The organism is Pseudomonas sp. 21LCFQ010 (assembly GCF_024129905.1).
Lineage (GTDB): Bacteria > Pseudomonadota > Gammaproteobacteria > Pseudomonadales > Pseudomonadaceae > Aquipseudomonas.
Genome location: NZ_JAMYDZ010000002.1, coordinates 1 through 115343, shown reverse-complemented (window position 1 = coordinate 115343; position 115343 = coordinate 1). Strand labels below are relative to the sequence as shown.

Sequence of the window (115343 nt, the reverse complement as noted above, 5' to 3'; positions counted from 1 at the left end):
GGTCGCCCGAGGCAAGCTGCAAGCGTTGAGTGCCGGCGCAGAGCTTGTTCGAAAAGAACTGTCCGGCCTGTACTGAACTGCATCCGGACACGATGTCGGGTTGCAGCCTTTATGAAAGACGAAGCAGCGATCACGGCTTAACTCACTGCTCCCATTGTAGTTCTGCTCATGATCGATTTGAGACACCTGCGTACCCTTGATGCGCTGCGCGAAACCAACAGCATGCACAAAGCCGCCGAGCGCCTGCATCTGACCCAGTCAGCCCTGTCGCATCAGTTCAGGGAGATGCAAGAGCGCATTGGCGTGCCGCTGTTCGTGCGCAAGTCCAGGCCGGTGCGCTTCACCAGCGCCGGCCTTAAGCTGCTGCAACTGGCGGACCAGGTTCTGCCGTTGATCCGCACCACCGAGCGCGACCTGGCACGGCTGGCCGGAGGCACGGCCGGGCGGCTGCACATCGCGATCGAGTGCCACAGTTGTTACCAATGGCTGATGCCCTGCGTGGATGAGTTCCGCAGTGTCTGGCCGGAGGTTGAACTGGACCTGGCCTCGGGGTTTTCGTTTGCGCCGTTGCCGGCGCTGGAACGCGGCGATCTCGACCTGGTGGTGACCTCCGACCCGATAACCCTGCCCGGAATTACTTACGTGCCGCTGTTCGGGTACGAAGCCCTGCTGGCCATCGACAAGCACCATACCCTGCGCGAAAAGACCCATCTGGAAGCTGGCGACATCGCCAGCCAGACCCTGATTACCTACCCGGTCGAACGCCACCGTCTGGATATCTTTACCCGCTTCCTTGATCCGGCCGACGTCGAGCCCGCCCAAGTACGAACCTCAGAGCTGACCGTGATGATGATGCAGCTGGTTGCCAGCGGACGCGGTGTTTGCTGCCTGCCGAACTGGGCGGTACACGAGTACACCTCACGCGGTTATGTGATCGCCAAACGGCTGGGCAAGAAGGGCTTGCAGGCCAGTCTGTTTGCGGCCGTGCGCAGCGACATGCTCGAAGTGCCTTACGTGCGCGATTTTTTGCTCACCGCCAAAGATATTTCGTTTGCGACGCTGGAGGGGGTCAATGCGCTACCGGAAGCTCGCAGTACCCCCTGATCGAAACCCGTCTGACCATTGTGTGGCAATGACCCAAGCACTGTATGACGAAAACCAGAGTGATCTGTATCTATCAGCAAAGCGACCTGATCGTTACTGTGCAGCTCCCCCTGCATGAATGAGGTTGTCATGGAACTGAGTGCTATCGATTTTGGCACCACCGACTGGTCACGCATCGAAGCTACCGCACACCCGGGAGAAACCGGCACGGCGTACTGGCGCACCTGCCAGTTCGGCAGCGTCCGGGTCCGGATGGTCGAATACACAGCCAATTACCTGGCCGACCACTGGTGCAGCAAAGGGCATATCCTGCTGTGCCTTGAAGGTCAGTTGGAAACCGAACTGGAGGATGGCCGCACCTTCACCCTGTTGCCGGGCATGAGCTATCAGGTCGGCGACAATGCAGAAGCACACCGCTCTTCCACCACTGCCGGTGCCCGACTCTTCATCGTCGACTGAGCCAACGGGGGTTGAGACGGGTATTTCTAGCGATCCCTGAACCCGCCTCGCTGGTTGCAGAAGCTCTGGGCATACATGATCAACATTGACGCCATGCACGACAGCGCCGCATTGGGCTTTGGCATCAAGATGCAGACGCCAGGCCTTTAACGGGCGGCATAACCATTCAACACAAAAAACTCACACCGACGTCAAACGCGCCAGTTGCTCGGCTGTCGGAAAGCCCAACGTGCGGTAGCGCTCGGGATAGCCCTGTTCCAGCGCCAGCCATCCACTCAACTGCGCTTCGACATCATGCCAGGCGACGACTTTGGCGTTGGGTTCACCGTCCGCGACCGGCTCGACCAGTGCAACCCGATCAGTCTTGGGCAACAGGCTGGGTACGCCTTGGGTCCAACTGCACAGGGAGATGGTCTGGCCATCATCGGGCAGTTCGAAGATCTGGCAAGAGGCGACGAACACATCGTTGTGGGTCTATTGGCAGCGCTCTGCAAGGGTTGCCGGTCCGTTGCAGGGCTGGCCGGTTCAGCGGGCATGTCGATTTCCTGGATCATCGTCTATCTATAAAAAGACGAGTGAAACGCGCGCTCGCCGCCTACCGCCTGTCGACTTTCAGTGTTTCAGTACCTCCAGCCCCATCTGCCAGAAGTCCGCTTCCAGCCGCGAGGCGGTGGCAAAGATGCCGGTCAATTGAGCAAAACGCTGCTCGGTCATGCTCCGCGCCGCCAATTGATCGAGGTGACGGCGGGCATCCGCTGCCACCTGTTGATAGCCCTGGCTGGCGTATTCACCGATCCAGTCGACATACGGATGCTCGCCCAACGCTTCGACACCCTGAGGCGCCAGGGCGCGGCCGATTTCTGCGTAGCCAATCACGCACGGCGCCAGGGCGACGTGCAGTTCCAGCAAGTCACCGGCAGCGCCGCAGTCGAGAACGTAACGGGTATAGGCCACGGTCGCCTGATGCTCGGGGGCGGCGTCCATAACCTGGCGGCTGATGCCCCAGCGATTGCACAGGCGCACGTGCAGTTCGGTCTCATTGAGAATCGCCGCCAGCCCGGCCTGGGCCGCGCGAATATCGTCGATACTGCGGCTTTTATAAGCGGCCAGCGCCCAGGCGCGGGCGAACTGGATCAGGAACAGGTAATCCTGAATCAGGTACTGGCGAAAGGCAGCCTGGGGCAAGGTGCCGGCGCCCAGTTGCTGGACGAAGGCGTGCTCCACGTAGCTGCGCCATTCGGTGGAAGCCGCGGTTTTCAGGCGTGCGAAGATATCCATGGTTCAAGCCTCGATGGCGTAAGCAGCGTCGAAGAATTCACGCTCCAGGCGCACCGCGCGCAGGAAGAAATCCCGGGTGACGGTTTGCTCGGCGGGACCGACGCGGTCCAGCTCGCTGCGCAGGAATGCGACGAAATCGCGGAAAAACGGGTTGTCGTGCAGGGTGATCCACTCAGCATGCACAAAGCGCGGCGGCAACGGTTGTGGTGCCCTGCTCGCCCAGTCCAGATAAGACCACTCGGCGACGTTGAGCACCGCCAGCGCCGCCGCATAAGAACGGGTCGCCGCCGCTTCGCGCATGATTGCCTTGAAGCCCGCTGTAGCCGGTACATCTGGTTCGTCCTGGCGCTGCTGTTCGGTGATGCCGAGGGCTTCGAAGCAGCGCAGGAAGTAGGTGTTTTCCTCACCCGAAATCATCCCGGCAAAACGCCCCAGGCGCAGGCGCGACTCGAAGCTGTCAGCCGTGGCAATGGCCGCACCGAGCAGGGTCAGGAAGCTGTCGAGAAAGCGATGGTCCTGGATCAGGTAACGACCCATGACCTGATCGTCGAGGGTGCCGCTGCACAGTTGCTGGACAAAGCGATGCTGCACAGTGGCAGACCAGTCAGGTTCGCTCTGCTGGCGCAGGGTTTCGGTAAAACGTTCGGTCATGGTGCTGGGCTCTCTGTGAAGATGGAAACACTGAGGCCGGCGTAAAGGCAGGAGTTGATGGGCGGCTGGCAGACTCGTGAAAAGCCCGCGCTCCGGCGCATCGGACCATCCCTTCGCCGGCATGATCCGGATCAGGTTCGAAGGGTCATCGCACTGCATCAACGATTTCTCAGCCCGTGCCCGGGCTCCCCTTGGTGGTGAGCATCTATACAGGAGATGAGACTGGTTGTCATCCAGCTGGGCAAATGGCGTGGTTCATCTGCACTTGCGCGTACCGCGACGTAGCAGTTGGTAACGTCGCACCGCTCTATGGAACCGATCTGCCTGCCAGCACTTGGTGAACCGGGGCTCTCTCGAAACATGGCATGGTTATCGCTTTTCGAATAAAGACATTATTGTTGAACAATCAAGCCGTCCGCCGAGGTCCAGCATGTACAAGGATTACCCCGCCGCCTATCAGGTCAGCAAAGGCTCCGCGTTGCAGGTCGACAAACCGTTTTATGAGCGCATTCGTGACCGCACAGGCAGCCGCACGCTGATCGAGCAGTTCGAGGTGCCGATCCGCACCGGTCGCGCCTGGAAGGTGCCGGCCGGCCATGTGTTTCGCGTCACCACCCCGGTCGGCCCGCAGGTCGGTGACTTCAACGTATGGAATGCCAACGACCCGCGCGAGCGGATGTGGGCGGCGCGTACCCGTCAGTTGCAGGGCGCCCATGTGAGCACCCATGACCGGCTGTGGTCGAACCTGCCGTTTTTGCGGCCGCTGGTGACCATCACCGACGACAGCCTGGCCGGTTACGGTATCGACGAACACGGCGGGCGTCTGCACGACCTGCTCGGCACCCGCTGTGACCCTTATGTAAACCGCATGCTGACCGGCGAAGACTTTCATCACCACTGCCACTCCAATCTGACCCGCGCTGTATTGCCCCACGGGCTGACCGAGTTCGATGTGCATGACGTACTGAATATCTTCCAGTGCACCGGGCTGAACCATGACGACATGTACTTCATGAAAGCCTGCCCGGCGCAAAAAGGCGATTATCTGGAGTTGTTTGCCGAGATCGACCTGTTGTGCGCCTTGTCGACCTGTCCGGGTGGTGACCTGTCGCTACCGATGTGGGGCCCGGATGCCCAGGACCCGCTGAGCGTGTGCCGACCGCTGGGGGTGGAGATCTATCGCCTGGACGCGGATTTGCTGGCAGGCTGGGAATCGCCGAAGCGCGCTGCTTATAACGGCAACCACGGCTTGCTGATTCCCAAGGCCGAGTGGGAGAAATAGGCTGTGCTCTATCGTTACCCCGTAGGATTAATGCCGATCAGTTAAGCGATTATCCGGCTCAACTCGGTCCCGGTGGGAGGGGGCTAGCCCCCGAAAGGGCCAGTAAAACCGGCACATTTTCTGTGAATGTACCGCAGCATTCGTCGGCTGAGCCGACTCCCACCGGGCCGTGTTGCCCTTGACTGATCGGCATTACCCCGTAGGAGCGGCTTTAGCCGCGAAAAGCTTCTGAGCTGCTCGGGATAATGCCTATCAGTTAAGGCGGTTTACACAAGGTTCCTGCTTTGCGCTGATCCTGTGGGAGCCGACCTTGGTCTGGGCGGCACTCCAGCGAAAGGGCCGGTAAAGCCGGCACATCTGCTGTGGATCTAACGCCGCCTTCACGAGCAAGCTCGTTCCCACAGAGACCGCGCAACCCTTAACTGATCGGCATTACCTTGTAGCTGCTCAAGCTGCGAACAGCACTACAATGTCCGCTTTCCCGACTGAAGCGGATCATCTCCCTGCCGGTCTACAGCAATGCCAGCACCCCATGCCTTCACCCAGGAACCCGCACCATGAACACTCCACTTTTAAACTGCGACATCGGCGAAAGCTTCGGCGCCTGGACCATGGGCCGTGACGCCGAGGTCATGCCGTGGATCGATTGCGCGAATATCGCTTGCGGTTTTCATGCCTCTGATCCTTCGACCATGCGCAAGACCGTGGCCCTGGCGCTGAGCCATGGGGTGACCATCGGCGCGCACCCGGCCTACCCTGACCTGGTCGGTTTCGGCCGCCGCTCGATGAGCTGCTCACCGCAGGAAATCGAAGACCTGCTGCTGTACCAGATCGGTGCGCTGGAAGGCATTTGCCGCGCTCAGGGTGGCCGGGTGCAGTACGTCAAACCCCACGGCGCGCTGTACAACGACATGATGCGTTCCGAGCCGCAATTGCGCGCGGTGTTCAAGGCGTTGGCCGGTTACGGTGGGGATCTGCGGCTGATGCTGATGGCCTCGCGCAACAACGACACGGCGTTGAACCTGAGCGCTGAGTACGGCGTGCCGCTGTGGTTTGAGGCGTTTGCCGACCGTGCCTATGATGCCGACGGGCACTTGGTGTCACGCAATCTGCCCGGTGCCGTCCATCACGAAGCGGAGCAAGTCATCGCTCAGGCCCTGACCCTGGCCCGTGGCGAGGCGCTGACCGCCAGTGACGGTAGCGCCTTGCAATTGCGGGTCGATACTCTGTGTGTGCATGGCGACAACGACAGCTCGATCAATGCCGTGCGGCGGATTCGCGAGGCCTTGCAGGCGCTGTCCTGACGCAACGGCTTACCAGAGCGCGATGTCGTAGGTCAGGTAGAGCCGATTGCTGTCGCGGCCGCGAGAAAAGTCGGCGCGGTACACATAGTTGCGCAGCTTTATGCCCAGGCCTTTGAAGCTGCCGTCGGGCACGGTGTAGGCCAGCTCGATATCGCGCTCCCACTCGGCCTGCCCCGCGCTGCCGGACTTGCCGTTATCGCCGCTCAGGTAGCGGGTCATGAAGTTCAAGCCTTTGATGCCGGCAGCGCTGAAGTCGTAGGCATAGCTGAGCATCCAGGTCTTTTCATCTTCCTGAATGAACTTGCCGATGCCGACGTTACTGAACGAGTAGACGGTCGCACCATTGACGAACGGCAGGCCGGCATCGCCGCTCAGCTTCTGATAGCCGGCCCCCACGGTGTGCCCGGAATGGCTGTAAGCCAGCTGCCCGCTGTACATGCGGTTATCAATCCGGCCCTTCCAGGCATGCCCGCTGTCACGGCTGTCGAACACCCGCAGATCAGTGTTCAGTGAGCCACCGGCCAGCGGCAACTGGTGCTGTACGCCGAAGAAGTGCTGCTGGTAGAAGTTTTCCAGCTCACCATGGAAGTAGCTCAGCCGCCAGGCCTTGTCAGGGCTGTACTCGGCGCCCATGTAGCGAAACGCATCGGACTCAGCGCCGCTGTAGCCATCGGGTGTCAGCCCGTCACTGTTGGAGGAGTCGCGCAGTTTCTGGCGGTCGAGGTAACCGGCGGTCAGCGTCAGGTTATCGATATCGCTGCTGACCACCTGTGCGCCTTGGTAGGTCTGTGGCAACAGCCGCGCATCGTTGTAGACCAGCACCGGGTTCTTGGGCAGCAAGGTGCCGTACTTGAGGGTGGTTTTCGCCAGCCGCGCCTTGGCCGTGGCGCCGAAGCTGGAAAACTCGTCGGCCGCCCGGCCATCGTCATGCACCGGCAGCAGGCCGGTGCCGCTGCGCCCGCGTCCGGAATCGAGCTTCATGCCCAGCAGGCCGATGGCATCCAGGCCGAAACCGACAGGGCCCTGGGTGAAACCGGATTGGTAATCGAGCAAAAAACCCTGCGCCCATTCGGTTCGTTCGCTTTTGGCGGTGGCCGCAGCGCGGGCACTGAGGCCCTGTTCATCCCGAAAGTTTTCGTTGAAGTAGACGTTGCGCAGTTGCAACTTGAGTTTGCTGTCATCGACAAAGCCGGCGGCACCGGCCTGTGGCAAACCGGCAAACAGCAGGCCGCAAGCGGCCGCACGACTGATGAATCGGGTCATGATCAAAGTTCTCTTTTGTTGTTTTGGATGATCGAAAGCAAGCAGCCGGGCGCAGCGCAGTGCGCCCGGTTGGCCGGCTGGCTAGCCGGCGCTCAGACGAATAACGAGATCGCGCCGGTGAGCAACGCCAGCACGGTAATCACCAGCGAGGTGAGCACTGCCCACTTGACCGTGGCTTTCTGAAAGTCGCCGATATCGCGGTCGACCATGCCCACCAGCAGCAGGGTCGAAGCCACCAGCGGGCTCATCAGATGCACCGGCTGGCCCAGCACCGAAGCGCGGGCGATTTCCAGCGGCGAGATGCCATAGGCGGCTGCAGCGTTGGCCAGGATCGGCACCACGCCGAAGTAGTAGGCATCGTTGGACAGCACGAAGGTCAGCGGCATGCTGGTCAGCGCCACCACCAGCGGGAACCAGTGGCCCCAGGACGGCGGGATCCAGCTCACCAGGGTCTGGGCCATGGCATCGACCATCTTGGTGCCGGAGAAGATGCCGGCGAAGATACCGGCGGCGAACACCAGCAGCACCACGGTCATGGCATTGCCGGAGTGGGCCAGGATGCGCTCTTTTTGCTGGTCCAGTTTCGGGTAGTTGATCATCAATGCCGCGACAAAACCGACCATGAACAGGATCGCGGCATGCACCACGCCCATCACCAGGGCTACCATGACTGCAATCACCAGCACCAGATTGACGTAGGCCAGGCGCGGACGCTTGTGCGGGGTGTGTTCCAGGATGGCTTCGATGTAGCAGTTACCACCGCCGGACTCCAGGCGGATATTACCGATGCGCTTGCGTTCGGCGCGGCCCAGCAGGAATGCGGTGAACACCACCCACATGGCACCGCCGATCATGGTCGGCAACATCGGGATGAAGTACTCGGTGGCATCCAGACCCAGCGCCGCAATGGCACGGGTCGCCGGCCCGCCCCAAGGGCTCATGCCGCTCATGATGCTCAGCGACAGCATCGAGATGGTGGCAAGAATCATCGGGTTCATGCCGATGCGCTTGTACAACGGCAGCATGGCTGCGCAGGTAATCATGTAGGTGGTGGTGCCATCGCCGTCCAGCGCGACCAGCAGCGACAGCAAGGCGGTGCCGATGGCGATTTTCTGCGGGTCACCATTGACGCGCTTGAGAATCTTGCGGATCAGCGGGTCGAACAATCCGGCATCAATCATCAGGCCGAAGAACAGAATGGCGAACAACAGCAAGGCGGCCGAAGGGGCAACCATTTTCAGGCCGTCGAGCATCATCTTGCCGGTGGTCGGGGCAAAGCCACCGATGACGGCAAAGACAATGGGTACCAGGGTCAGGGCGACGATGGGCGAAAGCCGTTTACTCATGATCAGGTAGGTAAAAACCACGACCATGGCCAAGCCAAGTAATGCGAGCATGTTGTGTTCTCTTGTTGTTATATCGGCGCGGCCAATACGCAGACGCACGGCCTCCCTGCCCGCCTGGCGCTATCATGCGCCAGGCGGGGTGCTACGTTAAAGTCACTGGAAAACTGACGATCAGTTACGGTGTGGCGGGGTGTCTTTGGCCCATTGCACGGCAGGCTCTGGAGCCGGCGCCGGTGTGCCATTCAAGGCTCGCTGCAGGGTCTGCCGGTCACAGGCACCTTCAGACAGGGAAATCACCACCGTGGCCACCGCGTTACTGGCCAGGCTGGTCAAGGCCCGCGCCTCGGACATGAAACGGTCGATGCCGATCAGCAGTGCCAGGCCCGCCAGCGGAATGTCATGGATGACGGTCAGGGTAGAGGCCAGCGCGACAAAGCCGCTACCCGTCACACCGGCCGCGCCTTTGGACGACAGCAGCATGATCGCCAGCATGGTCAGGGTCTGGCCGACGGTCAGGTCGATGTTGCAGGCCTGGGCAATGAACACCGCCGCCAGTGACAGGTAGATGGCCGTGCCGTCGAGGTTGAACGAGTAACCGGTGGGCAGCACCAGCCCTACCACGCCCTTCTTGCAGCCCAGCGCCTGGAGTTTTTCCAGCATGCGCGGCAGCACCGGCTCCGTGGACGAGGTGCCCAATACCACCAGAAACTCTTCGCGGAAGTAGCGCAGCAGTTTCCACAGGCTGAAACCATGCAGGCGGCACAGGCTGCCGAGCACCACCAGCACAAAGAAGGCGCAGGCGATGTACAGGGTCATGATCAGTTTGGCCAGTGACCCCAGCGAGGTGATGCCGTACTGGCCAACCGTAAAGGCCAGCGCGCCGAAGGCACCGACCGGGGCGAAGCGCATCAGGTAACCGAAGATCTTGAACACCATCTGCGACGCTGACTCCAGCACATCCAGCACCGGACGGCCTTTATCACCCAGTGCCGACAGGGCAAAGCCACTGAGCACGGCGATGAACAGCACCGGCAGTACCTCTCCCTTGCTGAACGCGCCAATGAACGTGTCCGGGATGATGTGCATGAAAAAGTCGACAACGCTGAGCTTGGCCGCCGAAGCCGTGTACTGGCTGAGGCCTTCAGTGCTCAAGGTCGAAGGGTCGATGTTCATGCCGACACCCGGCTTGAACAGGTAAACCGCTACCAGACCGATGACCAGGCTGATCACGGTCAGGACCAGAAACAGTAGCAGGGTCTTGCTCATCAGCCGGCCGAGCGAGCGCTTGTCGGTCATCCCGGCGATGCCGGTGACGATGGTGCAGAACACCACCGGCGCGATCATCATCTTGATCAGCTTGATGAAGGCATCACCCAGCGGCTTGAGGGCCACGGCCTGTTGCGCCCAGAGGTGACCGACCAGTACGCCGAGGATGACGGCGCAGATGATCTGGAAGTACAGCGATTTGATGAGTCTCATGAGGCATCACCCATTGTTGAAATTGTGCGGATGCGCTTGGGCTAAACAGGCTGGCAGGATCAACCGGCCAGTCGTTGGGCGTTTGCAACGTAAACGAAACCGGAAAACAGTCGGCGTGCGGTGCGCACCACCGAAGCCTGCAAGGTACCGTCAGGACCACTGCGGCTCAGTGCCACGTCGATAGCCCCGCTTGGGTGTTCCAGACGAACCTCGGTCAGTTGCAGCACCGATTCACCCAGCAACCTGGCCGCTACGCTGTCAGGGCTGACGCAGGCAGTCGCCAGGCCGATGGAACCGGTGATGGCCAGCGCACGATGGCAGTTGTGCGGCATGAAGTAGCGCACCTGCAGGGTGCCGCCGTGTTGCGGGCGGGAGATCAGCACCGGTTTGGGAATCACCTTGTCGCTGACATCGCCCAGCCCCATCGCCAGCCCGGCCTGGCGACGCAGGCTTTCCAGGCGTTGCAGCAGCTCACTGTCGGCGTCCAGTTGTGCAGGGGTCTCGGCACCGGTCTTGCCCAGGCTGGCCGCCTCGACCAGCATCATTGGCATGGCCATGTCGATGCAGGTCACCTCAATGCCGTCAAACACATCGCGCACCTGGCCGGTGGGGAACAACTGGCCGGTCTTGCTGCCTACGGCATCGAGAAAGGTCACGTGGATGGGCGCGGCACTGCCGGGCACGCCGTCGATGGTCGCATCGCCCTCGTAGTTGACGACGCCGTCGGGCGTATCCACCAGCGAAGTGACCAGGGTGTCGGTGTTGAGGTTGCGAATACGCACCAGGGTTTTGCCCTGCTGCGCCTTGACCAGCCCCTGCTCGATGGCGAACGGGCCGACGGCGCAGAGCATGTTGCCGCAGTTGGGCGCGGTGTCGACCCGGCGCTGGGCGACCATCACCTGGACAAACAGGTAGTCGACGTCGGCGTCAGGGTGCAGCGACGGGCTGACGATCGCCACCTTGCTGGTCTGCGGGCTGCCGCCGCCGATGCCGTCGATTTCCAGCTCATGGCCGGAGCCCATCAGGTTGATCAACATTTCGTCGCGCTCTTCGACCTTCGCGGGCAGGTCCCAGGCATGAAAAACCGGTCCTTTGGAAGTACCGCCGCGCATGAGCACACAGGGAATTCGTTGCATGACTACTGACTCTTGTGGATCAATCGGTGTTATTGATGTTCTGGAAACAAGAGTGACAGGCCGGGAAAAATCAATCCAATGCAAAGATCGTAGCTATTACTGCGTCAGCGTTATCAATAAAAATAACTCGCCCAGCGGAGCATCGCCGTGGAATATGAGCTTCAAGACATTAGATCTTTCGTGAAAATCGCCGAACTTGGCAGTTTCCATGAGGCTGCCGACGCCTTGCACGTTTCGCAGCCGGCCTTGACCCGGCGCATCAAGAAACTTGAGGAAGGCCTGGGCACGCCGTTGCTGGAGCGCACCACCCGACGTGTGAGCCTGACCACGGTGGGGCGTGATTTCCTGCCCAAGGCGCGGCGCTTGCTTGATGATCTGGAGGACTCGATCCTGAGCATCCGCGAGCTGGCTGAACGGCAGACCGGCCAGGTGACGCTGGCCTGCATTCCGACAGCGGCGTTTTACTTTTTGCCTTCGGTCATCCGCCTGTACAACGAGCAATACCCGAAGATTCGCATCCGCCTGCTCGACCTGAGCGCCAACGACGGCCTGGAAGCGGTGCTGCGTGGCGAGGCGGATTTCGGCATCAACATGATGAGCGGCCAGCACCCGGATATCGACTTCACCGCGCTGGTCAACGAGCCATTCGTGTTGGCCTGCCGCCGCGACCACGAACTGGCCCAGCGCCGCTCAGTGAGGTGGTCGGAGCTGAGCGATTACCGGCTGATTGGTGTTGGACGACTCAGCGGCAACCGGATGATTCTCGACCATGCCCTGGCCGGGTTGAGCTGGCGGCCCAAGTGGTTCTACGAAGTGCAGCATTTATCGACGTCGCTGGGGCTTGTAGAAGCAGGCCTGGGCGTCTCGGTGATGCCCAGCCTGGCGATGCCGGCGGCCGATCACCCGACCCTGGTCAGCGTGCCGCTCGAAGAGCCGGTGGTGAACCGCTCGCTGGGGCTGGTCTACCGGCGTGGTGCGTCACTGTCGCCAGCGGCCGAGAAGTTCGTCGCCATGCTGCTGGAGAAATGGCCGCAGTAAGGTATCAATCCGGCGGCGCAAAACAATCGGTGATGGCTTGCCGGACCCGCTGCACCGCCAGGTCTGGCTGGGTCACGCTGCGCCAACCCAGTTCGATCGGGTAACGCGGCAGCGCCAGCGGGCATGGCAACGCCAGCAGCCCGGTCATGTCGGCAATGCTTTGCGCGGCATGGGCGGGAATGGTCGCCACTGCCTGCGTGCCGCGCAGCAGCCACGCCAGCGCCGCAAAATGAGTGGTCGAAACCCGCACCCGGCGCTGCAGGTTGTCAGCCGCCAGCGCTTCGTCGACGATGCCGATAAAGCCGCCCGACGACACCAGAATGTGCTCGCGCCGGACGAACTCATCCAGGCTCAGCCCATGGTTTTTCAGGCTGGTCCCGTCCACCAGGCAGCTATAGCCGCCCTCGCCGAGAATCTGCCGGCCCAGCAACCGGGCATTGAAACCGCCCGCGGTGATCGCCAGATCGATGCGCCGCTCAAGCAGGTCACTGGCGACGATCTGGCTATGGGTCTGACGAAAAATCAGCCGCAGTCCCGCTGCACGCTGCGCCACGGCGGCGATCAGGCGCTGGCCGTAAGCGATCTCGAAATCATCCGACAAACCCAGGGTCACGCTGCGGCCCTGCAAGTCACTGGCCTTCGGATCAAGCAGGGTCAGGCTTTGCCGACACTTGGCAAGTGCTTCGCCAATCAGCGCACGCAACTGATTGGCGCGCAAGGTCGGCGCCAGACCGCGCCCGGTGCGCACGAACAGCGGATCGCCGTACACGTCACGCAGACGCCGCAAGGCCGCGCTCACCGCCGATTGAGTCACGCCCAGGCGTAGCGCGGCGCGACTGGCGCTGCTTTCCTCGAACAGCGCTTCGAAGACTTTCAGCAGGTTCAGGTCAATCTGCTCGATATTCATCTGGTTCATATCACATAGAAATGAACCGCTATTTATTCATAGTTCGGCTTGCAATGAAAATGGCCGCATGCCCTGGCAGGACCGGCTTGAGCCGGCAAAACCAACCACCAACGGAACCCACAGCCATGTCCAGATCCATCATCGCGGCGCTGCAAATCGGCTCGTTGCCTGACGGCAAAGCCGCCACCCTGGAACAGATCCTGTCCTATGAAACCGCCATCAGCGAATCCGGCGCCAACCTGGTGGTGATGCCCGAAGCGCTGCTGGGTGGTTATCCCAAAGGCGAACGGTTCGGCACCCAGCTCGGCTACCGTCTGCCGGAGGGCCGTGAAGCTTTTGCCCGTTACCATGCCAACGCCATCGACGTGCCCGGCACCGAAACCGATGCCCTGGCGGCCCTGTCAGCACGCACCGGTGCCGATCTGGTGATTGGTGTGATCGAGCGCAGCGGCCACAGCCTGTACTGCACTGCCCTGTTCTTCACCCCGCAGGCCGGGCTGGCCGGCAAGCACCGCAAGCTGATGCCCACCGGCAGCGAGCGGCTGATCTGGGCACAAGGCGACGGCTCGACGCTGCCGGTCATCGAGGGCCGTGCCGGGCGGCTGGGCACTGCAATTTGCTGGGAGAACTACATGCCGTTGCTGCGCACCGCGATGTACGCCAAGGGCGTGGACATCTGGTGTGCGCCAACCGTGGACGAGCGAGATATGTGGCAAGCAACCATGCGCCATGTGGCCTGTGAAGGCCGCTGCTTTGTGGTCAGCGCCTGCCAGGTCCAAGACTCACCGGCACAACTGGGCACCCAGGTGGAAAACTGGCCGCAAGACCGGCCGTTGATCAATGGCGGCAGCGTGATCGTCAGCCCGCTGGGCGAAGTGCTGGCCGGACCGTTACTGGGCGAGCGCGGCCTGCTGAGCGCCGAAATCGACACCGCCGAACTGGCCCGGGCGCGTTATGACTTTGACGTGACCGGGCATTACTCGCGCCCGGACGTGTTTGAACTGACGGTCGATGAACGTGAAAAGGCCGGGGTGCGGTTTGTCTGAAGTCCGGTGACGCCAGGCTTGGCTGAGGGCGGGCCACTGGTCAGGAAGTGTGAACAGACGCACGTTTCGGGTTTCAAGTCCTTCACAGGCACCGGCAATGTGAAGGAGATATGCCATGGCCACTCCCGGCCCAACCCGTAGCGCCAACACGATCCGGTTCTTCGAGTTGCTGCTCGGTCAGTTTCGTGGGGTCGAGGGCGAGTTGCCTTCAGCCATTCTCTACTTGCTCAACGCCACCGGCGAACCCGAACCAGACCGCAAGGCAATCCTCAGACGGATTGCCAACGACAAGGTCGAGAACGCCGGGGTGCTGGCGGCGATGCTGGTGCATATCGCCAAAGGGCGTAAGGGACGCTTTTCAAGAAACCCGCCATTTGATGAATTGAATGCGCTGCTGACCCGCCAGCCCATCAAGACCAACAGCGGCAGCCTGGCCAGCGCCTACACCGACAAGGTGCGCGCGATAGAAGCCGACCAGCACTATCAGGAGCCCTACTGCGAAGCTCCCGTCGCGTATCTGCGCCAATATGTCGGGCTCGAAGACCGCCAGATTGCCATGTACACGCAGTTGCTCGCACTGACCTCGACCCGATCATTCACTGATGCGCTGGTGTTAGCCCAGCGCAGGCAACTGGAACACCGCGACACCCTGGCTGGCCTGTTGCAAAAGGCTCTGGATGCGCAGGGGGTCCCGTAGGCGCGGTCGGCCGGCGCTCCGATTGCTGTGGTCTGGCATCCCGGCGAAGGCTGCGGCACATTCGCAGCAGATGCTGTGACTTTACCGGCCTCTTCACGAGCAAGCTCGTTGCCACAGAGATTTGCGGCGCCCATATGAGCAGTATTGGCTTTAGCCGGGAAGGCGAATCTTCGCCGCTAAAGCGGCTCCTACGAGGTGCCGTGTTTGTCAGGACAGCGCGGCGCCCAGCCATGCTCACAGAGCTGCTATCGTTGTGCCAACCCTGCCCTTGCTGAGCACCGCCATGCCCCATGTCGTTCATACCCACCCGCGTCTGGCCGTGAGCGCTGCGCTGGGTTTGCTGGCCGGTATCGGCTCGGTGTTTATCGCCCCGCAACTAAGCATCATCCAGCACGGGCTGGTGGGCTGGAATCTTGCCGTATGGGTGTTCCTGGCACTGATCCTTAGCCACACGCTGCGCAGCAGCGCTGATGATGTGAAGAAGGTCGCGATGATGGAGGACGAAAATGCTGGGGTGGTATTACTGGTGGTGTGCATCGGCGCGCTGGCCAGCCTCGCGGCGCTCATTGTCGAACTGGCCAACGGCAAAGCGGCGCCGGGCAACGGCGAGGTGCTGCGGCACAGTTTTACCGCCCTGACGATTGTCGGCTCCTGGTTGTTGACCGGGGTGATCTTCAGCCTGCACTACGCCAGGCTGTTCTACACCACTGGCGGCAAGCAACCGGCATTGAATTTTCCTGACGGTGAAAGGCATCCCGACTATTGGGACTTCCTGTACTTCTCCTTCACCCTGAACGTGGCGGTGCAAACTTCAGACGTGGGCGTGATGACCCGTGCAATGCGCAAGGTCGTGCTTGCTCACTGCTTGCTGGGGTTCGTGTTTAATACGGCGATTCTGGGCTTGACTATCAATCTGGCGGCGGGGCTGTTTGGCTGACAAATCTTTGTCGGCTCGTCAGTACCGGTTTAAAATCTGCGTCTCTCGGCCTACGTCACGGACGCACATGAAATACCTGATCTTGCTGCTGCTCGCCGCCGGCGGCTACTACGCCTATTCGAGCTACACAAAAAGTGCCCGGCAGGACATTCCGGTAGCCAGCTATCAGGCGCTATTGAGGAAGGCCGAGAAGACACCGGTGACCCAGCAAGAGGTTCGCTGGGGCGCCAAGTGGATGGCTGCCTATGTGTGCAAAGACCCGGACTTCCAGGCTTCCGGCGGGTCGAGTATCAGTAACTGCCACAGAAAACTGGAGATCTACCGGGACATCTGTGAGTCACGCATCTTCGACGATGCGCCCGCCATCTTCGAACACATATCGCAAGTAAAGACCATCACCAAACGTTACCTGGCCTGCACCGGCAGCATGTAGGCCGCTCGCAGGCTGTCCGACCGGACCATTACGGCGTAAGGTGCGGACACATCCACAGACATGGAGACCCCCGACGATGGCGCTGCTCAACATTGCCGTACTGGACGACTGGCAGAACGTGGCCAGCGATGTAGTGGACTGGTCGGTGCTCGGCAGCATTGCCAGGGTCAGCTTCCTGCACGACTACCCCGCCGACACCGCGACCCTGGCCGAGCGCTTGCAGGGCTTCGAGGTGATCTGCGTGATGCGCGAGCGCACCCTGTTCGATCAGGCGCTGCTAAGCCGCTTGCCAAACCTCAAGCTGTTGGTCACCGGCGGTATGCGCAACGCCGCATTGGACGTCAAAGCCGCCCGTGAGCTGGGCATCGAGGTGTGTGGCACCGACAGCTACAAGCATGCCGCCCCGGAACTGACCTGGGCGCTGGTCATGGGCCTTACCCGCAATCTGGTGCAAGAGGCAAATTCGTTGCGTGGCGGGGGCTGGCAGGTGGGGATTGGCGGCGACCTGTACGGCAAGACCCTGGGCCTGTTGGGTCTGGGTAGCATCGGCCAGAAAGTGGCCCGCTATGGGCAGGCGTTCGGCATGCGGGTGATTGCCTGGAGCCAGAACCTGACACCCGAGGCCGCGGCCGAGGTCGGCGTCAGCTGGGTCAGCAAGCAGGCGCTGTTCGAGCAGGCTGACGTGCTGTCGGTGCATCTGGTGCTCAGTGAGCGCAGTCGGGGGCTGGTGGATGCCCAGGCACTGGGCTGGATGAAACGCCAGGCGTATCTGATCAACACTGCGCGCGGGCCGATCATCGATGAGCCAGCGCTGATCGAGGCACTGCGCCAGCGGCGCATTGCCGGGGCGGCGCTGGATGTCTTCGATCAGGAACCACTGGCCCAGGAGCACCCGTTTCGCAATCTGGACAACGTCCTGGCCACGCCGCACATTGGCTACGTGACCGGCAACAACTACCAGACTTTCTACGGCCAAATGATCGAAGACATTCAGGCCTGGCATGCCGGCCAGCCGATCAGGGTATTTGCCTGATAGAGAGGCGATATCCCGGTCGGCTTAAGTCATGCACATGTGGGAGCTCGCTCGCGAAGAAGCTGGCAAGCCCCCCCTGGCGAAAGGTTACAACTTGTACGAGAAGCCCACCTGCACGGTGCGCGGTGCGCCCGGATAGGCGTAGATGTTGCCGAACGCGCCCTCTTCATATTCCTTGTCGAACAGGTTCTTCACGTCCAGGTTCAGGCGCAGGTTGTCGTTGACCTTGTAGTAGCTCAGCAGGTCGTAGACGGTGTAGCTGGCCATGCTGAAGTTCGGCACGTTGGCGGTCTGGCCGGCACGCTCGTCAACATAACGGGCGCCGCCACCCAGGCCCAGACCGCGCAATGCGCCGTCCTGGAACTCATACATGCTCAGCAGGCTGGCGCTCTGCTTGGGGATGTTGAGCAGGCGAGTGCCGTTACGCAGGGTGTTGTCCTTGGTCACTTCGGCGTCGGTGTAGGCGTAGCTGCCCATCACTTTCCAGGCCGGGGTGATGTTGCCCACCACGTTGAGGTCGAAACCACGGCTGCGCACTTCGCCGGCCGCGATGCTGAAGGTCGAGTCGACCGGGTCAGTGGTCAGCACGTTCTTCTTGTCGATCTGGTAGATCGCCGCTTCCACACTCAGCTGCTTGTCCAGCGCCTGCCATTTGGCGCCCAGCTCGTAAGCCTTGCCTTCTTCAGGATCGAACCCGCCGCCCAGCCGCGCAGCACCGGAGTTGGGCTTGAATGAACGCGAGGCGCTGGCGTACAGGGCCAGGTCTTCGGTCAGGTCGAAAGTCAGCCCCAGCCGCGGCGTCACCGCATTGTCGCTGTTGGTCCAGCTCCGGGTGCCGGCCAGGTAGGTGTCGTAGTCATGCTCGAAGCGTTCGAAGCGCGCGCCCACCAGCAACTTCAGGCGCTCGGTGAGGGTTACCTGATCCTGCAGGAACGCCGCCCAGGTCTTGAGGTTTTCCTTGTCATGGGTGGTGGTGCGGGTCAGCGCCGGACGGGCCTGGCCATACACCGGGTTGTAGATGTCGATGGCGTAGCTGCCGGCAGCACCGCTGGAGCGCATGATGATCGACTTGTAGTCGTAATCTTCATACTCGACGCCGGCCAGCAGCAGGTGCTCAAGGCTGCCGGTGTTGAAGCGGCCGGTGACGTTCAGTTGCACGTCGATATCGGTCCAGTCCAGTTTGCGCCAGTTGAAGTTACGGCTCAGGGTGCGAGCATCGGCACCCAGGCTGTTGGCTTCGACACCGTTGCCCTTCATGGTGCCGTCCAGCGACTGCACGCCGCCGCCCAGGGTCCAGTTGTCGTTCAAATCATGCTCGAACCGCAACTGGGCCATGTTGGTGTCAGTGTGCAGCTTGCCGATGTCCTTCTCGCCCCAGAAGGTGTCTGGCGAGGCGGTGCGGGTTTGCGCCGGGTAACGGGTCAGGCCGCGATCCAGCGGTGCATTGTTGCGCATGAACTCACCTTCGAAGGTGATGCGCGTGGCATCGTTGAGCTGCCAGCTGAGCACCGGCGCCACCGAATAGCGCTCGGTCTCGACGTGGTCGCGGAAGGTTTCGCCGCCCTCGCCCAGAACATTCAGGCGATAGGCCAGACGGCCCTCTTCGTCGAGTGGGCCGGTGGCATCGAGGGTGCCACGGTACATGCCCTGGTCGTTGATCTGGCTGCCCAGTGTCACCGAGCGGTCGCTGGACGGCTGTTTGGTCACCACGTTGAAGGTGCCGCCCGGGTCGCCGCGGCCGTACAGGGTGGTCGACGGGCCGCGCAGCACTTCAAGACGCTCGATGGTGTTGGCATCGGGCATGCTCGGGTAGCCGCGGTTGATCGGGAAACCGTTGCGGTAGAACTCACCGGTGGTGAAGCCGCGCACGGTAAAGGTGGTCAGGCCCTGGCCGCCGAAGTTGTTGGCCCGGCCAACGCCGCCCGCGTAGTCGAGTGCCTCTTGCAAGCGGGTAGCGCCCAGATCTTCTACCGCTTCGCGGGACACCACACTGACCGACTGCGGGGTTTCGTGGATCGAGGTATCGGTGCGGGTGGCGCTGGCAGACCGGGTGGCTTTATAGCCTTGTACGGGACCGGTGGCCTGCTCGCTGTCAGCAGCGGCGTTGATGTCGGTCACTTGCAGCTCGATGGAGGGCTTGCCGGCCGGGGCCTGCTCAGCCCAGGCCAGTGGGCTCAGCGCGGCTTGCACAGCGCAAAACGAAATCAGAGTGCGACGCATGTGTGAATCCTGTTCTCTTTGATGATCCACGAGCTCATGACGGCCCGTTTTGAGATGTGAATTGTATAGATTTGTAACTACAAGTGAAACTTATTCCCAAATGTAACTTTGGGATCATGTCGGCGTGGATGGGTCATTGCTGGCAGCAATCCGCCTCGACGGTGAATATTCGCGGCTCACGCCGCGCCTACCGGGCCAGGCAGGCATACTGTGGCGGTGTTTCCCTGATCAGATCGGAGAGCTGATGAACCTGACCCATTCCCCCGGCGATCGCCGCAGTGCCCTGCTGGTGATCGACATGCAATACGACTTCATGCCCGGCGGTGCGCTGGCGGTGGCCGACGGCGATGCGCTGGTGCCGTTGATCAATCGCCTCGGCAGCCAGTTCGCCAGGGTCATCGTGACTCAGGACTGGCACCCGGCCGGGCATATCTCGTTCGCTGACAGTCATCCGGGCCATGTGCCCTTCCAGACCATCACCCTGCCCTACGGCCCGCAGACCCTGTGGCCGGTGCATTGCGTGCAAGGCAGCGATGGCGCGCAGTTGCATGAGGCGCTGGAGCTGCCCCACGCGCAGTTGATTCTGCGCAAGGGCTGCAATCCGGCGATCGACAGTTATTCCGCGTTTCTGGAAGCCGACCGCACCACCCGCACCGGCCTGAGCGGTTATTTGCGCGAGCACGGCATCGAGACGCTGTACGTGGTCGGCCTGGCGCTGGACTTCTGCGTGGCCTGGTCGGCCCAGGACGCGGCACGCGAAGGGTTCAACACCTACGTGATCGAGGATGCCTGCCGGGCGATTGACCTGAACGGCTCGTTGCAGGCCGCCTGGCACGCGATGGGCGAGTTGGGTGTACAGCGCATCCAGAGCCAACAGCTACAGCACGCATAACGCCTTCATCACGGCAGAACGACGCCGGGCCGCGCAGGTCTGAATCTTCAGACAGACGGGCCTCCGTCGTTCCCCATGAAGGTAACTGGTATGCAAGAACAAGCAGACGGCAAGACTCCCGGCCTGTCAGCCGAAGAACAGCGCGAGATCGACGAGAAGCTGCCACCGCGGGCAGCGGTGTTGCATGAAACCATCCGCATCCAGGGCGACCATGAGCTGGAGCGCAGTGTCGCAGCGTTGTGGTGGTCGGCGCTGGCCGCCGGGCTGACCATGGGCCTGTCGCTGATGGCCATGGGGCTGTTTCGCTCGCGGCTGGGGCCCGGCGATGAAAGCCACGTAATCGCCAGCCTGGGCTATTCGGCAGGCTTTCTGGCGGTGATCCTGGCCCGCCAGCAGTTGTTCACCGAGAACACCCTGACGGCCGTGCTGCCAGTGATGAGCAAGCTGACCCTGGGCAATTTCGGCCGATTGCTGCGCCTGTGGGGTGTGGTGCTCGCCGGTAACCTGGCCGGCACCCTGCTGGTGGCCTGGGTGATGCTGCGCCTGCCGATCTTCGATACCCAGACCGACCTGGCGTTTCTGGAAATCGGCCGCAAAGTGATGGAAAACGACGCGACCAAGATGCTCGCCAAAGGCATCGTCTCGGGCTGGATGATCGCCACCATGGTGTGGATGATCGCCGGCATGGAAAACGCCAGGATCGCCATTATCGTGGTGATCACCTACCTGATGGCGCTGGGTGACTTCACCCACATCGTGGTCGGCTCGCTGGAGGTGTCGTACCTGGTGTTTGCCGGCGAGGTGAGCTGGGGCGATTTCTGGTTGGCGTTTGCAGCCCCCACCCTGGCCGGCAATATCATCGGTGGCAGCTTTATCTTCGGCCTGCTCAGCCATGCGCAGATTCGCAGCGAGAACGACATGACCGCCAAGCACGAGCGCGACAAACGCAAGCTGCTGGAGGAGTTGCGCAAAAGCCGAAAGCCGGAGCAACTTTAGCCACAAGCCTCCACGAACCGGTGGGAGGCAAGCTCTGCTGGCGACTAAGGCCACGAGATCACTGCAGATGGAGTGGTTTACGGGCCCTTTTGCCAGCCGACCTCGACGACAGCGCATAAGCGCTGGCGGTGACTTGCAGCGAATATATCGGCTTGCCCCTGGTATCCGAGTGCCCTCGCTCACACGCCCTGGATTTAGAGGCTATTTAGCGGCCATAAAATTCACCCTCCCAAAAAACCAAATAAATCTTAAAAGTTAACTCACCACTTCCTACAACACTCAGACTTTAGGACTACATATCAATCAACCAAACCCCGAAAACCAGCAATACTCATTCCGACAGCTCAGCCCCGTTTTTCAGGCGACAAACACAAAACGTTACACCAGGAAACATCCATTACCAACTCACACCAATACAACATCAATATCCCGAAGTATCTTGGCCACCCCAAGCAAATTGAGCAAGCCAATGGCCTCCCGACTACCAGGCACCCTACCCCCCCATAACGATAACTTCTCAGCCGACATATAGTTTTCACTCTCTCCACATTCCACCTACAACATTTCTGTAGCTTGCTGCTATGACTGGATCGTAAGCGCTGCTGAAATGGCGAAGATCCAGAAGTCGCTCGAAAAGCTCGCTCACTACGACGCTATTTGATTGAGCAGCGGGCGATGGGTGAGCGATACGTCATTAACGACTGGAACGCATGATCATGAGCCCCGCGATGACTGCACTGGAAAAGTATTCACCGTTACTGTTCCTGCTAATGTGGAGCAGCGGGGCTATTTTCGTGAAGCTTGGGCTTGAGGACGCTTCAGTGTCCGTATTCCTGACCCTTCGCTCTATTGGTGCCGCGTTCGTACTCTTTATTATCTGTACGTTACTATCTGGTAAAACCGGCCTGCTAAAAAAAATAGACTTGCCAAGGCATCTGCTACTACGGGTTTTTATTATCGGCATGACATTGCAAGTTGGTTATCAAAGCGCGTTCTTTCTAGCACTCCATCATGAGCTGACACCCGGAGCGCTTTCGATTCTGCTGGGCATCCAGCCGATCCTGACACCCCTGTTTGCCCGTGAAAAGATCGGCGTTTCAGGATATCTGTATTTACTGCTTGGCTTATCAGGCCTCACCATCGCCATACTCGGAGCACGTGAAACCGGAGCGATGACGCCGCTCGGCCTGATATTCGGAACCCTCTCGCTACTGGCGATAAGCACCGGTTCAGTGATGCAACAAAAACTGCCCGTTGACCCGCTGGTGTCCGCTTTTTATCAAAGCTTGAGCGCCGCCCTGGTGTTTCTCATCCTCCTTCCCGCCACCCCTCTTCACCTGAACCTTACACCCGCTTTCATCCTGTCTGCCGGCTGGATGATCCTCGTGGTATCCAGCGGCGCAGTGCTGCTCTTGTTCCATATGCTGAGCAAACACTCGGCAAGCACGGTTGGCATCCTTTTCTATCTGGTCCCCGTCATCACGCTGATGCTGGACTATGCAGTCTTTGGACATAGCCTCTCCTGGATAACAGCTGCCGGAGCGCTGCTTGTCATCATTGCCATAAGAGGGTTCAGCTCAAAACGAGCTGCATGACGCCAAGGCTCACTGTCTGTGCCTGGCATACAACACCGCCGTGCCTCCCGGACTGTTACGGGTCTGTAACTCGAAGGTCTTGGGATGCCCTTTGATCAGGTCGCTGAGCTTTTTGTAGCCATGGGTACGCGAGTCGAACTCCGGCCTGAGTTTGCTGATATTGGTGCCCAGTGCACTCAAGTGCGCCCAGCCATCTTCATCGGCGATGTCGTCCATGATCTTGGCGATGAACGCCAGAGGCACTTTGGGCTTGCGGGCGGCTTTGCCGTCATCTGCCACTTTTGCTGTTTCGCTGGCCGGACGATCCTCCACGCCGGTTGCGCCCGGCGGGTCACTTCTGAGCAGTTCGATATAAATGAACTTGTCACAGGCGGCGACGAAGGGCCGCGGTGTCTTCTGTTCGCCAAAACCGTAGACCAGCAATCCCTCTTCACGAATACGCGACGCCAGCCGGGTGAAATCGCTGTCGCTGGAAACCAGGCAAAAGCCCTCGAAGCGCCGGGTGTAGAGCAGGTCCATGGCGTCAATGATCAACGAGCTGTCAGTGGCATTCTTGCCCTTGGTGTAGGCAAATTGCTGGATAGGCACGATCGAGTGGTCGAGCAGAACGTTCTTCCAGCTCCCCAGTTGCGGGCCGGTCCAGTCACCGTAGATGCGTTTGACGCTGGCGACACCGTACCTTGCGATTTCTTCGAAAAGACCTTCAACAATCGCTGCGGGCGCATTGTCGGCATCGATGAGCACGGCAAGATGTTTTTGCGTGCGCGACGTGTTATTGGCAGCCATTGATTGTCCTTGCTGCAGTTTGGAGCCTTCATGGTGCCAGAACGTGACGGTTCGACATGAATCTTTCTTTCAGGAAATTTTCAGGTTCCAACAGGCAAGATACGATTTTGTCCCACACCGCAGGCAGGCAAGATGACCCGAATCCTGGCAATCGAAGATGACGCCGTCACCGCAAGGGAGATCGTCGCGGAACTCAGCAGTCACGGGCTGGATGTGGACTGGGTAGACAACGGGCGTGACGGTCTGGACAAGGCCGTCAGTGGCGATTACGACCTGATTACCCTGGACCGCATGTTGCCGCAGGTCGACGGGCTGACCATCGTCACCCGCCTGCGCGCCCAGGGCATCAGCACGCCGATCCTGATGATCAGCGCGCTGTCAGACGTCGATGAGCGGGTTCGTGGCCTGCGCGCCGGGGGCGACGACTATCTGTCCAAGCCCTTTGCCTCCGACGAGATGGCCGCCCGGGTCGAGGTGCTGCTGCGCCGTAACAGCCCGGCCAGCGAGCAGAAAAGCCAGTTGCTGGTCGGTGACCTGGAACTGGACCTGATGACCCGCGAGGCGCGCCGTGGCGAGCGGACCCTGACCCTGCTGCCCACCGAGTACAAGCTGCTGGAATTTCTGATGCGCAACCATGGCCAGGTCATCACCCGGATGATGATCTTCCAGGAGGTCTGGGGCTATCACTTCGACCCTGGCACCAACCTGATCGACGTCCATATTGGCCGCCTGCGCAAGAAAATCGACCCACCGGGCAGTGCGCCGCTGATCCGTACCGTAAGGGGCACGGGGTATGTCATTAGCGAACCTGCCTAAGGGCTGGCGCTCCTCCAGCAGCCGTCTGCTGGCGCTCTACAGCACCCTGTTCGTGGCCTGGGGCAGCATCTTGCTGGGGGTCCTGTATTGGGAGGTCAAAGGTTATCTGGACCAGATGGCCCGCCACTCACTGATGCAGCGCCAGCAGCTGTTCGCCCGCTTCGAAGGCCAGGACCTGGTCGAAGCGCTGGTGGCGAGCATGGCCTTCGACAAACCCGCCGTGGATGCCTTCGGCCTGTTCGACGCCCGTCTGCGCCCGCTGTTCGGGCCGATCCGGCAGATCCCCGGCAACCTGCCGCTGGACGGCCAGATTCATGAACTGGGCAGTTGCATCGTCTCCACCGACCCGAACCTGCCGCGCAGCAGTTGCGCCGCGGTAGCGACTCGCACCCGCGCTGGCAACTGGCTGATCATCGTGCGCGACAATGGCTCGCTGTTCGCCGTCTCCAACCTGATTCTGCATGCGCTGCTATGGGGCATGTCGCTGACCATCATTCCCGGCGTGGCCGGCTGGTACTTGTTGCGCCGCCGGCCTCTGCGGCGCATCCATGCCTTGCGTGCCAGTGCCGAGGCGATTGTCAGTGGCGACATGAGCAAGCGCCTGCCGGTTTCGGTGCGCCGTGACGAGCTGGACATGCTGGCGTTGATCGTCAATGACATGCTCGGCCAGATCGAGCGGCTGATGAACGAGGTCAAGGGCGTATGCGACAACATTGCCCATGACTTGCGCACCCCGTTGACCCGCCTGCGCGCCCGCCTGTACCGCATCCAGCAGCAAGCCCCGGACTCGCCGCACAGCCCGGAAATTGCCCAGGTGATCGCCGAAGCCGATGGCCTGATGGCGCGCTTTCGCGGGCTGTTGCGCATTTCCGAACTGCAGGACCAGCGCCGCCGCTCGGGCTTTCTGGAACTCGACCCGCACGCCTTGCTGCAGGAGTTGCACGACTTTTATCTGCCGCTGGCCGAGGAAGGCGACATCACCTTGCTGCTGGACGTCGACAGCCCGGTGCCGAGCATCACTGGCGACCGCGCCCTGCTGTTCGAGGCGCTGGCCAACCTGCTCGACAACGCGATCAAGTTCACCCCCGCCGGCGGTACGGTGCTGCTGCAGGCCAGCGCCTGGCAAGGCCAGTTGCGTATTGAGGTGCAAGACTCCGGCCCCGGCATTCCCGAAGCCGAGCGTCAGGCGGTGTTCCAGCGCTTTCATCGCAGCGAACACGACAACCCGCAAGGCTTCGGCCTGGGACTGTCGCTGGTGGCCGCGATTGTCGAGCTGCATGGCTTTACCTTGCGGATCAATACCAGCCGCTATGGCGGCGCACGGCTGATTCTCGATTGTGCCGCCGACACTTCAGGGCACCTCTCAAAACTACCTGCGTTGCCATCGCTGCGTTAAAAACAGGCTCAAAATGCTCATTTACAACCCGTAAACTCCGCTTTCTCGCCTGTTTTTGCCTTGCGCTGGCTGCCTCGCCTACGTTTTTAGAGGCCCCCTTAAGCAGCCTGAGCAGCGCATCATCATCGGCAGAAATATTCAGTATCAATTCAGTGTGGGTTCTGGCTGTCGGTGAATGCCTTTAACCTGCTGGCTATCTTCCTCAAGCCTGCCTGCGAGCCTTTATGAGCCTTCCCGCCACGCCTGTTGCCATGACCCGCGCTCTGGTGCTGCTGTTCGCTTTCTGCTGTGGCGCCATCGTCGCCAATATCTACTATGCCCAGCCGATCATCGGCCTGATTGCCCCGGACCTCGGGCTTTCAGAAACCCTGGCCAGCCTGATCGTATCGCTGACCCAGATCGGCTATGCCCTGGGCCTGTTGTTTCTGGTGCCACTGGGTGACCTGCTGGAAAACCGCCGACTCATGATCGCCACCGCCGTACTGGCGGTGCTGAGCCTGATCGGCGCGGCCGTGGTGGAGCAGCCCAACCTGTTCCTGCTGCTGTCGCTGTTGATCGGTTTCAGCTCAGTGTCGGTGCAAATCCTGATTCCGCTGGCGGCGCACCTGGCCCCGGAAGAATCCCGTGGCCGGGTGGTCGGCGGGATCATGGGCGGTTTGCTGCTGGGTATTCTGCTGGCCCGGCCGTTGTCGAGCCTGATCGCTGACCACTTCGGCTGGCGCGCGGTGTTTGCCATGGCGGCGCTGATCATGCTGCTGATCTGTGTGGTGCTGGCGACCACCATGCCCAAGCGGGTCCCGGCACATCGCGCCTCTTACGGACAACTGCTGGGCTCGTTGTGGAGCCTGTTGCGTGAACAACCGGTACTGCGCCAGCGGGCGTTTTATCAAGCCTGTATGTTTGCCACCTTCAGCCTGTTCTGGACCGCCGTACCGCTGGAACTGGCGCGCAACCACGGGCTGTCGCAAAGCCAGATCGCCCTGTTTGCCCTGGCCGGGGCGATCGGTGCCATTGCGGCGCCGATCAGCGGACGCCTGGCCGATGCCGGATACACCCGCCCGGCAAGTCTGTTTGCCTTGCTGCTGGCGGCAATCTGTTTCCTGCCGGGGCTGAGCGATGCCGGTGCCGGGGTCATTGGCCTGGCGCTGACCGGGGTGGTACTGGACTTCTGCGTCCAGGTGAACATGGTGCTTGGCCAGCGCGCCGTGTACGCACTGGATGCCGCCAGCCGTGGGCGCCTGAATGCGCTGTACATGACCAGCATCTTCATCGGCGGCGCAGTCGGCTCGGCGGTGGCCAGCCTGTTGTTCGATCGGGGCGGCTGGCACGCGATCATCCTGGTCGGCACCGCCTTGCCGCTGCTGGCCTTGCTGGTGTTTCTCAAGGACGCCCACGCCGCACGCCGGGCGTCTGGCCAGACGGCCTGATGATCAGCCGCCGGTTCAGAACCCGGCGGCTGCGCCGTTACCGCGCGGGTCATAGGCCCCTTCGAACGTGCCGTTGGGCAACTGCACCGCAGCCCCGGCATGGCCCATGGTTTCACTGAACGCCTCCAGCACTTCGACGTCATGGCCCAGGGCAGCCAGTTGCCCAACCCGTTGCGGGTCGAAGCGTGATTCCAGCTTGAGCGACACGCTGCTGTCGCCCCAGGTGCGCCCCAGCAGCCAGCGCGGGGCGCTGACGGCCTGCTGCAACGGCTGATTGAACACGGCATAACGCGTGAAGACGGCAGCCTGGGTCTGCGGCTGACCATCGCCGCCCATGGTGCCGTACACCATGCTGCGACCATCATGCAGCCGGGCGGCGGCCGGGTTGAGGGTGTGGAACGGCTGCTTGCCCGGTTGCAGCGCCAGCAAATGCTCAGGGTCAAGACTGAACGAGGCGCCGCGGTTCTGCCAGACCAGCCCGCTGTCGCTGAGCACCACGCCGCTGCCGAACTCGTGGTAGATGCTCTGGATAAACGACACCGCCAGACCATCGCTGTCGATCACGCCCATCCACACCGTATCACCCGGCCCCTTGTCTTCGCCCCAACGCTGCGCCTGCCGGGGGTCAATCAGCGCGGCTTGCTCACCGAGAAAGTCGGGGGCCAGAAATGCCTGGGGATCGACCTTCATGTGCGCCGGGTCAGTGATATAGGCATCGCGCACCTTGAAGGCCAGTTTGGTGGCCTCGACCAACGTGTGCACGTAAGCCGCCGAGTCGACGGCGGCGTCTGCCAGGCCGGCCTGCTCGGCAATCCCCAGAATCAGCTGCGACACCACGCCCTGGGTCGGTGGCGGCAGGTTGTACACCGTGCCGCTGCCATGCTCCAGGGCCAGCGGCTTGACCCGTTTGGCCCGATAGGCCGCCAGATCAGCACGGGTGACCGGCGCACCGAGCTGTTGCAGGTCGGCGGCGATGCTGTCGCCCAGGCTGCCACGATAAAAATCATCCAGGCCGCAATCACTCAAGCGTTGCAGGGTTTGCGCCAGGCGTGGCTGGCGAAACAGACTGCCCGCCTCCGGGACCCGGTAGCGGCCTTCGCTGTGGCACAGGTAGGTGTCGGCGAACCCCGGAATATCCTGCAGTTGCGCAAGCTTGGCGGCGGTGGCGGCATGCTGCGAACGGGTCACCGGGATACCGGCACTGGCGTAATGGATGGCATCGGCCAGCAGCGCCGGCAGCGGCGTGCTGCCGCCCAGCCCGGCACTGACCGCCAACGCCTCCTGCCAGCCGCCGACCGTCCCGGCGACGGTCAACGCGGCAGCAGCGCCACGCAGCGGGATACTCGCCTGGCCACGGTAGCGCTCCAGGGTCGCCAGGCTGCCGGCCGGGCCGCTGGCATCGATGGCCAGCGGTTCGCCGTGTTTCGGCACGATGAGCCAGAAGCCATCGCCGCCAAGGCCGTTCATGTGCGGGTACACCACCGCGATGGTGGCGGCAGCGGCCACCATCGCTTCGATGGCGTTGCCGCCGTTACGCAGAATGGCCAGCGCCGATTGCGCGGCCAGGCTATGAGGTGCCACGGCAATGCCCCGGGCGGCCAGTGTGGTGTTGAGCATGATTTTCTACCAAGGAAGCTTTCTAGCAAAGAAGCTTGCGACCGAAGAAACGTACGACCAAACAGGTTTACGACATCAGGCTGACGTGCGCGGCGACGATGCGCCACTGCCCGTCCAGACGAACCCAGCTCTGTTGCTGGCGACCGATGCGCTCGCTGCCGTCGCGGGTGAACTCGGTACTGCACACAGCAAAATCCTCGCCATAGCAGCTGATCACCGTATTGCGCAGGGTGCGTTGCAGCCCGGCCGACGGGCGCGCCGCACGAAAGGCGCGGATCGCTTCGATGCCATACAGGTTCTCCCCGGCGCCAAGCCGTACGGTGCGCGGGTCATGCCAGAACAGCTCATCGAGCACCTGAGTGTCATTGCTGACCAGCGCCTGCTCGTAGCGCTCAAACGCAGCGCGTACCTCGGTCAGCACCTCAGGGCGATCAATCGATTGCGGGTTCATTGCACGGCTCCCGGCACAGCGGCCTCAGTGATGCCCAACTGCTCCAGCCGACGCGCAGCACGCAGGCAGGCCTGTTCGTTGAACGGCGCGGCGATCAGCTGAACGCCGATCGGCAACCCATTGGCGGCGCGCAGCGGCACGCTGACCACCGGCAGGCCAAGGAAAGAGATCGGCTGGGCGAGCATGCCCATGCTGGCGCGAATCGGCAGATCAGTGCCATTGATACGCATGGTCTGCTGGCCAATGGTCGTGGCGCTGGTCGGCGTGGCCGGTGCAATCAGCACATCGACGCCGGCGAACAGCGGCAACACCTGCTGCTGGAAATGCCGACGAAAGCGCTGCGCCTGCACATACCAGGCAGCCGGAATCATCGCCCCGGCCAGCAGCCGTTCACGAGACAGCGGCTCGAAGGCGTCAGGCGCACGGCGCAGGGTTGGCAGGTAACTGTTGCCGCCCTCTGAGGCGCTGATGATGAAGGAAGCGGTGCGCGCCAGTTCGGCTTCAGCCAGCGTGATTTGCTGTTGCGCGTTCAACCCCTTGGCGACGCGCGCCACGGCATCACGTGCCGAATCATCGCACCATTGCTGGAAATAACCGCCCAGTACGGCGCAACGCAAACCGTCGCTGTCCTGCTCCAATCGGGGCATGACCGGTTGCAGATCCTGCGCCGCCTGAAAGCCGTCCGCCGGGTCATGACCCAGCAAGGCGTCATAGACTTCGGTCAGGTCGCTGACCCGCCGCGCCAGCGGGCCAATGTGATCGAGGCTGCCGACAAACGGGTGAGTACCGCTGCGTGACAGCCGGCCAAAGGTCGGCTTCATGCCAAACACGCCGCACAGCGAAGCCGGTACACGGATCGAGCCATTGGTATCGCTACCCAACGAAAAATGCACCAGCCCGGCCGCAACCGCTGCCGCCGAGCCGCCCGATGAGCCGCCAGCAATACGGGTCAGGTCATGGGGGTTGCAGGTGGCACCAAAATGGCTGTTTTCGGTCGTAAAGCCATAGGCATAGGCGTCCATGTTGAGCATGCCCGACAACAGCGCGCCACTGCCGGCCAGTTGCCGCACCGCCCAGGCATCCTGGGCCGCAGGCGCGCGGTCCTTGAAAATCTGTGCGCCGGCCAGGGTCGGGAAACCCGCCACATCGAACAGGTTCTTCACCGCATAGGGCACAGCCGCCAACGCGGGCAAGGCCTCACCCTGCTGGCGACGCCGATCGAGGGCCTGGGCCTCTTCGCGCATGCGCTGGTGAGTGATCCGGGTCCAGGCGTTGATTGCCCGATTGCGCTGTTCGATTGCGCCCAGGCTGTGCTCGGCGATTTCAGCGGCGCTGAACTCTCCGGCGGCCAGTGCCGACTTCAATTGGCTGATGCTCAGCGTGTCGAGATTCATGCCTTGTAGACTCCCGCCACTTCCAGCCGGTCATCCAGCGGGTAATCCATCAGTGGCGCGGCCATGGCTGCGATGCGGCTGAACTGCAACAGCAGTTCCTGACGTCGGGCGTCGTCCAGTTCCAGGCCCAGGACCTGTTCCATCTGCGCAATGTAGGCTGCCCAGTCGGGCGGGACCTGTGTCATGGTGAACTCCTCTGAACATCAAGGCCGGAACATTCCGGTGCCTGCGTGATTGCTATATCATTGGCTCAATGAAACGAAAGTTACAAGGGATTCCCGTGAATCAGTTAGACGAACGCCTGCGCAGCCAGTACTCGCACCTCACCCCTCAAGAGCAACGTCTCGCTGATTTCATGCTCGACCATTACGACGACCTGGTCAGCTACAACAGCGCCGAGCTGGCGCGGCTGACCGGGGTGTCGAAGGCCACCGTCAGCCGTCTGTTCAAGCGCCTGGGCTACGACAAGTACAAGGACATGCGCGACGAACAGCGCACCTTGCGGCAGACCGGCATGCCGGTGACCGACAACCGCGACGTGGTGCAGGGCAATACCTTGCTGGCGCGGCACTACAAGCAGGAAATGGCCAACCTGACCCAGTGGGTCAATGCGATTGACGGGCCAACCTTCACCGAGGTGGTGCACGCGCTGGGCAGTTGCCGACGGGTATTGATCGTCGGTCTGCGCAATGCTTATCCGGCCGCCCTGCACCTGCGCCAGCAACTGTTGCAGATTCGTCCCGGGGTGCAGATCCTGCCGCAGACCGGCCAGACCCTGGCCGAGGAACTGGTCGATGTTGCGGCCGACGATCTGGTGGTGGTGCTGGCTTTCCGTCGGCGGCCACGGATCATTCGTCCGCTGTTGCTGGCATTGCAGACGCAGCAGGTGCCGACCCTGGTGATTTGCGAGCCCCAGGCTCAAGCAGTGATTGAACTGGGGCGCTGGCATCTGTGCACGCCACTGGACAGCGTTTCAGCGTTCGATAGCTACGCCGGGGCCAACAGCCTGATCAACCTGCTGGTCAATGCCGTGCTGCACGAACAGCTGAGCGAAGGCCGCCAGCGCATTCACCAGATCGCCGCGCTGTACGGCGAGCTGGATGAGCTGGAACAACGCTGATGCACCCTAAAAGGGCAAAAAAGATCTGCAAGGCGCTCTTTTAGCGCCTTTTTTTATACCATCGACTCGGCTGCCCGCCTATCGTCACCCCCGAAACTCAAGCTAATGCCTTACATGTCCAGCGACAGGGAAAAAGTTTCGGTCATGAAACAAACTGGCACACACGTTGCAAAAACAAAAATAACGAATCTTTTGTTTCACAACCGAAGCGGATGGGGTGCCGAGTATGAAAAAGACGTTGATCGCGATTCTGGCGGGTGCGGCGCTGCTGTCTCAGGCGGCGGGTGTGCTGGCGGATCAGTTGCAGGACATCGAGAAGCGCGGCGTGATTCGCATCGCCGTACCGCAGGATTTTCCGCCATTCGGTTCGGTCGGCACCGATTTGCAGCCGCAGGGTTATGACATTGACATGGCCAAGTACGTGGCCAAGCAGATGAAACTAAAGTTGCAGCTCGTCCCGGTCACCAGCGCCAACCGCGTTCCTTACCTGCAAACCGACAAGGTCGACCTGGTGATCTCCAGCCTGGGCAAGAATGCCGAGCGTGAACAGGTGATTGATTTCAGCAAGGCCTATGCGCCGTTTTTCCTCGGTGTATTCGGTGCCAAGGACAGCACGCTGCAGGGTGCGGCCGAGTTGTCCGGGCAGTCGATCGGGGTGACCCGTGGTGCGGTGGAGGACATGGTGCTGACCGAAGTGGCACCGGCCGGCGCGCAGGTCAAGCGTTATGAAGACAACAACACCACGCTGTCGGCTTACCTGTCTGGCCAGGTGCAGTACGTGGCCACCGGCAACCTGGTGGTCGCGGCAATTACCCGGCAGAACGCCGACAAAGCACCGGTGGCCAAGTTCATGCTCAAGGATTCGCCGTGCTTCATCGGCCTGCGCAAGAACGAAACCGCGCTCAAGGACAAGGTCAACGCCCTGATCGAACAGGCCCACGCCGACGGCACGCTGAACAAGCTGTCCGAAGAGTGGCTCAAGGCACCACTGCCTGCCAATCTGGGCGCGTAAGGGCCTGGTGATGATTGCACAGCTTAATTTCTCTGCCCTGCTGCCCTACTGGCCGGAACTGCTGGCCGGCTTGTGGGTGACCATCCAGCTCACGGTGCTGGCCACCGTGGGCGGGGTCAGCCTGGGGATTCTCGGTGCGGCGCTGCGCAGTGGCCGGCCGGGGCTGGCCAGCCGCCTGTGGGGCTGCTACGTCGAACTGATTCGCAACACGCCGTTTGTGGTGCAGTTGTTCTTCATTGTCTTCGGCCTGCCGGCGCTGGGCCTGAAGCTGACTGCCGGCGAAGCCGCGCTGCTGGCGATGCTGATCAACCTGGGCGCCTACAGCACCGAGATCATCCGCGCCGGCATCCAGGTCACCCCGCGTGGCCAGTGGGAAGCCGGCCGGGTGCTGGGCCTGAGCCGTTCGCAAACGTTCTTGCGGGTGGTGCTGCCACCGTCGCTCAAGCGCATTTATCCGGCGCTGGTCAGCCAGTGCATCATCGTCATGCTCGGCTCATCGGTGGTTTCACAGGTGTCCCATGAAGAGCTGACCTTCGCCGCCAGCCTGATTCAGTCACGCACCTTCCTGAGTTTTGAGGTGTATCTGGTGACCGCGCTGATGTACCTGGCGCTGTCGATCGCCATGCGTCAGCTGTTGCTGGCAATCGGCCGCAAATGCTTTGGAGACCAGCCATGATGGGCACCTTTACCGACTGGGATATCCTGCGCAACCTGCTGTTGGCAGCGCGCTGGACGGTCCTGCTGTCGCTCACCGCGTTCATCGGCGGCACCCTGGTAGCCAGTGTGCTGGTGATGATGCGCCTGTCCGGGCAGCGCTGGCTGCATTGGCTGATTCGCGGCTATACCGAGCTGTTTCAGGGCACGCCGCTGCTGATGCAGTTGTTTCTGGCATTTTTCGGTGTCGCGTTGCTGGGCATCGATGTTTCACCCTGGACCGCCGCCTCGCTGGCCCTGACTTTCTACACCAGTGCCTTTCTGGTCGACATCTGGCACGGCAGCATTCGTGCCCTGCCCCGCGGCCAGTGGGAAGCCTGCCGCTGCCTGGGCCTGGACTTCGGCCAGACCCTGTACCGGGTGGTGCTGCCCCAGGCGCTGCGCATCGGCATCGCGCCCACCGTCGGCTTCGCCGTGCAGGTGGTCAAGGGCACCGCGCTGGCCTCGATCATCGGTTTTATCGAGCTGACCAAAGCCGGCACCATCCTCAACAACGTCACCTACCAACCGTTCAAGGTGTTCGGCCTGGTGGCGCTCGGTTATTTCCTGATGTGCTACCCGCTGTCGCGCTACAGCCAGTTCCTGGAGAAGAAATTCAATGCCGCTCATCACCATTGATCAGGTACAGAAGTACTACGGCGATAACCACGTGCTCAAGGGCGTGGACCTGGACATCGAGATCGGCGAAGTGGTGTCGATCATCGGCCGCAGCGGCTCGGGCAAAAGCACCCTGCTGCGCTGCATTAACGGCCTGGAGGGTTATCAGCAAGGCAGCATCAAACTGGCCGGCATGACCGTCACCGACCGTGACTCCCAGGCGCGGGAAATTGCCCGTTCGGTGGGCATGGTGTTTCAGAGCTTCAACCTGTTCCCGCACATGACGGCGCTGGAGAACGTGATGCTAGCGCCGCGCCGGGTGCTGAAAAAAAGCGAAGCCGAGTGCCGCGAACTGGCCGCGCAGATGCTGGAAAAGGTCGGTCTGGGTGAGCGTCTGGACTACTACCCCTCAAGCCTTTCCGGTGGTCAGCAACAGCGGGTGGCGATTGCCCGCGCCCTGGCCATGTCGCCCAAGGTACTGCTGTGCGACGAAATCACCTCGGCCCTCGACCCGGAACTGGTCGGTGAGGTACTGAAGGTTCTGGAGCAACTGGCCAAAGAAGGCATGACCCTGATTCTGGTCACCCACGAAATGAACTTCGCCCGCGAGGTCGGCGACCGGGTGGTGTTCATGCACCAGGGCAAAGTCTGGGAACAGGGCGACAGCCGCGAGCTGTTCGCCAACCCGCAGACCGCTGAATTCAAACAGTTTATTTCCTCGGTACGTGGTCTGAACTGAACCCCTCTTATAAATGTGTAGAAGATCGTCCCCATGAATACTGCCCTCTATTCACCGGTCAACCCGCCCCAACGCCTGCTCATGGGCCCCGGCCCGATCAACGCCGACCCGCGCGTGCTGCGCGCCATGTCCAGCCAGTTGGTCGGCCAGTACGACCCGGCCATGACCGGCTACATGAACGAGGTGATGGCGCTGTACCGCAGCGTGTTCGCCACCGCGAACCACTGGACGCTGCTGGTCGACGGCACCTCGCGGGCTGGCATCGAAGCGATTCTGGTGTCGGCGATCCGTCCCGGCGACAAGGTGCTGGTGCCGGTGTTTGGCCGCTTCGGCCACCTGCTGGTCGAGATCGCCCGCCGCTGCCGGGCCGAGGTGCATACCATCGAGGCACCATGGGGTGAAGTGTTCGAGCCGCAGCAGATCGAAGACGCGATCAAGCGGGTCAAGCCACGGCTGTTGTTGACGGTCCAGGGCGACACCTCGACCACCATGCTCCAGCCGCTGGAACAACTGGGCGAAATCTGCCGCCGCCACGATGTGCTGTTCTACACCGATGCCACCGCCTCACTGGGCGGCAATGTGCTGCAAAGCGACCTGTGGGGCCTGGATGCAGTCTCCGCCGGCTTGCAGAAATGCCTGGGCGGGCCGTCGGGCACCGCGCCAATCACCTTGAGCGAACGCATGGAAGCGGTCATTCGCCGGCGCAAATGTGTCGAGGCTGGCATCCGCACGGCGGCGCATCAGGACGGCGACGACGAGATGATCTACTCCAATTATTTCGATCTGGGCATGATCCTCGATTACTGGGGGCCAGAGCGCCTCAACCACCACACCGAGGCCACCTCGGCGCTGTTCGCCGCCCGTGAATGCGCCCGGTTGATCGTCGAAGAGGGCCTGGAGGCCGGTATCGCCCGCCACAAACTGCACGGCGATGCCTTGCTCAAGGGCATTGAGGGCATGGGCCTTGCAACCTTCGGCAACCTTGAGCACAAGATGAACAACGTGCTCGGCGTGGTGATTCCCGAGGCCGTGCATGGCGAGCAGGTGCGCAAGCTGCTGCTGGAAGACTTCGGCATCGAGATCGGCACCTCGTTCGGGCCGCTGGCCGGCAAGATCTGGCGCATCGGCACCATGGGCTACAACGCCCGCAAAGACTGCGTCATGCAGACCTTGAGCGCCCTGGAAGCAGTGCTCAATCATCTGGGCGTACGCACCACCCAAGGCGCGGCCATGCAGGCCGCCTGGGATCATTACAGCGGCCAGCCAGCATGAGCCCGTTGCAGATCAACAACGATGCCGCTGCGCGGGTCATGGCGCGCTGCGACCAATTGGCGCTGATCAGCGAGTCGGCGCCGTCGCTGACCCGGGTGTACCTGTCGACCGAGCACTTGCAAGCCAACGCGCTGGTCGGCCAGTGGATGCGCGAGGCCGGCATGCGCGTCTGGCAGGACAGCGTCGGCAATATCTGTGGCCGCTATGAAGGCCAGACGCCTGACGCCAAAGCGGTGCTGCTCGGCTCGCATCTGGACACCGTACGCGATGCCGGGCGCTACGACGGCATGCTTGGGGTCATCACGGCCATTGAGGTGGTTCAGCACTTGCACCAGCACGCTGTACACCTGCCGAACGCCATCGAGATCGTCGGCTTTGCCGATGAAGAAGGCACCCGCTTTGGCATTACCCTGCTCGGCAGCCGCGCCTTGACCGGCAGCTGGCCCGCCGAATGGGTCGACAAGCCCGATGCCAACGGCATCAGCGTCGCCCAGGCCATGACCGAGGCTGGCCTGGACGCCAGCGCCATCGGCCAGGCGGCGCGCCACCAGTCAGAGATTGCCGCTTATCTTGAGCTGCATATCGAACAGGGACCGTGCCTGGAAGGTGAGCAACTGGCGCTCGGCGTGGTGACCGCAATCAATGGCGCAAGACGTCTGAACTGCGCCTTTACCGGCCACGCCGGGCATGCCGGCACGGTGCCGATGGCGCATCGCAAAGACGCTCTGGCGGCGGCGGCGCAATGGATGGTGTGGATCGAGGAGCATACCCGGCAAACCGGTCCGCAACTGGTGGCCACGGTCGGCACCCTGCAATGCCACCCCGGTGCGGTCAACGTCATCCCTGGCGAGGTGACCCTGACCCTGGATGTGCGCGGGCCGCAGGACGCGGCACTGGACGGCCTGCTGGAGCGGATTCTGCAACAGGGCCAGGCGATTGCCAGACAACGCGGCATTGCCTTCAGCGCCGAGACCTATTACTCGATTCCGGCCACCGACTGCGATGCGCAGCTGCAGGCTGCGCTGCAAGAAGTGCTGGTCAACGTCCAGGGCCGCAGCCTGGCACTGCCCAGCGGCGCCGGCCACGATGCCATCGCCATGGCAGAAAAATGGCCGGTGGGCATGCTGTTCGTGCGCTGCGCCGGTGGCATCAGCCACCACCCGGCCGAGTCAGTGACCCAGGCGGATGTCGGCCTGGCATTGCAAGCGCTCAGTCAGTGGGTGGCAGCGGTTGCCAGGGCGTAAAGGCGAATGGGCTTGCAGGATTCGCTCGTAGGAGCGGCTTTAGCCGCGAAGGCTTCCCGGCTAAAGCTGCTCGCCGCCCGGCCGGTCCTACGGGGTAATGCCGATCAGTTAAGGCGCATTTTTTCCTGCTTTAAAGGGTCATTAGTGGAGAACTGCCTGCACCGCTCTTTCGAGCAATGGAAAATCCCTAACCAAGTCGTCTGGACTGCAGGTTTCGCCCTGCTGGGCGACCCGATTTTGTCTTGGCTGCGCGCCCCGGGCAAACCAGGGAAAACCGCTTGCTCCTGGTTTGGGTCCGCCCTTCGGGCAGACTTCCCTCCGTCCGGCATCGATTCGGGGGCCGGCGCGATGGGCGTCCTGCCCAGCGCACCTGAAACCGACATCCAAGTCGGTTTCTCCCCCAAATCGACGCCTACCCTCGGCCTGCACCCAAGTCGCGTTCGGCAGCGTTTGTGCTATCTCGGATCGAAGATCAAAATCAACAGCAACGATGAGCCAATGTCTTTGTAGGAGCGACCTTGGTCGCGAAAGCTGTCTGTCAGACCTTAAAAATACTGCGTCTGGCCTGGCCCTTTCGCGAGCGAGCTCGCGCCTACCCAAGGTCCGTCGTGCCTGATTGAGCAGCCTTACTGCAACGATCAGTCCCCCCCGCCTCCGCCGCAGCCTCCACCGCCACAACCGCTGCTGTCACCGCTGCTGCTGTCGGTGCTGTCAGAACCATGGCTGCCGCCACCGCAGCCCGAACCGCTATCGGAGGAGCCATGGCCCAGGTCGCTGCCGCAATGCACCACGGTCGCGTTGGTATCGTTGCCGGCGCGGCGCATCCCGCTACAGTCCAGGGCATAGACAAAACCACCGGCAATTGCCAGTTTGGCGTCAAGCGCAAACAGCAGCGGCAGGCGCAAGGCTGAGCGTGGGTTGATGTTTTCTTCGTGGCAGGCGTACCACCAGGTACGGCGCAGACCGGCGTCACTCTGCGCAGCAGCCTTTGCCCCCAACGCCGCTGCCGGGGTGTGATGAAAGAAACGGCCAAAGGCCTTGTGGCAGAACTCTTCGTAGGCACGGGTGTGGAGGATGAACTCATGCCACAGGTCATCGACCACCTGAGACGGCATCGACACGTAGCGGTAGCCACTCTTGTGATACGCGAGGAAAAACTGCCGCAAGCCTTGGGCAACCAGTTGGCAATCCTTGATCTGCAAATGCGGATGCTGCTGGCGCAAGGCATCGAATAAACCACCCGGCAACACATAATCGCGAATCACCCGCTCACGGCGCAGGCTGCGCATCCCCCGCAGGTGACCGCGTCCGCGCCACAGCGCCACCACGCACATAACCGCGCCCACCACCAGCCACACATAGTCCATGGCAACACTCCTGGTCAGAAAACGCCGACAGGTTACCACCGCCGATGGTTGCGTAGCCCACACGGTAGTTGTACGATGACTGCTGACCTACAGTGATACCGGTGCAGGCATGTGTGCAGACTGCCAGCTCCACCCCACTCCATCAGCCATTCGGCAACCCTCAGGGTCAAAACAACAGGAGATACCGATGTCCACCCTTCTCGGCCATAACTTCATCGGCGGCGCCCGCAGCGCCTTGGGTCAGAGCCAGCACCAGAGCCTGGACGCGACCACCGGTGAAGCCCTGCCTTACAGCTTTGTCCAGGCCACCGATGGCGAAATCGATGCCGCCGCCCAGGCAGCCAAGGCCGCCTTTCCCGAGTTCCGTCAACTGAGTCCGGCCCGCCGCGCCGAATTCCTCGACGCCATCGCTGATGAGCTGGACCAGTTGGGCGACGACTTCGTGGCCATCGTTTGCCAGGAAACCGCTCTGCCGCAAGCCCGTATCCAGGGTGAGCGCGGTCGTACCAGCGGCCAGATGCGTTTGTTCGCCCAGATCCTGCGCCGTGGCGACTACCTGGGTGCGCGCATCGACCTGCCGCTGCCAGACCGCAAGCCGCTGCCACGCGTGGACCTGCGTCAATACCGCATCGGCGTCGGCCCGGTGGCAGTATTCGGCGCCAGCAACTTCCCGCTGGCCTTCTCCACCGCCGGCGGTGACACCGCTGCGGCACTGGCTGCCGGTTGCCCGGTGGTGTTCAAAGCGCACAGCGGCCACATGGCCACTGCCGACCTGGTTGGCCAGGCGATCATCCGCGCCGCCGAGCGTACCGGCATGCCTAAAGGCGTGTTCAACATGATCTTCGGTAACGGCGTAGGCGAAGGTCTGGTCAAGCACCCGGCCATTCAGGCGGTAGGCTTCACCGGTTCCCTGGGCGGCGGTAATGCGCTGTGCAAAATGGCCGCCGAGCGCCCGCAGCCGATCCCGGTGTTCGCCGAAATGTCGAGCATCAACCCGGTGATCATCCTGCCGCAGGCGCTGGACGCCCGCAGCGAAACCATCGCCAAGGACCTGGCTGCTTCGGTCGCGATGGGTGGCGGTCAGTTCTGCACCAACCCGGGCCTGGTCATCGGCCTGCGCTCGCCGGCCTTCACCGCCTTCCTGGAGCAACTGGCCGGTCAGATCGACGGCCAGGGTCCACAGACCCTGCTCAACGCTGGCGGTCTGCGCAGCTACAGCAAGGGCGTCGAGCACCTGCTGGCGCATTCGGGCGTCACGCACCTGGCGGGCAAGGTTCAGGACGGCAAGCAGGCTCAGTCGCAACTGTTCAAGGCTGACGTCAGCCTGCTGCTGAACGGCGATGAGTTGCTGCAGGAAGAAGTGTTCGGTCCAACCACCATCGCCATCGAAGTGGCCGATGATGCCGAACTGCAAAACGCGCTGCTGGCCCTGCGTGGTCAGTTGACCGCAACACTGATCGGTGAGCCGGCTGACCTGTCGGGCTACCAGTGGCTGCTGCCGTTGCTGGAAGACAAGGTTGGCCGGATTCTGGTCAATGGCTACCCGACCGGTGTTGAAGTCTGCGACGCCATGGTTCACGGTGGTCCGTACCCGGCGACGTCCGATTCGCGCGGCACCTCGGTGGGTACGCTGGCGATCGACCGCTTCCTGCGTCCGGTCTGCTACCAGAACCACGCTGACGCCCTGCTGCCGCCTGCGCTGCAGAACGCCAACCCGCTGGGCCTGCGTCGCCTGGTCAATGGCGAGTGGAGCGACCAGCCTATCGCTTGATAAGGCCGGGTGACAAAACAAAGGCGTGATCCGTGAGGGTCACGCCTTTTTTGTTGAGTGGCGTTTCAGGGAGCGATTGCAGGAGCGGCTTTAGCCATTCAATAACGATCTGATTTGTGCATGGCTTTTTTTCTTACGCCACCGCCCCTGCGCCGAGCAACAAGGCGAAACTTGCCGTCCGGACAACACGATGAAAGAGTTGAGTTCTTCGCGGCTAAAGCCGCTCCTACGGCATCGCTCCGGGGTGAGTTGCAGGCGCTCGGCCACCGGCCGGGGGCGTATTCGACGTCGAGAATTCTGGCGCGCAGCAGTTCGCGCAGTTGTGAGTGCAGCGGCACACTGGAAAGCGGCAGGAGGACCTTGTTGTCTTGCATCGCGAGATCACTTGTCGTAACGAGTCCCACAGCGACGGAAATACCGTTTGAGCATATGGTTAGAAGCCATCTCTGAGGACGCCGGAACAGAGACCTTCAAGGTCGCTGCTCCATGCGTCTGGCTCAGTGCAGCAGCCTCCGGTCAGTCAGGTGCGGTGGCGCTGAGCGGCACACTCAACGGCAACCCGAACAGCAGCACGTCGGCCCGCTGCTCCCCGAAACGGGCAATGTTGGGCAGCCGTGCCCACAGGGTGGCACCGATGGCAGTGACGATGCGCTGGCTCGGCACGTTGGCCGCCATGATCCAGGCCACCAGATTTTCAAGCCCCGCCTGGCGGCCGAGGGCCACCGCACCGCGCCCCAGTGCCACGCCGATGCCACTGCCGTAGTGGTCGCGCCTGACGTAGATCGCCGCTTCACCGGTCTGGTAGCAGGCCTGGGTGCCCCAGCTGAAGCGGTTGATCGACAGCCAGCCCAGCACTTCGCCGCGCCGCTCAAAGACATACACCGGCAAACCGTCACGCTTGTAGAGGTTGATGTAGAACGTGACCTCTTCAAGGGTCATGGGCCGCACCACCGGCGAGTTGGCGCCGCTGGCGGCGGTTTCGTTGAAGATCTGCATCATCGCCGGCAGGTCGCTGTCACGTGATTCACGCAAACCTTTGGCCAGACGTGGCATGGCCGCTGCGTCGACAAAACTGTTCATCAGTGCATCCTCCGCGCATAAACCGAATGTTTGAGTTGCCCGCGCGCCCGTGCCAGGCGTGAGCGCACCGTGCCGATCGGCACCGCCAGGTGGCGGGCGGCGTCCTGATAGCTGATGTCCGAGTCGACCACCAGCTGGATCACCGTGCGCATGTCGGTGGACAGCTCATCAATGGCTTGCAGGGTGCGACCGAGGATGCGCTGATGGTCACTGACCTGGCTGGGGTCGTGGCCCTGCTCCAGGTGTTCCAGGTCCAGATCCGTCAGTTCCGTGGGCTGCGGCTGGTTGTAGAGGGTTTTGAAGTGGTTCCTGACCAGGTTTGCGGCAATGCCGAACAGCCATGTCTCGGGCCGGGAATGGCCCTGGTATTTGTGCTGATTGCGCCAGGCTTCCAGGTAGGTCATCTGCATCAGGTCATCGACATCGGCCTGGTTGAACACCCGCTTGCTGATGAACCCGCGCAGTTTCTTGGCGCTGTTTCTGGCCAGCCCTGCCACATCCACCGCGATGACCCCGATGACCTTTGCTTCACACATCTCGTTGTTGGCTTGCACGCTTGTATCCCTCATCCGTTAGACGGTTGCCGTTAGTGGCCCCAGAGGGAGAGCAGCGAACGTACCAGCTTTTATAAATTTTCAACTTGTTGATTTTTAAGGAAATAAACCTCGATAAAACAGCGTTTTGTGCCATTTGTGGCATTGCTGATACAAAACCGCGTGCCAGTTGTTGCACGACTTTCCTGGCCGCCGACCGGGGAACCCTTTGCTGTGTTGTGCCACTCAAGGCACATCCCTTTCTGGCGATAGCGCAGCCCATGAAAATCAACTCCTTTAGCGACCCCCGGCCCGACCTGGACCTGATTGCGCGGCCCGCGCCCGCAGAAGTGCGCACCCCGACGCTGCGCAATCCGCTGTTCGACTCCATGGAAGAAGTGGCGCTGAAATTCACCGAAAGCGTCGAGCGCCACAGCAAGTCGCTGGACGAGCGTCAGGTGCGCGAAAGCAGCACCGCCCAGCGTGTCGAACGGGTCGAAAAACTCACCCAGCTGTACCGCCTGCTCGACAACGCCGAACAGCCGGCCCTGGAACAACTGGCGCGGCGCATGCAGATCCAGATGCAGCAGCAGGCCGCGCTGGGCGGCATCCTGAATCTGGCCGATAACGACCCGACCCGGGCCGACCTGGCCCTGCAGCAGGCGGTGCGCATGGCCGCCGCCGAGGGCCGCCAGTCGCTGGCCGACCAGGCCCATGGGCTGCTCGACGAGTTGCGTCAAACCCACGGCGACAAGATTCGCGCCGGGCTCAACACCGCCAGTGCCATCGCCCTGTTCAGCAGCGATCCGGAACAACGCAGCGCCATGCGCCAGCTCTACTACGCCGCCATCGTCGCCCAGCAGCCGCTGGCCGCGCTGCTCGAAGCGCTGCTGGAGCGCTTCAACGAGGAACAGTTCAGCCGTGGCCTGCGCACCTTGCAGCGCGCCCTGGCCGATGACATCGCCGCCCTGGCTCCATCAATACCCGGCCCGGTGTTGCGCTCGATGCTGCGCGGGCTGGGTGCCGGCGGGCAGATCAACAACCTGCTCAAGAGCTGCCTGGCGCTGCTCGAACGCCTGGCGCACAAGAACCCCGGCAGCAGCATGACGGCGCTGGGCATGAGCAAGCGGGTGCTGCGCTTTTGTGCCAACGGCTTCTTCGCCCGTGACCTGACCCTGCTGGCCGAAGACACCCTGGGTCGTCAGCCTGAGCTGCAACCGGTGTTTTTCAACAGCCTGTACCCCTTGCTCCAGACCCTGCCGCTGGCAATCTGGAAAGACCTCAAGACCCGCCAGAACGGCCTGCGCCTGCTGATGGGCCTGATGGAGGAACTGGCCCGTCATGAACGCAAGGCGCTGGGCCTGGACGAAACCGCGAGGGTCGTGCAATGAGCTGGCTGATCCAGGCACTCAATCGGCTGGCCCTGGCGTTGACCGGGCGCAGCGAAATCATTGGTGCGGTGATGGTCATGGCCATCGTGTTCATGATGATCCTGCCCTTGCCCACCGCGCTGGTGGACGTGCTGATCGCCCTGAACATCTGCGTTTCGTCACTGTTGATCGTGCTGGCCATGTACCTGCCCAGGCCGCTGGCGTTCTCGACCTTTCCGGCGGTACTGCTGCTGACCACCATGTTCCGGTTGTCGCTGTCGATCGCTACCACCCGGCTGATCCTGTTGCAACAGGACGCCGGGCATATCGTCGAGGCGTTCGGCAGCTTCGTGGTCGGCGGCAACCTGGCAGTCGGCCTGGTGATTTTCCTGATCCTGACCATCGTCAACTTCCTGGTCATCACCAAGGGTTCAGAACGGGTCGCGGAAGTGGCAGCGCGCTTTACCCTCGATGCCATGCCGGGCAAGCAGATGTCGATCGACAGCGATTTGCGCGCCAACCTGATCACCGTGCGCGAGGCGCGTCAGCGCCGCGAAGAGCTGTCCAAGGAAAGCCAGCTGTTCGGCGCCATGGACGGCGCGATGAAGTTCGTCAAGGGCGACGCCATTGCCGGCCTGGTGATCGTGTTCATCAACCTGATTGGCGGTTTTTCCATTGGCGTGCTGCAAAACGGCATGGAAGCCGGTGCGGCCATGCACCTGTATTCGGTCCTGACCATCGGTGACGGCCTGATCGCACAGATTCCCGCGCTGCTGATCTCGCTGACCGCCGGCATGATCATCACTCGGGTCGCGCCCGACAACCAGAGCGCCGATATCAACATCGGCCATGAAATTGCCGACCAGTTGACCAGCCAGCCCAAAGCCTGGGTGATTTCCTCGCTGGGCATGCTCGGCTTTGCCGCCATCCCCGGCATGCCCACCGGGGTCTTTGTGTGCATCAGCCTGGTGTGCCTGTCCAGCGGCCTGTACCAGCTTTGGCGGGCCCGCCAGCGGCAGACGCAACAGGACAACCTCAACGCCGCCGGGCAGAGCGCGCCGGAACTCAATGGCCGCGATGACATTCGCCGCTTCAACCCCTCGCGGGCCTACCTGCTGCAGTTCAACCCGGCCCGCCAGGACAGTGCCGAGACCGACGCGCTGTTGCAGGCGATCCGCCAGCGGCGCAACTCGCTGGTCCATAACTACGGCCTGACCCTGCCGTCGTTCGATATCGAGTTCACCGACCGCTGCGCAGACGACGAGTTTCGCTTCTGCGTGTATGAAGTACCGGTGATCCGTGCCACCTGCTTCAGTCCCCGCCTGGCGGTGGAGCAGCATTACCAGCACCAGGCCCGCGACGCCGAACCGGGCCAGCCCGAGCGCGACGAGCAACAGTGGATCTGGCTGGCGGCCGATGACCCGCTGCTGAGCGACAGCGAGATCAGCCGCTTCAGCGCCCAAGAGTTAATCGTCGAGCGCATGCAGCGCGCCTTTCAGGCCACCGGGCCGCAGTTCATCGGCCTGCAGGAAAGCAAGGCGATCCTTGGCTGGCTGGAAAGCGAACAGCCCGAGCTTGCCCAGGAGCTGCAACGCACCCTGCCACTGGCGCGCTTCGCCGCCATCTTGCAGCGCCTGTCGGCCGAACTGGTGTCGCTGCGCTCGGTACGACCGATTGCCGAAACGCTGATCGAGCAAGGCCAGCATGAGCGTGACCTCAATGCCCTGACCGACCATGTGCGCATCGCCCTCAAGGCGCAGATCTGCCATCAGCACAGCGAAAACAACACCCTGCACACCTGGCTGATGACCCCGGAAACCGAGGTACTGCTGCGCGATGCGCTGCGCCAGACCCAGAACGAATCGTACTTTGCCCTGGACCCGGAGCTGGGCGGTGCGCTGCTCGAACAACTGCGCCAGGCCTTTACCCTGCAAGCCCGGCCAAGGCCGGTGCTGCTGGTCGCCCAGGACCTGCGCAGCCCGCTGCGCAGCCTGCTCAACGAAGAATTCAACCATGTCCCGGTACTGTCTTTCGCCGAACTGCTGTCAACGGTGCAAGTGCAGGTGCTGGGGCGTCTCGATCTGGAAGAAGCACAGGTCCTGATGGCCTGATGGAGCGTGCCCGATGCAACAGCGAAACCTCTATGAACTGCGGGTCCTGACCGGCCTGCACCGCGGCGCCGCGCTGCCGCTGAGCGGCGACCAATGGTCGATCGGCTCGTCCAGCGGCTCGGACCTGGCGCTCTACGATCCAGGTATCAAAGACCGCCATTGCCTGCTGCGCCTGGTCGACGACACCTGGTCGCTGGCACGTGATGACGGCCCGGTGACCGACAGCGAAGGCCATAAGGTCGATGCCATCGAGCGCCTGGAACCCGGCACCCCGTTTGCGCTCAACGGGGTCTGGTTGTCGGTGACCAGCGCCAACACCGACTGGCCCACCGAAGACGAAGAACAGGACGCCGCACTGTTCGCCGACAGCCTGCTGGCCGCCGAACCCGAAACCCGGCCGCTGCCTGCCAGCGCGTTGCCCGCACGGCGTCCCCTGCTCGGGCCATTGCTGCTGATCGGCGCACTGCTGGTGTTCCTGGGTGTGGTGCTGTGGCTGTTCAACCAGCAGCCGCCGTTGCCGCCACCGGTCCAGACGCCGCACAAAACCGTGCTCAAGGACGCCGCAGCGGTTGAGAGCGTGCTGCACGGCATGCTCCGCGAACGCGAATTGCAAGACCGCATCAGCCTCAGTCAGGAGCAAGGCAAGATTCTGCTTAACGGCCGGTTCGACGAAGACGACCTGCTGCAGAGTGCATCGCGCCTGCTGGTCAACTTCGAACGTCAGTACAAGAGCCCGCTGCCGGTGCTCACCGCCCTGCCCTCGGCCACCGACAAGCTGCCGTTCAGCATCGTGCAGATCAGCAACAACCGCCTGCCCAACGTGCTGACCAATACCGGCCGGCGGATGTTCCTCGGGGATGAGGTCGATGGCGTGCGGCTGGTGGACATCAGCGAGAGCAAGCTGGTGTTCGAAGGTGAGCGGCGGGTCGAGGTGAGCTGGTGAACCCGGCGCTTCAGGCGCGTCTGGACGACTGGCGCAACAGCCGGCTGGCACGCATCGCCAGCCCTCCACCGGTGGAAATTCTCGGTCGCATCGCCGGGGTCAGCGGCATCCTGCTGCACAGCAGCATGCCCCGCGCGCGGATCGGCGACCTGTGCCAGATCCGCCGCGCCGACGGCAGCGAAGTGATGGCCGAAATCGTCGGTTTCGACCGCCAGTACACCCTGCTCGCCGCACTGGGCGCGCTGGACGGGATCGCCATCGGCGCGCCGGTCAGGCCGTTGTTCCAGCCGCACAGCCTGATCGTCGGCGAGCACCTGCTCGGCGCGGTGCTCGATGGCTTTGGCCGCTCGCTTGACGGTGACGGCCCGTCGGCCTTCGCGCTGGCCGGCGCACAGGGCGCATTGCCGGTGATCCGCGACGCCCCGGCCGCCACCGAACGGCCACGCATCGAGGCACCGCTGAGCACCGGCCTGCGCTCGATCGACGGCCTGCTGACCCTGGGCGAAGGCCAGCGGGTCGGGGTGTTCGCCGGGGCCGGCTGCGGCAAGACCACCCTGCTCGCGGAGCTGGCGCGCAATACCCCGTGCCAGGCCATCGTGTTCGGCCTGATCGGCGAACGGGGCCGGGAGCTGCGCGAGTTTCTTGACCATGAGCTGGACGATGAACTGCGCGCCCGCACGGTGCTGGTGTGTTCCACCTCCGACCGCAGCAGCATGGAGCGCGCCCGTGCAGCGTTCACCGCCACCACCATTGCCGAGGGCTTTCGCCAACAGGGCCAGTCGACCCTGCTGATCATCGACTCGCTGACCCGCTTTGCCAGGGCCCAGCGCGAGATCGGCCTGGCCAGCGGCGAGCCGGCCGGGCGCGGCGGTTTGCCGCCTTCGGTGTACAGCCTGTTGCCACGCCTGGTCGAGCGGGCCGGGCGCACCCGTGGCGCGGCGATCACCGCACTGTATTCGGTGCTGATCGAGCAGGACTCGATGAACGACCCGGTGGCCGATGAAGTGCGCTCGCTGCTCGACGGCCATATCGTGCTGTCGCGCCGGCTGGCCGAGGCCGGGCACTACCCGGCGGTGGACGTGCTGGCCAGCCTGAGCCGGACCATGAGCAATGTCTCGGGAACCGAACAGCTGCACGGTGCCACACAGTTGCGCAGGCTACTGGCCGCTTATCAGCAAGTGGAGATGCTGATCAAGCTGGGCGAGTACCAGCCGGGCAACGATCCGCTGACCGACTTCGCCGTGCAGTCCCGTGACCGGGTCATGGCGTTTCTCCAGCAATCGCTGCGTGACCCGGTGTCGCTGGACGACACCCTGGACCACTTGATGCAGGTAATTGCCGATGTCCCACTCTGAATCCGATAGCCACGACCCGGCCAGCGATCCGCAACTGCAAAGCCTTGGCCAGACCCTCGACGTACTGGCGCCGATCCGCCGCCACCGGCTGACCCTCGCCGAGCAGGCCTGGCGTCGGCACCGGCAGGTGCTCGAAGCCCTGCGCCAGCGCCTGGACAGCCTGCACGCCAGCCTGCAACGCCTGCAGCACGAGTTTCGCCAGTCGCGCCAAGAGCAGCGCGAGCAGCATGCCAACCGGCCGCTGCCGCTCAGTGAGATGAACGACTGGCTGGCCGCCGAGCGCCAGGCCATGCGCCAGATCGAAGAACACCAGCGGCGGGTGAATAACCTACAAGACGAACACCGCCAGCAACAGCAGTGGACCGAGGACAGCCACCAGGAACTGCGGCGCCGCCAGCGCGACGTGGAGAAGCTCGATTACCTGCTCGATATGACCCGGAAGGCCTCATGAACAGCCGCCCGGCCCTGCACAAGCCACAACCGCCGCGCACGCCCGAGCCGCGTGCCCGGCAGCCCGACAACAGCGCCGCCAGTGCACCGGCGCAATCGCGCAGCGAACGCAACACGGCGGCGCACAGCGATACCCGCCGGGACAGCGAACTGTTCGAAAGCCTGCTCGACGCCTCGCCGGCCACCGCGACCTGGCTGGGCAGCGAAACAGCGCAAGGGTTCAACGAGCCCTGGCAAGACCACGAAAGACAAGGTGGCGGCGCCCCCGGTGCCGAACCTGCCCTGGCGTACTGGTGGGAGAGCCTGCTGGAAACCATCGAAACCCAACTGACTGCGCAGCAGCAGATCCCGGTCGAGGCGGTGCTGGAACTGCCGGTGCTCGGCCAGGTGCGCGTCCAGGTGGCTGACGATCGTGACGGTCTGGCGATCACCTTGCGCTTCGACGACCCCGCCGCCTGGCAACACTGCCGCGAGACCGCCGAACACAGCCGCACCTGCCTCAGCGAGCGATTGTCACGCCCGGTGCGGCTCACCCTTGAACAGGCGGGCCAATGACATGAATGCCCATGTTCTGCACCTGCCGACCATGAGCCAGGCCGAAGCCTGCGTGCGCCAGCGGATCGGCGCCGGCCTGAGCTTGGCGTTCAACCTTGAAAGCCAGCCGGGCAGGCTTGACCTGCATCTGCTGCACGGGCCGGTTCAGGACCGTGACTACGCAGGCTTCGAGTGCGCCAGCGGCGCCCTGCGCCTGAGCGAGGCGCAAGCCCTGCTCGGGCTGCTGTCCAGTTGTCCGGCCCTGCTGCCGCCCAGTGACAGCGACGCCCAAGAGCATCACTGGTACTGGCAACTCTACAACCACTACCTCAGCGCCGAACTGCAAGCGCTGTTCGGCGCCCTGCAACCGCAGCCTGTGACGAGCCAGACCGGACAGCTGTGCGCGGTGTTGCAGGTGCGCTGCAACGGCTTGCAGGTCTGCGCCCGGCTGCAGGCCTCGGCGCCGACCCTGCTGGGCCTGCTTGAGCGCGGCCAGTGGCAACCGGCAAGCCCGGAGGCGGACTTCAACCTGCCGCTGGTCACCGCGCTGACCCTTGGCCAGTTACGCCTGACCCGCGCCGAGCTGGCCGGCCTGCGCCGCGGTGATGTGCTGCTCCCCGAGCAAGCGCTGTTCAGCCCCGAAGGCCGCGGCACGCTGCAACTTGGCAACTGGCGTCTGGGCCTGGCCCAGACTCCCGACCACCCGCTGTGTTTCACCCTGACCCAGATGGAGAGCCACCCCATGAACGCCCCGATCGACCACTTCTCTGCCGGCGACGCCGACCATCCGCTGCATTTTGAGCAACTCGACGAAATGCTCCACGACCACGAGGCGGCGCCCCAGCACGACATGGCGCTGTTCGACGACCTGGCCCTCAACCTGAGCCTGCGCGCCGGGCACCTGTCGTTGAGTCTGGGCCAGATGCGCAGCCTAGCGGTGGGTTCGGTGCTGACCTTCAGCGGCTGCGCACCCGGCCAGGCGATGCTGTACTACGGCGAGCGGGTGCTGGGGCACGGCGAGCTGGTTAATGTCGAAGGCCGCCTGGGTCTGCAAATTACCCGGCTGGAAGCGCTGCGGTGAATCTGCAGAATCTTGATCCGTTGACGATGGCGCTGTTTCTCGGCGCCTTGTCACTGGTGCCGTTGCTGATGATCATCTGCACGGCATTCCTGAAAATCGCCATGGTGCTGCTGATTACCCGCAACGCCATCGGCGTGCAGCAGGCGCCGCCGAACATGGCGCTGTACGGCATTGCCCTGGCGGCGACACTGTTCATCATGGCCCCGGTGTTCAACGAGATGGGCCAACGGATCAAGAAACTGCCCGAGCGCCTGGACAGCCTCAGCGCCATGGAGCATTCGGCGCGCCACGTGATCGAGCCGCTGCGCCAATTCATGCAGCGCAACATCGACCCCGATATCCAGACTCACCTGCTGGACAACACCCAACGCCTGTGGCCCAGCGAGATGGCCAGCCAGGTCAAGCGCGACGACCTGCTGCTGATCATTCCGGCGTTCGTGCTCTCGGAGCTACAGGCCGGGTTTCAGATCGGTTTTCTGATCTACGTGCCGTTTATCGTCATCGACCTGATCGTGTCGAACATCCTGCTGGCCCTGGGCATGCAGATGGTCGCGCCGATGACCATTTCGCTGCCGCTGAAAATTCTGTTGTTCGTTCTGGTGGACGGCTGGACCCGCCTGCTCGACGGGCTTTTCTACAGTTACCTGTGACAGCGAGGTCGCATGGATACCCTGACACTGTTCAAACAGGCCATGCTGCTGGTGGTAGTGCTGTCTGCCCCGCCGCTGATCGTGGCGGTGATCGTCGGCATCATCACCTCGCTGCTGCAAGCGGTGATGCAACTGCAGGACCAGACCCTGCCGTTCGCCATCAAGCTGGTGGCGGTGGGCGTCGCGCTGGCCCTGACCGGGCGCTGGATCGGTGTGGAGCTTATCCAGTTGACGCAACTGGCGTTCAGCATGATCCCCATGACGAGGCACTGAGATGTTCGAGCCCGCCTTCAAGGAGCTGAGCGAGTCGGTGCTGGCCCTGACCATCGGCATGGCCCGTTTGTACCCATGCCTGTTCCTGATCCCGGCCTTCGCCTTCACTGAACTCAAGGGCATGTTGCGCCATGCCATCGTGCTGGCGCTATCGCTGATGGCCATGCCCGGTATCCGCCATGTGCTGCAAGGCCAGCAACTGGACTGGCTGGACCTGACCGCGCTGATGATCAAGGAAAGCGCGATCGGCCTGCTGCTGGGGGTGCTGCTGGCCATGCCGTTCTGGCTGTTCGAGGCAATCGGCTGCCTGTTCGACAACCAGCGCGGGGCGCTGATCGGCGGGCAGATCAACCCGGCACTGGGCGACAACACCTCGGAACTGGGGCACATGCTCAAGCAGGTGATGATCCTGCTGATGGTCATGGGCGGCGGCTACGCCAGCCTGACCCAGATCATCTGGGACAGCTACCTGGTCTGGCCGGCCACCCAGTGGGCGCCGCTGACCGGCGCTGAAGGCTTCGAAGTGTTCCTTACGCTGGTGGCCAGCACCTTGCGCTACATGGTGCTGTACGCCGCCCCCTTGGTGGGGCTGTTGCTGCTGATCGAATTCGGCATGGCGATCCTCAGCCTCTACAGCCCGCAACTGCAGGTCTCGACCCTGGCGATGCCGGCCAAAAGCCTGATCGGCCTGCTGTTTCTGGTGATTTACCTGCCGATGCTGATGTCGCTGGGCGAAGGCCGCCTGGCTGAGCTGAGCGACTTGCGCCACCTGCTGCCGGTGCTGCTCAAAGCCCCCTGACCCCGGAACACGCCCGCCATGAGCGAAAAAACCGAACAGCCCACCCAGAAAAAACTCCAGGACGCGCGCAAGAAAGGTCAGGTCGGACAAAGCCAGGACGTACCCAAATTGCTGATTTTCGCCGCCTTGATAGAGCTGATCCTGGCCTTGGTCGACAGCGGCATGCAGCGCCTGAAGGGCCTGATGCTGCTGCCGCTGAGCCAACTGGACCGGCCCTTCGCGGCCGCCAATGCCGAGGTGTGGAGCAAGGCGGCGCTGGAGCTGTTGCTGTTCATGCTGCCGGTGCTGGGTCTTGCGGTGGTGATGCGGCTGGTCGGCGGCTGGATTCAGTTCGGCCCGCTGTTCGCCCCCGAAGCGCTGAAACTGGATTTCGAGCGCATCAACCCGATTGGCCAGTTCAAGCAGATGTTTTCCGGCCGCAACCTGTTCAACCTGCTCAACAGCCTGTGCAAGGCGATCTTCATCGGCCTGGTGCTGTACTGGGTGCTGCCGCCGGCGCTGGGTGACCTGATCGGCCTGGCGCGTACCGATCTGGACAGTTACTGGCGCGCGCTGGTCGAGCTGTTCACCCGCCTGTCGCGGATCTGTCTCGGCCTGCTGCTGGTGCTGGCGGTGGTGGATTTTGCCTTGCAGAAGTACTTCTTCATCAAGGGCCAGCGCATGAGCCACGAAGACATCCGCAAGGAACACAAAGAGGTCGAAGGCGACCCGCACATGAAGTTCCACCGCAAATCGCTGGCCCGCGAGCTGGTCCAGCAGCCCGCGACTGCGGCACCGGCCAGAGCGCCGGTCGAAGAAGCCGACATGCTGCTGGTCAACCCCACCCACTTTGCCGTGGCGCTGTACTACCGCCCCGAAAAAACCCCCTTGCCGCGCATCCTGTGCAAGGGCCAGGACGCCGACGCCCGCGAACTGATCGAACGCGCCCGCAAGGCCGGCGTGCCGGTGGTGCGCTTCGTCTGGCTGGCCCGTACCCTGTACCGCGAACAAGTCGGCCAGTTCATCCCGCGCCCGACCCTGCAGGCGGTGGCCCAGGTGTACCGGCTGCTGCGCGAGCTGGACGAACAGGCCAAGGGTGAATTGATTGATATGGCGCAGCATCCGCAACCGTAATGCCGATCAGTCCAGGCCAACGCGGTCCGGTGAGAGGCCCCCTTACTGAGGCCCCATCAGGCACAAATCCTGTAGTTGGCCGATACCTCGATGGGAGATTTTATGGTCTTGGGCAAGCGCTGCACATTGTCTATGGCTGTTGCACAACAGCAGATTCAGTGGTCTTACCGGCCCCTTCGCCAGCAAGCTGGCTCGCACCGGATCAGAGTCATGCCGGCTACTTGAGCCCGACCCGTACCCGGTGGGCTCAGCCGACGAAAGCGTCAGTGCCTTCTCAAGCGGATTTGAGTCGCGCTCAATAACCGCTTGAATGATCGACAGCAGGGCTTGGCAACCTGCGGGAACCAGCCAGCCGGGGGCGCCACTCAGGCTCAGGAAAATTCCTTGTTTTTCCTCTGAACCGGAGAGCCCCATGCCCCCATCAATCCAGAACACCCCGACGGCTGCCCAGCTCCATGGCCCGCAGACGGTCGGCCATAACCCGCAAGGTCTGCAACAGCAGGCCAACCAGCCAGCGACCCAGCGCGCGTCCACCTCGCTGGCTCAGCTCATGCGCCAGTCATCAGGGCCGCTGCCGTCCTTGACTCAGGATGTGCAGGCGACGCCACGCCAAGGTCCGGCGGCCAGCCCCGGAGCCCTGCTCACGACAGCGCTCGACCCGGAAGATGCGGCGGTGCGCGCCGCCGTGCAGGCAACCCGTGGTCCAGGAGCCAAGCTGCGTGGCGCCGATGGCTTTGGCCGCTCGCTACCGGGCAGCGAACGCAAATCCTCGGCCTCGCCTCGCGATGCCGGCGCCAGCACATCGCGCAGCGAAGCCAGCGCCGCACTCCCCGCCAATGCGGTACTCGATCGCAGCCAGGCCGGGCGTTTTGTCGGCCTCGATGGCCAGATCGAGCGTATCAAGCTGCCGCCGTTGCCGGTCAGTGATGTAAGCCTGGATGCCAAGGGCCATGCCAGCTTCGAGCACTTTGACCCGCCGGCACTCAAGGACCTGTTGCAAAACACGCTGGGGCAGGAAGGCAAGACGTATCTGGCCCACAACCGCACCGAACAAGGCAACAAGCAGGTACTGCTGGAAGCCGATGGTCACCTGTTGCACCTGGAGCAGTCAGATACCGCTTTGGTGGTGATGCGCAGCAGTGACGGCCTGGCTCTGCCGGCTGGCAGCAAGCCCGGCAGCGTCGAGTTGTTCGGCAAGGACCAGAGCATGGGCCTGAAGGGCGATGAAGGCCCGGGCAAGACGCTGCCGGACAAAGCCCTGCTGGCGCAGGTCAGCGGTGTCTATCAGGACCGCGACGGTCAGCAACTGCGCCTGCACGATGACAAACTGCAACAGCTGCACCCCGCCACCCGCAGTTGGAGCCCGGTGCCGCAAAGCGCCGGGCAGAAATTCAGCGAGCTGACCCACGGCGGCAATGGCCAGGTCTACGGGCGTAACAGCGACACCTTGATCGAGCTGTCCGGCGACAAGGGCCGGCATATGCATCTGCCGGGGCTGACCGCGCACTCGGTGGCCGCCGACGGCAGCGTGGCCATGCTGGCTGGTAAGGACACCCAGACCGTGCAAATTGGCAAGATGGGCGATGCCCAGCCGCTGCAAGTGACACTGCAACTGGACGGTGGCAAAGCCGAAGCCGCCCATGTTGGCCTGAGCCGCGATCGGCTGTTCGTCACTGACACCGAAGGCCGGCTGTACAGCGCCTCTCGCGAAGCGCTCAAGAACACCGACGGCGCTTTGCAGCTGCAACCGGAAACCGGCTACCAGCCGGCCGGCGGCAAGCTGGGCGCCCAGCATCAGGTGACCGGGTTCATGAGCGGCGCTGACGGCCAGTTGCATGTGCAGGTCAAAAACAATGCCGGGCAAACCCACTCGCACACGCTGGATGAGCAGAGCGCCAGCCTCAAGAGCGGCTGGAACCTCAGTGACGTGATTGTCATCGAGAACAAGCGCGGCCTGCCGGTCGCCAAGACGCCGCCCAACGAGAGCATTCACAACCTTGAACGCGGCGGCAGTATCGGTCTGGTCGATGGGCGCATTCAGAAATGGGACACCGCTACCCAGGACTGGAAAGACACCGGCCTCAAGGACATCGACCGTCTGCAGCGCGGCACCAACGGCAGTGCCTTCGTGCTCAAGGAGGGCAAGCTCTCGCACCTGAAGGTCGAGCCGGACTACGCGAAAAACCCGTTCAATTCCCACCACCAGCTGACCCAGGCACCGCGCTCGACCAAGGTCGAAGTCGGTGATGAACTCAAGGGTCTCGATGACCGGGTGATCAAGGCGTTTGCCGCCGTCACCGACAAGCAGTTTGTCGCCATGGATGACAGCGGGCGCATGACCGCTCACCAGGACAAACAGGACCCCAATGAGCTGACCCGTCAGGGGCTCAATGGCGAGGTCGCCCACCTGGCGCTGGATGCCGACGGCACGCTGCATGCCCAGACCAGTAACGGCGAGCTGTACTTCATGGCCAAGGACGATTGGCAGGCCAAACCGCAGGAACGTCCCGACGCCAAGTGGACGCGGATGCCGGTACCGGGCAAGGTCGAGACCCTGCGCACCGAGGACGACAACAGCATCAGCGTCAAGCTCAAGGAGAGCCCGCTCAGCAACGGCCAGGACACCTTCAATCTCAAAGGCAAAACCTGGTCGCCGATGGAGCCGCGCCCGGTCGATCCCAATGCCCTGCGCGAACTGTTCGACCGTCTCGACAATGGCACCGCGCGCTGGAAAATTCCGTTTACCGGCGGGACCGCCACCGCATCAGTCAATCTGCTGGGGCGCAATGGCATGGAGCAGTCGCACAAGTCCGGCACCATGGACTTCATCCGCGCCCATGTGTTCAAGCCGAGCCTGGAAATACCGCGCCCGCTGCAGAACATGGGTGACTATGCCCAGCACCTGTGGCAGGGCCGCGAGGGGCTGGGCGATGTGTATAAGGCTCAGGCACCGCTGTTCAAGCAATTGAGCGAAATCGACACATCGACCACCGCGCCCGCCGCCGGCCACAACCTTAAAGACCGCATCGCCAGTCTGGAGCTGGGCAGCGAAGGCAAAACCCTGGTTGACGAGCTGCAGACCTTCCGTGAAGACCTGGAAAAGAGCGCCCACGGTACAGTCATGCATATGGGCCGGGAGAAGAAGCTGCTCAACCTGCACGGCGAGTTCAAGGAGGGCCTCAAGGACAAGCCGCCATCCGCACCGCGTGACAACGATTTGATCACTCTGGCGAGTACCACCCTCGACAAGCTCGCGCCATCGCAGGACAACCCGACCGGCAAGCTGCTGCAAGACTTGAAGGGCAAGGGTATGACCCTGTCGCACATGGCCGTCGATACCCCGGCCGATCAGCGCCGCGACGGCGGTAACCATCTGCAATTGAGCAAGGCCCGCCTGGCGCTGGACATCGTGACGCTCAAGGGGCTCGATGAGCTGGTCGACAAGGCGCAGAACCCGCCGCCCGGCACCGACCCGGCCGCGCATGCCAAGACCCTCAAGGCCGGGCTGGAGCAGTTGCGCGACAAGACCTACGGCGAGAACCCGATCAAGCAGGTCACCGACATGGGCTTTTCCGGCCACCGCGAGCTGGAAAAAACCTATAACGGGATCAAGGCATTCCTCAATGGTTTCAACGACCCGCAGCACGCCATCAGCGTCAATATGCGCGCCGCCACCGGCAGCGCCGACCAGGCCCAGTTGGCCGCCACCCTCAAGGATTCGCTCAAGCGCCTAGAGCACCCTGACGATGAGCTGGCGATTTCGCGCAATTACGGGATGACCGTCAGTACGCCGTTCTTCAACCTGGCGAAACTGGCCCCTGGTCCCTGGCCCGCAGGCTCGGTGGACGGCACCCGCAATTACGCGCTGATGGCCGAACGCGGCGAGAAAGGCGTCGAGGTGTACATGTTTCACGAGGGCGCTGGCACGCTCAATGCCGGGGTCGGGGGCGGGGAAAACTTCCTGCCCAATATCACCAGCGCCGACCAGCTCGCCAAAATGACTGCAATAGACACTGGCAATGACCGGCGTGGCGCGTTTGCCTTTCGGTTCGGCGGCGATGTGACGCTGTCCGACAGCAAGACCCAGCGCACCGGGGTGGCCTTCACGGTGCCTGACGAGAAGATTGATCGGTTTGTCGACGATCTGTTCGGCGGCAAGCTCAAGCCCATGGATATCCTCAAAGAGGCCAGCAACCACAAGTCGCACCACATGAGCCGCAACAACTTCGAGGTCAACGCCAGCGCCACCCTGGAGGCCCGTCTGCAACTGGGCATTACCGACAAGGACAGCAAACCGCTGACCGCCGCGGCGCGCTTTGGTGCCGGGGTCACGGTCAACGTCAACCTGGCGACCCATACCAAACAGACCGTCAGCCAGGAAAACCCCAAGGAACGCCTGGACGAAGAGTCAAAAAACCGCATGCGGTTTTTCAACAGCCTCAAGGGCAACGTCTTCGGCCGCGCCCAGCTGGCCGGCAGCAACACCCAGACCGCCCCGGCCCCCGGCGCGGCCCCGTCATCCCAGGCAATCAACAACAGCATGGGCCTGACCGCCACGCTGGCGGCAGACTCCAAGACCACCAAACGGGTCAAGTTCAAGTACGAAGAGGCCACGCCACTGAGCACCGAGGACGTGACCAAGCTCTCGACCAGTCTGGAAAAGGCGTTCAAGGACAAGGCTTCGCAAACTGAACTGACCCGTCTGGCCGACGGCAAGCAGCCGATGTACTCAGGCGCTGACGACAAGGACAAGGCCCGCTTGCAACTCAAGGGGCTCAATGATTTCTTCGCAAGCAAACCGGCGCACAACGACGATCAATACGCGGCCCTGCGTGACCTCAAGCGCGCCGTGGCGCGCCAGGATGCCTCGCTGGAGCGCCATAGCGTGCTGGCCAACGCACGCTTCGAGAGCAGCTACACCAACCTTTCGCGGCTCGACGAACAGAGCGTGGCGTCGAAGATCCTCAGCGTGGTCAATCCCCATCACGCACCGAGCAACGCCGAGAACGTTGCCAAACTGCTCGATCAGGACCCGACCCTCAAGTCGATCCTCAAGGACCTGCAGAACAGCAAAGGCACCCTGGCCCGCGTGCGCCTGGAGCCCAAGGACTCGGTGATCGACCGGATCGACCAGGGCAGCCGCGACGGCAGCCTGACCCAGAAAGAACTGAGCAAGCTGCTCGAAGACCGCGACAACATGCGGATCAAGGCCATCACGGTGTTCAAGTCCGCCGCGCAAACAGATGGCTTCACCACGCCGCTGCCGATCTTGAGCGGCACCAGCAGCACCTCGGTGGGGGTGACCAAGGTGGTCGGCAAGATCAACTTCAACTACGGCGAAGATCAGGACAAACCGAAAAACTACTTCGTCGACGGTGACCTGGCCCGGCCCTCGAAAACCCAAAGCGACCTGGCCCAGGCGCTGAAGAAGGAGGGGCTTGAACTCAAGAGCTGACCCGGCTGTGCATCCCTTGTTCGCGGCACCTGCCGCGAACAAGGCTTTACCCCCCGACATCCTCTGGAGCTTTCGCAATGAACGCTGCTTTTTACCCCCTCGACGACTTCCCTCCCCTGGCCAGGCTGGCCGATCACTGCGCGCTGATCCAGCGCGAAGTGGCGGCGCTGCAGGCCCCGCTGCTGGACATCGACCGCACCGACAAACCTCACCAGCAAGTGCACGCCGAACTGGACGAACATCTGCGCCAGGGCGGCAGCTACGGCTGGCTCAAGGGCTGGGGCGCGGCCGGCGGCAATCGGGACTGGACCCAGTACCCGCTGCTGTTTCAGGACACCCCGCTGGCGCCGGCGCTGGCCGCCCTGCCGCAGACCCTGGCCTTGCTGCAGACCCTGGACGGCATCAAGGTGGCGTCGCTGGCCCGGCTCGCGCCGCACAGTTTTCTCAGCACCCATCGCCACCCGGAGATTCGCGCCGAGGGGCTGCTGCAGATGCACCTGACCCTCAGCGCCGCCAGCGAGGCCAACTATGCCTACCTCAACGTCGCCGGCCAGTTTCATCAGCACCAGGCAGGCAGTGCGGTGATCTTCGACGGCTCGCAGGATCACTTCGTGGTCAATGCCAGCCAGGCGCCACGGACCATTTTGTACCTGGAGTTCAACAAGGCCCGCGCCGGCCGCTGAAGGAAGTCGCCGGTTAGCGCTGGCGACAGATCCACAACAAAAAAAACGGGCTCATCCGAGCCCGTTTTGCTGGTGCCTGGCTGCCTGGCCGCTAGCCTTGGCGCTTTGCCGACGCTTCCAGCAAGCGGTCAGTCAGCAAGCGGACGATCCAGAACGCGGTCAGCGAAGCATCGCCGCGCAAGGGGTCGGTTCCGGCACTGCGTTTGAAGTCCGGCTCCAGGCTGTCGATGTAGTGGTCCAGATCGAAGCGCTCGCTGGCCCGTTGACCCGGCCGGTCAAGCGCTGCCTGCAGGCGTTGGCTGACCAGCCCGATGGCGTTTTCCAGAGCCTGGCGCTGGTGCGCGGTGACGTAACCGCCACCGCGTACCAGTGCAGCCCAGGAGTTCGGGGTCGACAACTCGCGTGGCTGCGCTGGGGTCATCTTAAAGCTCCTTGTGGTTGGTCGATCCTGGCAGTTTGCTGAAGGCATTCTGCACGTTGTTCAGATCGATGTTCTTGGTAGTCAGGTTCAGGCCTTCGCTGTCGCTCTTGACGAAGGAGAACTTGCCGTTCTCGGCGCTGATGTTGCTCAGGTCCAGGTTCCAGTTGCCCTGCTGGCCACCGTTGGTGCGCATGAAGGTGCCGAAGTCATTGACCTTGAAGTTGTCGACCTTCACGTTGGCGTCGGCATTGAGCTGGAAGACCTTGTCGTTGGCGCCCTGGGCACTGCTGTTGGTGATGTTCAGGTTAGTCACCTTGGCACCGCCCTCACCCTTGACGGTCAGGGCATCCTCACCGACGTTGGTCCAGTGCACGTTGTCGACGTTCACGGCTTTCTCGTTGCCGGCCCGTACATGCACGCCGTCGGCGGCATTGTCACCGAACACGACGTTCTTCAGGGTGGCGCCCTCGGCCAGCTCGAAGATCGGCTTCTGGCCTTCGCCTTGTCCGCCATCACCCAGGCTTGGCCCGGCGGTGAAGGTCTTGCCCTGGCCATCGAAGACTTCGCCCGGACCAACCTTGATAGTCTGGTTGACCACGGTCGGGCTGCCCGAAGCGGTCGGGAAGCTGACCGGACCGGCCGCGCTGCTGCCGCCGGCGGCAGGTGCGCCCGGTGTAGCGGTGGCGCCCGGCGTGGCCGTTGCACCTGGGGTTACGCTGGCGCCTGGAGCAGCGGGCGCGGCTGGAGCGGCTGGAGCGGCGACACTGCCACCGCCGCCGCCCCCTTCACCACCGCCACCACCAGCGCCCGCAGGAGCCGCCGGCATCGATGGCGTGCTGACCGGCGCAGCACCACCGCCACCGCCCGCGCCGACCGGCGAAGCCGAACCACCACCACCGCCGCCCGCGCCGCTGGCTGGCTGGCCGAAGGTTTCCGGATGGCTATCCATGAACTGGCCAATCATCTCCAGCAGTTCCTTGAGGCGGTCATCCTTGGAGATCTGCCCGCCGCCATCAGCGGTCGGCGAAATCGAACCGTTCAGCGAACCGCCACCGAGGCTTTGCATCAGGGTATTGACCAGGTCCTCGATACTGCCCGAACCTGAACCGCCACCTTGCGCACCGCCCAGACCCTGGCCACCGCCAAGTCCCTGCCCGCCACCAATACCACCGGCCCCCTGACCACCGCCCAGCCCCTGGCCGCCACCGATGCCCCCCGCGCCCTGGCCACCACCGCCCTGGCCAGAACCACCCAGGCCGCCTTCGCCGCCCTTGGCCGAATCACCGGAGCCGCCGAGGATTTTTTCGAACAGCGCCATCAGGATCTGGGTCAGCAGTTCCTTGGCCGAGTCACCGCCTTCGGCAGCCGGGCCTTTACTGTCGCTGCCACCACCGGCACCGCCTGCGCCCTTGCCGCCTTGCAGCGACTCCAGCAACGAGCTGATGTCGCTCTGATTCGACTGGCTGGCCGAACCGCCGCCCTTGCTGCCGCTGAGCAACGCCTCGGCCAGAAAACCGGCCAGGTCTTCCAGCGACGACTGGCCGCCCTTGCCCGCCCCGGCAATACCGGTAGAGGCCAGTGACTGCGAAGCGCCGATGCCGCTCAGCCCACCCAGTGCTCCTAGCCCGCCGCCTTGGGAGAATCCTGCAATGCTTGATAAATCTGCCATGTGCTGCCTCGCTCCATCGTTGAATGTGACCGGGGGCGTCAACCTGCCGCCTTGCCGGTAGCCCCGCCCCGAATCCTGCTGCGGGTTCTGCTGTAGAGGGGCTTGCGGCTATGTGGCAAACCGCCCCTGAGCAGTTCCCGCAAAATTTCGGGCACCTCTAAAAACCTGGGCGAGGCCGTCAGCGCGAGCCGGCTTGCTACGCAGCGAAGACGCGCGTAGCGCCATAGGCGCCCAGCCAGCAGCCAGTTTTTAGAGGTGCCCTTTCACGCCAGCAAGGACGCGTACTGGCTGCGGGTCTGGCGCAACTGTTCGGTAAAGCCGGTGACCAGGTCACAGAACTGTTTTTCGTCGAGCGTGGAGAGTTCACGTTGGGTGCACAGGCAGACGTTCTGCTGGTCCAGAGACAGCCAGCAGCCGCGCAATTTCGACACATCGAAGTTGATGTTCAAAAGATGTTGCAAGTTTTGCGGACTATTACGCAACAGGCCCAGGCGGGCATGAATGATCACATTATCCGAGTGGTCAGGAACTTCAATGATCGCCGCCTGGCGGCGATCATTGTCGTACAACGCGCAAACCCCGTTGTTGAGGGTCAGCGCGATACCGAGCATTTCACTTAAACGCGCCAGATACAATTGCACGTTACGTTGAGCGTGGGTCATTGGAGTGTCCTTCTGTCAGACGCAGCGCATAAAGGCGCCACAGCAAACAGTGCGTGGACAATTAGCGGTTAAAGTTCCAGCGCAACAGAACGCGGTCAGTGCCTGAAACCCGCCAATACCAATAATCGGTCGATCAGCCGTTGCAAATCATTGTCACTGCGATAATCGCCCGCCAGTTCGTGCCAGACCACAAAGCGCTGCTGGCTGTCGAGGCACACGTAATAGCCTTCGTACGCCTCAATGCTCTCGAAACGGCGCCTGAGCGTGTCGGAAAACAGATTGGGACGCTGCGCCCGGCGCTCGATCGATAGCGCCAGCCCCCAGCCAACACTGGCGTCGTCATGGATGAAATCAACACCTGGCGACCATTGCCAAGTACTTGAGCGACCTTCCCGAATGGTCACGAAGAAGTCCCGTTGATCGGCGCTACGCAAAATCGTTTCAGTCATTCACAGGCACCGTGCTATAGGCAGCCGCGCCGTTGCGCAGTGCAGGCGACCACCAGACTTTCAGTTCAGAACTATTGGCGTCAACCCGCTGACAAGCCTCCGTTAAACAGGACTTTTCGGTTGACGCACACGCACTAATAAACACCGTGATAATAAACAAGGCAAGTCGTCGCACGTTGTTCATTGTCATTCCTCCCTTTTTTCCGACAGTGAGCCTATGCAGGTTAACGATAGGGTGACTCTAAAAATCAGGCGAGGCCGTCAGTACCAGGCAAACAACGGTCGGCGTCGCGCTCGACTTTACCGGTTGTAAATGAGCATCACGCACGTGCCTGTTTTAACCCGGCGCTGACAACGCCGGTAGTTTTAGAGCTGCCCGCTAGTTCCGAGCCATCCTTGATAAAAACCTTGCAACAAGTAACGTCATTACCGCACGCGGCTTCAGCCCCCCTCAGGGCGGGAGTATTGAAACTCTCACCGGTTTTTCAGGTACTGCAATCGTGGCCGCCGGCCGCGTGGCGACAAAGACTTCAACCGACTCACCGGGCTGCAGCCTGGAAGCAGGCCATGCGCTGGCAGCGAGTGCCTGACTCGCTGAACATGAAGCCAGAGAAAACACCTGGGGTCTTGTACCGATGTTGCGTACCACGCCGACGCTGATCTCGAAACCGTTACCGGTAAACCACTGGCCGCGGGCGGTGTCGATCGCAAACGAAGCGTCCACTGTACACAGGTCGCGCAAGGCGGCACCAGATGATGACGATTTGACACCATCAGGAATGCGTCCTTTCACCAGCTCTGCGAACGTCGTCGAGAGCGTCGCACGCATCTGTTCCCGACTGTCTGGGCGCTGGCGCCCGAGCGCCTTGTCCAGCGTGGGGCGATCCTGGCTGGCCACATAGCGGCCCGGGTCGACCTGGTCGCCGACCAGTCGCGGGGTGAGGATAAACAACCGCTCGCGGCGCGAGACCGACTGCCGGGTCGATGAGAACAACTTGCCCAGCACCGGCAGATCACCGAGCACCGGCACCTTGTCGTGCTGCTCGCCGTTTTCATCGACATGAAAGCCGCCGATCACCAACGAACGGTTTTCGGCCACCACAGCCTGGGTGCTGACCGTGCCGCGTTTGACATCCGGCGTCCGATCATCGCGCACCCGCTCCAGTTGCCCGTCTTCGATATCGACAATCAACTGAAAGCGCTGGCCGGTGCCGCCGGAGATGGTCCGCGGCACCACTTGCAGGCTGGTGCCGGCCGTCACCGGCTGGACATTGGCAACCCGCTCCCCGGTGGTGGTGATGTAGGCGGTGCGGCTGAAATCGATCACCGCCGGCTGGTTCTCCAGGGTCAGCACCGATGGCCGGGCGATCACCGAAGCGGCGCCCTGGCCTTCGAGCGCACGAATATCGGCAAAGAAGCGCTGGAAATCATTGATGAACAGGGTCGAGGAACCGCTGGTCAACAACGAACTGCCGAAGTTTACGGCACCCGCCTGAGCCGACCAGTTCGACTCCAGAGCTGACAGCTGGGTACGGTCGATGTCGAGAATGATCGCATCGATCTCGACCAGGTTACTGGGCCGGTCAAGCTGCTCGATCAGTTGCTGATACATCTCCCGCTTGTCCGGGTCGTCGTAGATCAGCACCGCGTTGTTGCGCACATCGGCCACCACCCGACGATTGCCGCCCGCTTTGGCCGGACGGCTGCGTGAGGGCTCGGCGGTGCGCTCGCTGGCCAGGTTGACGATCTTGCTGCGGGCCAGATCGGCCATGCCCTGCATGGACTGAATATTGGTCATCGGGTCGGCCGACACCGGCCCACTCGCTGGCATGCGCTGGGTATCGAGCATCTGTTCAAGCAGGGCCGCGACACCGGGAATGCTCACCGACTCGTCGCGGTAGCGGATCTGCCGGTCAGCCACTGCGGCGTAGCGCAAGGGAAACATCATGACCTGGTGTTTTTCTTCGGTCTTGCGCTTTTCCTTGCTGAAGCTGCGGATCAATTCGATGTAGCGCGGCGGGCCGCTGACCAGCACCACCCCTTCATCGGGCATCTCGCCCCAGCCGAAGCGTTTGTCGAGCAGGCCGATATCGGTCAGCGCCTGCTTGAGGTCTGGCGCGGCATCGGCCGACACTTCCAGGCGTTCGGACAACTGCGCAGATTGGGCACTGACATACAGCTTGCCGTTATAGAAAAACCACTGGAACTGGTGCTCAAGCGCCAGTCGGTCGAGAAATTCCTGGGCATTGGCCGAACGTATCCGCGCATCCACCACGCCACTGACGCCACGGATATCCAGGCCCACACCGAACGAGCCGGCGAAGTCATTGAGCACCTTCGACAGCGGCGTCTGGCTCGCCTCATAAGCATACGAGGCCTCGCGCCACTCCTCCGGTACCGCAGCGAGCGCTGCCGGTGCCTGACCGAACCACAGCGTCGTACACAACAACGGTTTTATCCAATGCCTGAACACAGGTTGGCTCCCAGTGAGAATGGATGGACAACACGTCGTGGCGCAGCCGCAGTGCGCGGCAGCGCAGCCTCAAGCATCGAGGCCCAGACGTCGCGCTGATTGGCCAGCGCTTCGATGACCGCCAGCAGCGCCGGCGAGTCAAGCTGGCGCTGATGCTGGACCAGGCACAGGCCACGGGTTTCAGGGTCCAGCGCCAGCGCCGCGCGAAAACGCGTGCGGCTGGCGGCCGACAGCTTCAAGGCACTGACCAGCCCGGCCTCGTCACCGCGCCACGCCGTAGCCAGAGGCGCAATGAACGCCAGTCCGCTGCCACAGCGGCGCACCCGCATCAGTTGCTCATCGACCTGCAAGGCGAGCTCAGCATCACCAACGTCCAGCCAGCGCTCGACAGTGGCAATCAGCTCAGCGGATTTCATTCAGGATCGCCTTGGCCAGGTTGTGCTTGACCACGATCTCCTGGTTGGCCGCCCAACTGGCGGTGGACGCCTGACGCATGGCCGAGTTGAAGGCGTGCCAGTCATCCGGCGAGAAGGCATCCAGATTCAGCGCGGCTGTATCCAGATCTTTCTGGGTATGTTCAAAGTTGGCATCCAGGCGACGCCGCAGTGCATCGGAAGACAGCATGGCAATACTCCTTGATCCGGGTAACTGGGCAGTGAGTGGCGCAAGGCCGGGTTTGGTTCCATGCCCGGCCGATGACCGGTCAGCACAGCGCCCTGCTGGCGGGTCAAGGCAGGACGTGTTGCACCAGGCTGTGCCAGTCCAGATTGAATTCGCCGCGCTCGGTGCGCAGGCTCAACGCCTCGGCGGCCAGACGCGGATCGCCCTGCAGGCTCCAGCCCTCGCGGCCGCCGTGCTGCAGGCAGGTCGCCAGTTCCTCAAGCCGCTCGGGGTGACAATGCAGACGCGCCAACGGCTCATCCGGCTGGGCGCTGATCAGTTGCCCCAGCACCGCCTCGATCCGTTGCAGCGGCGGCTGCTCGTTCAATACCTGCTGCACAGCGGCGCTGACCAGTTCGCGAGCGACCTCCAGTACCGCGGCTTCGCGACGCTGATGCTGGTCGCGCAAGTCTTCAAGCAGTGCCAGGGATTGCTCGAGCACTTCGGCCCGCGCCTGCTCCTCGGCCTGGCGGCGCAGCACTAACGCTTCGCTGCGCGCCTGGCCGAGGATTTGCCGGGCCTGGGCCTGGGCCTGCTGCACCAGTTGTTCGGCCAGCCGACAGTCATCAAACAGTTCACGCGGCAGCAGTGACCCGGTCACCGTATGCCGGTCGCCGGGAAAAGTCAGGGTACGGCGGGTCAGCATGACCATCTCCTCAATCAGTCAGTTGCCCTGGATACCTGCCAGCTCAGCGCATGCCACAAGGCCCGCAGGCGTGCATGCGGAATCTGCTCGACCGCCAGTTGTTCGGCTGCCTGCACGACGTCACGGGCAAATTGCAGGCGCAGACGCGACCACAGGGTTTCTCCGGCCCAGGCACGCAGCAGGCAAAGGCCGGCGGCTTCGGGCCCTGCGCCATACCACTGGGCCGGCAGCCATTGCCCCGGCTGCAACGCCTGGCCCAGCCGCTGACACCAGCGTTGCGTGCGCTCATCCAGTCGATGACGTCGACCACCGCTGGCACCGGCACACACCGCCACGCACAGTTCGAACACCCGCTGCCACTGCTCGGCATCGAACGGTAACAAAGGCAGCAGCAGTTCATCCGGTGGCGGAGGAACACTGGCGGTCATGCCCATGCAACGGTCAGCCAGCGCCGCATCGCGTTGCAGCATCAGTGTCAGGGTTGGCTGGTCGAAATCAGCCGTGGCGGGCAGTTGCCAGGTTTCATGGGCTTGTCGCCAGCCCTGGGCCCACCAGCGAACCCAGCTCAGCGCCTGTGGCGCATCCGGGGTCATCGCTCAGCCCCTTGAGTGGCGCCAGCCGCTTCGGGACGTCGCGACAGCCGCTGCAACCAGCGCGGGTTGAGAGCAAACAGGCCGCCAAGCAGCAACGCGATACCGAACGCTGACAGACCAAGAATCCATTGCCAGAACTCCAGGCGCTCACGGGTCAGCTCAAACGGCCCGAGGCTGACCCGTTCGACGGTCTGCCGGTACTCCTGAGAAGGCACGAAGACCACCGCAAGTTTCTTGTCATCAGCGCCGGCCATGCCCGGAATACTGCTGGCGACCATGCGCCGGATACGCGGCAAGACGCTGTCGGGTTCCATGCCGTCGCGGTGCTTGATAAACACCGCGGCCGAGGCTGGCTGTACAGGTTCGCCAGGGGCGATGCGTTCGGGCAACACCACATGCACCCGGGCCACCACCACGCCGTCGATCTGCGAGAGTGTCTGTTCCAGCTCCTGGGACAACGCATAGATGTAGCGGGCACGCTCTTCGAGCGGCGAAGAGATTACCCCCTCCTTGCGAAACACCTCACCCAGGCTCGAACGCGAGCGGCGCGGCAGACCGACCGCCTCCAGCGCGCGTACCGCCCGGGAAATGTCCTGCGCCGCCACCAGTACCGACACCGAGCTTTTGTCCAGGCGCTTGTAGGCACTGATGTTCTTGTCGGCCAACTCGGCCATGATCTCGTTGGCATCCTGCTCGGTCAGGTCGCGATGCAGTTCCATACGGTCACCACAGCCGGCCAGCGCCAGCACTACCGATAACAGGGCGAGCAGCCTGATTACCTTGGGATACATAGCCCCGCCCTATTGCAGACTGGTCAGTTTTTCCACGCTTTGCGCCGCCTTGCTGACCAGTTTGGCGCTGAGCATGCTTTCAAGGTAGAACGACGACAGCGAACGGTTGGCCTGCATCATCTGCTGCGGGTCGACCGAGCCGGAGACACGCTGCAACTGCCGGTTGATCCGTTCGGCGTCTTTCTGAAATGCGGAGGTGGCCTGCAATACCGGCGACACCTCACTGGTCGGTGACGCCGCCGAACGTGGCGCGGCGGGCTGCATGGCCGCACTGAACCAGGCGATATCCGCCGAGGCAGGCGCAACATTCGATGTCAGCTCGGTATCCACAAGACTTGCGGAATGGGTTGATACACGGTTAACAGCCATGTTTTGCTCTCCTGCCTGGACGAAAAGGCACCTGAAAAGTCGTGCGGATCAGCCGCGTGATTCGGTCACGCTCTGCTGCACCAACACAGACAGAATGTTGCCGGCCGCGATACTGGCGTCGGTTTTCAGGGTGTTGCCAGCCCCGCCATTCTGAAAGTTCTGTTGCGCATCAGGAAACAGGCCACCCAGCGAGTTGCCCTCGGCACTGCCTTTGATTTCGCCCTTGATCATGTCAATGGCCTTCATGTACTGCTGGCTCTCGGCCTTGGACATCACGAAGTCGCCCTCGGACAGCTCACCCATCCAGTCCTTGGATTTGCCATCCGGCTTGCCGAACTCCTCAGGGTGCATGTCCATGAAGCGCGAGATTTCCTTGAGGACATCTTTATCTTCAGGGTTGAAGCTCATCATGCCGTTAGTGTTGCCCTTGACCAAGGCACCGATCGAGGCAGGCTGCGAGGCGACCGGCTTGAGCAGGTTGTCGAGTTTTTCCTCGCCAAGACTGCCCAGCAACGAGCTCAGCAGACTCTGCAGGCCACCGCCGGCACCAGCACCGCCAGCCCCCGCCAGGGAATTGCCGCCCCAGCCCTGGTTGCAACCCGCCGAAGGGCTCGCGGCGCCGCGCGAACCGCCCAGGCCACCCTGGCCCAACGAGCCTTGTCCAAAGGCGCCCTGGCCGCTGGTGCCTTGACCGATGGAGCTTTGGCCCGAAGAGCCGCCACTGAGGAATTCACTGATCAGCCCTTCCAGGCCTTTGGTGAAGGCGGCCTTTTCCCGGCCGTCGAGGTAATTGTCTTCGCTGAGCTCATCGCGCCAGCCGTCGACCCGGCCATTGGCATCGTGCGGTTTGCCGTACTTTTCAGGGTTGCGGTCCATGTGATCGGCAACCATGCCGATCAACGGGTTGTCAGCGTTGCGGATATTGGCACCGCTGCCGCTCTTTTCCAGCAGCGCGTCGCTGAGCAGCGAGGCGATCTGACCCGCCGCCTCACTGGAGCTCGATTGCAGGGCGCTGGTCTGGGTGCTGGCGAAGGTGCTCTGAAATGCACCGGCCTGTGGCCCGCCTATTGAAGAAGAAAACATAGTCCACTCCTTGAATGCACTGGGGTAACCCCTCCCGACGCGGGCCGGGAGGGGAACACGACGATCAGTAGTTGATCGCCTTACCGGTTTGCTGAGCGGCGTTCTGCGCCTTGGTGGCCGAGTCCTGGTAGGCGCTGGCGATACCGTTGACGGTATCGGTCATCATCTTGTTGGATTGGGCTTCGGCGTTCATGGTGGTGGTTGCCGCAGCGGTGGCATCCATTTTGGTCATTGCAGCCATCGAAGCGCCGAGGGAAGCGGTACCAGCCATAGTGATTACTCCTGATCATCGAAAGTGTTGAACACCGGATGTGATGTTCGAACAGTGAGTGGCCGATTTTCAGAAGCGGTTCCACATGACCCCGCATTCAGGATTCAGAAGCGTTGATGCTCAGGCTCTTCATGCGGTGATAGAGGGTGCGTTTGGGAATACCCAGTTCAGTGATTACCGACTCGATATTGTTGGGATGACGTGCCAGGCATTCCTGGATTACCGCCTTTTCCAGCGCCCGCAGGTAATCACGCAGGCGTGCCGAGGACTCATCGAGCAAGCCGCCAGCCAGCCCCTGCAGCGCCGGCATGCCCAACACGAAGCGCTCGGCGGCGCATTTGAGTTCGCGGATATTGCCCGGCCAACGATGGCCGAGCAGGCTTTTGAGCAGGTGCGGATCGCGCTCCGGAACCGGCAGGCGATGCCGGCTCGCCGCTTCACCGACAAATTGCTCGAACAACCGATGCAAGTGCTCAAGCCGCGAACGCAGTGTCGGTAACTGGATCTTGATGACGTTAAGACGAAAGAACAGATCGCGCCGGAACTTGCCTTCCTCGACCAGTTTCTCAAGGGGGGTCTGAGTGGCGACAATCACTCGTAAGTCAAGCTCGACAAAACGCGTCGACCCCAAACGCTCTATTCCACGCATCTCCAGAACACGCAGCAACTTGGCCTGGAGTAACAGCGGCATGCTGTCGATCTCGTCAAGATACAACGTGCCATGATTAGACGCTTCGATATAACCGGCACGCGATTTAGAGGCGCCGGTGTAAGCGCCCGCCATCACCCCGAACAATTCGCTCTCGGCCAGTTGCTCGGGAACCGCTGCGCAGTTGAGTGCCACCAACGGACCGGGACGCCCTGATAGTTGATGAATGCGCCGCGCCAGCGTGTCTTTGCCAGTGCCCGTCTCGCCTTCAAGCACCATGTCGACATTAAGCGGCGCGGCCTTGCGGATGAACGACTGCAGGGTACCAAATATGTCGAGGACCTCGTGCTCCATCTTCGAAGCGTCATTGCTCATAGAGTCCCCGTTTCATCCAAGCCCCTTACTGATGATCAGCAATTCCATTGAACAACAGGACAGCGTCAGCCGTACTTTTGCATGCAAAAGCAGACCGTCACCTAACCTCTGTTTACGATCACCCGCCCGGAACAGCACGGCTTCGCGAAAGGATTCAAGGGTGCAGACTGCCCCGGTTCCAGAGACACAGAGGGCCACCTTCCCTCATTGTGTTGCGGACCACTGTCAGCAGAGCAATTGCCTGCTGGCCGGGCGTCTGCGGCGTTATGCGCGCCAGCGCTACGTTGACGGCCTCGCCCAGTTTTTAGAGGCACCCTATTACATCCAGACACTACTGCAAGCCGGTTGGCTGTCAGGCACAAGTAAGCCGCAGGGTATATACACGGCCAATCAGAATCGCGTGAACATTTTCTATTGCGTCGATAAATTTTTCCACTCATGAACGGCCCGAGTCACAATATATAAAGCTTTTGCAATGCTGATGGCAACCGGGACCAAAGCATTGACCAACGCCAATGACCAGGGCCTCTCTAAAAACCCGGGCCAGGCCAGCAGTACAAGGTAAAAACAGGCCAGCAACGATCTCCGGCATTGCGGGCAGCACTGGCGATAACTTGCGCAGTTAACCCCCCCCATATTGCAGCGCCTGACGCAGCCGTGTGGCGGACTAATGCACAGCACTAACGGTACTTGTCAACAACGTCCAGAGCGGCAAATACCGGAAACAAAGTGGTGAATCCAATCAAGATTACCAAGTTGTTCGGAAAACCGAATACACATCCGGTTTTCCGAACAAAGTTAAAGAATTATTAATTACCGCCTGACGGCCTGCCCACCGGGGCCAGCGTATGCGAAGCTGGCGTCAGGTGCGTGATTTGCCAAATCGGTCGCATTTTCAGATCAGCGGGCGCGGCACGGAACGGCGGCAGCACCCTGCCTCGGAAAAACTGGTCATAAATCAACCACACAAACCAAAGCCTCTGAAAATAAAGCATTCAGCGAGTTATCCACAGACATACCCACGATTTTCGTGGACAACTTTTGACAGTTTTCGCAAACCCATATGACCAAAAAAAGCAAGCGCCACCCTCGCGCCTGCTGCCGCCGGCACTGTGCATATCACCCCATGGGTTGATTTTGTCGATGGCTGGCGTTGCAATGGCGTATTTGCGGACAACCCACCCAGCATGCAAGAACATTATCAGGTGGCCGTGCTCGGCCTGGGCGCGATGGGCGCTGCAACCCTTTATCAACTGAGCAAGGCCGGCGCCAACGTCATCGGCGTGGACCGCCATGCGCCGCCCCATACTCAAGGCTCCAGCCATGGCGATACGCGCATCACCCGCCTATCCAACGGGGAAGGTCCGCAGTACCTGCCGCTGGTGCGCAACTCTCATCGGATCTGGCGGGAACTCGAAGCATTGTCGGGCGAGGCATTGTTCGAGCAGTGCGGCGTGCTGGTGATGACCTCAAGCAGCGTCTACGACCCGCACGATCCTGCGGACTTCACCCATCGCACCATCGAACTGGCCAAAACCTACGGCATCGAGCACCAGGTGCTGGACGCGGCGCAGATTCGCCAGCGCTTCGGCCAGTTCAGCCCGGTGCTGGACAGCGCCATTGGCTACTTCGAACCGCAAGGCGGTTATCTGCGCCCGGAACGCTGCATTGCCGTGCAGCTGCAACTGGCCGCGCAGCAAGGTGCGCAACTGCGCCTGAACGAGACCGTGCTGGCGCTTGAGAATGAAGGTACAGCGGTCAGAATCAGTACCGATCAGGGAGTGATTTATGCCGACAAGGTAATCGTCAGTGCCGGCATGTGGTCGGCCGGACTGCTGGGCGCGCCCTTTGATGCTCTGCTGCGGGTCTGTCGCCAGACGCTTTACTGGTTCGAAGTCAGCGAACCGGCACGCTTCGCGGCGCAGTCACCGAGTTTCATCCTCACTCACGGACCGGCATTCAATGATGTGAGTTACGGCTTCCCGCCCCTGCCCGGCGAAGGCAGCATGAAAATTGCCACTGAGCAGTACGAGACAGCATGCGATCCAGACCTTCTGGATCGTAATGTCAGTGACCAACAGATCGAGCAGATGTACCGCACTCAAGTTGCCGGGCGTTTTAGCGGGGTGGGTAGCCGGGCACTGAAGACCTCGGTGTGCGCCTACACCGTGACGCCCGATTACCACTTCATCATCGACGAGCACCCCTGCCTGCCTAACGTGACGGTGGTCTCGGCTTGCTCAGGGCATGGTTTCAAGCATTCGGCGGGGCTGGGCGAGGCGCTGGCTCAGCGCTGCATGAGCGGACGCAGCGAAACGGACCTTTCGGCGTTCAGCCTGCAACGTTTCAAGCGTTGAAAAAGCACAAAGCCCGCACGAGGCGGGCTTTGTTTTTTACGCGACAAACGATCAGTCGTCGCGGCTCATGATGCCGAAGATCTGCAACAGGCTGATGAACAGGTTGTAGATCGATACATACAGGCTGATGGTCGCCATGATGTAGTTACGCTCACCACCGTGGATGATCGCACTGGTCTGGAACAGGATGCAGGCCGAAGAGAACAACACGAAACCTGCGCTGATCGCCAGTTGCAGACCGCTGATCTCGAAGAACAGACCGGCCACGACCGCTGCCAGCAGGACGAAGAAGCCTGCGGTGATGAAGCCGCCCAGGAAGCTCATGTCCTTGCGGGTGGTCAGCACGTAAGCCGACAGGCCGCCGAACACCAGTGCAGTCATGGCAAACGCCGAGCTGACCACTTCTGCGCCGCCGCTCATGCCCAGGTAACGGTTGAGGATCGGACCCAGAATGAAGCCCATGAAGCCGGTCAGGGCGAAGGTCGAAACCAGGCCCCAGACCGAATCACGCAGCTTGGCGGTCAGGAAGAACAGGCCATAGAAGCCGATCAGCACGACGAAGATGTTCGGGTAGCCAACACGCATTTGCTGGGCCACGAACGCCATGACGCCGCTGAAAGCGAGGGTGAGGGCCAGAAGGCCATAGGTATTGCGCAGGACACGACTGACTTCGAGCTGGTCGGCTTCCTGCACGCCGGTTTTAAGTAGGTAATCCTGTTCGCGCATCGCGAAGCTCCTCACTGTTGATAGCTTGCTGAAATGACAAGTTGCAAAGATCATATCAGAGGCGCCGCTCATCACCACCGGCAGAGTTTGACAGCTTGTTACATTCGGGTATTATGGCGCCCGCAACACATGTGGAGGTATGGCCGAGTGGTTTAAGGCAGCAGTCTTGAAAACTGCCGACTGTAACAGGTCCTAGAGTTCTTATCTAAGGCTGATCCTGGTTGCATACTGACACCTGCGTTGCGTAGTGATCGTAAAAATATGGAAGGTTGGCTGAGTGGTTTAAAGCTCTGGTCTTGAAAACCAGCGTGTGAGAGATCGCACCCGGGGTTCGAATCCCCGGCCTTCCACCACGACTTTCAAGGCTGATACCCTTGTAAATCAAGGGCTTAGAGAAATCTAAGCCCTTTTTTTATGCCTGTTTTTCCACAACTACTAAGCCCTGAAACCCCAGAGTGCGGCCCCGTAAGCTACCCCGCCGCATGCCTTCCTCAAAGCATGCAACACGCCTAGCTGCGCCCTGTTGCATCCTGTTGCACCCTGAAGACACAAACGGAACGCTCCGTTCCAGTTGCATCCTCAGGGAGATCGCAGGCTGACGAAGCTGAACGTACCAGGTAGGTAGGAGCTGCGACCTTGCCTTGAGGAGCATCCGGGCGCAGGTGTCAGGGGAGCAGGTGTCAGATTCGACGCCCGCAGCGAACGAGCAATCTGGTGGAGAAGCCTGACAGCGATGCCAACAACCCTCACAAATTGCATGCGCACGTTTTCAGTGCACGTTTTCAGTACGCGCTTTCGGTGCCCCCGCCACTGCCCTACCTCAGGTGCTCTGTAGAAAGATGCAAGAATTGCCGAGGTTTCACAGACAGGGATCTGGAGCCACGATGCCATGAGACGGATCTAATATGTACGGCTCGACGCCCCCTGATCCTTGATCTCAGCCTCCGTACGGCTATCCCCCTGCCTGCTGCTCTGCATCAAACGCGTAGCTACTGGCCGCCCTGACGCATCGACTAGGAGATCCGTACCAAGGCCATTAAGCTGACGGCTGAAGTAGGTTGGGGTTGAACCCGAAGGGGTCTGCCATTAGAACAGCGGAAGTGATGAGAAAATTACACGAATGTCTGATTTGATAGTTTCTGCAAACGGCCCAAACCTGCGGCCGCCGCATAACTCGAGAAAAAAACCTGCCAGCAAGGACGCATCTGAAGCGCAAGCAAGCAAGGCACTGGAGAAGCGCCCCATTTTCCTGGCGCTCCAGGGTGGCGGGGCCAGAGGGATTGTTCATGTGGGTGCATTAAGTGCCATTAACGACCTGCAGCTAGAAATCAAAGGCGTTGCAGGAACCTCAGCGGGTTCAATCGTAGCAGCGTTAATTGCCGCCGGTTACAGCGGCAATGACCTGCTGGATGAAGACCTGAGTAACCCAACTCATCTTTTTGATCGGCTGTCCTCAGATCAATCACCTTCAGACACGGCAGCGACGAAACCGACAGCGAAGAAACCGACAGACCTGTTTTCAAAAGCAGGCTGGCGATGGATGCGATTAATTCGGCGGCTGTCGAAGCCTCAGCACCCTGCATTCACGTTGACGCTGGCGGTGTCATTGATTGGCGCGTACGCCTACCTCAGTTTTGTGCTGATGACGGTTCACGTGCTGCTAGGTCTTGCGGCAAATCTAGCAGCGGTAGGCGCACTCGTGTGGGGTGGCTTTAAGTTGACCAAAGGGCTTACTACACTCAATCGAGTGCGCAATTTCGTTGACAGAGCCATTAGACACAAATTGGGGACTGCCCTTGAGCAGAATCACGACGGTAGCCAGCTGCCTCTCACATTCGCTGATCTCAAGCGTGCGCGCGGGATCCCGCTGAAAATCATTGCGACCAATACGTCCAGTGAAAGCGTGGAGGTGTTCTGCGCCTACAAAACGCCAAATGTCTCAATCGCAGATGCCGTGGCGGCGTCGGTATGCCTGCCCATTATCTTCAAACCTTGGGCGATCAAGTTCAGTCGCCGCAATGAAAAAAATGAACCTGATACTCATCAGTTCCTTGATGGCGGATTCGTATCAAACCTGCCGGCATGGCCATTCGACGAAGAGCGTCTTTTGCACCCTGAGGTGCCTACTATCGCAATGAGCATCGCTACGCCTGGAGCCCGCTCAAAGCATTGGATGTCGTCCATAATCAACACCATTGTCAACGGCACCGCTGAGATCGATACTCGCGCTGTCGGGCGCTTCACCAAGATCCCGCTCAGCACCGACTGGGGGATGCTAGATTTCGATAAAAGCTTCAATGAGGTCTACATCCAAGCATTGAAGGCTAAGCAGACCACAGTTAAGCAGCTATCGAATGAACTCATTGAAACGCCCAGAGTGCTACGAACCGCCGCTCAAGCGATACTCGAAGATGTCTCTCAAGCGATGAGTCTATACTGGGGAGTTCTTCACTCTGAGATTGATCTGGGCGGGAAAATTCGCGTAGCGATTGCATCCCCTCGCTCCAGCAGCCCAGGATTAATGTCACTGGTATCCACTTCCGGGTACTCCCGAGACTTGGGATATGGAGCAGTACTTCCAACGGCGCATCCTGGGATGGCCGCATGGAAAGATCGGCAACCACTGTTGAAACGAGTCGATGCCGGTGCAATTGCTTTTCGTCCTCATTTGGACGACGCGCAGTGGATACTGTGCGTTCCACTCCGGCCGCAGGAAGCTACGAACGAATCGCCACTCAAACCCTGCGTCGTTCTGATTGAGTTTGCTATCGCGTTCGATCTCAGCATCCACTCTAGTCATGATCATTTAAGTGACATGGCGACTTGCCTTGCGGGAATCGTCAATGACTACAATGAGTCAAAGGGCATCGCAACTTTTGTGCAAGGGGCCAATGCATGCATCTAGAAATTGACTACGGTGATGGAGACGTGGACGTTATTGATATGTCTAAAAGAGATATCGCTCACCTCATTCCAGCTAAGCACCGCGAGCGCGTGGCGCAGGTGTCTTCCCTCATTCAGGAGGTGTTGCAGCGTCGTGAATTTTTCGAGAGCGCCAACGGTGTCAGCGATACTGAAATATTGACGCCTGACTCTCCTCATCACAAGCAATTGCGACGGCATATCCAGGATCTGCGAGATATCCCTTACGACGGCTATCACACGGACTACTCCTTGTGGGCTTCGAGGTTCCACCACCAGTCTGCGGACGGGGCTATCACGGATCGGAGTGAAATTGGGCGTCGGCCATCCCAACTCTCATTTTTACCCTCGGGCTTGAGCGGATTGCTGGATGAATCAAAGGATCCACATGGCTCTCAGAGTGAACAGTTGATGCTCACCTTTGAACAGCCACCCAAAGGTGCTAGCGCTAGTTCGGGCCATAGATCTGATAAGCCGACAGATAGGACTGAACGAGATCCTGACGAGCCGTTTAATTCGTAAGTTGCCTTCGTATTGACAACATGAGGGCTGACTTTTTGGGAAGTCGCTCAAGCTTTTCGGGGCGTGCCCCTTCGGGTACGGCTCTTGTAAACCAAGCCCCACCTGCAGCGGGGTCTTGGCCCTACGGGCTTCGATCCTCACGCCTCCGGCGCTGCCTGCGCGCTCCGCTTGCCAGTGAGAACTGAGCCCAAGTTAACGTAGGGTCGCAATGATAATGTGCCAGGGCCTCAAGCCCTAAGCCAAACCTTGGTCTGGTCGAGAGTTCAATATGCAACGCTATCTCTGGCCGCCTGCATCGGTTAGATCGACGGGATCATTCCGACCCCGACTTAGAGATACCTAGGTGATCTGCTGTCTGTGACAGGCTGCCATTGAACGTCCTAAGAGCATGTGCACCGTCTGACCGAGGTCGGCAACCGTTCCGACGCCCCTGTGGCATCAACTGAGATACGAATGCATGTACTCCTTGATTCAGAGAATCGTGCTGAGGCATTGAGTAACACTGCTCGGTATTCCATCGAAAGCCTTTACTCGAATCCCCGCCTGAAAAGCACGTCTTATGGGAATCTGTCCTTCACCTACCTTTGGCTGCGAACGCGTCTGGCGCGCATCCAGTCAGCCGTAATTTCGAACTCTCGCGTCACCGATTCCGACGGTCTTGATGAGCGGGTGTTGTCGACGCAACTGACTGGAAACTATCCTGAAGCAACCGGTAATTGCACGTCTGCGCGCTCCGCTTGCCTTAAGCAAGAGAGCACTACCCACGGTGCGCTTTGATAGTGGGCGCCCCCGCAGCCGATCCAAACGCCCACTTTCCCCAAGGGCGTGAGCGGATTACCGGATGATCCAGAGAATCCGAATGGCTCGCATTGTGCGATAAAGCAGTCACTGCTCGATAAGCCTTTCTTTGACTGCGTGCCCCTGCGGGGACGGCTGGCGTGAACCGAGCCCAGGCCTGGCGGCCGTGTCTCGGCCCTGCGGGCGCTCATCCTCACGCCTGCGCGCTCCGCTTGCCCTCACACCTGTTTTTTGATCTAGCATCGCAGAGTTACGTCGCAGAGTTACGTTACAACGTTGCGCTCTCTAGTCAGTTACTCTCCCCAGGTGGCTGCTGCGAGAATCCTCACTCTGCCACGGCTCCTAGACCTGCTTGGTAAGAAAGTGAGGTAGGTCGTCGATGCTCAAAAACTCGTTCGGTCGAGTCACCATGTCCTCCTGCCGCCCGCCCAGGCACATATGAGCGTCTGTGAACGGAAATAGCGCCACACCTGCGTTCCACATTGATGTCCAGAATGCAGCCCTAGCCGTCAGAGTGTGGCCCGCCTTGGATAAGACCCTTTGCCCCATTGCGTTACTCTGCGATCAGCCCGCTCGTTCTCCACCGCCGGCGAACGAAGCTTTCAAACAGATAGTTGTCCTGGAGCGGCAAATGGTCGGCGTGGTCGCATACGATGATCTGCGGCATCACACCCGTTTGTTGCTGGGTGACATCACAAAACCGTGCGAGACTGCTGAACATCTTCGAAACGGTACTCACATCCTCATCGACCGTCTTGGTGGTCTTCCTGTCCCCTCGCAGCTCACCCGCTTCGAATTCTTCAGCATCATCGTTCGATGGAAAGTAGACCTGGGTCGGCTGATCAAGGAAAAGGATCGGTGGCACCTTACACTTGGGGTGCGCGGCGAACTGGTAATGCAAAGCCAAAAACAGGGTCAGGTGGGAGTAAAGCCAGTTCGCGCCGCTACCCATTGAGCGCAGGAACACTTTTTTGACCCGGCCACCCTCGATTGGCCTTTCATGCCAAAGATCAAAGGTCTCCACGTCAAACTTCAAGGAGCCGGACTTATACGAGTCCTCGAAATCGAAGCTCTTTCCAAGCACCTTCATCTTTTTGTTGATGTCGTTCTGCAAGGCCCACAGTTTCGACTCAACGTCGTACTGGGCCATCTGACCATCAAACCTTTCGACCTCCTTCTGCCAAAACTCCACCATTCCCTTGGCTTCAGAAGGAGGGTTTGCGATCCGACGACGCTCAATCGCCAATTCAAGCTTAAGCTTCGCCTTCTGGGCTGAAGCATCTGCGGATTTCGACTTATCCAGCCGATCCGCTTCGTCGTCGAGAGGCTTCAGTGCGGTTTCTACCACCGCGAGCTCCTTACGATACTTCTTCAGATCATTGTCGATTGCGCGGCGTTCCTCTCCAAAGCCCTCCCGCGCATAGGTCGATACTTTGAGCTCCCCATTCAACCAGTGGATCGCTGCAGACAATTTGTTCGCCTCCTCCTCGGCTACATCAGATTGGGACGCGCAAACAGGACATACTGCATGATCCAGATTGGTCGCAGTAGGGATCGGCAACGCAGTCAGGGACTCAGCGAAGCCCGACGCCTGTTCAGTAGAGACCTTGAGAAGGTAACGGGTATTGAGTGCCTTCTGGATCTTGGAAATCAACCCGGCTTTTTGCTCACGCAGCTCTGCTCGTCTGGTATCAAACGCATTTGAAAGGCCGTCAACTCTTACAGAAATACCTGTCAGGCGCTCAAGAGCTGGCTTGGGCTTCATCCAGATGTCCTCAGGCGTAAGCTCGGTCAGCGGCATGCCGGCCAACGCTTCGTACTCTTTGAGGAAAGTCGCAAATTCGGTGAGGTACTCGTCCTTGATTTTCTCCTGCTTGGGAATCTGCGCTTCAGCACGCTTGAGCTCATACAGCGCCTCGGTACGCAGCTTCGCCAGATCGAAGTAGTCCTCTCCAACAATATCCATGAAGATCTTGAACTGATCGATGGCCTGGTCGCGTTTTCGCTTTTCTTCAAACCGGTAGAAGACCGCATGCCGGTTGGCCACGATGACGGGGCTGTGCCTATTGATAATAACTGGTGCGAGAACCAGATACGCCCGTGGGCGCTGGGGCGCAAAAACTGGCTCTTTGCGGGGTCACTACGTAGCGGCAAACGCGCCGCCGCGATCATGAGTTTGATCCAGTCGGCCTGCAACAACGGGCAAGATCCGTATGCCTACTGAAGGATCTACTGACACGCCTGCCAACGCAGCGAGCGAGTGAGATTACAGAGTTGCTGCCGCATAGGTGGCGCCCGGTTTACTTGTACAAGACGGGTTGCCCGGGCGCTGACGCATATTCGGAGTCAGCACGGCGTACGTCACACCAGGCTTTCGGTCTATTACTGCCAATACCTCCTGGCTAGCGTCGCATCTGAGGGCACGAAGAGAACCGCATTCACACCGCTGGCACGCGAGTTCAACGCTAGTGTGCTGCATCTAACAATGTGGCATTGAAAATGACCATGCCAGAACCCTGTTCTCGCGCGCCGTTCATTTACTTGGCGCCTCTCGCTGTATGAGGCACTAAGCAGGTGGTAACTCAGCGGGCAACTCCCCTACTCGCTCACGATCCGCCACGCTCACTACGCAGCGCTCGATAAACTCAAGCTCCTGGATGAGTTCAATAGCGCGCTTTTCCAGCGCCTTCAACACGGCCTGGTGGTCTTTTTGCACCTCGTCCGGCGCCCTGGCGAGGCCTGCCAGCTTCCTGTGACCCTTCTCGATTTTTTCGTTGACCTCAGCAAGATATCTCTCACCGGACTCCTTCTTTCTGTCCATGAAAAGCTGGCATTCCAGGAAACGGATGGCATCGTATATTTTCAAGACCTCACCACTGGTCTTGGAGTGCACGAAGTTCAGGCTGCCTTCATCAAAGGCGTGGTGCTCCTGGTTTTGGCCGCCCCAGTTGACCAGGTCGTTCTTGATGAAATTGAAGTGCGACAGATCGTAGTCAATGAACGGCTCCACCAGCTTGAAGGTGTGCTCCAGGCTTACCTGCAGGTACATACTCTTCTTGAGCTGCGACTTGTTGAAGTTCGCAGTGACCTGCACGCCGTTCTCGACGCAGAACTCCAGCACCATGGACTCGAACCAGATCCGGCAATACAGCAACGCTTGTCGAACGTCGAAAACCGAAAGCGCCACGTGCACCTTTTTTTGAAAACCGCCCGCGTGATCAATGACTACGATGCCCTTGTTCGTATAGCTGAGCACATGGTTCGCATGCTGGTCGGATTGAGGATGACGGTCAGCGATGATGCAGAAGCGTTCCCAGAAGAGGCGATCGTGGGTCGTCACCACCATCTGGATCCGGCGCAGGTAGTCATCATTGAAAAACAAGTCGATGATGTTGGATCGGTGATCCGTATCGATCGCGTTGACGACGTCATCAAAAACGATGAGCGGAAAATTGTTTTTCTCAGCCATCGCCAAGAGAATCGACAAGCCGAGTGCCCTCAGATGCCCTTCGCTGAGCACAGCAAACGCATCCAGCAGGGATCCGTCCACGCTGGTGATCTTGATCCGGTAGCTCTCCGCAAGCGTTTCAAACGCCAGCGTCTCTATCTGCTCATGGTCATCGTCGTGGTTATTGATTGCTCGGTAGTACTCGGCAGCCTTGGCTTCGATCCCTGTAATGCGCGCTTTTTCAAGCTCCAGCTTGTAGTCCAACAGGTCGCCGTAAAGCGTTCGGTATTCAGCCTCAAGATCCTTGAGCAACTGGTTGAAGTGGCTGTTATCCACCGAGTCGTTGAGCAAAGCCGTTCTCTGCCCTATCAGCGCAAGCATCCTGTCATTGGCGTTTGTGAACCCGGTTAGCGCCTGGGTTTTGAGGTCAAACTGTCGTTTCAGCGAGTCATCAGCCTGCTTGAGGTGTTCAATGAGCGCATCCAGACGAGCCGCTTGAACCTCCGCCTGATCAACCTCCCGTTGCTTGCGCTCGCAGGCACGCAGATAGGCCTCGATCTGGACTTTACTGTCAGCACAGAGCGCGATGAAAGCATTGAGGACAGACGCCGCCACGGTCGAGCGGTCAGTGGCAGTATGGAACTCTGTGAGCACCTCTTCCAATGCGTCCATCGCCAGTGGGCAGGGTACATCGGCATAGGAATTGGCCTTCACGGAACTGATCCCCGTCGCGATCCTTGAGGCCCAGAGGACAACTTGAGCATCATTTTTCTGTTTGGATTGCTTGAGGGCCTCCAGAGCCCCGAACGCCTTGATCTGATCGCGAGCCCTTTCAAACGGGTTCACTGTGACTTGGTCAAGGGGCGTCAAACAGGCGGGACAGGTCTGCTCAGACGGGTGTTCAGTGGCTTCCAACGCTTCCAAGGCTTCAAAAACAGCGCGATAGTTAACGTCACTGGCCCTTTGCAGAAACTGTGTTTCGATCTGCGTTTTGCGGTCGAGCAACCGCTTGGCGATGGCAGACGTACGTGCAACATGCTCGATAGGAATGACCACCGGTGCTTTGGCCGCTCGCAGTCGCTCGGCGCCACGGATGTGCATGTCTATCGTCTTGCGCAGCCGCTGTACCTTTGGACGAATTTCGAAATCTTGATCGGCCCGCAGCCCCAAGAGCTGACAGGTTTGCGAAATCGCAGCGTACAGATCTACCCTGTGCTTGCTCCGCACTTGGCCAAGCTCTGTTCGAGCGCGTTCAAGGTTCGTCAGTGCTTCGGCCTGGTCGGCACGCATGAATGCCTTGAGCGTAAAGCTGTCAGGACGCACGAATCGGGAAATGACTTCCTGAAGCTCTTCCAGCCCAAACAAGGTCGCCAAGACATCACTTTCGCCACTGCCAGTGTCCTTGGAGCCCAGGAGCGAAAACTCCTGAAGGCGATTGCGATCAATGAAGCAGCTCGACCAACTGATACTGGGCGCAATTTTGAGCTTATTCGTTCCCAGGAGAGCGAGCTGGGGCTTGGTTTCTCCTCGCGCAATGTACTGCTTGACCTTGGTCTTGCGCCTAGCGGCTTCCTTGATGTCCCCGGTGGTGCAAATTTCGATGGCTTCACAGAGCGATGATTTACCGCCGCCATTGGGTGCGTAGAAAAGGTTTTTCAGCTTACTGAATCGAATGAACGTGCCTTTGTCGTCGGCACCAAACTCGCCAAAGCCCCGGAAATTCTTGACGCGCAGGTAGTCCAACGCCCCCAAGCCCGAGGGGGGTATCCGATCCAGTTCAGGCCTTTTATCGAGCACTTTCTTGAAGCGAGCGGCGACTCGCTGGTAGTTGCGACCCAGCAGTTGATCCGAAGCCGTGGTGATGTGTGACTTGATGTGGTCGGAGTAGCGGCCCTTGCTTTGGTTGGCCTGGTACATACACCAAAGAAGCACCAGGTACGCATCAGTACGCCCCTCAAGGTTCTGCCTGGCAAAACTTAAAAGGTACTGACTCATTGCGCCTCCTCCCTGATACACATCAGCGTAACCGGACTGGCATCAGGAAGCCATTACCGGGCGTTGTGGATGGTCAACGATACAGGTTGGCAGCCGACCGGTGCCGATGACCTGCGCAAGCGAGTGCTTTTACTAGATTGGACAGCACTGTTAGTCCTTAACGACTTGGGGCTGGTCGTGCAGTCCCTCTCCAGCCAGCGCAGCGCGTTTCTAGTAGTGTCCATTTCGATGGTATCGAACACATTTGGCGAGCGGGGAATCGAGTGGATATGGGCGCTTGGAAGACTGTGCGATCCGCTTGAGTCGGGTCTTGGGCAGCTTTTTGGACGGCACCGTGTACAACAGCTGCTGGACGATGGTCACTTCGATTCGATTGATGAGATCTGCCACGGGCGGGGCTTCTGCCTCAGCAGGTTTACCGACGCCTCCGTCCGCGTTCTTTTGATCTCCTGAATCAGCTAGCTCATCCGCGCCATGAACGTCGCGGGCGCTTGGAGGGTTCAACGCAGGTACGGAATCGTTCTTGCTGAATGTCGCCAGGGAAACCAGCGCATGTGGGAACTCTGGGTGACGATCGAGAAAGGTTTTGATGACGCTGCTTGCGGAGGGTACAAGACCAGAACTTGTCGCTACTCATCCTCAAACAGGATCAGCCACTCGTAGTCAGCCCCTTCAATGCTGTCATAATCCAGACTTTCCAGTGCCAAGCTGGGCGAAATGTAAAAACCCATCCCTCGGAAGTGCTCGGCATGCTTAACGGGGATTTTGATACCTGAGGAACCATCATGGCCTGAGCCGTCAATATTCACCGAGTAGAGCTCTTTGCCTTTCCCCCCTTTCTTGGCGTAGACATGCGCATGTTTCTGAACACCGTGGGTACGCGCTGCATCCAACCGGAAAGAGTTGTTGGTACCTGGGATGGTGGGATACTGCTCGTGCTCAAGTGCAAGCACCAGCTCACCAAGCCTGCGGGCTCGCTCCTCCTCCAGACGCTGTTTAGCGGCTACGAACTCTCTGAACGACATCATAAGAACCTCGTCGGGTCAGTTACTCTTGTGGGGATATGGCTCACAAGGACTGGGGCAGAACATCTCGATTTACCGCGATCGTAGCAATGATGGTGCGGCCCTGCGGTTCAATGGTAGCCCGACATCGTCAGCTCTTCGTCACCAGGAGACCCAGAAAATCCTCAGTGCTGACGGCAAGCCGTTCGAAAAAGATGACCTCCAGATACCCGCCGACGCCTATGACGCCAACGGTTCCAGACAGCTATCCACCTTGCTCCACCGACCACATCGTGACCGTCGGGCGAAGCCTTATGCGATAACGCTCAACACCTCACTACCCCGCATCCGCCTGACCTCAATGACGAAACGTTCTATGTCCGGTACGGCGTAATCAGCGACGAGCTCTACAACCTCCTTGACCGGCGCGCCAGAGGGCTTCGTGGGATAGTCAGGAATTCTGCAGAAGATACCCCTGCCACGACGGTGTGGCATCGGCCATGTGTTTCCGGAATTCATGTGACACAGCCAGATCTTCTCGGCATAAGCAGGGATGAACGATGCGGAGTCCAGCGTCAGCACATCGTGCTCAAGGCTCTTATAGTCACGAGCGCCGAGTAGCACGTGCAGCCGTTCCTCCTGTGCCCAGAAGAAAACCTTGTTGTTGATCAACTCATACCACTCGCGAGGGCTGGTTCCATCAACGATCGCCCTAAGCAAGCGTTCCTCTGGCATTGGTTTCTGATCGCGCAGCATAATGTCGGAAGGATCACCGGCTCTCACGCCCATTTTCATGAGGCGATGCTCGCTTTCAAACCGCGCCCGGTCGCTGCCCGCTACTGAAAAATGGTCAAGAACGGCGCTGGTGCTCATCAAGCCACGCTGTTTAATGCTTTCCCAGGTACCGCGCTCTGCCATGTGGTAAATACGTGGGTAACGCTCAATCAACTTATCCAGATCCATCCGTCATCCTTTACCCGAGCGGGCCGTCCAGTTGCGTCTGTCGATCAGTGATCTCAGATCACTGGCATCGGTGTCCCGGGAGAACCGGGTATTGATCAAAGATACAGGGGCCTGGGAAACACGTTCCAGCTCCTCGACGAATTTGATGGTCTCTGGGTCGAGCTGCTCGAATCGGCGGGCCTGGCGATTTCCTGCTTTTAGGTAGTCAGCAAAGGTGAGAACAATATCGGTAGGGGCATTGAGTGCGCAGGCCTTGCGGAACTGATCCCACTCAAACCACCCTACTCGACGGCTGCGGCGTGTGGTTGAGGTCTTTTCAGCCGTATTCAAGGCAGTCGCGTCAAGGCCAGCGAACTCTGCAATTTCGCTGAAGGTCGTTGCATGCTTGAGCGTCCCTGAGGTATGCCCCTCTTCACCATCAGGATCACCAACTCGGATGGGCATCGGCCTTACGACCATCAAGATCTTTCGTATTCGACTGGGCGAAATGCCGGCCTCAGCAAGGCAACCCGCGACGTTGGTGTCTCTGGAGGTTACATGCGGATAATCGCCATGAAAGATACTCAGACCACTGCCTTGGGTGCCCTCCAACAGAATTGACTGGCCACGACGGTAGGCCTCCTCTAAGCGGTCGGACGTGCATCCATGATAGTTGCCAGGTGTGCCTACATAGGGCTGAAGCTCTTCGACATCCTTGGCGAGCCTGATTGTCTTCCCTCTATCCAGGATACGCCGCGCGGCCGCTGCCCCGTTCCCGCTCCCCGTGGACGCAATGGTCGAGACCAGATGCCCTTTCTCAGCCGTGATGTCCTGGTCCTCGATGATCAGCGCTTGAGGATCGATGAAAAGGCGGTCATCACCGATACCGCAATCTTTGATCTCACCCAACAGGTTATTAAGATTGATTGTCATGCCAGGGCCGAGAAGCAATCGCGCCGTTACATCTCTCGACCCAGAGGGCAGGTGGTGATACGTATACGGGCCTGCGGTGCTTGCAACGGTGTGTCCTGCATTGGGCCCTCCAACGCGAACCATGACGTCATACTCGCGAGCCAAGTAGGCAACGATGTTACCCTTGCCCTCACTTCCGTACTGCCCACCGATGAGCACGTCAACGCACCGAATTTCCGGCGGTGTGTATAAATGCAAACGGGCGGCAACCCTTACGAGGGTATCAGCTGAGTCAGATCGCTCGGTGTAAATACGTACATCTGCATCAGCTTTGAGCGCCCGAATTTCTGCGTCATCCCGCAGTTGATTGATCTGATCGTAAGGCAAAGCCTCATCATCACCTTGAGTTCGCGTTGCATAGCGAGAGCGCAAGGTAGGATCACTGGCATAGAGATGGACGTGGACTAAATTCGCACCAAAGGCCTGCCGGAACTGCGTGACCTGCTCGACCGAGTCTAGGTGATCAACGACTAAAGGCCGCCGATCTGCCCGATCAGCACAAATTGCCTTCGTAGCAAGCAGCATCCACTGCGTCTGTTCAACTTCATCCAGCTCTCGCCGGCGATCAATCAACGCAGGCGGTGATAGATGCATGCGCCAGCCGTCATCCTGGAGCGCCCGGCGGTCGCTCACCACGCAGAAACCGAACTCCTTAACCAATAAATTGGCCAACCCGCTTTTTCCGCTGCAGGTCTTGCCACTGATGACCACAATCTGTCGAGTTTCCATTCTCTAAGCCTCCCAGAGAGTAACAATCTCGCCCGCTATGGCCAGTGGGGTCAGTTCTTGAGTGTCAAAGACCTTGTCGGCGAGGCCTGCAAGTGAACGTGCGCTCTGCTCATTCGGGTGCTCCAAAATCGCTTGGTAGTCCGCCAAATCCCTACCTTGGTCAAGATGTCTTTGCCGTAATACAGGGTCAGGCGCGCAGAGATGTACGTGTCTGACGGATCCGCCGTAACGGTGTTTGAAAAGCTCAACTTGGCGGGCCTTGCGGACAGCGTCCACTAGCCAATAGCGTGTATTGGCGTCGGCGCTCATGATCGGGTCAGCGACCGACTCGACCAGCCACGAGAAATCAGTGACACAGTCCAGTGTGTCACCGAGTTCCTGGAGGGCGTAGCGATTGAGCGCCTTGTTTTGCGAGGCCAGTTGCTCACGTAGAAACGCGCCACTGCTGATAGGGGCGAAGCCATAGCATTCTTGTAAAGCAGCAGAAACAGCCGTCTTACCGCTTGCGACTGGGCCGCTCAAAAGAAGTAGTTGCTGCACAGTACTGACGATTCCTGTCCTGAAAATGCAATATCAGGTCAAAGCCTAGCTTGTTTTCAGAATAACAGTTGGACATCTCTCAGTTGTTGTCATCCGTATCGAATCAACGAACAACCACATGTGAGACGGGGATGACTAGGTACGGCAATCATCCGCTGCCCAAACCTCTGAATGGTCGAAGATGACTAGATTGAAAGCACACCGATCGAACAGTCGTCAGCTGTTTTTGCGGAAAATGTACGCTCCAGATTGGCGCCTAGCACCGCTCGCATCTCGGATGGCGGGATGGTTCGATTCCAGTTCAAAACCTGTCCGACAGCAGTCGCAGGTGATCGGTCAGACCTGCGGTACAAACTCTCCGCCGTTCCGTCACTCATGACGACGAAACCCGCACCCATCGTGCATTCACCCTGGTAGACGCGCAGCCTATTTTCGGCGGTGGCGTCTGTTACGAAAAACGTGGTGTTCGCATATTCGCCATTCTCAGGATGGGACAGAACGACCAGTTGGCCGCCCTCTTCTTGGTGGACAATGCATCCATCCCCCAGATGCCCCGCCAGATACCGCCCCTTGGAATGGGCAACAAACAGTAGAGTACTTGCAAGGTCGGACAGCTGGCAGTCTAGCTGACGCACTTGGTGCTGCAGCGCTTCGAGGCAGTGCTGTAGCAATTGCCCAGAGACCTGCGAAGGATCGTCTCCGGCTAGCCGCCATAGTTCATCGAAGCGATCGGACAGGATTCGCGTCACTGCTTTAACTACAGTACGAGCCCCTTGTGCCGAATGCGTCTTCGAGCCGGCCCCATCAGCCAAGGCTACGCACGCAAAATCTCGCTGAACACGGGCCGCAACATAGTCCTGGCAAGGAGTCCCATCTTTCTCATGAGACCTCCCGATGATCTGCGCGCAGGATGCCCGATAGGAGTGGCTGCGTTGCGTAGCTTCTATCAATTTACACCTGCCCCCAAGCGGCGATGCCAGCTACATCCAGAGCAACAGCCTCACCCGGAGTCGACTGCGATACCCGCGAGACACTGCGGCTCAGCCACATGAAGAACTCTTTGAAATTGAGCCCCTTCAGACGCAGCGGAGGTCGGCCGGGAGATAGCGCTGAGAGCGTTTCCATGTTTGCAGCAGCTCCAATCGCAATTGGGAATACAGTCAGCTTTTTTTCCGTGGTAAGCGCGCGGATGCGATCGCTGGCTTCGCTGATATCGTCAGTGGGCTCGCCGTCTGTCATAACCACCATCCAAGGTTGGTAGTAATCAACACCTGCGCGCTGGTAATCAGCTTTGCGTACTTCCAGGAGATCCAGAGCAAGGTTCACCCCGTGCCCCATAGCCGTTACCCCTTCCGCCACCAGCGCAGGAACGTCCTGCCGCTCGATGGCCATGAAGTCGACCGTTTTCTTTGCCTCGGTGGCGAAAGTGACAATGCTGATCTCCGCAGCATACTGTGCAACGTCATCGGCGCGGATGGCCTCGTAGAACATTTGCACCCCTTCTTGGAGCTCCCGTATCGGCTCACCTGCCATTGAGCCACTCACATCGAGCACCAAACAGATAGGAACGCGGGCGGTTGGGTTGTCAACCAGGTCTTCCTGGCTGAGGATGTATTCTTCCTTCATGGTCGATGTCTCACTTACCGGATAAATTGGGTTAGTTAAAAAACAGTGCGTGCCAGAGCCGCCGTAGCAGCTGGCCGACACCCGACTGTTTGGGTTTTCGAGCAGGTTGAGGTGCTGGTCTTGGCTGAGGTCGAGGTGGCGCAATGGGTTGCGGCTGCACCTTGGGAGCAGTGGTCACTTGCGATTGCGGATTGACTCGGGGTGGCGGTGCTGAAGGCTGGACACTCGGGGCTTGTGCCTGGACTGTCGGCCGGCTGGGTGCCGCGCGAGAGGGACGCGCCGAAGCGACCTGAGGCAAAGGCTGAGGTGGAACCGCACGATTGACCTGAGGAACTCGAACAGGGCGTTCCTGGTGCTTTTTCTCGGCCTCCTGGGCCTCCTTAAGGCTTTGCTCTGCCATCTTCTTGAGCCTGTTCTGCTTATGGCAGTCTTGGCACCAGACCTTCATCCCCCGTTTGGCCTGAGCATCAGCATATTTTTTTGAGGCAACAATACTGGTTTTGCACTTACCGCAAACCACCTCAATCGGATCTCGAATGAAAAAGTAAGACTGCGGGAAAATCTCATTCCCCAAGTATTTTTTCTGGATAGAGAACTGATATCTAGTTAGCAAGGGCAACCACTGATCCACCGTGAGCCGCTCGTCCCGACTGAAGGTTCGATGGAAAGCGGCGCGCAAATCCTTTGAAAGGTGATTCCAGATAATCCCCCACGAGCCCTGTGGTGCGTTCTCGCCTGAAAAATTTTCTTTGTCGTCAAAATCGCGGTACGGAAATCGCTTGCCTTTGATATTTTCAGCCGGAGAGCCGCCACCCTGTTGGGAATACGGCGGTTTTCCGGGGAACAAAATCATGAATAGCATCGTAGCGACTGCGAAATCCTCGTGCTGAATCGTTCGTAGGAAGCTCTCGTAGCCTAAGCCTTGGATTTCGGGAGCAGTGAAATTGACTGTCCCGACTGGGCAGGGGAATACTTCAACTTGAAAACTATCAGTGTCTACCAACCACAGCTGGGTGCTGTCTTGGGTCACGAGTAGATTTTGCGGGTTGATATCGCCAACTATGATGTTGAGGCTATGGAGGTACTCCAGGTGCCGTAAGAAAGCGACACAGAGGTTGACCAAATCGATCCGTTGCCAGCTCGGAAAGGTTTTAAGCAAGACGGGCTTCACAAACATTGAAGCCTGCATCGTTTTGCCTTGCGCTAGCGGCATGAGATAGCCGACGAACTCTCCGTGCTGATTGAACACAAGCTCTGTCGGCCAACAGATGCCCGGGCGATCAATCTTGCGGCTGACCATGAGCTCAATCTTTTGTCGCTTGAGTGTCGTTACCTTGTTCGGGTGATAGATTTTACAAACCAGCCCTGGGGTGCTGGTCTTGTAGATCACCCCCTCGCCGCCCTCACTAAGCTTCTGGCCGAGACGTACCTGCTTACCCGCCGGGGTTGATACGGTACCACCCTCACTTGGGAAAGCCCTGACGGCCATCTGCACATCCGCGCTGGACAGAGGAGTCTTGTGTAAGCTGAATGGGATGAGCTTTACGGGTTCTACCGGGTCGGCTGCGCCCTTGCGGGGTACGCGCGTATTTTCTTCGAGCGGCCATTTGTAGGATATGACCTTGGCAGCCTTGGCCAAGCTCCTGGTGGTTTCATCGCAGGTTACGACGGTCATTCCATAATGAGCCGCGACCTCTATCAGCCGGTCAGCAGCCGAGTGACTACTGAATACCTGGCGCTTGAACAGAAACGCAGGTGCTCCGTCATATCGAAATTCGGCAAGATGATCGCCGAGTTTGAGTGCGTCGCCGGTAGGAAAACACTTGACCGCGTAGGCCTCGCTACCTTCGATCTGTCCGAGAATGCGCTCTGCATTGCGCGCATGCAATGTACGCTGGCCACGCAGCTGCAGCATGGAAGTCATGGCCTCCGCCAAGACTACAGGCCAATGCTGCTTCTCCCGAATACTTGTGATGATGTCTGGGTGCTCCAGGAGCACACCTATATCAATCAACACCTTCTGCTTTTTTCGTTCCGTCATGAGTAGCTGATACAGCAGTCCATTTTATCAGGCTGGCCACAAGCTTATGGCGAACCCCAAGGGCAGATATGGTCTAGATAAACTGAGTCATAGGCTTAGGTCTTCACGACCCAACCGTCCGTGACCCATATCGCATTCAACCTACCATGGTTCGCCTTGCAACGCAGATGTTGAAGTGGTTTTTCGGACGTAGGTCGCCGCTTTCAACCTTTTTTTGGATTGGCTGAGGCAGACTTGCTCCGTCAGCAATCAGGTCAGGCCATGACGTCTTAGACAGCAGGAAACGGCCGCCATAAAAGTCGGGGCCGTTCACGCTTCGCCCCCGCTCATAACCGCATTTAGACAACGCGCTACGCTCCAAGGACTCGCTTGCAATAGACCACAATCCGCTTGTCTTCAATCTTAGATTTACCGACGAAATCTCGCCGAGTCAACGATGCCACCAAGCGCTGATCTTCTAGGGAAGGCGGAAAATATGCACGGCCTTTCCCGCCTGCCACTACCAAATACTCATCACCTAGCAGGCTTAGAACGGGGGGCAAATCAGCCCACACGCAACCCAACTCCAACGCCTGGATGATCATTTCGATCCGATCCGCATGTGAGAGCGCCGCGTCCGCGATGACCTGCAAAATCACTGGGAGATATGCCTGATCAAATCGCACCCCAGCTGCGTTGGCTCTCCGACAGACACTTGCCAACTCAGTCGCTGAGCCAGCGTGAGTGTCGTATGCATCGAAAGGTATACCGGCCCATATGACAACTGCGTCATCGGCGGACGCAGTATTTGATCGGGTGAGATGGTAAGCGATCGATATCGGAAGCTCGGAGAGCTGGAGCTTTTCACGAGCCTCAGCCCACCGGCGACTGATGTATCGGCCTAGGAGATTGAACGCCCGTTCGAAGAACGCTTCCTGGATAGGCTTTGAATAAGGTACGAAATCGCTATCCGCAAACAGAGACCAGCGTGTGGGTGGCAAGCCGGCCATGACCACCACCGACACATCAAGAATCTGGCCATTGAAAAGCGTCTTCAGCGTCTCGTTATCTACAGATTCTACGCTGACAAGAAACGACTGGAGCCTCGGCGTTTGGTCATGCCCGCCAGACCACAGTGTCGAGGCCAACTCAGTTGCATGCAACGCGATGTACGCAAGGAACGCCCGCTCCATAGCCAAACCTTCACTTTCCGATCTCGCATTGCTCTCATCTAGACCGATCAGAATCTCTTCAAAAAATGTCCAAACCGCTTCCGCACGGGGCATTACTCGATCGCCATCCAACATGCTTACCCAGACTGGCACAGGGAATGCCCTCAAGTCCGGCACCCGGCAGTCAGTACGCTCGACAAGTTCCGTCATCAAGTGCTTATCTGGAGATACCTTTGCGACCAGTTCTGCAAGCGACTCTACGGTCTCTGGCAGAAGGCCCTCCTGCATCAGCAAAGTCTCTGCAAAATCAGCGGCTTCCTGATCAACCTTTTCAGCAAAGCCTGGCAATCCCAAACTTTTCAAGCGATCCATCGACACTGCACCTGGAGTGCTGGCCTCTTCACCAAATTTGGCCCAGAGCAGCTTTAGCATAGGTAGAGAGAAGCTGAGGCAGCCCCACTCCACCAATCTGCGAAGATCACCGGGCGCTACCCCCTCGTCCACCATCTCGAACTGTGCTGGTTGCTCACGCAGCCATGACCAAGCACCAGCCTTCTGGTCAAGGTGTGGCATTAATGGCGCGATGTTCGAGATCTCATTCACCGCCCGCAGGAAGAGGCCTTGGCGATCGTGGAGCGTTTCGGCCTGCTCGGCGGAAAGGTTATTCAGGATCGCCATCACAAGCGTCTGACGAGCGTCAGGCGCCTTGAACCGATCAGACTTAAGCAGCTGGAAAATGAGGTTAGGGTCGACTCCCCGAATAGCCCGTACAACGGCACCACAGCTCGGGGTCGGCAAGATGATCGTCATGGCCTCAGCAAATCGATCCATGTGCCCGTGAGCAGTTTTGAGCACCAAGGCCAGCTTCATCTCTGCCTGCTCAATCGCTCCATCGTCTGTGCTTTGGCGTGGGCCTGATGCCAAGTCAAACTGATCCTGCGCCAACGCACTAAGTAACCCCGCTACCAGCCCCCTGCCCCCATCCAACCCGTCCAAATCTAGCTTGCCGGCAACACGGTCTGGGTGACTCAATTGAGTTGCCACATCTACCGACTCACCGCTGTTCAACGCGAGGATCACATTCTTGTCGACCTGGGTGATCGATCCCTCGTAGAAATACCCGAGGTAATCGGCATAGTCCGTATCGAACAAGCCACGGCGCATGAAATAGCTGACAACGCCGTAGCCTTTCAGTCGTTCAGCAATATGATCACCGTAGGTAGTACGGGCGCCCTCTCGGAACGGGATGGTTTTCAGTCTGGCAATTTTCCTGAGCAGGTCTTGACGCTCTTCATCGACCTCCGCCAAGGCAGTCTGAAGTGTTGCGAGTCGAGCCTGGTAGTCACAGCCCGCCAATGCTTGGTCTACCGAAACGTGCTGCCCCGCCGATCGGTTGTAGCTTCCCTGCAATACTGGCACGACTCTCTGGCTAGTCAGAAAGGCTTCAAACTGTGAGTCCTCGACAAACTCAAGGAGCTCAACATCAGTGTTGTTGCGGAGTCGGATATGGTTTGCGGTGTTGAGGCCTCCCAGCTTGACGACCTCGTACCAGACCACTGCACGAAGGTGTGCCACGTGAGTGGCCACGTCCTGGTCTCTTTTTGCCTTCAACTGATCCAATTCGGCGATACGCTGATCTGCCGCAGCCGTCTGCTCAGAGGCCCATCCCGCATACCCCATCAGTACGTCATAAATCACACCTGAGCGCTTGAGCAGTGCCGTAAACGCCCCTGGATGGAGGTTCTTGATAACGACGATTGCGAAGAGCTTGTTCGGGTTCAGCTGAATGCCACCATTTGCCAGCAGGCTGGCGTACATGTCGAACTCATTGACGATGTTCTTGATGAGCCTCATGTCATCGATGTAGTAGCAGACGTTCTCAACCATGGAATGGGTCAGCCCAACTTCAAGGCTTCTTCCATTGATTTGACGCTGGGCCAGGAGCTCGAACATTTTCTCGCGAGAGTTTTCCGAGTTGATCACTGGGATGACAGGGATGATCAGGTCGAAAAATTTGGTCTTATCCGTCAACGTGAACAGCTCATCGCGGATCGCGTAGATGAAGTGCACGGGCCGCTTGATCTGCGGCGACTGCCGGATGATGAAGTTGATTTCCCGCAACCGGAAAAAGATGTCCTGCGTGTCGAAGCGATCAAGGTCTTCAATAACGACGACCTGGATTTCACTGCGCTCAAAGCAGTAGATGATCTCATCAATGTTTTTGTGAAGGACGGAACCGTGGTTGGTCGCCTCAAGCTTTCCGCCTTTCAGCGTGAGGCCGTCAATACTGAACAGCGACCAAAACCGCAGTGCCTGGAAAAGAGCATAGGCGCCGAGCACCATGGTGGTACCGATGGCTAGCCAATGAGGTATTAACCCCAAACCGGTAAGCAGCCAGCCAATATCGACGTCGGCCAGCTTTGCCAGCTTGGGAGTGAAGAAAGTCAGGACACTGACGAACAATGCCGAAATCCAGCATACCTGTAAGGCGATCTCCCGCATGGAGGACTGAGCGATCCGCTTAAGCCGCGTCTTTGGCAGCTTTTTAGACGGCACCGTGTACAGCAACTGTTGGACGATGGTCTCCTCGATCCGATTGATCAGATCTGTAGTGGGAGGCGTTGCTGCCTCGACAGTTGTGGCGCTGCTTGCATCTGCATTTTCACGATTGTCCGGATTACTGATCTCACTCGCAGGAGTCAACTCGCGCGCACCTGGAGGGCTCAACGCAGGCACTGGGTCGTTCTTGCTAAAGGTGGCTAGGGAGACAAGTGCGTGCGGGAACTCTGGATGTCGATCAAAAAAAGTTTTGAGAACACTGCTTTTACCGGCGCCATAACCTCCCGTGAGGGCGATGTTCAAGACGTCATCATTGTGGAGGGCCTTGAGCAATTCCTGCTCGTAACGCGTAAACCGCCCATCCTCTAGACCGACGGGTATCAGCGGCTCAAACGATCCATGGCCACGATCTGATTTCGCCAGTTTGAACGCTTTAAAAGCAGCTTTCGCTGCCTTAGATACGGCTGTCCAGTTACGCTTGAAACTTGAGAATGCTTGAGACATCGACCCTGACCCTGAATGCTGACCGTCCTTGCCGCTTGCGAAGCGAAGCACAGATGATACTGTTTTTGAACATAATGGCGGCTATATGCCATATATCCGCTTCGGGGGCTAGATGACCTACATGATCAAGTGGCTCTTCCGACGACCACATACCGCCCAGATGGTTTTTCAAATGCGTAGGGCCATCGATGACAACCAGCCATTGTAAATGCAAGCCAGAATTCTCAGTGAGTGGTGTTTGCCAGGCCTGTGAGGGCACCAAGATCAAAAATCCGAATCGAGAGAAAACGCTGAGCAGCAACCTCCGCCGTCGGATACCCACCTGGGACGAGTATCTCGCTTTCGGCGGTGCTCACTGCGGCAACCTTTACACCCAGGTAGGCAGTCATTGGCGCTGCCCTTCCTGTCACAGGACGCGGTATGAGTTACTTCGCTGGACAATGCTCTATCCGAACAAGCCAAGCAGACGAGAGGGATGGGCGGTTGGACTTCATACCCACCACGACCATCAGACGGATTCGTACGTAACGAACCCAGGGCCTGGCCAACCTCGTCGTCTCGCCAGCTTCGCACCGGAGATAATCTGCGAGCAATGCAACAGCGCCGATGGCACGGTAAAGAGGCGTCTGGGACTACCAGACTATTTCACGTTTTCCCCCGTAGAAATTGGTCAGTTTGTAGTTCCGACGCCTCACGGGAAGCACATCATTCGATACGATGTCGCCCAGATCCTCTTCGAGCGGGTTACGACCCGAGGGCCGCTATTCTTTGGCGGATAGGTGTCAGTACAAGCGCGCTCGGCCCAACCTCAGAATTGATCAGCCGAGGAAAGGACAAAATGCGCTTGGCCGATTAATCCGAAAACCGCTTCCCTGCCTACCGTTGCGATACCCGATTTTCCAAGTTTGAATGATCGAGTTTTTAAAGCGTGCGCCTTCGGCGACGGCTGTCGTGAACCAAGCCATCGGACTTGGCCGATGTCTTGGCCCTTCGGGCTTTCATCCTCACGCCTGCGCGCTCCGCTTGCCAATGGCGCTCACGCACTCAACTTACTTGAGCAATAGCGAGCGATTGATCAGGTACAGACTGCAGTTGCAGATCCACCTATGGAGGCTGGTGCAAAATAGCCAAAACGAACAGCAGGCCAATGAACGCTGAAGAGGCCAATGCGATCGACACCGTAGTGGCGCAGTCAGGCAATCTGCGCGATCAGCTCATTCTGAAATTGATGATGTCGGGACTTAGGGTAGGTGAGATTCGAGGGGCCATAATCAACGCCGCAGGTGAAATTGTCATCACATCGCTGAAAAGTCCTGACGGTGAATTCGTTATCAGCCCGAACAAATCTCGCACGGCGATACTCCAGGCGTATGTGCAGAAAAATGGTATCAAGCCTGGAGACTTTCTCTTCCCATCAAAGCCCGACGTAAAGTCGCCAGAGCCAGCTGCCAGCTTTGCGAAGCGCTTCAAAAAATGGGCATCACATGCTGAAGTAGATACCGGCCTTACGCCACACAGCATGCGCAAGCTCGTGATGTCTCGGTTAGTGAAATCACTTCAACCTGCTGATATTCAGCATGTTCAGAGGCTCATGGGCCACTCCAGCCCGAAGATGACGCAGTATTACGCCTCAAAAATCATCAGCGACCTCGACAATCAGTAGCTGAGCTAGCCAAGGAGAGCTGCAGGTGATTTCCTGCGGCCCTTCTCGTCAGCGAACCAGCATCCCGGCGTCAGCGCTGAGTACCTGCGCCCCTAAAAATGCATGTGTTGGGCAGCTGTTCTATACCTCGACACAAACCAATCTGCCCTTCCCAAGCGACCGAGTGATCTCATGCCCAAGCCAGTAGAGGATCTGACCCCAGACGGTGAACCCGTTAGCCCTGAGCTCGATTACCCAAGGCTTTGCGGCACCATGCTCCTCTATGCCGGGGTAAGTTGTCTTGATAAAAAGCCCGTTGAACCAGCGCCAGAGGGAACATTCAGAGTGCCCAATTTTCATCTAAACAGGTACCGCCTGTGGAATGCGAGCCATGTGCTCACCGGATCAACAGCCAGCTCGCTCGCCCCATACACAGGGATGTGTGAGGCGGTGCTTTTGGGCAACGCGTCTCACATTGGGAACAGGTCAATTGCTGAGATAGTTGTCGAAGCGCGACGTGGGTGATACGGCAATCGCGGCGGGAGCGTTGCAGACATATGCTCCTTGAGGTGCGCTTCAACGACCTCATAGACCGATAGGAAAAACAACTCCAACGCACCTATGGAAGCACCTTCATGATCCTCGAAGACGTACGACAGATACCCCATACCGTCTCGGTCAGTGATCACAGCGCCCTTGCTTAAGAGATAAGAGGAATCGAGACCGATAATTTCATCCGGCAAAAATTGGTACGTGTCGTGATCGAACTCTTTGTGAGGCCCCGGATGAGGGTAGGTTTGAAACCAGTTGCTGACTAAGCCCAGGCTAGGCGCGTTGAACATGAAAAGATACGTGCGCCATCGCCAGCTCTCAGACTCGAACGACTTGAAATACCGCATCACATCAATGAACCGGTATTTATTGATGGAGGTTTTTACCTCGATCACCGCAAGCACAGCCTCAACAGGGACAACCACCTGCTGACCAGCCCGGTAGAAAGGGGCATATCGGTGAGAGTCGTAAATGATGATGTCGCATTGCTTGGACAGCCACCCCTCGGAACTGATGATGAAGCCCTCCTCCACGCTCACCCCGCGTGGCAGATGATCCTTGAGAAAGTCGCGTAACACTGCTTCGGCGAGGGCGCCGGTCGTAGGGTTGTGCTTTCTGATGTAGACCTTGGCCTGCTCAATCTTGCTGTGAAGCTGCTGGGTCACATGATCAAAGTACTGGCTCACTTAAGCCACCTCCTGTAATTGCCTTCGACTCCTCTTCGCGCTCAATGCGCGAGCCCCGGAACCCCGGAATTCCAAAGTTCGATTAAGCTGCCGCATCCACCAACAGCTCTGCTAGGCTGGCTTCAACGATTTTTTCTTCAGGATGCCCCATGCTGAATAACATCAGATTTGACCTCTCTGACTACCTCATCCATTTCTTCAGGGACGTCGATCAATCGAGCTCCGAAGGCATCCTTTTTCCAGAACATGCTCGATTTAACAACATCGCCGAATCGGATGTCCTGGATTCATTGTTCCTTATGCGCTGTGCGCTGAGGCACCAAAAAATCTTTGCCACCTGGTCGTACCGAAACGGGCGCCCTACGATCTATGGCACTTCTCCGGCGATATGCTTCACCGATATGCCACTGGCGGCCTTCGTCCACTCAAGCAATGAGCGCCTGTCACGCGGGGAGAACGTAGGTCGCTATGCCTTCATGATTCCAAAGCCTGCGATGTTTGGCCTTGGTGCTCGGCCAGCCATCTATGGTTTGAGCCAGGATGTCCAGGAGCGCCGTAATACACTACCGTTCAGGATCATTGAGACCGATCAGCTCAGCCTCGAAGAGCAGTACCGCTATGTCGCCTACAGCCTCGGAAGTGGCCGAACCATCGACTGGACGCATGAACGTGAATGGCGGTGGCCCTACCGGGGCAACCAATCCCATTTTTCCTCTGAGGAAGACGACTTCCTCGTCGAGACCTTGGAGGAGATGCCTGGGTTAGATTTCGGCCGTACGGCTATTAGTGGAATGGGTGTACTGGTGCAGGATCATGAGGACGTTGCGAAAATCGTTCACGATATCCTGACGCTCGTAGACGCCGGGAGCATTCATAGGTCGATGTTCCATTTCGTGATCCCGCTCCACGCCATTGAGCCGCACGGCGACATCCAAGATCCGACTCGGGTATCAGACCTCATCAATCAACACTCGATCGACCTAGCGCCCTACTTCTCCATTCCACAGGCGCGCGCGGATGAGATTAACGCTAAGGTCGACGCCCTCATCGAAGCGGTTTTCGCATCAGGCGATCATCAATGGGCTGATCGAGACGACGGGTACGGAAAGTCCTGGGTATGGATTCCTGATAACGGCTCTGAGCTGGTGAGAGCTTTACTGGCCAAACACAGGATCATCGTTAGCACAGAAGGACGCTACCTTCTGGATATCGAGGGCTTCGACTCGTTTCCCGCAGGCTTCGAAGAGCACTTTTGCAAAAAAGTTGCGCAACGCCTGGAGATCGAGTTTGAGGTTAATGCTACCTATTTCACTGTGCGCCAGAGCAGAAGCTGTGACGGCATACCTTTCTATTCAGACTTTCACGATGACGGCCATCCGTTCTACAACTGCACCAAGCTGTGCGAATAGCCGTTGGCGTGCCAAGCATTCAGGCGTAGCGATCAAAGCCCTCTCCTCGACTGTGGCCACCAGGCTGTGGGGTTAACCAACCGCCTGGCGTTATCGCAGGTGCTTGCCTGTCTTCCGGTGCCAGTTGTTCGATAGTCCTACAGATAGCTCCCGAGTACGTACGTGCCTGCTCGCAAAGGTGTGTGATTAAAGAGCCGTGGCAGGCCCTTACTCGGTGACGTTACAGCGCGAGTAGCAGCCCTCTGGAATAGACATGCTCGGCGCGAATCGGTATCTTCCTTGAAATGTCGAGCTACCCTTATACCGGTTGATAATTTCTCACGCGGGTTTAGATGTATTGATTCAGAAATCGGCGTACCACCACGCCCCTGGACATACGACTTTACTGAGTAAAAAATGTCAACACCTCAACCATAAACCCACTCACAACTTACTGACCTCCGCTGAAACGTAAGGAAGCAGGAACTTCAAATGTCCGTTAGAAAAAAGAAGTCGGAAATTAAACGACTTATCACTGCCTTCGAACGGGAGGCCGATCAGTTCCACGATATTTCGTTTAGTATACTTTATATTGAAAATGAAGGCACGATAGACCCTCGGATATTTAATCCATCTAATCACGCCGTCATGCTATGGCAATATTACGGAAAAATCAACCTCAAAACTGGCACTGACAAGTTTATTGAGGACTTACAAACCAGCAATCTTGAGTGGGGTCTTAAAGGCGCAAAATTATCAGCCTATGCTGTTATCGAAGGGCAAGCTTGCACTTTATTTAACCGCATGGCCAAAAGAGCAGCAAGCCTTTTTAACGAAAGTGAATCAAGTGCGATAAAGTCTAGAATCCTTGACGAAATTCTTGAATCCGAAATAGATGGCACTAACCCGCCAGCCTCAGCAGTAAATTCAGACCAAATGGCAATCTGGCTAAATTTTCTACTTTATTATATTTCCAAGACCCACCCCGGTAACGAAAGAAGACTCAGAATTGAGCCAGACCCTTTCACCCTGTCATTGTTAGCACTGGAAGACCTCTTGGAAAATCCAAAGGTCGAAAAAGTGGACAAATCCCTGAGCAGGGTTGGTGAAATCAATTTCAAGGTCGCCCTATCGTTTCCGGGAGAACACCGAGGTTTTGTATCCAAAGTGGCAGATACCCTGAGGGAAGAACTTGGGAACGATCAAGTTTTTTATGACTATGACTATCAGTCTCAACTCGCCGCCCCCAATCTAGATGTACTTCTGCAGAGAATATACCTAGACAACTCCGATCTGATTGTCGTATTTCTTTCTAAAGAGTACTCGGAAAAAGAATGGTGCGGACTAGAATGGAGAGCAGTCAGAGAGATCATCAAATCTAAGGACTACGACAAAGTCATGCTCATCCGTTTTGATGATGAGAAAATAGATGGGATTTTTTCGACTGACGGCTATGTCGACGCAAGAAAACACTCTGAAAAGGCCATTGCTCGATTCATTCTTGAGCGCACTCAACTCTCGCCTATTGAACCTCATTGACTATCTAAACAGGGCATTGCTGCGACACTCAAAATTCAAATAGCAAAGGGGAGCGCCAAAGCACATACATTATATGTTGAAGCCTAGCTCCCCGCAAAGCTCTATCAGTGTTCCACAAGAATTTCATATGTGAAGACCACATGCTCGGGAACGAAATTTCGATCATTAACTACACGCTGAATTTCTTCAATGGTGATAACGCACATTATTCCGTATTCGTTCAATAGAACGACACTCTGCCCTATCAATGGCACGACAACATCGCCCGGAGTCATGAAGGCATCTACGGTGAGCGGATCATAGCTCTCAGCGACAATCAGCCCCATATCTTCGATGGGGCTATCTTTGTACACATGAATACTGTTGGGCGAGTGTCCACTGAAGCGTATTTTGAACTTAAACTTGCCTTGGCCAATCGTAAAATGAGAATGCTCACGATAGCGAAAGGTTACACGCCCCTTGAGAGCAGGATTTGCATACAGAGCCGGGTCACGTCGGGTAACTGCACGCTCAAGCCGTGCAGCACGGCGGCGAACCACCGACAACGGTACTGCGTGAGACTTGTCAGCTGGTAGCCCCTCAATCCATCTCCAGACTTCATCAATCTGCAGCGATCCAGGAAATTCGTTCTTTTCGGGGATAGCGGTAAAGTCAAAACCCTTGGGGTTATGATCAATTAGCCAATGAGGCAATAGGCAATCCGGGTTTCCTACGAACAGGACTGACAGCCACGAGCTCGGCTTGTCGGGAAAAGCTCCGCTCATCCACCGAGTTTCAATGCCTACTCCAGAGTCCGGGAGATTGTTAGCTCGGTAAACATAGTTTTCATCAACCACCAAAAGCACATGGGCGGCCTCAGTCACCGATCGCATGAAGCCACTCACGCTTGATCCGTAGTCGACTACCTCATCAATCTTCACGTTATAGCCAATCAGATGAAGCTGGCTTGCAAGCAGGCGAACCCATTGCCGATGGGGCCCCGAAGTCCAAGCGTAGGAGATGAATAGATCGGTACCCATGCAGTCGCTTCCCATTTGCCTAGATGAGCTTGAAGCTCAAAAGTGTTCCTGAACACATCCCGCTGCTCACGATCTCTCACCCATAAGTGAGCCTCGGGCAAAGATGCTGGATGTGAGGGTCAGCTAATCACTGTACACAACTCGACCTGACCCTGCCTATTGTCGCAAGCGGGGACAAGCAATCTGAGGGTACCCAAGATTAAGACTAGGGCTCTTAGAACCCCACGATTGAGACGTCCCCACAGGAGTGCGAGAGTCTTGCTCTCAACGCCCTAGCAAATACGGGCCCTAAGCCCCTATGTAAAAGGCTAGTCATGACTCTCTCTGACGCCGTCTTGGTACTGCTGCTCGCCGAACGAATTCACGGAAACGATGACGCCGTGAGAAGGGTTGCGAAAAGCCTATCCAAAAAACTTCCTGGGCGGCAGCGTCAGATCATGTATGACTTGCTCACCGCCAAAAAACCCTGCGAGCTCGTTAGGCATATCGCCATTCACATTGACGACTAGCCAGCAATGCGTTTGACATGCTGCAGCAGCACGCATCCCAACCTCACAATGTAATATCCTGTCAAACAGTGAAGCTTAGGTTTGGCTTATCGAGAGAGCCTTGAGCACGTAAGTGCTTTCCAAGGCTCATCCTCAGGAGTTAGCTATCCGAATGCATCACGCTAAACTTAGCAACGGTTCACAGAATGCTTGCTGCGGCAGCAATCGAAATGATCACAGCGCCGTGAAAAACTAGTAAGGTTTTCGAAAAGCAGGCATTCATGAAATCGCGATTTCCATTGGCGACAACCAGAGTCATCGCGAAATCCACTTGATCTGGGGTCAGTTGTCTGACCTCGTCGTAAAGCTTTCGATAATTACGCTCAAGAGCGAGGAAATAACCGTCCAGTCCCCAGAGCGCAATCGCGGGTGCAAGTGAATAAATCGCAAAGCCTTTATTGTCTTGGGCTGCGGCCAGTGCAAAGAGACCAGAAATCAACAGAACCGACCATCCCTTGAGCAGGAATGAATTCGTGGACAATCGGTTGATGACGGACTGCACAAATTCAAGGTGTTTGAGTTTCCTGTCCACCTATCGAGCCCTGCTGGAAGTCTGATAAAGCTTCTCGGCGGCGTTTATAAATTCCCATCGGTTTCCGGGGTTTTCCAGAGTACCCAACCAAGTAGAAAAGCTCCTGTATCCAAGAGTCTTCAAGTGTTCAGTTTCTGCTTTGTGAAAAATCGAGGGTGCCTCGGTAAGAGACTCCATCCCATCGAGCATATTTCTACCGCGCTCCATCCCCCACAGCATGTGGCTGAACATCAATTCCATATGGATCCAAGCGGAATGCGTTTTTTTCTCATCCTGGATAGAATGCTTTGTGGAGATCGAATTCTCGGTACTGAGAAAAATAAGCATTGAAGAATTCATAATCATTTTTTGCAGTGCGGTTGCAAGAATGATATTGACATGACCAGCTGAGCGTGTGACTCGCTGATAATCATATTGGGTCTTACCTTCCGGAATTGAGTATTTATTGTCTATCGCCCGGAGAAGATCATACGACGACCCCCAAAAAACAGAGTCAATAAATGCAGTAATTCCATACTGCCCAAGATCATGCGCTAGTTGAACAGCCTTATCCCTATCATTAAACGAATGAGATATGAAAACATCACACTGCATCTGAGGAAAAAGATGCTTGGCAACTTGCTCTGCATCAATACTACGACCATCGCTCAAAAAATATTTCTTTAAATTTACAACTCTATTACTCAAATCCAGTTCATGCTTCTGCAGGACAACGGGGTCTATGAAAAAATCACCCTCATCAAGCTTCATTTCAAAACCGCAATGCATTATCACATCCCTTTAATGTAGGTTGCCCCGTGCGACTTCCTCGGCACTGGCATCTCTTTTAAAAATTTTTTACTAACGTTCAGACTTTTTGAAAACAACTTGTCGTAATCCAACAGCTCGTCATCCTCCGCCATCGTAGCGCCAATGGTCGACGCGGCCCCGCCCGGGGTTTTTAATGCAATTATTTTGGAATCTGGATGTGCGTTTTTGAAGAGTCGATGTTCTTGGACTATGCCTTCCTTGCCCCCGATGAAAACAGCCGAATCGTAATCAAAGGCAGCAAACATTTGCTTCCTCATTACCGCTAGGCTTTTGTCAAGCGTATTGGCAGCAGGTGTAAGTATAAAATTCGCAAACTTTCGACTTTCAGCAGGAAAGCTGGCTTCAAAATACTGGCTTTGAAATATGGTAACCGCATTTTCATTCTCCACACCCAGTTCTTCACACACTACCAGGATCAATGGGGAGATTGATGGATGCCCGCCAAAAACCAGATGCTTGCGGCCGATAACACTGAAAAAGAAAGAACGTAGCGCGGACTGGATCAATACAGGGTTGCACCCCTTGTAATAGTCGCTGCTGGTGTTGGGGACGCTAGCTGAGAGGAATACGCTTTTCATAAGCCTGTTCTCTGAATTCTTCGATACAACATGATGACGCCATGTCATCGACCTAGGTCAAGGGCGATGTGTAAGCCCTATACCCCAGGCCGATGCCACATGCTGAACTCCCAAGCAGCGTCATCAGTAGTCACCAAGCGTACATGGTCGACGACGTAGCTTCCGAACCAATCCATGTGAGCACGCCATTTCCTCTCTTTGATCCCCACCGCGTTGTAAACAACAGCCACCGGTGGCTTATGCAGATTCAAAGTAGCTTCGTACAAAGCGTGGCTTGTAGGCACACCAAGCTCTGGATAAACCGCGATGGTTCCGCCAGTCATGGACACAATTAGGCTTCTACTAAGAGAGTGACCGACGACCTCTCCGCCATACTCCTCCAGCGAATTGCGCAGCTTGTTCACCACCTTGGCGTATCGGGTTGCTACGCTTTGTGTCCGGAGCAACTCGACCTTGTGGACTATGCCTTTAAGGTCGGCGTCGGAAACTTTTCGGTCGAGTGCCAGTTCTTGGCATTCGCCAGTACTCGAGCTGATCGCTCGCCCTTCACTAGGCAGGAAGGACTCGTCGGACAGCAGGATTTCGCCTCCGATTATCTGGCCTAACCTGACTTTGACATCTGGCCAGCCGACGCGGAGCACTGAAAGACCGCGGATGGTGGCCCTGGCGAATTCCGCCTCCGTCCAGTGACTGTCGAAATACCCGGGTGTGTCTAGGTAGATCATCACATCCGAATCACACAGGCGCTGCCATAGCACCTCCTGGAAGTGCTCTCCAGACTTGATGCCATGAGTGTCGAGGAAAACCTCATATTGGCGAGCAGAAAGCTCTGCGAACAGTTGGAGGGCCAGCTCCGTGGACTCTACACGGCGGTAGCTGAGAAAAATACGGCGGTGCTTCGGCACCAGTGCAGCATTTTCCAGCAACGCCGTTGCTAATGCCACAGCACCATTTGAGACCTCTAGGCCATTCAGGGATCCAAGCTTGCCGGGGAACTCTGACGAGAATTTGGTTTTGACGCTGGCCACAGGGATGAGAGGAACACGACGGAGTATCAGCTTCTCAATCGCCGCCTGATCATCGGGGGCAATGTCGAAGCACAACGCTGCACTGCAACGCTCAATGGCTGGATTGAACTCCAGAGGGCTCCCCTCGAAAAGATGGACATCCCTGCCCAACACCAGCCCCAAGTCCTCCAAGCCGCGAGTGATCGCAGCGTGAAGCGTCGTTTTGAGGCTTTGCGGAATATTCCCGAGAAGCCCCAACGAGTAGAGGGGTGCGTGGTCGTCCATGAGTTTACCCAAAAATCGAACTGTGAAATTGATGGCGATAGGCTACCAAATATGATTCCAGATGGCATGTGAATCTTGCTTTCTAGAGCCTTCGCCCGCCCAAAAACGTCCTGGAGTTGAGCGTGGTTACGGCAGCTACATTCGTTACTGCTTATGGAAGGGATTGCCTGCATTGCTGCACTCATAGAAGACCTGGCCGGCCCTGGACAAGCAAACGATGAGAGTAAAGTCCCGGCAAAGAATGAATTCGTGCACCCACTGCAAGCGGACAGCTACATCGACTCCACTGAGATGACTTCTATATACCGGAATTTTTTCCTAGCCGCCTTCACCGATTCTTGTTCCGCCAACAGCTTGCTGAGCGTGTTGGATTCGTGGATCAGCTCAAACGTTTTGCCCTCAAACTCGTTGCCCACCCGGAGCGTGACACGAAGCCTAGGGGTGAAAGCTTTCGCAACTTTCTTTTTAGCCGGCGCCACAGCCTGCCTGGTGAAGACCGCATCAGTAGCGGGATCCTGAAGTGCTGGCGTGAAAGATGGTGCAGCGGGCGTAGTTGTGCCAAATAGCGCTAGACGCATTTCTTCTTCAATCAAATCTGAGTTCATTCAGTATCTCGGGACGCAATCAGGCTGCAGTTTCAGCGGTTGCAATCCTACCAGCACTGCCCTGCCTTTGTGAGTAAATGCTGCATCCGTTCGATGCGCCCAGTTGACCGTGCACACCTCGCGCGGCCCAGCGTATCGTCCCACCGAGATTCACGGAGAGAAATACTATGGATAGCAGACAGCACATCATTTCTTGGGCATCCAGGTGGACTTTAGCGACCGGAGTGGTCACATGTAATGGCTACAAAAAAAGCCAGCAGATCACGAATACCGCTGAACCACTCCCTCACGCCCTAGGCTGCCAACCGACACATGAGACTCTCATGCCCTGAATGGCACTCCACGAAATCCTTGATAGCCAGAGAGGCTAGAAATCTCACAAGCGCCGCATACGTGCCAAAGCAGGTGCGGCTTAGAGACCTAGGTCGCCTGCAAAGTGCTCATCTCTCATTGGGGCTGGGCATGACCATCATCCACCAATTTTTGACGGAGAAACCACAACAGGTACCCCCTCAGCCCAAGCCGGATTTCAACGCCACCGTGCGAGACATAAAACCGGCCAGTTGCATGGTGCACCAGTGTATCGACAAGAACCTTTAACCCGTCCGCGCCAATGTTTTCAGCGTAGATCCTGGTGAGTCCGTCGAGCCCTGGTGGACGTTTGTACGATCCGATCGCAGCAGCAAGAAGCTGCCCCAAGCCAGCGCCATAACATTCGGAGGCCAGTTTCCAAACCAGCACCTCTGCCTTCGTGTTCAACCACAGATCCTTCCATCGTCCGCATAGCATAATCGCATAGCCAAAATCCCAGACAATCGGATCGATGGCAACACCACGCCCACGACACATCGTAAGCACGGAGAGGATTGATGCTCATAGATTTAGATCTGAACAACAACGACCTGGATGCACTGCTCAGACACTGCCGTGGCCATCAACCGGGCAGTGGAGATCCTTGGGAAGACCGGAGGCTGATGGATGCACTCGAAACCCTGACAAAAGCGATCGAACTCGCTCGACAATCCAAAGGGACTGATCAAGGCTGATGCTTACTTGTTGTACGAAACCGTAACTGTCATGGGTAGACCTCTCCCGCGAAAAAACAGCGGTTTGATCTCAAAGCCAAAGTAGCCGCCTACGGCGGCTAACACCGATCTGCCCCAACCCCATGGCATACGGCAAGATCGGCGTTGACTGACAGTTCGGCTCAAGGAAAAGCAGAACATCGAAGGTCAAAAGCGACAAAAGAAAAACCGGGAAACGTGTTCTTGCCTGCACGACGGAGGTGTCCAGACCTACGCTGCTTTTTCTTTGCCCTCAAATATATATACTCCGTCGTTTTTTAAATTTTTTAAGGGGGGGGCGCAAAAAATTCTGCGCCTAGCCGACGAACGGTAGTCTCTCCCCCGTGGAGAAAGGCCTGATTTCAGCTTGCTTGGTCGGTGTCTGCGGTCACAGTCGTAGCTTGATCGATAGCGGGACACCGAGTTTGGTAACACGCCTCAACGGTCACATCAGCCGCTATCCCCCGCCACACGATTTCTTTTAAACCCACCGATCGATATTCACGACACCAGACGAGCTCAGGAAACTGACGTTGGAGCTATGAGACTACCGTCACAAAGCACCACCGCTCATAAATCTCCCATGTTGGGCTGGCCCACAGCGTCTCATCAGGATCCTTTCCAAACCACCCTGAACGCAACGCGTACCAACCAAACCGATAAGCTCGCGCGTACGCAGGGTGAGCAGAGATCGCATTCAATCCAGCAGCCGATAGACGCCTGGCAGTCACGATGCAGAAAGGTATCGCGCGTTTAAGCCGTTCAAGCTTGCGAGCTAGTGACTCGATGAACGCGATTAGACGTACGAGCCTTGGCGTTAACGCTGATCGGGTATCGCTGACCACCTCAGTTGCAGAGGCATGATGAAGCTTCCTCACCACCTGCCAGCAACGCCTAAGGACATCGAAGAGAACAAGTGCAACGGCCTGATTCGCGGGATTGTCCTCTTCCTCGTAAGATCTGCTGACCTCAAAGCGAACGGTGTTCAAGGCCGGACGCTGAGTGCTAGCAGGATGCAACAGTGCCTGTCCCGTCGGCCCTCTCAGTGCTTTATGCACGGATGCGGAGTCCAACCGCTTGTTCTAAGCCAGATGGGGACATTGCTAGTCCACCGCCTTACCAATGACCGAGATCACGAGGTGGTCGAACGAGCTTGCGGCGAAATCGATCGTTCTGCGGCTGCATTTCTGCCCAACCTCAAGCAAGGTGAGGTCGCGCTAGTCGGTGTCGACTTCCCAATCCCGGTGACCATCCAGATCGGGCGCCCTATTCAGCCTCCAATCTCGGATGGGCCAAGCTTTCAGGCGCGGTGGACAGTTGTATAGACAAGGCGAGTTGACGCACCAACGGAGAGCCTGGGCGTCAGGCCTCCGAGGGGCTGATACCCCGTTATGGTTGCCCCCTCCATGGCTTGGGCTTGTACAAAAATAGCTTCAGCTTGATGTCAGAGCCAAGCGGGAAGGCTGTGCTGTGTGGATCCACGCCCTAAAAAATTAAATTGTATTTTGTTGTCAACAAAGCCAATTTATGTAGAATCGTTTTACGCTTCCTGCACCACAGATGACAAACCATCCGTTGCAGACTCACAACAATAATGAGGAGCCACTGGCTCCAAACGTCAGGAGTTTCTCCATGAAATCTGCGTTCTTTCGCCCTCTGAAGCCGCTGTACATTCAGGTGTTGATAGGCGTCATTTTAGGAACCCTATTTGCGCTCTTTGATGCCAAAGCTGCCGTAGAGATGAAGGTTCTGGGTGATGTATTTATCAAGCTGATCAAGATGGTCGTTGCACCCGTCGTATTTGCCACGGTGGTGGTCGGTATCGCCAAGATGGGGGACATTCGAGCAGTTGGCCGCGTGGGGGCAAAAGCACTGCTTTACTTTGAAATTGTGACCACAGCAGCGCTTGTGATCGGCTTGCTGGTCGCACACCTGATGCAGCCAGGCGCAGGCATGAACATCGACCCCAAGACGCTGGACATGTCGACCGTCGCGGGTTACGCGAAAGTTGCCAGCGAGCAGTCTCTGCGCGAGTTCTTCCTGCACATCATTCCAGAGTCGATCATGGGGGCATTCGTCAACGGCGACATCTTGCCAGTCGTATTTCTAGCCGTTCTCTTTGGCTTGGCATTGGCACAGGGTGGCAAGCGGGTCGCGGCCTTTGTCGATGTCATCGACCAAGGCCTGATCACGCTATTTTCCATCATTGGTTACCTGATGAAGTTCGCTCCTATCGGCGCCTTTGGAGCAATCGCCTTCACCGTCGGTAAATATGGGATCGGCAGCCTGGCGACACTCGGCTATCTGATGATTGCGTTCTACGCCACCTGTCTGCTGTTCGTGTTTGTCGTGCTTGGCGTTATTCTAAAGATGTGCGGCATCAACATTTTTGCATTTCTGCGGTACCTGAAAACAGAACTCTTGATCACATTGGGCACCGCGAGCGCCGAACCAGCGCTGCCTGGCTTACTTCAGAAACTTGAACACATGGGTTGCCAGAAGAGCGTTGTGGGGCTGGTCGTTCCGACGGGTTACGCGTTCAACCTAGATGGCGTGTGCATTTATCTGACGATGTCAGTGATTTTCATCGCTCAAGCCACCAATACCCCTCTGACGTTCTCTCAAGAACTCACCATTCTCGCGATTGGCTTGTTTACCTCCAAAGGCATGAGCGGTGTACCTGGTGGCGGGTTCGTTGCCTTGGCGGCAACGCTGGCCAGTGTGCACGTACTTCCAATCAGCGCGATTGCGTTGCTGGTCGGTATCGACCGGTTCATGGGGGAGGCACGTGCAGTCACCTCGATCATTGGTAATGCCGTCGCCGGAGTTGTGATTTCCAAATGGGAAGGTGCTCTGGACACAGAGCGCATGAATCACGTGCTGCGCGGTGGATATGTCGAACCTAGCGCTGACATCGAGCAGCAACTGCCGCTTCAGATGCCACAAAACCAGAGCGCACCAGAAGTAATTACCACGCAATCCTAAACCATCAACTCGGAAATTGAAAAAGGGCGCTATGGCGCCCCTTTTCTTTACTTGTCACTACTCGCTGGAACGTTTGATCTAAAAACCGTAGAGCTTTGCAGGATTAGTCACAAGAATTCGTTCCACCATTTCATCCTTCTGCGCCCACACTTTTAATAGATCAAACATTGAAGCATCATCGGGCATCGGCTTTTTCTTGGTTTGCAGACTAGGATGTGGCCAGTCAGTACCCCAGACAACGCGCTCTGGTGCAAGTGCAATCATGCCTCTGGCCAAATCTTTCACATCATCGTAATCGGGCCCGCCCAATACCGAATCTTGGTAAGCACCTGAGACTTTGACCCACGCTCGATCTTTGTCAACCAACCGAGCAATCATCTTGAATACCGGATGTTCATTGCCTACAGGCAACGGGATTCGCCCGAAATGATCAAATGCAATCTGCACAGGCAATTGTGTGAGCAACTTATCCAACTGAATCAATTCGTCCGGCCGGGTATGGATTTCAATATGCCAACCTAAGTCGGCGATGAGTTTAGACAACGGTTCAATCATCGCCACAGTCGTGGCGCTGCCGGTTCCCAAGTTGAAGCGTATCGCACGCACACCATGCTCATGCAATCTTCGTAATTCGCTGACTTCGACAGTGTCATCGACCACAGCAACACCTCGGGATTGCGGCCCCAACTTTTTCAGCGCAGCCAACAAGCAACGATTGTCAGTGGCATAGGAGGACGGTTGAATCACCACACTCCGGGTCAATCCCAATCGTTTTTGGAGGCGCTGATAGTCCTCAACACTCGCCGTTGGCAGGTTTCGATCATCGTAATAGGGGAATGCCCGGTCATAGATATGATGGTGGCAATCACACGCTAACGCAGGCACACGCAGACGTGGCGGCTGTGTACCCGCGCTATAAGGAAAAGCCTCATCAGCATAGCTGGTAACCCCGTGGCTAGCAGCAAATGCAAGCCCGCCCAGCACACCGACATTTTTTATAAACTGACGACGATTAGATGATTCGAACATTTCATTTCTTCCTTATTTTTATTGTGTAAAGGTGAAGCGTTTATTCATATTGCGCAGGTATCCAGCCACAGTAGCCACCGTCCATCGTCAGGCATCTGGTGTTTACCAACGAATTTCAACAGGCCCTGGGGGCCGATCTCGAAGAATGACAGGCATGCCAACAAGCGGCGATCGGTTGCACCCTCCTCTATCCATACGCTTTTTTGGTTGGCCACAATCAGCATCTGGCCGCTGGCTTCAATACTCAGCGTTCGTGCTTCCACACCCTGTGTCTCCACGTGCTGAATCAAGCGTGGCTCGCCACTGGCCGGATCAAGCGCAAACACCGCCAAGGTATTTTCACCACCCGAAAACACATCTTGGCGCTGCCCAGGGTTTACCGCATCGGATCTGTTCGATACATAAAGATACCGACCATTCGGATGGATCTTGACCGCACCACCGCGCTGCTTTTTAGAGGTGATGTGCAGCGAATCGCGCAAGGTTTCAACTTGATAATTGGGTGGACACTGGACAGCCCCATCTGCACTCAAGCAATGCATCGACAGCTTGTTGCCCCGTTCAAGTACGATATATACCCAAGGTTGCAATGGGTGAAATGCCAAGTGACGCGGGCCAATCCCCGCTGGAAATGACTGATCGCTGATGGCTTTTAACTGCCCCGTGTCAAAGCTGAAGGCATGCGCGCTGCCGAGCTCTTCAGACCTATCCTCCTCCTCGTCATTGCCGCGAGCCAAGGCAATGACGGACGAACGATCTGGGCACACCATAACCTGGTGAGTGAAGGTACCGGCACTGGGGGGATGCGCATGCTCGACGGCAGCACCGACGCTGCCATCTCGTGCGATCGGATGCATACCCAGAAAAGCAGATTGGTTGTACGCAACAAACAGATAACAGCATTTAGGATCAATCGCGAGATGGATAGGGCGTTCCGGCAACGGCACGCTTGTGCCCCATCGTTGCAGCAGACCATTGGCAAGGATCTTGAAGGCGTACAGCCGATGCACAGTACCTTTTGCACCCGACTTTCCAGCGCCAGCATCGCTGGCAATTACGTACAGATGCTGCCGTGCGGAATCGACCACCGCATATTGGATATTGGCATCCAGGCTGAGCTCATCCATCAAAGTAACGCGAGCGTTTACCTTATCGAGCTGATATTGGAGCAAACGCTCGCCATGCGCCGCATACACCATCGTGAGGTTCGACATTGTAACTCCGCTTCCATCAATGGGCGAAGGCACCGCGCGCATACGGAATGCGTGCGCATGCCCTGCCTGTCTAAATAATCTGCAAATAGCGCGTTAGAAAAGTGGCATTGAATAGCTGACGATCAGTCGGTTTTCATCCTGATCCCGCTGACCGGGAATATTGTTTCGCCACATGGCGTTTTTCCAGGCAAAGCCAAGGTTCTTCAACACACCAGACTGAATAACGTAAGACACACTCAGATCGCGCTCCCACTCACTGGCACCAGTGCCAAGGGTCGAAACCTGAGAGACGCCCACCCTACCGACGGTGTCGACATCGAACCCGCGGACATAAACAATGCCGGCGGTCAGACCAGGCACACCGAGCTTGGCGAAATCGTAGAAATAGCGTGCCTGCCAAGAGCGCTCACCTGCGCGCACAAACTTCTGCAACTGGATGTCATTAATTGTACTGGTGGACGCTCCATCCCCTTGGTTCAACCAAGGAAAATCACTTTCACCATTACTGAACTGATAACCACCGCCGAAAGTATGGCCATCCACTGAATACAGGAACAGCGCACTATAGAGATCGTTATTTACCTTGCCCTTGATCCGAGTGGCAAGGCTAGCGTGATCAGGGTAATAGCCCGACGTAAAATAGGCAGCCTCGTCACCATTGGCCCCATCATCACGGCTGCGATAATAGCGAAAATCACTTTTGAGGGTACCAGGCCCAATTGCCCAGTTGTGCACTAGACCCAGAAAATTCTGCTGGTAGAAATTCTTCAGCTCACCGAAGTAATACGAAACGACCAGATTCTTCCCCAGTTTGTAATCCGCACCACCGTAGTAGAACTTATTGCTGAGTGTAGCTTTTGTGTAATCGGAGCCACCGTTTGCGCCACCGATGGATAGACCTTTCTCATCGGTCGAGTTACGCCCCTTAGCATGCTCAAGTTGGCCGGCGGTCAGCGTCAGGTTTGGAATATCGTTGGAGACTAATTGTCCCCCTTGATACGTCTGCGGAAGTAAGCGCCCATCGTTGCTCATGACTACTGGGTTCTTTGGCATCAACGTGCCCAGACGGAGCTCAGTTTGAGAGACTCTGGCTTTGGCTGTCAGGCCTAGACTGGAAAAATCATTTTCCGCCTCGTTTCCCTGGCTGGGGAATACACTACCGCCTGCAAGCGCACCCGTTGGGTTGCCATGTTTGGACTCGCTGGAATCTAGGCGCACCCCCAACAGGCCGATGGCATCAATGCCAAAACCAACAGTACCCTGAGTAAAACCGGAAGTGAGTCGTAGGTCGAAACCCTGCCCCCACTCGGATTGATAGTTCTGTACACCGTTAGTCTTGGCTATAGCCGTACCAGCATCAGAGTCGCGGTTATCGTTATTGATATAGAAATTTCGCGTTGACAGCGTAGCCTTGCTGTCCTCAACGAACCCCGAGGCAGTTACTTGCTGTGCTATCGCGACAGCAGCAATGGTGAGTGCCAATGTTGATTTTTTCATAACGCGCTTTGCCTTCTTTTATTTTTATTGAGGGAAACCACACAGCGATGAATCACTCACTGCCTTCGAAAATCATGGGCGAGTGGAAAATCAGAGGCTTCGCTGTCGAAGCCATTACCGAACTTTGAGCTGCACCATGTTTAGATCACAGCCACAGTAGAAAAAGCGTCTCCATAACTAGACCTACGGCCTCCACTCCCGCGTTTCTGCTGAATTAACTTGGCCGTTTCAGCAGGAATGGGTAACGCAGGCACGCCAATCACTCACAGAGTGCCCCGACCACACAAAGGAAGTAGGCGTTTGTATAAGGATTGCGTCCAACAACCGGCATCCCAATTATGCCGTCCGCCTGCATCAACTTATGATGACCTTGGCTACTTCTTCGCCGAAAGCTTTGGTGCCCAGCTTGCCGCCCAGATCGGGGGTACGTTTTTCCGGGCTTTCCAGAACAACGTCGATAGCACGATCCATCTCGACAGCAGCAGCCACCAAGCCAGAGTTATTGCGCTGCTCGCCCATCCATTGCAGCAGCATGGCCACGGAAAGGATCATCGATACAGGGTTTGCGATGTCCTTGCCTGCGATGTCCGGTGCCGAACCGTGTTGGGCCTGAGCTGCGCAGTGCACGTCACTTGCCATGATCGAACCGGCCAGGCCAAGGCTACCGGACAGCTCACTGGCCAGGTCACTGATGATGTCGCCGTAGAAGTTGGTCGCAACCAGAACGTCGAAACGCTCTGGGCTACGTACCAGGTGAGCAGTAGAGGCGTCGACCAGCAAATCGTCCAGTTGAACTTCAGGGAAGTCTTTGGCCACGTCACGCACGGCTTCAAGGAACAGGCCGTCGGTCATGTGGAAGCTGTTTGCTTTGTGGATTGCTGTCACTTTCTTGTTGCGTTTCATCGCCAGTTCGAATGCGCGACGTGCAATACGCTCGCTGCAATGACGGGTGATTTTGCGGGTCGACAGTGCCATGTCCGGGCTAGGCATGACTTCGCCCCAGCCACGGCTCATGTTGCGGTCTGGATAGAAGCCTTCGGTGGCTTCGCGCATGATCACCAGATCCATGGTCTTGCCTTCCTTCATGTTCGAAGTCAGGAAAGGGCGAGTGCGTGCAGGGCGGACGTTAGCGTACAGATCGAGGCCGATACGGAAACCTGCGGAAAC

General features: G+C 59.0%; 105 protein-coding genes, 1 tRNA gene, 2 pseudogenes and 1 riboswitch (1 of these 109 running past the window's edge). Of the genes and pseudogenes, 51 read left to right on the top strand and 57 right to left on the bottom strand.

The annotated features are described in order from the left end of the window. The 3 genes from NJC38_RS03340 to NJC38_RS03330 all read left to right on the top strand — a co-directional run. Positions 1-76, top strand: partial view of a methionine synthase gene (locus NJC38_RS03340; RefSeq protein ID WP_253111547.1) — the 3' portion only. Its footprint begins 959 nt before the window's first position; 76 of the gene's 1035 nt are visible here — the last part of the coding sequence; its start codon lies off the left edge, out of view; its stop codon occupies positions 74-76. A 92-nt stretch (positions 77-168) separates the two neighbouring features. Continuing rightward, positions 169-1104, top strand: a complete 936-nt coding sequence (locus tag NJC38_RS03335; protein ID WP_253111545.1) for a LysR family transcriptional regulator — start codon at positions 169-171, stop codon at positions 1102-1104. 129 nt (positions 1105-1233) lie between these two features. Beyond that, positions 1234-1563: a DHCW motif cupin fold protein gene (locus tag NJC38_RS03330; protein ID WP_045492678.1), complete on the top strand. Its 330-nt coding sequence runs from the start codon at positions 1234-1236 to the stop codon at positions 1561-1563. Positions 1564-1743: 180 nt separating this feature from the next. Here the strand turns inward: NJC38_RS03330 and NJC38_RS03325 are convergent, their stop codons facing one another. The 3 genes from NJC38_RS03325 to NJC38_RS03315 form a co-directional block, all read right to left on the bottom strand. Then, positions 1744-2025, bottom strand: coding sequence for a hypothetical protein (locus NJC38_RS03325; RefSeq protein ID WP_253111543.1), 282 nt, complete (start codon positions 2023-2025; stop codon positions 1744-1746). Between the two features lie 150 nt (positions 2026-2175). Then, positions 2176-2841 carry a thiaminase II gene (tenA, locus tag NJC38_RS03320; RefSeq protein WP_253111541.1) on the bottom strand — a complete coding sequence of 222 codons (666 nt, stop codon included), beginning with the start codon at positions 2839-2841 and terminating at the stop codon, positions 2176-2178. A gap of 3 nt (positions 2842-2844) precedes the next feature. Continuing rightward, on the bottom strand, positions 2845-3492 hold the full coding sequence (locus tag NJC38_RS03315) for a TenA family protein (RefSeq protein ID WP_253111539.1): 648 nt from the start codon (positions 3490-3492) through the stop codon (positions 2845-2847). A 91-nt stretch (positions 3493-3583) separates the two neighbouring features. After that, positions 3584-3694: riboswitch (TPP riboswitch) on the bottom strand. 228 nt (positions 3695-3922) lie between these two features. On the opposite strand from NJC38_RS03315, the gene NJC38_RS03310 reads away from it, so the two are divergent. Further along, a complete protein-coding gene (locus tag NJC38_RS03310; RefSeq protein ID WP_253111537.1) occupies positions 3923-4774 on the top strand; it encodes a DUF1989 domain-containing protein in 852 nt (283 codons plus the stop codon). Between the two features lie 557 nt (positions 4775-5331). Next, entirely contained in the window at positions 5332-6078 is a 747-nt protein-coding gene (locus NJC38_RS03305; RefSeq protein WP_253111535.1) for a 5-oxoprolinase subunit PxpA, read from the top strand. A 9-nt stretch (positions 6079-6087) separates the two neighbouring features. On the opposite strand, the gene NJC38_RS03300 is transcribed toward NJC38_RS03305, so the two are convergent. The 4 genes from NJC38_RS03300 to NJC38_RS03285 all read right to left on the bottom strand — a co-directional run bounded on the left by NJC38_RS03300 (position 6088) and on the right by NJC38_RS03285 (position 11302). Beyond that, positions 6088-7341, bottom strand: a complete 1254-nt coding sequence (locus NJC38_RS03300; protein WP_253111533.1) for an OprD family porin — start codon at positions 7339-7341, stop codon at positions 6088-6090. Positions 7342-7433: 92 nt separating this feature from the next. Further along, entirely contained in the window at positions 7434-8738 is a 1305-nt protein-coding gene (locus NJC38_RS03295; RefSeq protein ID WP_045492706.1) for a citrate:proton symporter, read from the bottom strand. Positions 8739-8858: 120 nt separating this feature from the next. Continuing rightward, positions 8859-10166, bottom strand: coding sequence for a dicarboxylate/amino acid:cation symporter (locus NJC38_RS03290; protein ID WP_253111531.1), 1308 nt, complete (start codon positions 10164-10166; stop codon positions 8859-8861). 59 nt (positions 10167-10225) lie between these two features. Then, positions 10226-11302 carry a 4-oxalomesaconate tautomerase gene (locus tag NJC38_RS03285; RefSeq protein ID WP_045492711.1) on the bottom strand — a complete coding sequence of 359 codons (1077 nt, stop codon included), beginning with the start codon at positions 11300-11302 and terminating at the stop codon, positions 10226-10228. Here NJC38_RS03285 and NJC38_RS03280 point away from each other — a divergent pair. Beyond that, positions 11301-11486, top strand: coding sequence for a hypothetical protein (locus tag NJC38_RS03280; protein ID WP_253111873.1), 186 nt, complete (start codon positions 11301-11303; stop codon positions 11484-11486). The genes NJC38_RS03285 and NJC38_RS03280 overlap by 2 nt on opposite strands. Beyond that, complete coding sequence (locus NJC38_RS03275) at positions 11450-12340, top strand: LysR family transcriptional regulator (protein ID WP_045492714.1); 891 nt, start codon at positions 11450-11452, stop codon at positions 12338-12340. Before NJC38_RS03280 ends, NJC38_RS03275 begins: the two co-directional genes overlap by 37 nt. 4 nt (positions 12341-12344) lie before the next feature. Here the strand turns inward: NJC38_RS03275 and NJC38_RS03270 are convergent, their stop codons facing one another. After that, positions 12345-13256, bottom strand: coding sequence for a LysR family transcriptional regulator (locus NJC38_RS03270; RefSeq protein WP_253111522.1), 912 nt, complete (start codon positions 13254-13256; stop codon positions 12345-12347). A gap of 116 nt (positions 13257-13372) precedes the next feature. Between NJC38_RS03270 and NJC38_RS03265 the strand changes: the two genes are divergently transcribed. The 5 genes from NJC38_RS03265 to NJC38_RS03245 all read left to right on the top strand — a co-directional run bounded on the left by NJC38_RS03265 (position 13373) and on the right by NJC38_RS03245 (position 17393). Then, a complete protein-coding gene (locus tag NJC38_RS03265; protein WP_253111520.1) occupies positions 13373-14293 on the top strand; it encodes a carbon-nitrogen hydrolase family protein in 921 nt (306 codons plus the stop codon). Between the two features lie 115 nt (positions 14294-14408). Further along, positions 14409-14990, top strand: a complete 582-nt coding sequence (locus NJC38_RS03260) for a hypothetical protein (protein WP_253111518.1) — start codon at positions 14409-14411, stop codon at positions 14988-14990. Between the two features lie 283 nt (positions 14991-15273). Beyond that, positions 15274-15927 carry a DUF1345 domain-containing protein gene (locus tag NJC38_RS03255; protein ID WP_253111516.1) on the top strand — a complete coding sequence of 218 codons (654 nt, stop codon included), beginning with the start codon at positions 15274-15276 and terminating at the stop codon, positions 15925-15927. 67 nt (positions 15928-15994) lie between these two features. After that, positions 15995-16360, top strand: coding sequence for a hypothetical protein (locus NJC38_RS03250; protein ID WP_253111514.1), 366 nt, complete (start codon positions 15995-15997; stop codon positions 16358-16360). Positions 16361-16436: 76 nt separating this feature from the next. Next, positions 16437-17393: a D-2-hydroxyacid dehydrogenase family protein gene (locus NJC38_RS03245; RefSeq protein ID WP_253111512.1), complete on the top strand. Its 957-nt coding sequence runs from the start codon at positions 16437-16439 to the stop codon at positions 17391-17393. 87 nt (positions 17394-17480) lie between these two features. Here the strand turns inward: NJC38_RS03245 and NJC38_RS03240 are convergent, their stop codons facing one another. Beyond that, positions 17481-19613, bottom strand: a complete 2133-nt coding sequence (locus tag NJC38_RS03240; RefSeq protein ID WP_253111510.1) for a TonB-dependent siderophore receptor — start codon at positions 19611-19613, stop codon at positions 17481-17483. A gap of 244 nt (positions 19614-19857) precedes the next feature. Between NJC38_RS03240 and pncA the strand changes: the two genes are divergently transcribed. The 3 genes from pncA to NJC38_RS03225 all read left to right on the top strand — a co-directional run bounded on the left by pncA (position 19858) and on the right by NJC38_RS03225 (position 23096). Then, positions 19858-20505: a bifunctional nicotinamidase/pyrazinamidase gene (gene pncA / locus NJC38_RS03235; protein WP_253111507.1), complete on the top strand. Its 648-nt coding sequence runs from the start codon at positions 19858-19860 to the stop codon at positions 20503-20505. Positions 20506-20595: 90 nt separating this feature from the next. Beyond that, positions 20596-21501 (top strand): formate/nitrite transporter family protein, encoded by a 906-nt coding sequence (locus NJC38_RS03230; RefSeq protein ID WP_253111505.1) that lies wholly within the window; start codon positions 20596-20598, stop codon positions 21499-21501. Positions 21502-22229: 728 nt separating this feature from the next. Next, on the top strand, positions 22230-23096 hold the full coding sequence (locus NJC38_RS03225; protein WP_253111503.1) for a DMT family transporter: 867 nt from the start codon (positions 22230-22232) through the stop codon (positions 23094-23096). A gap of 9 nt (positions 23097-23105) precedes the next feature. Here the strand turns inward: NJC38_RS03225 and NJC38_RS03220 are convergent, their stop codons facing one another. Continuing rightward, entirely contained in the window at positions 23106-23882 is a 777-nt protein-coding gene (locus tag NJC38_RS03220) for an NYN domain-containing protein (RefSeq protein ID WP_253111501.1), read from the bottom strand. Between the two features lie 132 nt (positions 23883-24014). Here NJC38_RS03220 and NJC38_RS03215 point away from each other — a divergent pair, with 132 nt between their 5' ends. The 3 genes from NJC38_RS03215 (at position 24015) to NJC38_RS03205 (ending at position 27521) form a co-directional block, all read left to right on the top strand. Further along, positions 24015-24698: a response regulator transcription factor gene (locus NJC38_RS03215; RefSeq protein WP_045492740.1), complete on the top strand. Its 684-nt coding sequence runs from the start codon at positions 24015-24017 to the stop codon at positions 24696-24698. Continuing rightward, positions 24676-26094: a HAMP domain-containing sensor histidine kinase gene (locus NJC38_RS03210; RefSeq protein ID WP_253111499.1), complete on the top strand. Its 1419-nt coding sequence runs from the start codon at positions 24676-24678 to the stop codon at positions 26092-26094. Before NJC38_RS03215 ends, NJC38_RS03210 begins: the two co-directional genes overlap by 23 nt. Before the next feature lie 224 nt (positions 26095-26318). Next, positions 26319-27521 (top strand): MFS transporter, encoded by a 1203-nt coding sequence (locus tag NJC38_RS03205; protein ID WP_045492746.1) that lies wholly within the window; start codon positions 26319-26321, stop codon positions 27519-27521. Positions 27522-27536: 15 nt separating this feature from the next. Here NJC38_RS03205 and NJC38_RS03200 read toward each other — a convergent pair whose 3' ends face one another. The 4 genes from NJC38_RS03200 to hpxX all read right to left on the bottom strand — a co-directional run bounded on the left by NJC38_RS03200 (position 27537) and on the right by hpxX (position 31168). Beyond that, the gene (locus NJC38_RS03200) at positions 27537-29138 is read right to left on the bottom strand and encodes a gamma-glutamyltransferase family protein (protein WP_253111492.1); all 1602 of its coding nucleotides are present in this window, start codon (positions 29136-29138) and stop codon (positions 27537-27539) included. 67 nt (positions 29139-29205) lie between these two features. Then, complete coding sequence (gene hpxZ / locus NJC38_RS03195; protein WP_253111490.1) at positions 29206-29589, bottom strand: oxalurate catabolism protein HpxZ; 384 nt, start codon at positions 29587-29589, stop codon at positions 29206-29208. Beyond that, positions 29586-30983 (bottom strand): AtzE family amidohydrolase, encoded by a 1398-nt coding sequence (locus NJC38_RS03190; protein WP_253111481.1) that lies wholly within the window; start codon positions 30981-30983, stop codon positions 29586-29588. Before NJC38_RS03190 ends, hpxZ begins: the two co-directional genes overlap by 4 nt. Continuing rightward, complete coding sequence (gene hpxX / locus NJC38_RS03185) at positions 30980-31168, bottom strand: oxalurate catabolism protein HpxX (protein ID WP_045492757.1); 189 nt, start codon at positions 31166-31168, stop codon at positions 30980-30982. Before hpxX ends, NJC38_RS03190 begins: the two co-directional genes overlap by 4 nt. A gap of 95 nt (positions 31169-31263) precedes the next feature. Between hpxX and NJC38_RS03180 the strand changes: the two genes are divergently transcribed. The 8 genes from NJC38_RS03180 to NJC38_RS03145 all read left to right on the top strand — a co-directional run bounded on the left by NJC38_RS03180 (position 31264) and on the right by NJC38_RS03145 (position 38191). Next, positions 31264-32103, top strand: a complete 840-nt coding sequence (locus NJC38_RS03180) for a MurR/RpiR family transcriptional regulator (RefSeq protein ID WP_253111479.1) — start codon at positions 31264-31266, stop codon at positions 32101-32103. 226 nt (positions 32104-32329) lie between these two features. Then, entirely contained in the window at positions 32330-33115 is a 786-nt protein-coding gene (locus NJC38_RS03175; protein ID WP_045492763.1) for a transporter substrate-binding domain-containing protein, read from the top strand. 10 nt (positions 33116-33125) lie between these two features. Beyond that, on the top strand, positions 33126-33791 hold the full coding sequence (locus tag NJC38_RS03170; RefSeq protein WP_045492766.1) for an amino acid ABC transporter permease: 666 nt from the start codon (positions 33126-33128) through the stop codon (positions 33789-33791). Further along, a complete protein-coding gene (locus NJC38_RS03165) occupies positions 33791-34447 on the top strand; it encodes an amino acid ABC transporter permease (protein WP_045495024.1) in 657 nt (218 codons plus the stop codon). Before NJC38_RS03170 ends, NJC38_RS03165 begins: the two co-directional genes overlap by 1 nt. After that, positions 34428-35165: an amino acid ABC transporter ATP-binding protein gene (locus NJC38_RS03160; protein ID WP_045492769.1), complete on the top strand. Its 738-nt coding sequence runs from the start codon at positions 34428-34430 to the stop codon at positions 35163-35165. The genes NJC38_RS03165 and NJC38_RS03160 overlap by 20 nt, the downstream gene beginning before the upstream one ends. Positions 35166-35198: 33 nt before the next feature. After that, the gene (locus NJC38_RS03155) at positions 35199-36437 is read left to right on the top strand and encodes an alanine--glyoxylate aminotransferase family protein (RefSeq protein WP_253111477.1); all 1239 of its coding nucleotides are present in this window, start codon (positions 35199-35201) and stop codon (positions 36435-36437) included. Further along, positions 36434-37681, top strand: coding sequence for an allantoate amidohydrolase (gene hpxK / locus NJC38_RS03150; protein WP_253111475.1), 1248 nt, complete (start codon positions 36434-36436; stop codon positions 37679-37681). Before NJC38_RS03155 ends, hpxK begins: the two co-directional genes overlap by 4 nt. Before the next feature lie 12 nt (positions 37682-37693). Next, on the top strand, positions 37694-38191 hold the full coding sequence (locus NJC38_RS03145) for a hypothetical protein (protein ID WP_253111473.1): 498 nt from the start codon (positions 37694-37696) through the stop codon (positions 38189-38191). Between the two features lie 128 nt (positions 38192-38319). Here the strand turns inward: NJC38_RS03145 and NJC38_RS03140 are convergent, their stop codons facing one another. Then, entirely contained in the window at positions 38320-39048 is a 729-nt protein-coding gene (locus NJC38_RS03140) for a hypothetical protein (protein ID WP_253111471.1), read from the bottom strand. 187 nt (positions 39049-39235) lie between these two features. Here NJC38_RS03140 and NJC38_RS03135 point away from each other — a divergent pair, with 187 nt between their 5' ends. After that, positions 39236-40819, top strand: a complete 1584-nt coding sequence (locus tag NJC38_RS03135; RefSeq protein ID WP_253111469.1) for an aldehyde dehydrogenase (NADP(+)) — start codon at positions 39236-39238, stop codon at positions 40817-40819. A 278-nt stretch (positions 40820-41097) separates the two neighbouring features. Here the strand turns inward: NJC38_RS03135 and NJC38_RS03130 are convergent. From NJC38_RS03130 to NJC38_RS03115, 4 genes and pseudogenes are all read right to left on the bottom strand, one after another. Then, positions 41098-41193 (bottom strand): annotated as a pseudogene (locus tag NJC38_RS03130) (GntR family transcriptional regulator); the annotation flags it as partial. Positions 41194-41335: 142 nt separating this feature from the next. Next, positions 41336-41899, bottom strand: coding sequence for a GNAT family N-acetyltransferase (locus NJC38_RS03125; protein WP_045493011.1), 564 nt, complete (start codon positions 41897-41899; stop codon positions 41336-41338). Then, positions 41899-42453 carry a sigma-70 family RNA polymerase sigma factor gene (locus NJC38_RS03120; RefSeq protein ID WP_231906532.1) on the bottom strand — a complete coding sequence of 185 codons (555 nt, stop codon included), beginning with the start codon at positions 42451-42453 and terminating at the stop codon, positions 41899-41901. Before NJC38_RS03120 ends, NJC38_RS03125 begins: the two co-directional genes overlap by 1 nt. Beyond that, a complete protein-coding gene (locus NJC38_RS03115; protein WP_253111467.1) occupies positions 42428-42631 on the bottom strand; it encodes a hypothetical protein in 204 nt (67 codons plus the stop codon). Before NJC38_RS03115 ends, NJC38_RS03120 begins: the two co-directional genes overlap by 26 nt. An 82-nt stretch (positions 42632-42713) precedes the next feature. Here NJC38_RS03115 and sctW point away from each other — a divergent pair, with 82 nt between their 5' ends. The 13 genes from sctW (at position 42714) to NJC38_RS03050 (ending at position 59249) form a co-directional block, all read left to right on the top strand. Continuing rightward, positions 42714-43823, top strand: a complete 1110-nt coding sequence (gene sctW, locus NJC38_RS03110) for a type III secretion system gatekeeper subunit SctW (protein ID WP_253111465.1) — start codon at positions 42714-42716, stop codon at positions 43821-43823. Continuing rightward, complete coding sequence (gene sctV / locus NJC38_RS03105) at positions 43820-45913, top strand: type III secretion system export apparatus subunit SctV (RefSeq protein ID WP_045493017.1); 2094 nt, start codon at positions 43820-43822, stop codon at positions 45911-45913. The genes sctW and sctV overlap by 4 nt, the downstream gene beginning before the upstream one ends. Positions 45914-45926: 13 nt before the next feature. Next, positions 45927-46856, top strand: a complete 930-nt coding sequence (locus tag NJC38_RS03100) for an FHA domain-containing protein (RefSeq protein WP_253111462.1) — start codon at positions 45927-45929, stop codon at positions 46854-46856. Continuing rightward, on the top strand, positions 46853-48211 hold the full coding sequence (locus NJC38_RS03095; RefSeq protein WP_363321689.1) for a FliI/YscN family ATPase: 1359 nt from the start codon (positions 46853-46855) through the stop codon (positions 48209-48211). The genes NJC38_RS03100 and NJC38_RS03095 overlap by 4 nt, the downstream gene beginning before the upstream one ends. After that, entirely contained in the window at positions 48198-48662 is a 465-nt protein-coding gene (locus NJC38_RS03090) for a type III secretion protein (protein ID WP_253111460.1), read from the top strand. The genes NJC38_RS03095 and NJC38_RS03090 overlap by 14 nt, the downstream gene beginning before the upstream one ends. Further along, entirely contained in the window at positions 48659-49216 is a 558-nt protein-coding gene (locus NJC38_RS03085; RefSeq protein WP_253111458.1) for a type III secretion system HrpP C-terminal domain-containing protein, read from the top strand. Before NJC38_RS03090 ends, NJC38_RS03085 begins: the two co-directional genes overlap by 4 nt. A 1-nt stretch (position 49217) precedes the next feature. Then, positions 49218-50276, top strand: a complete 1059-nt coding sequence (locus NJC38_RS03080) for a FliM/FliN family flagellar motor switch protein (protein ID WP_253111456.1) — start codon at positions 49218-49220, stop codon at positions 50274-50276. Beyond that, positions 50273-50926 (top strand): type III secretion system export apparatus subunit SctR, encoded by a 654-nt coding sequence (gene sctR, locus NJC38_RS03075; RefSeq protein WP_045493032.1) that lies wholly within the window; start codon positions 50273-50275, stop codon positions 50924-50926. The genes NJC38_RS03080 and sctR overlap by 4 nt, the downstream gene beginning before the upstream one ends. A 12-nt stretch (positions 50927-50938) precedes the next feature. After that, positions 50939-51199: a type III secretion system export apparatus subunit SctS gene (gene sctS / locus NJC38_RS03070; RefSeq protein ID WP_045493033.1), complete on the top strand. Its 261-nt coding sequence runs from the start codon at positions 50939-50941 to the stop codon at positions 51197-51199. A gap of 1 nt (position 51200) precedes the next feature. Further along, entirely contained in the window at positions 51201-51998 is a 798-nt protein-coding gene (gene sctT, locus NJC38_RS03065) for a type III secretion system export apparatus subunit SctT (protein ID WP_253111454.1), read from the top strand. An 18-nt stretch (positions 51999-52016) separates the two neighbouring features. Next, positions 52017-53111, top strand: coding sequence for a type III secretion system export apparatus subunit SctU (gene sctU, locus NJC38_RS03060; RefSeq protein ID WP_045493035.1), 1095 nt, complete (start codon positions 52017-52019; stop codon positions 53109-53111). Between the two features lie 412 nt (positions 53112-53523). Next, entirely contained in the window at positions 53524-58566 is a 5043-nt protein-coding gene (locus tag NJC38_RS03055) for an AvrE-family type 3 secretion system effector (RefSeq protein ID WP_253111452.1), read from the top strand. A gap of 77 nt (positions 58567-58643) precedes the next feature. Further along, positions 58644-59249, top strand: coding sequence for an aspartyl/asparaginyl beta-hydroxylase domain-containing protein (locus tag NJC38_RS03050; RefSeq protein WP_045493037.1), 606 nt, complete (start codon positions 58644-58646; stop codon positions 59247-59249). Positions 59250-59340: 91 nt separating this feature from the next. Here NJC38_RS03050 and NJC38_RS03045 read toward each other — a convergent pair whose 3' ends face one another. The 14 genes from NJC38_RS03045 to NJC38_RS02980 all read right to left on the bottom strand — a co-directional run bounded on the left by NJC38_RS03045 (position 59341) and on the right by NJC38_RS02980 (position 70360). After that, entirely contained in the window at positions 59341-59670 is a 330-nt protein-coding gene (locus NJC38_RS03045) for an HrpW-specific chaperone (RefSeq protein ID WP_253111450.1), read from the bottom strand. A gap of 1 nt (position 59671) precedes the next feature. Continuing rightward, positions 59672-61339: a pectate lyase gene (locus NJC38_RS03040; RefSeq protein ID WP_290447119.1), complete on the bottom strand. Its 1668-nt coding sequence runs from the start codon at positions 61337-61339 to the stop codon at positions 59672-59674. Positions 61340-61602: 263 nt separating this feature from the next. Then, positions 61603-62001 (bottom strand): type III secretion system chaperone, encoded by a 399-nt coding sequence (locus NJC38_RS03035; RefSeq protein WP_045493042.1) that lies wholly within the window; start codon positions 61999-62001, stop codon positions 61603-61605. 95 nt (positions 62002-62096) lie between these two features. After that, a complete protein-coding gene (locus NJC38_RS03030) occupies positions 62097-62450 on the bottom strand; it encodes a hypothetical protein (protein ID WP_045493044.1) in 354 nt (117 codons plus the stop codon). Positions 62451-62901: 451 nt separating this feature from the next. Further along, on the bottom strand, positions 62902-64923 hold the full coding sequence (sctC, locus tag NJC38_RS03025) for a type III secretion system outer membrane ring subunit SctC (protein ID WP_253111448.1): 2022 nt from the start codon (positions 64921-64923) through the stop codon (positions 62902-62904). Continuing rightward, on the bottom strand, positions 64905-65339 hold the full coding sequence (locus NJC38_RS03020) for a type III secretion system chaperone (RefSeq protein ID WP_253111446.1): 435 nt from the start codon (positions 65337-65339) through the stop codon (positions 64905-64907). The genes sctC and NJC38_RS03020 overlap by 19 nt, the downstream gene beginning before the upstream one ends. After that, positions 65326-65547, bottom strand: coding sequence for a serine kinase (locus NJC38_RS03015; protein WP_045493049.1), 222 nt, complete (start codon positions 65545-65547; stop codon positions 65326-65328). Before NJC38_RS03015 ends, NJC38_RS03020 begins: the two co-directional genes overlap by 14 nt. Before the next feature lie 103 nt (positions 65548-65650). After that, positions 65651-66229 carry a type III secretion system stator protein SctL gene (gene sctL / locus NJC38_RS03010; protein ID WP_253111444.1) on the bottom strand — a complete coding sequence of 193 codons (579 nt, stop codon included), beginning with the start codon at positions 66227-66229 and terminating at the stop codon, positions 65651-65653. A 14-nt stretch (positions 66230-66243) separates the two neighbouring features. Further along, positions 66244-66822 carry a hypothetical protein gene (locus NJC38_RS03005; RefSeq protein ID WP_253111443.1) on the bottom strand — a complete coding sequence of 193 codons (579 nt, stop codon included), beginning with the start codon at positions 66820-66822 and terminating at the stop codon, positions 66244-66246. Beyond that, entirely contained in the window at positions 66819-67613 is a 795-nt protein-coding gene (gene sctJ, locus NJC38_RS03000) for a type III secretion system inner membrane ring lipoprotein SctJ (RefSeq protein ID WP_045493056.1), read from the bottom strand. Before sctJ ends, NJC38_RS03005 begins: the two co-directional genes overlap by 4 nt. Before the next feature lie 9 nt (positions 67614-67622). Beyond that, entirely contained in the window at positions 67623-67982 is a 360-nt protein-coding gene (gene sctI / locus NJC38_RS02995; protein ID WP_253111441.1) for a type III secretion system inner rod subunit SctI, read from the bottom strand. Positions 67983-68030: 48 nt separating this feature from the next. Further along, positions 68031-69065, bottom strand: coding sequence for a DNA-binding protein (locus tag NJC38_RS02990; protein ID WP_084710168.1), 1035 nt, complete (start codon positions 69063-69065; stop codon positions 68031-68033). 64 nt (positions 69066-69129) lie between these two features. Beyond that, a complete protein-coding gene (locus NJC38_RS02985) occupies positions 69130-69336 on the bottom strand; it encodes a hypothetical protein (RefSeq protein ID WP_045493062.1) in 207 nt (68 codons plus the stop codon). Positions 69337-69433: 97 nt separating this feature from the next. Continuing rightward, complete coding sequence (locus NJC38_RS02980) at positions 69434-70360, bottom strand: sigma-54 dependent transcriptional regulator (RefSeq protein ID WP_045493065.1); 927 nt, start codon at positions 70358-70360, stop codon at positions 69434-69436. Between the two features lie 1187 nt (positions 70361-71547). On the opposite strand from NJC38_RS02980, the gene solA reads away from it, so the two are divergent. Further along, complete coding sequence (solA, locus tag NJC38_RS02975) at positions 71548-72717, top strand: N-methyl-L-tryptophan oxidase (protein ID WP_253111438.1); 1170 nt, start codon at positions 71548-71550, stop codon at positions 72715-72717. Positions 72718-72768: 51 nt separating this feature from the next. Here the strand turns inward: solA and NJC38_RS02970 are convergent, their stop codons facing one another. Next, entirely contained in the window at positions 72769-73443 is a 675-nt protein-coding gene (locus NJC38_RS02970; RefSeq protein ID WP_045493070.1) for a Bax inhibitor-1/YccA family protein, read from the bottom strand. Between the two features lie 263 nt (positions 73444-73706). Between NJC38_RS02970 and NJC38_RS02965 the strand changes: the two genes are divergently transcribed. From NJC38_RS02965 to NJC38_RS02955, 3 genes are all read left to right on the top strand, one after another. Beyond that, positions 73707-73796, top strand: a tRNA-Ser gene (locus NJC38_RS02965). A gap of 767 nt (positions 73797-74563) precedes the next feature. Then, positions 74564-76348 carry a patatin-like phospholipase family protein gene (locus tag NJC38_RS02960; protein ID WP_253111437.1) on the top strand — a complete coding sequence of 595 codons (1785 nt, stop codon included), beginning with the start codon at positions 74564-74566 and terminating at the stop codon, positions 76346-76348. After that, a complete protein-coding gene (locus tag NJC38_RS02955; protein ID WP_253111435.1) occupies positions 76339-76887 on the top strand; it encodes a hypothetical protein in 549 nt (182 codons plus the stop codon). Before NJC38_RS02960 ends, NJC38_RS02955 begins: the two co-directional genes overlap by 10 nt. A gap of 1351 nt (positions 76888-78238) precedes the next feature. Here NJC38_RS02955 and NJC38_RS02950 read toward each other — a convergent pair. Beyond that, positions 78239-79732, bottom strand: coding sequence for a DUF3732 domain-containing protein (locus NJC38_RS02950; protein ID WP_253111433.1), 1494 nt, complete (start codon positions 79730-79732; stop codon positions 78239-78241). Between NJC38_RS02950 and NJC38_RS02945 the strand changes: the two are divergent. Continuing rightward, positions 79733-80091: pseudogene (locus tag NJC38_RS02945) on the top strand (transposase domain-containing protein); the annotation flags it as partial. A gap of 160 nt (positions 80092-80251) precedes the next feature. On the opposite strand, the gene NJC38_RS02940 reads toward NJC38_RS02945, so the two are convergent. The 10 genes from NJC38_RS02940 to NJC38_RS02895 all read right to left on the bottom strand — a co-directional run bounded on the left by NJC38_RS02940 (position 80252) and on the right by NJC38_RS02895 (position 95196). Beyond that, complete coding sequence (locus tag NJC38_RS02940) at positions 80252-83128, bottom strand: AAA family ATPase (RefSeq protein ID WP_253111431.1); 2877 nt, start codon at positions 83126-83128, stop codon at positions 80252-80254. A 210-nt stretch (positions 83129-83338) separates the two neighbouring features. Continuing rightward, positions 83339-83668, bottom strand: a complete 330-nt coding sequence (locus NJC38_RS29140) for a hypothetical protein (protein WP_366855495.1) — start codon at positions 83666-83668, stop codon at positions 83339-83341. 89 nt (positions 83669-83757) lie between these two features. After that, positions 83758-84156 carry a hypothetical protein gene (locus tag NJC38_RS02930; protein ID WP_253111427.1) on the bottom strand — a complete coding sequence of 133 codons (399 nt, stop codon included), beginning with the start codon at positions 84154-84156 and terminating at the stop codon, positions 83758-83760. A gap of 288 nt (positions 84157-84444) precedes the next feature. Beyond that, positions 84445-85095 carry a hypothetical protein gene (locus tag NJC38_RS02925; RefSeq protein WP_253111425.1) on the bottom strand — a complete coding sequence of 217 codons (651 nt, stop codon included), beginning with the start codon at positions 85093-85095 and terminating at the stop codon, positions 84445-84447. A gap of 3 nt (positions 85096-85098) precedes the next feature. Next, a complete protein-coding gene (locus NJC38_RS02920) occupies positions 85099-86775 on the bottom strand; it encodes an adenylosuccinate synthetase (RefSeq protein ID WP_253111423.1) in 1677 nt (558 codons plus the stop codon). Positions 86776-86778: 3 nt separating this feature from the next. Then, positions 86779-87315: a hypothetical protein gene (locus tag NJC38_RS02915; RefSeq protein WP_253111422.1), complete on the bottom strand. Its 537-nt coding sequence runs from the start codon at positions 87313-87315 to the stop codon at positions 86779-86781. Positions 87316-87500: 185 nt separating this feature from the next. Further along, the gene (locus NJC38_RS02910; RefSeq protein ID WP_290447118.1) at positions 87501-88265 is read right to left on the bottom strand and encodes a PP2C family serine/threonine-protein phosphatase; all 765 of its coding nucleotides are present in this window, start codon (positions 88263-88265) and stop codon (positions 87501-87503) included. Position 88266: 1 nt separating this feature from the next. Further along, complete coding sequence (locus NJC38_RS02905) at positions 88267-88941, bottom strand: VWA domain-containing protein (protein ID WP_253111420.1); 675 nt, start codon at positions 88939-88941, stop codon at positions 88267-88269. Positions 88942-88972: 31 nt separating this feature from the next. Further along, the gene (locus NJC38_RS02900) at positions 88973-90982 is read right to left on the bottom strand and encodes a hypothetical protein (protein WP_253111418.1); all 2010 of its coding nucleotides are present in this window, start codon (positions 90980-90982) and stop codon (positions 88973-88975) included. Between the two features lie 350 nt (positions 90983-91332). Further along, positions 91333-95196, bottom strand: coding sequence for a P-loop NTPase fold protein (locus NJC38_RS02895; RefSeq protein WP_253111416.1), 3864 nt, complete (start codon positions 95194-95196; stop codon positions 91333-91335). Positions 95197-96343: 1147 nt separating this feature from the next. On the opposite strand from NJC38_RS02895, the gene NJC38_RS02890 reads away from it, so the two are divergent. After that, positions 96344-96859 carry a tyrosine-type recombinase/integrase gene (locus NJC38_RS02890; protein WP_253111414.1) on the top strand — a complete coding sequence of 172 codons (516 nt, stop codon included), beginning with the start codon at positions 96344-96346 and terminating at the stop codon, positions 96857-96859. 449 nt (positions 96860-97308) lie between these two features. On the opposite strand, the gene NJC38_RS02885 is transcribed toward NJC38_RS02890, so the two are convergent. Then, positions 97309-98076, bottom strand: coding sequence for a DUF6602 domain-containing protein (locus tag NJC38_RS02885; protein ID WP_253111412.1), 768 nt, complete (start codon positions 98074-98076; stop codon positions 97309-97311). Between the two features lie 149 nt (positions 98077-98225). Here NJC38_RS02885 and NJC38_RS02880 point away from each other — a divergent pair, with 149 nt between their 5' ends. Further along, positions 98226-99485: a DUF4427 domain-containing protein gene (locus NJC38_RS02880; RefSeq protein ID WP_253111410.1), complete on the top strand. Its 1260-nt coding sequence runs from the start codon at positions 98226-98228 to the stop codon at positions 99483-99485. A 471-nt stretch (positions 99486-99956) separates the two neighbouring features. Then, a complete protein-coding gene (locus NJC38_RS02875) occupies positions 99957-101003 on the top strand; it encodes a TIR domain-containing protein (protein WP_253111408.1) in 1047 nt (348 codons plus the stop codon). A gap of 104 nt (positions 101004-101107) precedes the next feature. On the opposite strand, the gene NJC38_RS02870 is transcribed toward NJC38_RS02875, so the two are convergent. Beyond that, positions 101108-102022, bottom strand: coding sequence for a toll/interleukin-1 receptor domain-containing protein (locus NJC38_RS02870; protein WP_253111406.1), 915 nt, complete (start codon positions 102020-102022; stop codon positions 101108-101110). A gap of 314 nt (positions 102023-102336) precedes the next feature. Here NJC38_RS02870 and NJC38_RS02865 point away from each other — a divergent pair, with 314 nt between their 5' ends. Beyond that, complete coding sequence (locus tag NJC38_RS02865; RefSeq protein WP_253111404.1) at positions 102337-102531, top strand: hypothetical protein; 195 nt, start codon at positions 102337-102339, stop codon at positions 102529-102531. A 178-nt stretch (positions 102532-102709) separates the two neighbouring features. Here NJC38_RS02865 and NJC38_RS02860 read toward each other — a convergent pair whose 3' ends face one another. The 6 genes from NJC38_RS02860 to NJC38_RS02835 form a co-directional block, all read right to left on the bottom strand. Next, positions 102710-103102, bottom strand: a complete 393-nt coding sequence (locus NJC38_RS02860) for a hypothetical protein (protein ID WP_253111402.1) — start codon at positions 103100-103102, stop codon at positions 102710-102712. Beyond that, on the bottom strand, positions 103103-103852 hold the full coding sequence (locus NJC38_RS02855; protein ID WP_253111400.1) for a toll/interleukin-1 receptor domain-containing protein: 750 nt from the start codon (positions 103850-103852) through the stop codon (positions 103103-103105). A gap of 20 nt (positions 103853-103872) precedes the next feature. Next, positions 103873-104490, bottom strand: coding sequence for a hypothetical protein (locus tag NJC38_RS02850; protein ID WP_253111398.1), 618 nt, complete (start codon positions 104488-104490; stop codon positions 103873-103875). Positions 104491-104567: 77 nt separating this feature from the next. Further along, positions 104568-105782: a toll/interleukin-1 receptor domain-containing protein gene (locus tag NJC38_RS02845; protein ID WP_253111396.1), complete on the bottom strand. Its 1215-nt coding sequence runs from the start codon at positions 105780-105782 to the stop codon at positions 104568-104570. Positions 105783-106054: 272 nt separating this feature from the next. Next, a complete protein-coding gene (locus NJC38_RS02840; protein WP_253111395.1) occupies positions 106055-106387 on the bottom strand; it encodes a hypothetical protein in 333 nt (110 codons plus the stop codon). 447 nt (positions 106388-106834) lie between these two features. Continuing rightward, positions 106835-107146 carry a hypothetical protein gene (locus NJC38_RS02835; RefSeq protein ID WP_253111393.1) on the bottom strand — a complete coding sequence of 104 codons (312 nt, stop codon included), beginning with the start codon at positions 107144-107146 and terminating at the stop codon, positions 106835-106837. Positions 107147-107256: 110 nt separating this feature from the next. On the opposite strand from NJC38_RS02835, the gene NJC38_RS02830 reads away from it, so the two are divergent. Together NJC38_RS02830 and dctA are read left to right on the top strand one after the other, a co-directional pair. Continuing rightward, positions 107257-107433: a hypothetical protein gene (locus NJC38_RS02830; protein WP_253111391.1), complete on the top strand. Its 177-nt coding sequence runs from the start codon at positions 107257-107259 to the stop codon at positions 107431-107433. 1650 nt (positions 107434-109083) lie between these two features. Next, positions 109084-110436: a C4-dicarboxylate transporter DctA gene (dctA, locus tag NJC38_RS02825; RefSeq protein WP_253111389.1), complete on the top strand. Its 1353-nt coding sequence runs from the start codon at positions 109084-109086 to the stop codon at positions 110434-110436. 78 nt (positions 110437-110514) lie between these two features. Here dctA and NJC38_RS02820 read toward each other — a convergent pair whose 3' ends face one another. The 4 genes from NJC38_RS02820 to NJC38_RS02805 form a co-directional block, all read right to left on the bottom strand. Beyond that, on the bottom strand, positions 110515-111465 hold the full coding sequence (locus tag NJC38_RS02820; protein WP_253111387.1) for an amidohydrolase family protein: 951 nt from the start codon (positions 111463-111465) through the stop codon (positions 110515-110517). Positions 111466-111509: 44 nt separating this feature from the next. After that, positions 111510-112679, bottom strand: a complete 1170-nt coding sequence (locus NJC38_RS02815; protein ID WP_253111385.1) for a beta-propeller fold lactonase family protein — start codon at positions 112677-112679, stop codon at positions 111510-111512. 93 nt (positions 112680-112772) lie between these two features. Continuing rightward, on the bottom strand, positions 112773-114176 hold the full coding sequence (locus NJC38_RS02810) for an OprD family porin (RefSeq protein WP_253111383.1): 1404 nt from the start codon (positions 114174-114176) through the stop codon (positions 112773-112775). A 354-nt stretch (positions 114177-114530) separates the two neighbouring features. After that, on the bottom strand, positions 114531-115343 hold an 813-nt coding region (locus NJC38_RS02805; protein WP_253111382.1), incomplete at its 5' end, for an isocitrate/isopropylmalate family dehydrogenase.

Coding starts and splice junctions, on each gene's coding strand:
- NJC38_RS03335 (WP_253111545.1), top strand. CDS start 169: ATGATCGATTTGAGACACCTGCGTACCCTTGATGCGCTGCGCGAAACC.
- NJC38_RS03330 (WP_045492678.1), top strand. CDS start 1,234: ATGGAACTGAGTGCTATCGATTTTGGCACCACCGACTGGTCACGCATC.
- tenA (WP_253111541.1), bottom strand. CDS start 2,841: ATGGATATCTTCGCACGCCTGAAAACCGCGGCTTCCACCGAATGGCGC.
- NJC38_RS03315 (WP_253111539.1), bottom strand. CDS start 3,492: ATGACCGAACGTTTTACCGAAACCCTGCGCCAGCAGAGCGAACCTGAC.
- NJC38_RS03310 (WP_253111537.1), top strand. CDS start 3,923: ATGTACAAGGATTACCCCGCCGCCTATCAGGTCAGCAAAGGCTCCGCG.
- NJC38_RS03305 (WP_253111535.1), top strand. CDS start 5,332: ATGAACACTCCACTTTTAAACTGCGACATCGGCGAAAGCTTCGGCGCC.
- NJC38_RS03300 (WP_253111533.1), bottom strand. CDS start 7,341: ATGACCCGATTCATCAGTCGTGCGGCCGCTTGCGGCCTGCTGTTTGCC.
- NJC38_RS03295 (WP_045492706.1), bottom strand. CDS start 8,738: ATGCTCGCATTACTTGGCTTGGCCATGGTCGTGGTTTTTACCTACCTG.
- NJC38_RS03290 (WP_253111531.1), bottom strand. CDS start 10,166: ATGAGACTCATCAAATCGCTGTACTTCCAGATCATCTGCGCCGTCATC.
- NJC38_RS03280 (WP_253111873.1), top strand. CDS start 11,301: ATGACTACTGACTCTTGTGGATCAATCGGTGTTATTGATGTTCTGGAA.
- NJC38_RS03285 (WP_045492711.1), bottom strand. CDS start 11,302: ATGCAACGAATTCCCTGTGTGCTCATGCGCGGCGGTACTTCCAAAGGA.
- NJC38_RS03270 (WP_253111522.1), bottom strand. CDS start 13,256: ATGAACCAGATGAATATCGAGCAGATTGACCTGAACCTGCTGAAAGTC.
- NJC38_RS03265 (WP_253111520.1), top strand. CDS start 13,373: ATGTCCAGATCCATCATCGCGGCGCTGCAAATCGGCTCGTTGCCTGAC.
- NJC38_RS03260 (WP_253111518.1), top strand. CDS start 14,409: ATGGCCACTCCCGGCCCAACCCGTAGCGCCAACACGATCCGGTTCTTC.
- NJC38_RS03255 (WP_253111516.1), top strand. CDS start 15,274: ATGCCCCATGTCGTTCATACCCACCCGCGTCTGGCCGTGAGCGCTGCG.
- NJC38_RS03250 (WP_253111514.1), top strand. CDS start 15,995: ATGAAATACCTGATCTTGCTGCTGCTCGCCGCCGGCGGCTACTACGCC.
- NJC38_RS03245 (WP_253111512.1), top strand. CDS start 16,437: ATGGCGCTGCTCAACATTGCCGTACTGGACGACTGGCAGAACGTGGCC.
- NJC38_RS03240 (WP_253111510.1), bottom strand. CDS start 19,613: ATGCGTCGCACTCTGATTTCGTTTTGCGCTGTGCAAGCCGCGCTGAGC.
- pncA (WP_253111507.1), top strand. CDS start 19,858: ATGAACCTGACCCATTCCCCCGGCGATCGCCGCAGTGCCCTGCTGGTG.
- NJC38_RS03230 (WP_253111505.1), top strand. CDS start 20,596: ATGCAAGAACAAGCAGACGGCAAGACTCCCGGCCTGTCAGCCGAAGAA.
- NJC38_RS03225 (WP_253111503.1), top strand. CDS start 22,230: ATGACTGCACTGGAAAAGTATTCACCGTTACTGTTCCTGCTAATGTGG.
- NJC38_RS03220 (WP_253111501.1), bottom strand. CDS start 23,882: ATGGCTGCCAATAACACGTCGCGCACGCAAAAACATCTTGCCGTGCTC.
- NJC38_RS03215 (WP_045492740.1), top strand. CDS start 24,015: ATGACCCGAATCCTGGCAATCGAAGATGACGCCGTCACCGCAAGGGAG.
- NJC38_RS03210 (WP_253111499.1), top strand. CDS start 24,676: ATGTCATTAGCGAACCTGCCTAAGGGCTGGCGCTCCTCCAGCAGCCGT.
- NJC38_RS03205 (WP_045492746.1), top strand. CDS start 26,319: ATGAGCCTTCCCGCCACGCCTGTTGCCATGACCCGCGCTCTGGTGCTG.
- NJC38_RS03200 (WP_253111492.1), bottom strand. CDS start 29,138: ATGCTCAACACCACACTGGCCGCCCGGGGCATTGCCGTGGCACCTCAT.
- hpxZ (WP_253111490.1), bottom strand. CDS start 29,589: ATGAACCCGCAATCGATTGATCGCCCTGAGGTGCTGACCGAGGTACGC.
- NJC38_RS03190 (WP_253111481.1), bottom strand. CDS start 30,983: ATGAATCTCGACACGCTGAGCATCAGCCAATTGAAGTCGGCACTGGCC.
- hpxX (WP_045492757.1), bottom strand. CDS start 31,168: ATGACACAGGTCCCGCCCGACTGGGCAGCCTACATTGCGCAGATGGAA.
- NJC38_RS03175 (WP_045492763.1), top strand. CDS start 32,330: ATGAAAAAGACGTTGATCGCGATTCTGGCGGGTGCGGCGCTGCTGTCT.
- NJC38_RS03170 (WP_045492766.1), top strand. CDS start 33,126: ATGATTGCACAGCTTAATTTCTCTGCCCTGCTGCCCTACTGGCCGGAA.
- NJC38_RS03165 (WP_045495024.1), top strand. CDS start 33,791: ATGGGCACCTTTACCGACTGGGATATCCTGCGCAACCTGCTGTTGGCA.
- NJC38_RS03160 (WP_045492769.1), top strand. CDS start 34,428: ATGCCGCTCATCACCATTGATCAGGTACAGAAGTACTACGGCGATAAC.
- NJC38_RS03155 (WP_253111477.1), top strand. CDS start 35,199: ATGAATACTGCCCTCTATTCACCGGTCAACCCGCCCCAACGCCTGCTC.
- hpxK (WP_253111475.1), top strand. CDS start 36,434: ATGAGCCCGTTGCAGATCAACAACGATGCCGCTGCGCGGGTCATGGCG.
- NJC38_RS03140 (WP_253111471.1), bottom strand. CDS start 39,048: ATGGACTATGTGTGGCTGGTGGTGGGCGCGGTTATGTGCGTGGTGGCG.
- NJC38_RS03135 (WP_253111469.1), top strand. CDS start 39,236: ATGTCCACCCTTCTCGGCCATAACTTCATCGGCGGCGCCCGCAGCGCC.
- NJC38_RS03125 (WP_045493011.1), bottom strand. CDS start 41,899: ATGAACAGTTTTGTCGACGCAGCGGCCATGCCACGTCTGGCCAAAGGT.
- sctW (WP_253111465.1), top strand. CDS start 42,714: ATGAAAATCAACTCCTTTAGCGACCCCCGGCCCGACCTGGACCTGATT.
- sctV (WP_045493017.1), top strand. CDS start 43,820: ATGAGCTGGCTGATCCAGGCACTCAATCGGCTGGCCCTGGCGTTGACC.
- NJC38_RS03100 (WP_253111462.1), top strand. CDS start 45,927: ATGCAACAGCGAAACCTCTATGAACTGCGGGTCCTGACCGGCCTGCAC.
- NJC38_RS03090 (WP_253111460.1), top strand. CDS start 48,198: ATGTCCCACTCTGAATCCGATAGCCACGACCCGGCCAGCGATCCGCAA.
- NJC38_RS03085 (WP_253111458.1), top strand. CDS start 48,659: ATGAACAGCCGCCCGGCCCTGCACAAGCCACAACCGCCGCGCACGCCC.
- NJC38_RS03080 (WP_253111456.1), top strand. CDS start 49,218: ATGAATGCCCATGTTCTGCACCTGCCGACCATGAGCCAGGCCGAAGCC.
- sctS (WP_045493033.1), top strand. CDS start 50,939: ATGGATACCCTGACACTGTTCAAACAGGCCATGCTGCTGGTGGTAGTG.
- sctT (WP_253111454.1), top strand. CDS start 51,201: ATGTTCGAGCCCGCCTTCAAGGAGCTGAGCGAGTCGGTGCTGGCCCTG.
- sctU (WP_045493035.1), top strand. CDS start 52,017: ATGAGCGAAAAAACCGAACAGCCCACCCAGAAAAAACTCCAGGACGCG.
- NJC38_RS03055 (WP_253111452.1), top strand. CDS start 53,524: ATGCCCCCATCAATCCAGAACACCCCGACGGCTGCCCAGCTCCATGGC.
- NJC38_RS03050 (WP_045493037.1), top strand. CDS start 58,644: ATGAACGCTGCTTTTTACCCCCTCGACGACTTCCCTCCCCTGGCCAGG.
- NJC38_RS03045 (WP_253111450.1), bottom strand. CDS start 59,670: ATGACCCCAGCGCAGCCACGCGAGTTGTCGACCCCGAACTCCTGGGCT.
- NJC38_RS03040 (WP_290447119.1), bottom strand. CDS start 61,339: ATGGCAGATTTATCAAGCATTGCAGGATTCTCCCAAGGCGGCGGGCTA.
- NJC38_RS03035 (WP_045493042.1), bottom strand. CDS start 62,001: ATGACCCACGCTCAACGTAACGTGCAATTGTATCTGGCGCGTTTAAGT.
- NJC38_RS03030 (WP_045493044.1), bottom strand. CDS start 62,450: ATGACTGAAACGATTTTGCGTAGCGCCGATCAACGGGACTTCTTCGTG.
- NJC38_RS03020 (WP_253111446.1), bottom strand. CDS start 65,339: ATGAAATCCGCTGAGCTGATTGCCACTGTCGAGCGCTGGCTGGACGTT.
- NJC38_RS03015 (WP_045493049.1), bottom strand. CDS start 65,547: ATGCTGTCTTCCGATGCACTGCGGCGTCGCCTGGATGCCAACTTTGAA.
- sctL (WP_253111444.1), bottom strand. CDS start 66,229: ATGCTGACCCGCCGTACCCTGACTTTTCCCGGCGACCGGCATACGGTG.
- NJC38_RS03005 (WP_253111443.1), bottom strand. CDS start 66,822: ATGACCCCGGATGCGCCACAGGCGCTGAGCTGGGTTCGCTGGTGGGCC.
- sctJ (WP_045493056.1), bottom strand. CDS start 67,613: ATGTATCCCAAGGTAATCAGGCTGCTCGCCCTGTTATCGGTAGTGCTG.
- sctI (WP_253111441.1), bottom strand. CDS start 67,982: ATGGCTGTTAACCGTGTATCAACCCATTCCGCAAGTCTTGTGGATACC.
- NJC38_RS02990 (WP_084710168.1), bottom strand. CDS start 69,065: ATGTTTTCTTCTTCAATAGGCGGGCCACAGGCCGGTGCATTTCAGAGC.
- NJC38_RS02985 (WP_045493062.1), bottom strand. CDS start 69,336: ATGGCTGGTACCGCTTCCCTCGGCGCTTCGATGGCTGCAATGACCAAA.
- NJC38_RS02980 (WP_045493065.1), bottom strand. CDS start 70,360: ATGAGCAATGACGCTTCGAAGATGGAGCACGAGGTCCTCGACATATTT.
- solA (WP_253111438.1), top strand. CDS start 71,548: ATGCAAGAACATTATCAGGTGGCCGTGCTCGGCCTGGGCGCGATGGGC.
- NJC38_RS02970 (WP_045493070.1), bottom strand. CDS start 73,443: ATGCGCGAACAGGATTACCTACTTAAAACCGGCGTGCAGGAAGCCGAC.
- NJC38_RS02960 (WP_253111437.1), top strand. CDS start 74,564: ATGTCTGATTTGATAGTTTCTGCAAACGGCCCAAACCTGCGGCCGCCG.
- NJC38_RS02955 (WP_253111435.1), top strand. CDS start 76,339: ATGCATCTAGAAATTGACTACGGTGATGGAGACGTGGACGTTATTGAT.
- NJC38_RS02940 (WP_253111431.1), bottom strand. CDS start 83,128: ATGAGTCAGTACCTTTTAAGTTTTGCCAGGCAGAACCTTGAGGGGCGT.
- NJC38_RS02930 (WP_253111427.1), bottom strand. CDS start 84,156: ATGATGTCGTTCAGAGAGTTCGTAGCCGCTAAACAGCGTCTGGAGGAG.
- NJC38_RS02925 (WP_253111425.1), bottom strand. CDS start 85,095: ATGGATCTGGATAAGTTGATTGAGCGTTACCCACGTATTTACCACATG.
- NJC38_RS02920 (WP_253111423.1), bottom strand. CDS start 86,775: ATGGAAACTCGACAGATTGTGGTCATCAGTGGCAAGACCTGCAGCGGA.
- NJC38_RS02905 (WP_253111420.1), bottom strand. CDS start 88,941: ATGAAGGAAGAATACATCCTCAGCCAGGAAGACCTGGTTGACAACCCA.
- NJC38_RS02900 (WP_253111418.1), bottom strand. CDS start 90,982: ATGACGGAACGAAAAAAGCAGAAGGTGTTGATTGATATAGGTGTGCTC.
- NJC38_RS02895 (WP_253111416.1), bottom strand. CDS start 95,196: ATGTCTCAAGCATTCTCAAGTTTCAAGCGTAACTGGACAGCCGTATCT.
- NJC38_RS02890 (WP_253111414.1), top strand. CDS start 96,344: ATGAACGCTGAAGAGGCCAATGCGATCGACACCGTAGTGGCGCAGTCA.
- NJC38_RS02880 (WP_253111410.1), top strand. CDS start 98,226: ATGCTGAATAACATCAGATTTGACCTCTCTGACTACCTCATCCATTTC.
- NJC38_RS02875 (WP_253111408.1), top strand. CDS start 99,957: ATGTCCGTTAGAAAAAAGAAGTCGGAAATTAAACGACTTATCACTGCC.
- NJC38_RS02870 (WP_253111406.1), bottom strand. CDS start 102,022: ATGGGTACCGATCTATTCATCTCCTACGCTTGGACTTCGGGGCCCCAT.
- NJC38_RS02865 (WP_253111404.1), top strand. CDS start 102,337: ATGACTCTCTCTGACGCCGTCTTGGTACTGCTGCTCGCCGAACGAATT.
- NJC38_RS02855 (WP_253111400.1), bottom strand. CDS start 103,852: ATGAAGCTTGATGAGGGTGATTTTTTCATAGACCCCGTTGTCCTGCAG.
- NJC38_RS02850 (WP_253111398.1), bottom strand. CDS start 104,490: ATGAAAAGCGTATTCCTCTCAGCTAGCGTCCCCAACACCAGCAGCGAC.
- NJC38_RS02845 (WP_253111396.1), bottom strand. CDS start 105,782: ATGGACGACCACGCACCCCTCTACTCGTTGGGGCTTCTCGGGAATATT.
- NJC38_RS02840 (WP_253111395.1), bottom strand. CDS start 106,387: ATGAACTCAGATTTGATTGAAGAAGAAATGCGTCTAGCGCTATTTGGC.
- NJC38_RS02830 (WP_253111391.1), top strand. CDS start 107,257: ATGCTCATAGATTTAGATCTGAACAACAACGACCTGGATGCACTGCTC.
- dctA (WP_253111389.1), top strand. CDS start 109,084: ATGAAATCTGCGTTCTTTCGCCCTCTGAAGCCGCTGTACATTCAGGTG.
- NJC38_RS02820 (WP_253111387.1), bottom strand. CDS start 111,465: ATGTTCGAATCATCTAATCGTCGTCAGTTTATAAAAAATGTCGGTGTG.
- NJC38_RS02815 (WP_253111385.1), bottom strand. CDS start 112,679: ATGTCGAACCTCACGATGGTGTATGCGGCGCATGGCGAGCGTTTGCTC.
- NJC38_RS02810 (WP_253111383.1), bottom strand. CDS start 114,176: ATGAAAAAATCAACATTGGCACTCACCATTGCTGCTGTCGCGATAGCA.